Source organism: Pseudomonas weihenstephanensis (assembly GCF_016812185.1).
Classification (GTDB): domain Bacteria; phylum Pseudomonadota; class Gammaproteobacteria; order Pseudomonadales; family Pseudomonadaceae; genus Aquipseudomonas; species Aquipseudomonas weihenstephanensis.
On the sequence record NZ_JAAEBV010000003.1, the window covers coordinates 1 to 115343 of the forward strand.

The window sequence follows — 115343 nt, forward strand, 5'->3', positions numbered from 1 at the left end:
CTCGCCTGGAGTGCGCAGTACAAAGCCTGGGGTGAAATAAAAGAACAGCGTTCGGAATGGGCGCAGCGTGAGGGGCTGACCAACCCGATCAGATTTCAGGGGCAGTACCACGATCACGAAACGGGGCTGCACTACAACCGCTATCGGTACTATGATCCCCGGGTTGGGCGGGTGGGTTGAATCTTTACCAATATGCGCCGAATCCAACGGGATGGATCGATCCTCTTGGCTTGTGGAAGGGGCAGCCAAGAAATACAAACGGGAACTTCGGTAAAGGTGTAAATCCTGAAAAGCTATGCCCTCCCGTGGCTGATCCGACTAAGAAGGTACATGGCAATAGTTTGGACAGTGATGCACCGGCTATTGGGTACACGCTGAGGGATCAGAAAACAAATGAGGTCATGAAGTATGGCGAAACCACAAAAGGAAAAAAACGTTACCCTGAATCGTACATCGACAAAAACAAAGCTGACTTTACCCAGGAAGCAAATGGTACAAAGCGCGAAATGCACGTTTGGCAACACGGGCGGATATTAGAATACAAAGCTAATCATGAAGGGAAGCGCCCCCATTAAATAAAAATGACTATTAGTGGTGAATTATGAAATTCTCTATGTCTGCTGAAAAAGAAGCTGCAATTGGAACTGCCGAACATATTGCGAGAAACAAAATAAAACAAGTCCTTGACAAGGCACTTGAAGGATTACAGCTTGAGTTCGACTTAGAGCGATGGAGCTACATCTCCATCATAATGCCTAAAGAGTTTTCAGCAGATTATCCCGAAGTGGCAAAATTTCATAAAAAAACGAAAGTATTAGAGTTTCGTATCGCTATACCATTCGAGGACTTTTTAAATGCTGACGAGAAAGGCCAAATATCTCTTATATTAGACGCCATTGAAAAAACTATAGACATGATGATCAAGTTCAAAGTGCCGAGTAAGGATAGGGGTGCGTTAAGGAATGTAGTAGTTGAGTCAAGAGCCAGACTGTCATCCTCGATCAACAACTGAAAGTTAGGCATGCAAATAAATTCATAAGGGACCTATATAGCTTAAGAGTATGTACTCTCAATGAAAGACATTATCCGCCTAGGCGACGCCACAACCCATGGTGGTGTCGTGCTTGAAACTTTCCCCCGGACTGACCTCAACGGTAAATCGATTGCCGGTGTTGGTCACAACGTCAGTTGCCCGTTGTGCAAAGGGGTTTTTCCCATTGCCGAGGGCAGCGCGACTTACTCCGTTGACGGCATTGCCGTTGCACTCGACGGACTGAAAACAGCCTGTGGTGCCGCACTGATTGCCAGTGGCCCGAAAGGCGCAGTCAACCGTTGAACCGCTACACCGTTCTTTAAAAACTCAGCCGGTACGGATTGATATTCACTGCTGGCACAACGGCCAACAAAACCAAATGCGCTGGGACTTGTTCGACCGTCTGGTGCGCTTTAAAACTACACACAACGAACGGGCGCGCAAACAGCGCGAACTGGGTTGCGGCTTCACTTCATTCGGCCGGGACGGCGACACACTCGGCGATATCATTGGCATAGCCACCTGACAGCAGAACAGGCAGCGAAGTACCATTGGCAATGTACGGAATATGATGTCGGGTCATCAAATCACGCCTCAATGCTTAAATCCACCGTCTCTAAACCAGCTCATTAGTGCATGGGCATCCAGTGGCTGGGTTATCAAGAACCCCTGAGCCTCCGAGCATCCCCACTCAGTGATGAGGCTCAATATTGCTTCGTTTTCAACACCCTCGGCCACCACTTGGTAGTTCAGTCCTTTGGCCAGCTCGATTAATGTTTTCACCAAACGTCTGTCTTGCGTGCTGTTTTGGAGCGTGGATATAAGCGATTGGTCGAGTTTGACTGTCTGTGCCGGAAGTTGTCGCAGGTAAGCCCAATTGCTGTAGCCCGTACCAAAGTCATCAATGGCAATTTTTACCCCAAGGTTTCTGGCACGTATCAGCTCACGCACAACTGACCCCGGTTTGGATATAAGCATGCTTTCAGTCAATTCAAGTTCTATGGCTTGAGGGTTTAGGCGCTGGTTGTTGATGAGCTGTTGTATTTTGTCGACAAGACGGGAGTCCTTGAAATCACTGACAGTGACGTTCATTGCAATTCGCAGTGCCAAGCCTTGGTCAGCCCACGCACGAGCCTGTTTAACCAGGGCCTCTAACACCCAGAAAGTGATCGACTGCATCAACGCTGTTGTTTCAGCCAGTGGAATAAACTCCGCTGGGCTGACAGCTCCCAGTATCGGGTGATTCCAACGTAGCAGTGCTTCAACGCTTTCACAGGACCAACCCGGCAGTTTCACCTTCGGGTGATACACCAGACTGAACTGGTTATCACTGCACAGCGCTTGCGGGAGTGAACTCAAGAGCATAAAAGCCCGGCGCTGTGCGGCATCAAGTTTAGGCTCGTAGAGGGACCATCCTGAATGTTGGTCTCTGGCAAAATCAGCGGCACTCACGACCTGACGTAACCAGTCCTGGTCTTTCTGAGCCGCATCGACGATGGGGAGAACGCCAACCCCGATTTGCAATGGAACAGGGATGTTCCGGCATTCAACAGGCGCTTTAAAACCCTCAATGATTGTTTGGCACACTGTGTCAATTGACGTCTGCTCTGAAAGAATAAAACCAAAACGCGTGGGACTCACTTTATAGAGCAAGCAACCGGGAGCAAGCAGCGCTTGCAAGCGAGCCTTGATGGCAAGCACCAGGTCGTTGGCGAAATTGTACCCAAGGGCTTTGACGACATCATTGAGAAACTGGGGCGTGATCACGTCCACTGAATAGACGTGGCACGTTTTATCGTTGGAGAGTATTTGCCGAATGTCTTCTTCGAAGCGAAGTCTATTGAATAATCCCGTAGGTTGGTCCACAAAATTGCGCGAACGCACGCCCGAAATCCGCAGCATCGTCAGTTCAGCAAAATCCATGAGCATGCTGGCGGCCCGCTCGCTCATGGGCGGGCGTGGCCGAGTATCAATAATGCAAAGACTGCCCAAGTTGAAACCATCAGAGGTTATCAACGGGGCGCTGGCGTAATAACGAATGTTAGGGCTGCTTACGACGAGATCGTTATCTTTGAAGCGTGGGTCTTGGGTGGCGTCAAGCACCTCGAACAGCCCGTTCTCGGTCAGGGTGTGCGCACAAAATGACTGGTCTCTGGGCGTTTCATGCCGGTCAAGTCCAACATGCGCTTTAAACCATTGGCGATGTTCTTCGACAATCGAGATCAACGCAATGGGGGCATCGAAGTAGGCAGATGTCATCGCGACTATTTTGTCGAATGCTTCATCTTGTGCTTCGTGAGGCGGGCACAGCTGGGCGACGCGCCTGAGTCGTTTAATTTCATAAGAATCGATCCATTCATGCTCATCCATCATTCCCCCTCCCTAGCCAGCAACCCGGACAACGGTAGCAAATTTGCGTGGCGCATCAAGTGAAGTGATTGCTAAATTCGGCACGTTTTTACCTATTATGCAACTGGCATTTACTGAGCTGGATTGCGGCTGTCAGCCAGGTCAAGGTTTTTCGATCTCGCACACGTCTTTTTTCATACACCATGCTAGCTTTGTGCCCGCAGCGCGCGAATGTCAGCTTGATAATCCAGGCTGCGCCGATAGGTTCGATGAACAGGCAGGGCAGAGGGTATTTCTTTGGAATATTACGCGTGGGTATTGGCAAAATTTGTCGCGGGTTTTGTGATCATTGCGACGCATATGTATCTGTCGGGGCGTACGCAACTGTCTCAGATGACCGCTATCGATCTGATCGGCAACTTTATATTGGGCGGTATCATCGGTGGGGTCATCTACAGCGATACGATCCCCTTTCGGCAATATCTGACCGTGCTCTTACTGGGTGTGCTGTTGATTTATTTGCTGAACGCGGCAACGAAACATATTCAGGTGTTGCGCGGGTTCGCCATTGGCAGCCCTATCCCGATCATTAAAGATGGCAAGTTTTTGGTTGAGAATCTGGTTAGCAATAAACACAAGATTGATATCTTGCGGGTGGCTTCTCAGTTACATGCTCAGGGCGGGCTCGCTTTTCAGCAGGTTTATTACGCGCAGATCGAACCGGGCGGTGAACTGACCATCATTTGCGATGAAAAAGACATGCCCTCGGTGGTTGTGATGTACAACGCTGAGGCACGAATCGCGCAGTTGGAGTCGATCGGGCACGATGCCGAGTGGCTGTTTGCAGAACTCAGTGAGTTGGGTGTTGAACGCGACGAAGTGTTTTTGGCAGAGTTCTGGCGTGGGGAATTGTGCGTCACACTCAAAGACGGCAGCGAATTGTGTCGCAATCAACCCGCTTGAATGCTTGCTCATTATCAGTGGCGCCTGGCATGACGTCAGGCACCCCGCAGGCGCGCTTGGCTGTTGTTTAAAACGTTGCTTTTGCTTGCAGGCCCATCACCAGTGCGTTTTGAATCTGTTCGCCAGAGAAAGCACCGGGCTCGATGATGTATTGCAGATCCGGGCGTAATAACAGCCAGGGTGTAGCCTGATAGCCGTAGCTGATTTCCAGCAATTGTTCGCCCGAGTCAAGGTTGGGTACAAACTCACCGTGGGCTATTGCAGCATTTTCCAGAACGTCGCGGCTGCGCGGGTTGGGCACTGCGCGACCATAGCCGATGGCAAAGGTGTCGTGCGGGCGTGCCGCGAATGGCTTGTTCAGCACCATACCCACGCCATACCACTTGGTAAACGGTGATGCAGCACTGCTCGCTGCCGAATACTGCCCAAACACATGCACGCTGCGACCTTTGGAAGTGGTTGAGTTCCACACCGCCTGATCGACCAGCAAGTAGTGTCCACCCCGGCCGGCTACCTCTTTATCACTGCCAATGCGTTTGGCATCGGAGCTGTCGTAGTAATACCCCAGTTTGTATTCGCCAGGCAGGTCGCTTTGTTGTTTGTACACCAACTCAATTGGCACCACAGTGCCAGTGGTGTGCTTGGGGCCCACGTGCCAGGCTCGGCTGGAGTTGCCGTTGCTGGTTGGGTCGACGTTGAAGGCCGCCACTCGCAGTTGCCAAGAGGGCGAGAGGTCGTATTTGATGCGAACGCCCAGATGCGCATTGGGGTAGTTGGTCCAGCCACTGCCGCCTGACATGTTCAGCGGATGGCCGCAAAAACCTGCGTTCATGAAGTTGCACAGGATGCCGCTGTCCAGGCCGCCGATGTCATTGCCCATTGCCATGTAGCCGAGCTTGACGTTCAGGGCCGGGGTAAACAGGCTGCGCTCGTAACTCAGCTCGGTGAGACGGGTGTACAGCCCGCCGTAGTTTTCCTGGATGGGGAGGCGGTTACCCACCAAGTCTTCGGATGCGCTGTTACCTCTTCGGTCATTGAGGGTGAGTTGCACCTTGCCCGCGTTGTCCAGCCCATACAGTTTTGAGAGGTCAAACTGCACGCCCAACTTGATGTTTTGCGAGTAACGGGCCGAGCGGTGCAGTCCGCCGTGCAGGTTATAGGCGGTTTCGCCGGTGTAATCGCCAGTGAACTTGAGCCCGTCATCTTCCAGTTGATGACGCAGGCCGCCCCAATTGCCGCTGAGGGTTTTGCGTGAGAACACATCCGTATCGTTATCAGGCACATCTGCAAACGCAGGTTGAGTCATGGCGCAGGCGAGTCCGACCAGAAGACCTGGTATCAACGGAGCGCGGTGGGGAAGGGAGCAGAATGAGTGCTTCATGTAAAACCTTCTAACACTTAAACAGAACGCGGCGCCCGAAGACGCCGCGTGGAGGAACAAACCGAGGCTTATGGCAATGCGTAGGCCATGACGTAGTCACCACGATCAGGTGACTGTCGGGCACCGCCAGCCGTGATGACGATGTACTGCTTGCCGGTTTTCGGCGAAACATAGGTCATCGGGCCGCCTTGGCTGCCGACGGGCAGGCGTGCTTTCCAGATTTCATCACCGTTGCCGCTGTTGAATGCCCGCAGGTAGAAGTCCTGTGTGCCCGCGATGAAAATCAGCCCGCCCTGAGTCGAGAGGGTGCCGCCCAGCGTGGGTAGACCCACAGGAATCGGCAAGTGCATGCGGATGCCCATCGGCCCCGTGTCTTCAACAGTGCCGACCGGCACTTGCCACGCGATCTTTTGCGTTTTCATGTCAATGGCGGTCAGGGTGCCAAAAGGCGGTGCCTGGCATGGAATGCCCGCGACGGACAAGAAACGGTTTTTATTGACCGCATACGGCGTGCCTTTGAGCGGCACTGCGCCCATGCCGGTGTTAAGCGCTTCACCGCCGCTAGAAGCTTTGGCATCTTTTGCCTGTGGAACCATTTGGCTCCACAAACCCAGACGCATGTCATTGATGAAAATGAAACCGTGAACCGGGTCTGTCGAGATACTGCCCCAGTTCATGCCGCCCAATGAGCCAGGAAAACTCAGCGACACATCGGTGCCCGGCGCTGTGTACAGACCGTCGTAGCGCATTTTTTTGAAGTCGATGCGGCACAGCAATTGGTCAAACGGTGTAGCCCCCCACATGTCTGATTCAGTCAGGTGTTGTGCGCCGATTTGCGGCATACCCACGGACAAAGGCTGGGTAGGGGAGTATGGCTCGTTCGGGATGTCGGCGGCCTTGACCGGGACTTCTTTGACGTCGGTCAATGGCTGGCCGGTCTTGCGATCAAGGACGTAGATCTGGCCCGCTTTGGTGCCGATTACCACAGCAGGTACTGTGCTGCCGTCGGCTTTATCGAAATCAATCAGGCTGGGCTGCATAGGCAGGTCAAAATCCCAGAGGTCGTTATGCACCGTCTGGTAGACCCACTTCTCATCGCCTGTCGTCGCGTCCAGCGCCAGGATCGAAGCACCGTATTTGTGGTTCAGTGCAGTGCGTTCAACCCCATAGATATCAGTAGACGAGCTGCCCATTGGCAGAAACAGCGTGTTCATCTGTGGATCGTAGGACATCGGTGCCCAGCTGTTCGGCGTGCTGCGCACATAGGTGCTGCCCGAAGCGGGTGCCTGCTTGTCATCAGGGTTGCCCGGATCGAACGCCCAGCGCATGTTCCCGCTGATGACGTCAAAGCCGCGAATCACACCACCCGGCATGTCGGTCTGAACGTTGTCAGCGACCCGACCGCCCACTACCACGGTCGTACCGGCCATCAGCGGCGCGGAAGACAATTGGTAATACGAGTCTGGCACGTTGCCCAGACCGGCTTTGAGATCCACCTGACCCTTGTTGCCAAAGCCTTGGCAGAATTCGCCGGTGTCGGCGTCAACAGCAATCAGGCGCGCATCAATGGTGTTGGTCAGTAAGCGACGCTGGCAGTTGGACCCGGCCGGTACGGTGGCAGCCATAATCGGCGAGCTGTTGGCTTGTGTCGGCTGGGCGATCGGTGCGGTGGCATCGAAGTAGGCCATGCCGCGGCAACGTTGCCACACCGCTGATTGAGCGTTGATCTGGTTTTTCCACAATTCTTTACCCGTGTCGGCATCGAGTGCGATCAGGTTGTTGTGAGGCGTGCAGATAAACACTTTGTTGCCCACTTGCAGGGGCGTCAGTTGGTCTTCTGCACCGTTACCGTCGCTGATGGCCACGTCACCGGTGTGATAGGTCCACGCCACTTTAAGTTGATTAACGTTGTCACGGTTGATTTGGTCCAGCGCCGCGAAGCGGCTGCCACCTTCGGTATTACCGTAGTGGCTCCAATCCTTCTGCTCGTGGCCAGGATCGACTGCAGTCAACCCTGGGCCATTGCCGGTCGGGGAAACACTTGGATGCGCGACGAACATATTGCCAGCAGCCACCACCAGCAATACAGCCAGTGCCCCGGCGATTGCATAAGCGCGGTGACCGGGTGTGCGCCCGGCAGCGCGGATTAGCTGCGGATAGATCAGCAACACGACAAGGCCGATGGCACTGAACATGAACAGGCGCGAAAACAGGGGCCAGAAGTGCAAGCCTGCATCAGCCACCGCCCATACCAGGCTAGCCACAAGAAACAGTCCATACAGCCAGGCGCCGACGGGTTTGCGCAAAGCAATCAGGCCGCCGGATACAAACATGGCGGCACCGGCGCAGAGGAAATACCAGGAGCCGCCCAGTGTCACCAATTGGATGCCTCCGGCTGCCAGTGCAATGCCGAGCAAGGCAATAACAATGCCCAATCCAATGGAAATAAATGTGGAAGCGCGCGCGCGCTTTTTTGCAGTCATGCGTGGGGGTCTCGCGTAGGAAGAGTCTTGGATTAGATGATTAGCTTGCTAAGTATAAAGTTGTTACAAATCGGGATGCCAGTAAAAAATACCAGCCTCTTTTGAACCCAGTGTGCGCAAGGACAAGCGGACAAAGAATCAGATGATTCTTAAAGCATCAGCCGATGCGACATTGCCCATGCAGTGACCACTCATTGAACGCCGCGATGCTGTGCTCAACGGCCTGGATGAGGGTGGGGGCGTCTTGCCACAGCGAGTCGTCAACCGATTCAGAAAAAATCTCCAGCACATAATCACCGGCGTAACCGCTCGCTGCCAGTGCGCCCAGCAGGTCTCTAAAGGGGATTTCCCCGTCACCCAGCGCGCGACGATCATGCAATGAACGAGGTCTGCGCCAGTCAGCCAACTGCACAATAAACAGCTTGTGCGCGCTGATGCTCGTAAGCAGTGCTGCATCCTGCCAACTGTTGTACAAGTCCAGGCAAAGGCCGAAGTGCGGGTGGTTGACCGCATTTGCCATCGCGTGTGCCTGACTGAAGGTGAACAGCACCGAGTTACGGTTCATCAACGACGGACCCAGTGCTTCGAGCGCGATACGCATGCCTTGGCGCTCGGCATGCACGGCCAATGTTTGATAATGCTCAACGCAACCGTCCCACACCCGGGCTTCATTGCCGTTGCTGTCAGCACCGGTGTTGGTGATCAGGGGCAGCCCTGGCCAAAAGGAACTGAAGCGCTCCACTGACATCATCAATTGCTCAAGCCGGACCTGGGGGTTGCTCGGCTGGGGCGCCGAGGCAGACGGAAAAATGGTCAATGTACGTGGCTGTATTGAGGTAATGCGTACGCCACTTTCCTTGATCTGCTCCAGCTGTTCGCGCGCGCGTCCTGAATCGTCAGACAGTTTCTTTTCAGCAATTTCCAGCGCGCAACCCAATCTCAGGCAGAGCAGCAAGTCTTGTTCCAGAGTAAGCGGGGACGTAGTGATCTGACTGAGAGCCAAGGGCTGCATGATGACCTCTGTGGTTTGACGCGATTGCCAATTCAGAGCTTGCGCCTGATCTAAAAGTTCAGCATGCAGGCACTTTGATGCCGATGTGTGCTATTGCTTGACCCGCGGCATGGAGCCGTTTCAAGGAGTGAACATGCAGATCAAACACCGCATTGCAGTCTTGGGCTGTGCTTTTTTGTTTGCCGCATTGTCGGGCTGCGCCCACAACCCTCAATTCAAGGGCCAATCGGTCACCGACCCAGTGTTGCGCAAGGATGTGATGAAAAGCGTCAAGTTAATGTTCTCGGCCATGACTCAATGCGGCTCTATTGACACCGTCACTACGACTATTGCCGCCATCAGTCAGCAACCCTCAGGGGCTGTCGACCGGGCCACTGAAACCTGGGACGTCACAGGTTGTGGCACGTCCAAGTCTTATAAAGTCGAGCTGCGTTCAGATGCCAGAGGTGAAACGGACTACTCGGTTTCGCCCCGGCTGTGACGCCTCGCAGGGCCAAAGGCGCTTATTTGACCTGTGGCAAGGGCATTTAAACCGAAGACTGCTTTACTGGACCGCATGACTTTTGAGCTGCCCGTCATCCTGCAAGCGATGACGGACACGACAGACTTCTAATCGGATAAAGGAAAGCCACCATGAAAGCGCTCACTTATCAGGGGCCCGGTCAAAAAGCATGGGCCGACATTCCCAAACCCGTTATCGACAAGCCCACCGACGCCATTGTGCGAATTCTGCACACCACCATTTGCGGCACCGACCTGCACATCCTCAAAGGTGACGTGCCTGCGGTCACGCCGGGCCGGGTACTGGGTCACGAAGGGGTCGGGATAGTAGAAGCCGTGGGGCCAGCCATCCGTAATTTCAAACCCGGCGACCACGTTCTGATTTCCTGTGTAACTTCCTGCGGCAGTTGTCCAAACTGCCGGCGCCAGATGTATTCCCATTGCGCTGACGGCGGCTGGATTCTCGGTCACATGATTGACGGTACGCAGGCCGAATATGTACGCATCCCCCATGCAGATAACAGCTTGTACCCTGTCCCTGAGGGGGCAGATGAGCAAGCGCTGGTGATGCTGAGTGACATCTTGCCGACCGGCTTTGAAATTGGGGTGCTCGCAGGCAAGGTCAAGCCAGGGGACAGCGTGGTGATTGTCGGAGCAGGGCCAGTGGGCATGGCCGCGCTGTTAACCGCGCAGTTTTATTCCCCGGGCCAGTTGATCATGGTCGACGGCGACAGCAATCGGCTCGAGGTGGCCACACGTTTCGGTGCGACCCACGTCATCGACATCAAGACCGAAAACGCGGTTGAACGTATTTTTGAATTGACCGGCGGTGTGGGCGTGGACGTTGCGATCGAGGCCGTTGGTATTCCCGCATCGTTTGATACCTGCCAGTCGGTGATTGCGCCCGGCGGCAATATTGCTAATGTCGGGGTGCATGGTAAAAGTGTGGAACTGCACCTTGAGAAGTTGTGGATTCAAAATATTAATATTTCCACCGGACTGGTCAATACAAATACCACCCCGATGTTGATGAAGACCGTACAGTCCGGGAAAGTCGATGCGGGCAAATTGATTACTCACCGTTTTGCACTGGGCGATATTCTTAAAGCCTATGAAGTGTTTAGTAATGCTGCACAGGAAAAAGCCATGAAAGTGATACTTACGCAGCAGTAAGGGGATCTAAATAATCCCGTACTTGCCTGGGTAAAGGCGGGTTGACCTATGCGCAGGCCGGTGCCAGACAGTGTCAGGCACCGGGTGGCGTTAATGTGGTCGGTCGATTATTAAGTCTGCCGCGACGGCATTGAACATTCAGCCCTTATTGCGACGTAGGATGTTTGGTTTTATGAGTTATTGCGCTTTTCTTTTTGACAGTCGTCGCCTGCGCAACTATGTTTCTTGCGGCGCAAGTTACGTCATTGCCATCTTTGATAATAGGGAAATGTTCAGATGAAAAAGCACATTGTTTTAGTCGGCGCTGCCGGTTTGTTTGCACTCTCGACACTGGCTCAGGCCGCGGATGCCAAGCAGCCTGTTTCTGCATGGACCTGTGAGAGTTTTCTTGCCGTAGATGAGAGTTTTCGACCTACCGCCGTAGGTTTGGGCGAGGCGGTGAACAAGTCTGGCAAGGTTGAAGATGCAGTACTGGATGTGGCGGGTGTAGAAAAAATCACGCCCCTGGTGGTGACGGCCTGCGAGAAAGATAAAAAAGCCAGCTTCGTGCAAAAACTCAAAGAAGAGTGGGCCAAAGTCAAAAAAGACGTTTAACGTTCCACGCCTGCACTTGTTGCGAGTGCAGGCATTTTTGCCCCCTTGCCCGCTGTCGCTCTGGTTGATATTTCGTTGAATTTCTCTGTCTGCTGACGCTCTACATCCTTGCAGCCGTGTTTGGGCCGCTTGCGGCCGTAGTAGACTGCTCGCGTTGTGTCTTTATTTGTCAGGGGAATTTCATGCTAATCAGATCATTGGCCGAACTTGATCGCATTCGGGACGAGTGCAAATCCATGGTCACCCGGCGTTCTGCGGTCTCCGCAGGGGCCGCCGCCGTTCCGATCCCCGGACTGGACATCGGCACGGATGTGGCCTTGCTGGTTGAGATGTTGCCAGCCATTAACAGCAAATTCGGACTGACGCCTCAACAGATCGAGCAGTTGGATACCCGCTCCAAGCGCTTGATCGTGGTCGCTGCCTCGGGCATTGGCAGCGAGATTATTGGCAAGTTCGTCAGCCGTACCCTGGTGATGTCCTTGTTGCGCAAGATGGGGGGCAAGGTCGCGACCAAATCCATTACCCGTTTCATTCCCTTGGTAGGGCAGGCCGTGGCCGCCACCATCAGTTTTGGGGTGATGAAGATGGTCGGCAACGACCACGTCGAAGATTGCTACCAAGTCTGTCGCCAGGCACTGCTCGACGAAGCCAAACAATCGACAGTGATTGAAATTGGCCCCGAAGACTACGCACACGTTGAATCACCAACTCATCCGTAAACCCAGCGAACCACTGATAGCCTCTTGATTGCGACTGTCGATGTTGGTGCTGTAGTCGGTGCTGGCATACACGCTGATGCTGGGGTTGAGGTGAGCGACAATGCCTGCGCCCATGTCCATAGTGCTGGCACTGTGATCGGTTTTAAGCGCTTGTTGCCCATCGAAACGGGTGGCGTCCCGCCCCCCGAAACTGCGCCATACGTTAGCGCGCACGTAAGGTTCTACAGGGACATCGGCCACGGTATAGGCGCCTTTGAGGCGTGCCCCGGCGCGACCTTTCAAATAATCCTGAGTGTCAAAACCAACGCGAGAGATGCCGTCATTGGCCGTGTCCATTGAGACGCGCTGGCCTATGAGTTGCAGTTGAGGCTCAATGTGCCAGTGCGTCGACAGCGCGACCGGATAGCCCGCTTCTGCGGACACGCTGGCGGCATGCCCGTCCAGGTCCAGCTTGACGCCGCGTTCTGACCGGCTGCGACCGTCATAACGCGTGCCCATCGCAACAATATCCAGGTAAGCCGATTGCGGGCCGATCAGGGTCCAGTAAGCGCCCAGGCTATCGCCATCGAGGCGCACATCGCCGGCCTTGTTGTCTTCGAAACCCCCACTAAATCCGCGCACATCGCCGTTCAGACGTGCATGGCTGATGAATAATCCGACGCGCTGCCGATAACCATTGGCGTGTGTAAAACCGTAGATATCGTGGCCCACCTGATAACCATTGATCGAGCCATCGAAGCTGGGTGCCACCGTACCTGACCAGCTTTGACGCACCGAGCTGCCAAAAGCCCGTACCCATCCGCCCGGCAGCGCGCCGGTTTCGGTCAACAAACTCTGTTCACCCTGACGTTCGTGAAAGGTGCCCAGTGTGGTCTGGGCCAGCAGTGCCGCAACCGGAGGCACGACGGCATACAGCGGCACTTCCTGGCGATACAGCACAATGCTTTGCCCTGGGGCGGCGACGGGCAGAGCAGGCGTACCGACCGCCGCTATCGGAGGCGGTTGCACGGGGGTGACAGGCGCGGGTTCTCCCGGTACAGGCGTTACCGCTGGCGGGGTGGCAACCGTTGAGCGCAAGAACCAGCTGTTTTCACTGCCCGCCGTAACGCCACCTTTAAACAAGTAGTACTGGTAGGCGCCTGCCGAGAGTGGTTGGCCGAGGGTGAAGGCCCCCGCGTTACTGGTGGCGCCTTGATTGGCTTCAACCACTTGGATCCCGTTCTGCGTCGTGAGGGCGCCGGTCCCGCCGATGTTGGTCACATTGATGGCGGTCAGGCCACTGATTTGGCCGCTCGATACAACCAACCGGTCCGACGCCGCATCGTCGGCGGCCAAAACACTGTTTAGGTTCAGCCGCGCGCCATCGCCCTGATAATTACCCACGATGGTCAACCGATCAGCTGTCGAAGCGCCGCTGGCGGTGAGGTCAATGAGCCCCGCATTATTCACGCTGACTTTTTGCCCGTTGATTAAAGGCGAAATGACGCCTTGGCCCGCATTGATACGGCTGCCGGCATCAATAGTGAGGACGCCTGTACCGCTCACGCTGTCGCCGAGAACCAGCGTGTCGTTAAGTGTCAGGCGAGTGTCTTTACCCAGGTTGATGTTTTCCCAATTGATATAGCGCGCACCGGTTTCAGGGCGGCTGGTTTCAAAGGTCAACGTGTCGGTGCCTGGCCCGCCATCGACGCGCGGGGTGGATGACACAATGCTTTCAGTCAGGTTGGCCAGTAATGCTCTGTCGTTACCGTCGCCCATCAGCACGGCGCCTTTGATCGTGCCGCCATCGCGCCAGGTGAAGGTGTCATTGCCGAAGCTCATGAGGATTTGGCCGCCCACCGAGCCGCCGCTGATCGTGACGTCATCATCGCCACCGCTGACGCTGATATTGCCGCCGATGCTGCCAGACGAAACGATGATTGTATCTTTGCCAAACCCGGTGACTAGGTTGCCCAGGATTTGGCCTCCAGACATATCGAAAATATTGTTGTCGAGCTTCATGTCGACCCGGCCAATGCTGCCGCCGGTCATTTTCGCTACATCACCGTCTTCAAAGGCACCCACGATGGTGCCGCCGGTCATCAGGAAAGTATCGCGACCATCGCCTTGGGCCAGCGACTGAATTTGCCCGCCGGTCATCACAAAGTCATCAATACCGTCGCCTTGGCTTACTGCCCCGGAGATCAGGCCGCCATGAACGGTGATGCGGTCCGCGCCCGCGCCGAACCTGACAGGCCCGATGATGCTACCTGTGCTGTTGGCCGGCAACGTCAGGCTGTTGTCGCCCTGTAAATCAATCAAAGATGGGGCGCTGCCGCTGTCGCAAATAAAACTGTCGTTGCCCGCGGTAGGCGTGAAGTTGCACGCGGCCTGCGCATTGTGCAAGGCGAGGCTCAGCACAGAGAGCGCAAACAGTTGAGAGGCATGTCGTTTGGTCATGTTGATCATCCTGATCTGATGCCTTGGGCAGAGGACTCTTACGGCTAGCCACTCAGGCAGAGGTTCACATTGGGACTGGTTATAAACATATCGGAATGCCCACGTAAGCTGTCAGAAGTGACAGCTTGTTCATATAGGAAACTAGATGCTTACTGGTGAGCTTAGTTACATCACGTCACATATCGGTGGGTGCGCATTGGCTGTGCACGTTTTAAAACGAACCTGTCGACTCAAACGTAATCCAACTCTCAAGGGCAACTCACTCAAGGAGAGCGTGATGAAGTGCATCAAGTACGGTCTTTTAGTGGTGTGTGCAAATTTCGCCCTGACGGCCCACGCGTTTGCCCCGGTTGAACCCGACACTCAGGTGCTGGCTCAGAACAGCCTGACCACGGGCAGCGCGCCCACCGACAACACCATCAGGCGCATCAACCCCAACAGCCGCCAAGGCACCACATCGAGTGTGCCGCCGGTTCGAGGGCCTTCGACGTTGCCTATACAGCCGACCCCCTCGCTCGAAAATGGCCAGATCCGCAATGGTTACTCACGGCCCACGACACCGCCACCGACACTCAAACCCACCGCGCCGTCGTTGCAACCACGCGATAAACGCTAAATCAAACAAGGAATGACTGATGTTAAGAAAAACCTTGCTGGCAACCCTCTGTGCCACCTCATTGCTGAGCACGATGGTGTTGGCTAACCCGCAGACCTTCGACTCTGAATTGGGCACGGTCAGTGCCGAAACGGTGGTGCAGGGCCTCAATCATCCTTGGGCCTTGGCTTTTTTACCGAATAAGCAAGGCATGCTCATAACAGAGCGTGGGGGCAACCTGCGGGTGGTCAGCCCCGAGGGTAAATTGTCGGCGCCGGTTTCAGGCGTGCCTCAGGTGTGGGGCAAGGGGCAGGGCGGTTTACTGGATGTGGTGTTGTCGCCGAATTTCCAAAAGGATCGGTTGGTGTATGTGTCCTATGCCGAGGGCGGTGGCGAGGACGGCAAAGCGGGCACTGCGGTCGGGCGGGGACGCTTGTCCGATAACCTGACCAAACTCAGTAACTTTGAAGTGATCTTTCGTCAGCAACCCAAACTGTCGACGGGCAACCACTTTGGCTCGCGGTTAGTGTTTGATCGTGATGGCTACTTATTCATTACCTTGGGCGAGAACAACCAACGCCCAACGGCGCAAGACCTCGACAAAATGCAGGGCAAAGTGGTCCGTATCTTTGCTGACGGGCGAGTGCCGGATGACAATCCATTTGTCGGGCAAAAGAATGTGCGGCCCGAAATCTGGTCGTTTGGGCACCGTAACCCGCAGGGCGCCGCCTTGAATCCGTGGACGGGAACGCTGTGGACCCATGAACACGGGCCGCAAGGCGGTGACGAGATCAACCTGATTGAGCGCGGCAAGAACTATGGCTGGCCGCAGGCAACCCACGGCATCGATTATTCCTCAAAACCGATTCCCGAAGCCCAGGGGCAAACGGTCGAGGGAACGGTCATACCGCATCATGTGTGGGAGAAATCGCCAGGCATCAGTGGCATGGCGTTTTATGATGCCGCGCGTTTCAAACCGTGGCAGCACACTCTGTTTATTGGCGCGCTGGCCGATAAAGACGTGATCCGATTACAGCTCGATGGCGACAAAGTAGTGCATGAAGAGCGCCTCTTAGGCGAATTGAAATCACGTATTCGCGATGTGCGCCAAGGGCCGGACGGTTACCTCTATGTACTGACTGATGAAGACAACGGCGCCTTGTATAAAGTCGGGCTGCAGTAGGTATCAAGCGTGTCGATGGACCTGCGCCATAAGGCGCAGGTCGATCACAACGTTACTCAACGACGGCTTGTTTGACTTGCTTGGAGGCGGACCAAATGCGGTAGCGCACTTCAATGTCCTTGGGTACATACACCACGATCGGCAGCTTGCTGTTGTAGCGCAGCATGAAACCATCGCCAACGACCGGGACAAATTCAGCATGGGTTTTGCCTTCAGGGCAAGCCATCATCGTACTGGCAGGGCCGCTGACTTTGTTCAGGCGGTACATCGGATAGCCCCAACCCTTGAGGGTTTTCTCTTCGAGCTTGCCACCCAACCGCTGTTTGTTGCAGTCGACTTGCAGGGTCTTGCCCGCAATGATCTGGACTTTGTAGTCGTCTTCGTTTTTCTGCGTCGGGAGGTGAATGACTTGTCGGCTGAACCCGGCTTCGGCTTTAGGGTAAGGCGCCACGTCTTCCAGTTTGGCGGCGTTGGCAACGCCGCACAGCGTGCTCAACGAAAACAAAAGTGCCGCGCTGATGACCAGTGGTTTCATGTTGTGTCCTCAATTCAAAGCTTAAAATGTGCGCCCATTTGGATCATCGAAACGCAACTAAGTGCCATAGTTGTGCCATGTGGCTGCACGTGTTGCAAATGCATGCTGCTCAAAACACATGAACTAGAGCATTGAATCAATAAAATTGAGCTCAGTTTGGTGCTGAAGGGATAGATCGCTTCTCGCCAGTGTCGAAGTGCCAGTAAACTGCGTTTTTTCCTCCGAATCATTTATTTCCCGAGGTTTTGCATGACACTCAGTCCTCTTGCGGGCAAACCGGCTCCAGCAAACCTGCTGGTCGATATTCCGCGACTGGTGACCGCTTATTACACCGGTCAACCCGATGCAGCGATAGCTACTCAGCGTGTCGCGTTCGGTACGTCCGGGCACCGCGGTAGCTCGTTTGATTTGAGCTTTAATGAGTGGCATGTGTTGGCCATCAGCCAGGCCATTTGCCTTTACCGCCAGTCCAAGGGTATCAACGGCCCGTTGTTTGTCGGGATTGACACACACGCGTTGTCGACCCCTGCCGGGGCCAGCGCCCTGGAAGTGTTTGCCGCCAATGGTGTTGAAACCATGATCGCTGCACATGACGAATACACGCCAACCCCTGCCATTTCCCACGCCATCATTTGCTATAACCGGGGCCGTACAAGCGGGCTGGCTGACGGGGTGGTCATTACGCCTTCGCACAACCCGCCGGAAAGCGGCGGCTTCAAGTACAACCCGCCCAACGGCGGCCCTGCTGATACCGATGTGACCAAGTGGATTGAGGCTAAAGCCAACGAACTGCTGGCGGCTAAATTGTCGGGCGTCAAGCGCATCAGTTACGAACAGGCGCTTAAAGCCAGCACCACACACCGCCACGATTACCTGAACACCTACGTTGCTGACCTGAAAAATGTCATCGACATGGACACGCTGCGCGGTGCGAACTTGCGTTTGGGTGTGGATCCGCTGGGCGGGGCGGGCGTGCGTTACTGGTCGGCTATCGGTGAGCATTACGGCCTGAACCTGGAAGTGGTCAACACCGCAGTCGACCCAACTTTCCGCTTTATGTGTGTGGACTGGGATGGCCGTATCCGTATGGACCCGTCCTCCAGCTACGCCATGCAAGGCTTGATTGGGCTCAAAGATCGTTTCGACGTGGCGTTCGCGTGTGACCCGGACCACGACCGTCATGGCATCGTGACGCCATCGGGCGGGCTGCTGGCGCCCAATAACTACTTGGCGGTGTCAATTGACTACCTGTTCCAGAACCGTGCGCAATGGCGTGCAGACGCAGCCGTCGGTAAAACCGTGGTCAGCAGTGGCTTGATTGACCGCGTCGCCGCGCGCCTGGGGCGCCGCCTGTATGAAGTACCGGTCGGTTTCAAGTGGTTTGCCGACGGTTTGTTTGAAGGTTCGCTGGGCTTCGGTGGGGAAGAAAGCGCCGGGGCCTCGTTTTTGCGTCTCGACGGCACGGTATGGTCGACGGACAAGGACGGTTTGATTCCTTCATTGCTGGCTGCTGAAATGACCGCCCGAACAGGGCGCGACCCTTCACAGCTGTATCAGCAAATGACGCAAGACTTGGGTCAGCCGTATTCCACCCGCGTAGATGCCAAGGCCACACCGCAGCAAAAAGCCTTGCTTGGCAAGTTGTCGCCGCAGCAGGTCAAATCCACCACCTTGGCCGGTGAAGCCATCACGCAAATCCTCAGCCATGCGCCCGGTAACAATCAGGCGATTGGCGGGCTTAAAGTGATGACCGAAAACGGCTGGTTCGCTGCGCGGCCGTCAGGCACCGAAGACATCTACAAAATTTATGCCGAGAGCTTTGTCGGTGATGCGCACCTCAGCCGTTTGGTCGAAGAGGCTCAAGTGCTGGTAGACGCGGCCATCGCGTAAACCGCCCGTGCAAAAAAACCTGACCCCGTTACCGGGGTCAGGTTTTTTTATTTCAGCGTCAAGGGTTTCAGGCCTTGGTGTTGAGTTGCACCACTTGCAGCATTTGCTCGTTGCAGTTTCGTGCGTCTTTGAGCATCGCTTCAAACGGCGCGCTGATAATGTCGTCGTGGCTCAGCCAACTGTGCTTTTGGGTGACGGTGTACAGGTAACGGTACTCACCTTTACTGCGTTTACCGCTCAGTTCGACATCAAACCATGGCGAGTTCACCGTACACGTTTTGATCTCTTTACCCACTTTGGCGCCAGACAGCGTGATGTCATAGGTCAGCTTTTCTGGATCGCCCAGGTACAAGTCGGCCAACTGCCCGTTGCGCCGGTAGTTCATCAAACCGTCCCAACGTTCACCCATGAAGGCTGGTTTGTACACATGTTGCCCTGACAGGTTTTCAAGGGGACGCAGGTTGGTCAGGGTGGCGTTGATCCGGTAGTGGTCAGGCACCACGAAACCAGTTTTTTCACGGGTAATGTTGCAGTCCGTGACTTCTTTGCCAAAGTTGTTGCACAGGTCCAGGTTGGTACCGGACACGCCCGAGGTGGTGTCGAAATAGCTGAGTTGCATCAGCGTCATCTGGCTCATTTCGACAGTTGCCGTGGTGCGTGCCTGCCCCTCGCGATTGAAGTGCTCGAACTTTTTCAAGTTCATGCTCAACGCGGGTTTCTCTTCGGGGATATGGTCTTCGCGCACCTTGCCCTGCGCATCGATAACCAACGCCCAGCGGTCTTGAATGTCGGGCATGCTGCGACCCGGCAAAAACACAGGGTTGGTCGGGTCGAGCCACCAGACCTGGCCGTTGACTTGCGCCCTGACGATGGCATGGTTAGGTGCGTTGGTGCCTGGCAGCATCAGGCTGAGCGTGTTGGTGCCACGGCTGACCCAGGTGGTTTCAGCCTTTACGCCGCTGGCATTGAGCATGGCGGTCAGCAATACAGCGAGGTCCTTGCAGTCGCCGTAGCCACGGTCCTCGATCTCGCTCAGGGTAAAGGGCACATAACCACGGTCAGTGGCACGCCAGTCGCCCATGTAGCGATAGTGATCGTGCAGGTACTGCATCAGCCCAGCCACTTGTTGCTCTGGGGGCAATCCCTTAAGCCCCGAGACCGCTTTGGCAGCACTGGCAGGCAGGCGGGCGGCCAGGATTTCGTTGTAACGCTTGGCGAACTGACCGAAATAGTCTTGCAACTGTGTTGAACTGCCCAGTTCGACCCGGGGTACGTGGCGAATATAAGCGTTGCCTGATTCATTGATGTAATTCACGAAACGCGGCTTTTTTTGCTCAATGACCAACGTTTTGTTATCGGCAGACGGGGTGAAGGTGAAGTCCTCCATCAACTCACTGCGCCACACAATCGGCTTTTCGGCACTGAAGGTGCTTTTGAAACGGTCGGAGCGCACAGCGTTTGGACCGAACATCATGACGTAATGGAAGTTGTCCATCAGCGGCTTGGCGGCAGTATGTTCACGCAGGGTGTAGGTGATCTGAGTGCCGATGCGCAAGTTTGGAAAGGCAATCGAGGTCTGCTTGGAGCGTAAAAAACCCTGATCCGGGTTAGGCGCCATGCGCGTGTCGATTTGCGATTCGGCTAACGCAATGGGCTTGCCGCCGGGCTGGGTCGATTGTGCGTTGATGACCTCCAGTTGGTCGGTTTCCGCAAAACTGAAGTCGATACGCGACAACATCTCTCGACCATTATTGGTGAGGAGGGTGTAGCGATAGGTGGTGGTGCAATCGGTACTGGTGTCTTTATTGAAGTGGCAGGCCTTGTCGATTTCGCTGGCCAGGTCAGCTTCGGACTCTGGTTGAAATGCCGCAAAAGTCGGCAGACAGACAATCCCCAATGTTGCGCAAATCAAAGATTTGCTAAAAGTAAAGCGGTGCATGAGCGCCTCAGGTTATTCCCTTAAAACAGCACCCAGCGACGTTTTTTTGAGGTTGATTTGAAGTAGAAGGGTGCTGCGCGAACGGCGGATGATAATCGATCTCAACAATAATTACTATATTGTCAGACAATTAATATCGCTGAGAGGCCCGGTCTAGAGCCTTCGCTCTAATTTAATGGCTGATTTTGGCGTTGTGTTGGCGTTAAGCCGTCGAGTATTTAATCGCGCGGACCGCACCTGTTGCGGGCATCGCTTGGGTGGACCATTTTGAGACATGAAGCCAGAGGCGCGCCGGGAATGCGCGCTCTGGCTGAGTGGCGGTTAGATATCGAGGCAGATTTTGCCGAAATGCTGGTTGGTTTCCTGATATTTGAATGCTTGCACAATCTCGCTCAGCGGGAAGTGACGATCAATCACAGGGCGCATGCCGTTGGCATTGATGGCACGAATCATGTCTTGTTGCTGGCTACGGCTGCCCACCAATACACCTTGCAGGCGCACTTGTTTGATCAAGGCGGGCACAAAGTTCATTGCGCCGCTGACGCCGCTCAAAATGCCGATGATGGAAATGTGCCCGGCCACCCGGATCGCGATCATCGACTGCTCAAGGGTCGCAGGACCGCCCACTTCAATAATGTGATCCACGCCACGCCCCCCCGTGAGGGCGCGTGCCGTTTCACCCCATTGGGTGTCTTTGCGGTAGTTGATGACGTGGTCGGCACCCAGTGCTTTGAGGCGTTCCAGCTTTTCATCGCTCGAAGAGGTGGCGATCACGGTAGCACCGGCCATTTTGGCGAATTGCAGGGCGAAAATTGAAACACCGCCCGTGCCTTGTACCAGCACAGTGTCACCGGGCTTGAGCGAATCGTCGGCCATCAGTGCACGCCAGGCCGTCAGGCCAGCAGTGGTCAGGGTTGAAGCTTGGGCGTGGCTATAACCTGTTGGCGCGAGGGTGAAGGCGGTGGCTTTGGCAGTCACTTTCTCACGAGCATAGCCGTCAATGCCGTCACCCGGCACGCTGACAAAGCCTTCAACCAGCGGGGTGCCATCAATCCACTCGGGGAAGAACGTGCTGACCACCGCATCGCCCACTTTGAACTCGGTCACGTGCGCACCGACTGCAATCACTTCACCGGCACCGTCGGCCATCGGAATGCGCTTTTCACTCGGCGCCCACATGCCACTGACCACGGCAAAATCGTGGTAGTTGAGCGAGTTGGCGTGCAAGCGCACCGTGATTTCGTCACTTGCAGGCTCGCGCACGTCACTGCTGCCGACAACCACGTTGTCATAGCCGCCACCCGGTTGGACGAAGATGGTTTTAATGCTCATGGGGCTTCCTCATATTTTCTAATTTCGCTAAATAACGAAATGAATGGTTAAAAATTACAACTCGATTTTCAGCCTAGCCGCAAAGTCATTAATCGCCTGCTCGTTGCGTCGGTAGTAGGTCCACTTGCCAATGCGGGTGGTCAGTACAAAACCGGCCCTTTGCAAAATGGCCAGGTGCGCTGAAGCGGTCGACGGCGACAAGCCTGCCTTGTGCTGCAAATGCGTCACGCACACACCGATGGCAGGATCTCCATGATCTTGCGGCGGGAAATTAGTCAGCGGGTCTTTAAGCCACTCCATCATTTGCATGCGAGTGTCATTGCCCAGCGCTTTGAGCTGTTCGAGAATCATGGACGGCGATATTACGCTTTTTAACGAAATGTTCAACCCTCCACGCATTGCGCTGATTGACGCAGAACACGCCAACCCTCAGCGCTTGCGGTGGCTCAAAGGCGGGCTGGGTGTGCTGCGGCAATGGGCCGCATGCTTTGCATTTGCTGTTTCAATCCTGTATTTGTGGCGCCATTGAGCCTTGGCCAAGGCTCGCTTGTCTTATGAACCTGCCCTCAGGAACCATGATGCCTAACCAGTTCCCTTCTGTTCGCCCGCGCCGCCTGCGCCGTTCACAAACCCTTCGTGACATGTTTCAAGAAACCGAATTCAGCCTGAGCGATTTGGTGCTGCCGATCTTTGTCGAAGAAGAAATCGACGATTTTGTGCCCATCACCAGCATGCCGGGCGTGATGCGCATTCCTGAATCGAAACTGGCGGGCGAAATCGAGCGCTACGCCCGCGCAGGCCTCAAGTCGGTGATGTTGTTTGGCGTCTCCCATCATCTGGACGCTACCGGCAGTGATGCCATGCGTGAAGACGGCCTGGTGTCGCGCATGGTGCGTATCAGTAAAGATGCCGCGCCAGACATGGTGGTCATGAGTGACACCTGTTTTTGCGAGTACACCTCCCACGGTCATTGCGGCGTAATGCACGACCACGGCGTGGACAACGATGCAACGCTGATCAATCTGGGCAAACAAGCCGTGGCCGCTGCTGCGGCGGGCGCGGACTTCATCTCGCCCTCGGCGGCGATGGACGGACAGGTGCAGGCGATTCGCAGTGCGCTGGACGGCGCCGGTTTTCTCGACACCTCGATCATGGCGTACTCGACCAAATTCGCCTCGGCCCTCTATGGCCCGTTCCGCGAAGCCGGTGGCAGCGCACTCAAAGGTGACCGCAAGTCTTACCAGATGAACCCGATGAATCGCCGCGAAGCGATTCGCGAGTCGCTGCTGGACGAGCAGGAAGGCGCAGACGTGTTGATGGTCAAGCCCGCCGGCGCCTACCTGGACATCATTCGCGACATCCGCGAAGCCTCGCGCTTGCCTTTGGCGGCCTATCAGGTCAGCGGTGAGTACGCGATGATCAAGTTCGGCGCTCAGGCGGGGGCCATTGATGAAGCCCGTGTGGTGCGTGAAAGCCTGGGTTCGATCAAGCGCGCAGGCGCTGACATGATTCTCACCTACTTTGCTATGGACCTTGCCCTGCAAGGCATCTAAGCCCTCCTGGCGGCGGCGGTGCTCACACCGTTTGCCGCTCATTGCACCTTCCTTGACGTCCATCAATATCGTTTCAGTGCTTTTTGTCATATTACTTGGGGTTGATTTTTCCTCGCGTGCGAGCGGAAGTTGGCTATGGTCATTAGATAAAAAAGCCTGAGCGTATCCTGTCACCGTGAGACAGGAGCGACTCTGTATCCGGCATAGCGCACGGATGTTGAGGAGATTTATGGACGTCGGCAGAAGACAGTTCGTCAAACTTTGTACGGCCGGTGTTGCCACGGCCACGGTAGCATCACTCGGTTTTGCCCCCGGACTTGCCCAGGCAGATCCCTCCCGCCAATACAAATTGCTGCGCGCCAAAGAAACCCGCAACAACTGCACCTATTGTTCGGTGGGTTGCGGGATTTTGATGTACAGCCTGGGCGACGGTGCCAAAAACGCTAAAGCGCGAATTTTTCATATTGAAGGCGACCCGGATCACCCGGTCAGCCGTGGCTCGTTGTGCCCAAAAGGCGCGGGCCTGATTGACTTCATCTACAGCGAGCAGCGGCTCAAATACCCTGAATACCGCGCCCCCGGCTCCAACGAGTGGCAACGCATCAGTTGGGACGAGGCGATCACACGCATCACCCGGTTAATGAAAGATGACCGCGATGCCAACTTCATTGAGAAGAATGCTGACGGCGTGACGGTTAACCGCTGGCTGACCACGGGCATGCTGTGCTCGTCGGCAGCCAGTAATGAAACCGGTTTTCTGGATCAGCGTTTTACCCGTGCTTTGGGCATGCTGGGCATCGACTGCCAGGCACGGCTGTGTCACGCCCCGACGGTATCGGCACTTGCGCCAACGTTGGGCCGGGGCGCCATGACCAACAATTGGGTCGACATCAAGAACGCCAACGTGGTGTTGATCATGGGCGGTAACCCGGCTGAAGCGCACCCGGTAGGTTTCAAGTGGGTGGTCGAAGCCAAGATCCGCAATGGCGCCAAGGTCATCGTCGTCGACCCGCGCTTCAACCGCAGTGCGGCCGTGGCTGACATTTACTCGCCGATTCGCGCCGGTTCCGACATCGCTTTCCTGATGGGCATGATCCATTACCTGATCACCCACGACCGTATCCATCATGAATACGTGCGCGCCTACACCAACGCGCCGCTGATCGTGCGCGACAGCTACACCTTCGAGGAGGGCCTGTTCAGCGGCTTTGACCCTGCCAAGAAGCAATACGAACGCAGCGAATGGATGTACGAACTCGACGCCGACGGTTTTGCCAAACGCGATGAAACCTATAGCCACCCCCGCTGTGTCTGGAACCTGCTCAAACAGCACGTCAGCCGTTACACACCCGAGGTGGTGACCGACATCTGCGGCACGCCAAAAGAAGACTTTCTGGAAATTTGCCGCATCATCGGCGAAACCAGCGCGCCAAATCGCACCACTACGTTCCTGTATGCGCTGGGCTGGACCCATCACTCCAGCGGCGTGCAAATGATTCGCGGCGCCGGGATGATCCAGCTGCTGCTCGGCAACATCGGCATGGCGGGTGGCGGGGTCAACGCTTTGCGCGGGCACTCCAATATTCAGGGCTACACCGACATCGGGCTGCTGTCGCTGCGCTTGCCGGGTTACATGAACTTGCCCAGCGATCAACAAACCAACCTGGCCACTTACCTCAAGCAAACCACGCCCAAGGCGCTGCTACCGGAGCAGGTCAACTACTACCAAAACACGCCGAAATTTTTCACCAGCATGATGAAAACGTTCTGGGGTGATAACGCGACGGCGGCCAACGACTGGGGCTTTGACTGGCTGCCCAAGTGGGACAAAAGCTACGACGTGCTGCGTTATCTGGAAATGATGCATGACGGCGAGGTCAATGGTTACATCGCCCAGGGTTTCAACCCGATAGCGGCCTTTCCGGACAAAAACAAGGCCAGCGCGGCATTGGCCAAACTCAAGTATCTGGTGATCATCGACCCGCTGGTGACCGAAACCTCCAGCTTCTGGAAAAACTACGGCGACCAGAACGACGTTGATACGGCCAGCATTAAGACGGAAGTCTTCCGCTTGCCGTCTTCGTGCTTTGCCGAAGAAAACGGCTCCATCGTCAACTCGGGTCGCTGGCTGCAATGGCACTGGGCTGGTGCGGCGCCGCCGAACGAGGCATGGCACGACGGCAAGATTCTAGGTCACCTGTTCGTCAAGTTGCGCCAAATGTACGAACAGGAAGGCGGTGCCAACCCCGCGCCACTGCTGAACATGGCCTGGAACTACCGCGACCCGCTGGACCCTACCCCTGAAGAGGTGGCGCAAGAGGCCAACGGTTTTGCCCTGGAGGACTTGAAAGACGCGCAAGGCAACATCACGGTGCGCAAAGGCGAATTGCTCAGCGACTTCTCGCAACTGCGTGATGACGGCAGCACCGCCAGTTTTAACTGGATCTTTGCCGGCTCCTGGACCCCGCAGGGCAACCAGATGGCACGCCGCGATAACGCAGACCCGTCAGGCTTGGGCAGTACCCTGGGATGGGCCTGGGCCTGGCCACAAAATCGGCGCATTTTGTACAACCGCGCCTCGGCTGATCTACAAGGCAAGGCGTGGGACCCGCAGCGAGTGGTTATCGAGTGGAACGGCCAGCGCTGGACCGGCATTGATGTGCCCGACTTCCCAGCGACGATGCCGCCAGGCAGCAAGGCCAACCCCTTTATCATGCTGCCCGAAGGCGTCGGGCGCTTGTACGCCATCGATGCGTTGGTCGACGGCCCGTTCCCCGAGCACTACGAACCAACAGAATCGCCTACGGGGCGTAATCCCTTGCACCCGAGCATGGTTTACAACCCGACCGTGCGTATTTTTCCTTACGACCAGGCCCGCCTGGGCACTGCGGCAGAATTCCCTTACGTCGCCACCACCTATTCGATCACTGAGCTGTTTCGTCACTGGACCAAACACTCACGGATCAACGCAGTGTTGCAGCCCGAGCAATTCATCGAGATCGGTGAAAACCTGGCGAAGAAAAAAGGCATCGTCCAGGGCGATTGGGTCAAGGTCAGCACCAAACGCGGCTACATCAAGGCCAAAGCGGTGGTGACCAAACGCATACGTACACTGCAAGTGGGCGGACAAGAGGTCGATACCATCGGCATTCCTTGCCACTGGGGCTATGAAGGTGAAACCCGTAAAGGGTATTTGGCCAACACCCTGACCCCGGCCATCGGCGACGCCAACGCGCAGACGCCTGAGTACAAGGCTTTCCTTGTCAACGTGGAAAAGGCGTAAGGGAGAAAGCTCATGTCCATGCAATCCCAAGACATTATCAAGCGCTCTGCGACCAATAGCCTGACGCCTGCACCTCAAGTGCGTGACAGCGAAGTGCAAGTGGCCAAACTCATCGACGTGACCATTTGCATCGGCTGCAAAGCCTGTCAGGTGGCGTGTGGGGAATGGAACGACCTGCGTGACGAGGTGGGGCATAACGTCGGCGTGTACGACAACCCGGCAGACTTGTCGGCTGAAACCTGGACCCTGATGCGGTTTGACGAGGTTGAGGATGAAAGCGGCAAGCTCGAATGGCTGATCCGCAAGGACGGCTGCATGCACTGCGCCGACCCCGGCTGTCTCAAAGCCTGCCCGGCGCCAGGGGCGATTGTGCAATACGCCAACGGTATCGTCGATTTCCGCTCCGACCACTGCATTGGTTGCGGCTATTGCATTGCCGGCTGCCCCTTTGACGTGCCGCGCATCAGTAAAAAAGACAACAAAGCTTACAAATGCACGCTGTGCATTGATCGGGTGAGCGTGGGGCAAGAGCCTGCGTGCGTTAAAACCTGCCCCACCGGTGCCATCAACTTTGGCAGCAAGGCCGACATGAAGCACCTGGGCAATGAGCGGGTGGCAGAACTCAACACCCGGGGTTTTGCGAATGCGGGGGTATACGACCCGCAAGGAGTCGGCGGCACCCACGTGATGTATGTGTTGCAACACGCTGACAAACCGCAGCTGTACCACAACCTGCCAGCCGATCCGCGTATCAGTCATGTGGTTGAAGGGTGGAAGGGCTGGCTTAAACCGGTAGCGGCTGTGGCGTTTTTTGCGATCCTGGCCGGAACACTGTTCCATTACATCGGGGTTGGTCCACTCACCACCGATGACGCCGACGATGAAGTTGAACGCGAAGAGGGCGCGGCACACCAGGATCAGGAGAAGCACTCATGAAGCATAAAGACATGATCTTGCGCACCCCGTTCGCGGAGCGGATTTGCCATTGGGTGATGGTGATCTGCTTCATGTTGGTGGCGTTAACCGGGTTGTCGTGGTTCTTCCCCTCCATGAGTTGGCTGAGCAACGTGCTGGGAACGCCGCAACTGGCGCGCATTCTGCATCCGTTTTTGGGCGTCGTAGTGTTTTTGGCCTTGATGTTTTTATTTGTGCGCCTGGTCAAATACAACTTGCCTGAACCCGAAGATCGTCTGTGGTTTGCCAACGTTAAAGACGTGCTGATGGGGCGTCACAACAAAGCGTTGCAGGTGGGTAAATACAACGCCGGGCAAAAGCTGTTGTTCTGGGGAATCATGGGGCTGATTAGCCTGCTGCTAATCAGTGGTGTGCTGATCTGGCGCCCGTATTTCGCACCGTTTTTCCCCATTCCCGTGATTCGCGTCGGGGCGTTGATGCACTCGCTGACGGGCATCTGCCTGATCCTGTTGATTATCGGTCACGCTTACATGGGGTTCTGGGTCAAAGGCTCGATTGGCGGCATGGTCACCGGTTACGTATCGCGAAAATGGGCCAAAACCCACCACGACCGCTGGTTCAAACAGATCAATACCAAGAAGGACAATCAATGAGCAGCATTAAGCTCACGCCGATAGAGACACCTACCGGCGGCATTGGCCGGATAACGCCGTTGTTGTTACCCACCCTCAAGCAGCACTACACGCGGCGTGCCGAACGGTTGCAGGCGTTGGCCATCGATCATCCGATGGGCGATTACCTGAACTTCGTGGCCAGTCTGGTAAAGGCTCAGCAGCGGGTGTTGGAACAGCAGCCATTACCGCGCAATCTGGCCGAGCGCGCTGCGGCGCGAATAGGCCAGCCACTGGCGCCACTGGATTACGTGAGCATGCAGCGCGACAGCTACTGGCAACAGGCGTTGGGGGCGTTACTCGATCAATTACCCTTGGCGACAGTGGCCGTCCAAGAGGTGGTTGCAGCATTGCGCGATACGCCACCTGAGCAACTTGAACAGCAGGCCAGCGCTCTGCTCAGCGGCCACCACGGCGAAGTGGGCAGCGCTCGCGCGTTGTTTATCTGGGCGGCACTGTCGTTGTATTGGACGCAACTGGCGGCACAATTGCCCGCCAGTGGCCACGCGGACTATGGCGAGCACCGCCAGTTTTGCCCGGTGTGTAACAGCGAGCCATCCGCCAGTGTGGTGTTGGGTGGCGCACAAAGCGGCCTGCGGTATTTGCATTGCCGTTTATGTGAAAGCCGCTGGCACATGGTACGGGCCAAGTGCAGCAACTGTGAGCAAACGGGGAAACTGGACTATTGGTCACTGGACACCCAGGAGGCGAGTATCAAAGCCGAAAGTTGCCTGGATTGTCACAGCTACCTGAAGGTGTTGTATCTGGACCGGGACACACAGCTGGAAACCTTCGCCGATGATCTGGCGTCACTGATACTCGACGCCAATATCGAAGAACAAGGGTTCGCGCGCAGTGGGCTGAACCCATATTTGTTTCCGGGATAAACCATTCGAACGCATGCCGGTGGAGCGTTTTGGCTGCATCCATCGGTGTGAAGCCCTGAATTTTTTACGCGATCGGCGTTCAATGCTGTACACCGTGATAACTAAATCTTACTTAATAAAAGTTAGGTTTCTGATGAACCAGGCAGCAACTTTATCGAGCGCTTAGTGTCAGAGCAGCCAACGTTATAATGCGCTGGCTGTGAGGGGTCAGGGCGACCTCTGGAACTTATTAGGGCATGACTGCCACACACGCAATACCTGTGACTTACTTTAGAACGCCTTCACTCGTGACTGGGAAGGTGATGTCAGCAGGACGGTCATGCACATAAATAGTTTGGAGATTCGCTATGTCTAACACGCTCTCTCTCGGCCCCGTCTTTACTGCGACACTGCCTGCGGCGCGTAAACCAGGGCTTGATGACACGCCTCAACATCACCCACGTGCATCGGAACAGAGCGCGGGAAGTTTGAATTTCGGCTCGATAAAAGTGGGGCCAAGGAATGGGGTAAAATTCCACGAAGTTTATAATGCTACGGTCATTCTTTCTGGTACTAATCAATTTTCGGGTAAAACTGACAGAGAAATCGCCCAAGCGCTGAGGAACAATTTTGATGCGTTCGAGGACCCCAATAATCCGGGGACTATTTCTCAGAAAATGCTACGCAATATGGCCAATAATCAGTTAACCGGCAACTATGCCGACGATCAAAATATCATGCTGGCGCGTGAAATCCTTAACCGGCCTGACTTGAATAAACTGCTGGATCAAGATAGCGAAACCGGTAAGCAAGACGGCTTGATTCATAGGGAGAATGCGGAAATTGCTGCGAACGGCGGCAATCCACTCTCCGCCAAGTCGGACAAGAAAGTTGCCCAGGAAATGCTTAAGAACTTTGACAAGCTCAAGGATGATTACTGGACGAGTTCAATTAAGATCGACACCCTCAAAGAGATATCTAATCGCACGCTGACCGGTAATGCTGACAAAGACCGACTCACTCACATTGCAAGAGAAGTGCTGAGCCGCCCCGAACTTCTTAAGAAGCTGGACAATATATACAGTAAAGATGGTGACGGCTGGATACGTTGGGAAGCACTTAATTACATGAAGGATTAAGTAATCACCGAGTCGCTTTCTTTACCAGGAAGAATGCCCCGATACTGTCGCGGCATTCTTTTCCATGTGCAGGATGTTGTTATTTAAGCCCAATGGGTCGGGTCATCCACGACGGCCTGGAGCCCCTCTAATGTCTTGGGAATTTCCTGCTTAAGAAATTCGACCCACGTCTTGACCTTGGCATCCAAAAACCTTCGCGAAGGGTAGAGCGCATAGATGCGCTTCTCATGCAGCCGATAGTGGGGCAGCAAACGTACCAGAGCGCCACGCCTGTAAGAGCCAACGGCGACGTAGTCCGGCAGCAGGCAGACCCCCAGCCCTGCTTCCGCCGCCTGCGCCATGGCTTCGGCCACATTGACCTGAAACACGTCCCCGGGACGAACAGACTGTTCACCCTGAGCGTCGTGAAAGGTCCAGCTATCCGTAAATAGCGGGTCAACCAGATGCAAACACCGGTGCTGTTCGAGGTCATTGGGGGTTAGCGGGGTACCGTTTTTTTCAAGGTAGGAGGGGGCGGCACTGATCACGCTAGAGATCGTCCCCAATTGTTGGCCTACCAGCTCCGAGTCGGGCAGGTGAGATGACAGTGTGATGACCACGTCATGGCCTTCCTCCAGCAAGTCGGGCTGACGTTGTGAGAGAGTCAAGTCCACACTGACCTGCGGATACAACTCAGCGTAGCGAGCAACCAAAGGCGCCAACAGTTGAATGCCGATCCCTGTGGTTGATTGCACCCGCAAATGGCCCCGCGGCGTCAAATGCGCACCGCCTGCCTCGGCGTTGGCGTCTTCAACCTCTTTCAAAATCAGACGGCATCGCTCCAGATACCGGGTCCCGACTTCCGTCAATGCCAAGCGCCGTGTGCTGCGTTGCAACAGCCGGGCCTGCAATGAACCTTCAAGCTCTGATAACAGCCGCGAGGTTTGGGCCGTGGAGTAACCCAACGCTTGAGCCGCTGCCGTAAAGCTGCCGGTTTCGACCACGCGCACAAAGACACGCATCGCCTGGAAAATATCCATCCTGATTTTTACCCCACACGTAAGCGTGTTTTTTGTCGGGGGATGATTACACAGACTGATCAAATATGCCGCTTTGACATCATCGCGCCGGGGCTGATCCGTGCGCGCAAGCTCGTGGCAAAACCGGTGGCCATTCTATCGGGGGCGCATCACTCAAATGGCATATGTGAACCGCTGTGTTGAGAAAAAAACCTTAAAACCTGTTCTACGGCGTGAATAATGCCTTAGGGACTTTCTGAAATTTATGTAAGTCAATTGTCAATGAAATGAGAAACAGCCGCTGAAAACCATAATTATGCTAGATATCACTTTGGCATCACTTGCTTTTATTGAGGTATGTGCTTGATTCTTAAGCGTAGGGATCTTTTTCAGGAATGGTCTGTCAGATAGGCATTGAAAACGACCTAACCTAGATCTGCTTAAACAGTCAAGCGGTGAACTTGCCAAGAAGTTCTACTCACAAGGTGCCTTTTTTTGAAAACTATTCAGCATCCGCTAGCAGAAACTTCGCCTGATGAAATCGACCTGTTTGCTTTGATTCAATCGTTATGGCAACAAAAAAAGCTGATTGCAGGCACCACCGCTGCGGTGGGTGCGCTCGCGTTGGGCTATGCGCTGCTGGCGCCGAGTGTGTACCAGGCCAGTACCGTGTTGCGGCCTGCGGCCATTAATGAACTCGATGCCCTGAACCGCTCCGAGGTGTACAAGCTTCCACCGACCGATGCGTTGCTCAAAGTCGGTTCAGCGCTGGACTCTTATGAGACGCGGCTCAACTATTTTGAATCGCATCAGGAACTGTTCAAACCGCTGGAAAAGAAAGGCATCTCGCTGGAGCAGAGTTTCGAAATTTTCAACCGCGATGCGATTAATCTCACCCAACCGGATCCAAAAAAGCCGGACTCGCTAAGCCCCTTCATCAAACTGGAACTGACTTACCCCGACAACGTTGACGGGGTAAAAATCCTTAACGGTTTTGTTGAATACGCGATCAACAATCAACGTGCGCAAATTGGGGCTGACCTTAAAGTCATCATTAATAATCGCCTCAGAGAGCTGGAAGAAAAGATTGATGCGGCGCGCTCAGGTTATAAATCTGACAAAGAGGGCAAGATCGCGACGTTGGTTGAATCAGACACGTTGCAGCGCGCCAAGCTCAATGACGAATTAGAGGCCCTGCGGTTGCAGTTAAAAATCGAGCGGGAATCGCGGATTGCCCAGTTGTCCGAAGCGATCTCGATAGCCCGCTCATTGGGTATCACGCGCCCGACGACACCTTCAGCCATGTCGGATGCAGCCCAAGGTTCGAGTCGAGTCATGCGCACTGAAATCACATCGCAGAACATCCCTCTCTACTTTATGGGGACTCAGGCGCTGGAGGCTGAGCGCACGGCGTTGCTCAAACGCACCTCGGATGATTTCAGCGACAAAGGCATTTCTAATATTGGTAAAAAACTGCACATGCTGGAGGTTAACCGCCAGGTCGAAATGCTCGGCAAGCGTGCCAACGAGGATCTGTTTCTGAAAAACATCGAGCCGTTGCGGGCAGAGGTCGTCCGCCTTGGCAACCTGAACACGGATATGGGCAAGCTGGGACTCGTCAGCATTGATCGCAAGGCCCAAACGCCGATCAGCCCTATCAAACCCAAAAAGGCGCTGATTATCGCATTGGGTCTGGTGTTGGGCTGCTTGCTGGGTATCGCAATTGCGAGCACACGTTACTTGATCAGTCGACGCCGACCATTGCTCTGAAGCGATCAGGCCAGTACGGCCACGGATTTGATTTGCGCCCACATCTGCTGGCCCGTGGTGAGATTCAATTGATCGCGCGAGTAGCGGGTGATACGTGCCAAGAGCGCTGTGCCACAAGCATCGAGGTGGACCAGCACATGGGCCGGATTGTCGGCGGGCGCCTCGCTGATGACCGTCACTTGCAGGCAGTTGAGGATGCTGCTGTGTGCGCCCGGCTCAAGATTCAAGCTGATGTCGCGTGCCTGGACCTTGATTCGCAGGATTTGGCCCACAGGCAAAGAGACATGCGCTACCCGCAACCCTTGGTTGCTATTGGGCAGGCGCAGACTCAGTAATTGATAGTGGGCATCGTATGCGTTGACCACGCCCTCAATGACTACCCCGGCGTCATCGCCTTGTGCCAAAGGTAAGTCGAGCCTGGCGAGGGTGTGCGCAATCGGGCCGCTGGCCAATGCTTTTCCTTCACTTAGCAGCACGATGTGGTCGGCCAGGCGCGCGACTTCATCCTGCGAGTGGCTGACGTACAGCACTGGAATATCCAGTTGCGCATGCAGGCGTTCAAGGTAGGGCAGGATTTCGCGTTTACGTTGGTTATCCAGTGCCGCCAGCGGCTCGTCCATCAGCAGCAACTTGGGGCTGGTCAGCAATGCGCGGGCTATGCCCACGCGCTGGCGCTCACCACCGGACAGATGACTGGGCGAACGGTCGAGCAAATGGGTGATACCTAACAGTTCGGCGGCGTCAGCCAACTCGACGCGACGCTCATTGCGTGCGATACGCCGCAGCCCAAAGGTAAGGTTTGAACGCACCGACAGGTGTGGGAACAGACTGGCTTCCTGAAAGACATACCCCAAAGCACGTTTGTGCACGGGCACAAACAGACTGCGTCGAGTGTCTTGCCACACTTCACCGTTGATCGCTACATAGGCCTGACTGGCACGCTCAAGCCCGGCAATGCAGCGTAAACAGGTGGTTTTGCCCGAACCGGAATGTCCATAAAGCGCAGTGACGCCTTTGCCGGGCAATTGCAAATCCAAGTCCAGGGCAAAGCCGCTGTAACCGAGCTGGAGACGAACGTGGATATCCGACTGCATGTTCATCCCCATGGGCTTTGACTTCTGCGGCTTGAATACAACGCCAGTAGCACCACAAAGGAAAATACCAGCATCGCCCCGGCCAACCAATGTGCTTGAGCATATTCCAGCGCCTCTACGTGATCGTAGATCTGCACGGATACAACGCGGGTTTTCTCTGGAATATTACCCCCGATCATCAAGACCACACCGAATTCGCCCACGGTATGGGCAAAGCCTAGAATCGCGGCAGTCACAAAACCGGGCCGGGCCAGGGGCAATATCACGCTGAAAAAAGTATCCCAGGGGCTCGCGCGCAACGTTGCGGCCACCTCAAGCGGTCGCCGGCCAATGGCTGTGAATGCGTTTTGCAGAGGCTGTACGACAAAAGGCATTGAATAGATCACAGAGCCAATGACCAGTCCGGCAAAGCTGAAGGTCAATGTGCCGAGGCCGATAGACAGCGTGAACTGACCTACAAGGCCATGCGGCCCCATCGCCAGTAACAGGTAGAAGCCGATGACCGTGGGTGGCAATACCAGGGGCAAGGCAACAATCGCACCAATAGGCCCGCGTAATCGCGAGCGGGTATGCGCCAGCCATAACGCGATCGGCGTGCCGATCACCAACAAGATCACCGTGGTTAACGACGCCAGCTTGAAGGTCAGCCAAATAGCGGCGAAGTCAGCAGCCGAGAGCGGCATTTAAAGCTGGTAACCGTAAGCTTTGATGATGGCCGCCACTTTAGGCCCTTTCAGGTAGTCCGCAAGGGCTTTGGCAGCCGGATTGTTCGCGCCTTTTTTAAGGATCACGGCATCTTGTTTGATGGCGTCATGCATCGAGTCTGGAACGATCCAGGCAGAGCCGGCGGTGATTTTGCCATCTTTGTAAATTTGCGACAGGGCGACAAAGCCGAGTTCAGCATTACCGGTAGAAACAAATTGGTAGGCCTGAGTAATGTTTTGCCCTTCGACAATTTTGTCTTTGACCTTGTCTGTCAGCCCCAGTTTGGCCAGTACCTGTGTGGCGGCCAGCCCGTAAGGCGCGGCTTTGGGATTGGCGATAGACAAGTGGGTAAATTTATTCGCGAGTAACGCCTGATCAGTGCCATTGATGTAGCCGTCTTTGGCTGACCACAACGCCAGTGTGCCAATGGCGTAGGTGAAGCGCGAACCAGAGACGATGTCGCCTTCTTCTTCGAGTTTTTGCGGCGTGGTGTCATCAGCAGCCAGAAATACTTCAAAAGGCGCACCATTTTTTATCTGCGTGTAAAACTGCCCGGTCGCGCCGTAGGCTGCGATTAATCGGTGCCCCGTGTCTTTTTCAAAGTCACGGGCGATGGCCTGGATCGGGGCCGTGAAATTGGCGGCTACGGCGACTTGAACTTCATCCGCTTGTGCTGACAATGCACAGAGGCACCCGATCAGTGTGGCGAGGACCGCAGGGGCAAAGCGAAACGCTTGGGCAGTCATGTCAAAACTCCTTTTAATGGCGAAGGCAGCCCAAGGTTTTCAGGGTGTAGTGGGCGATAGGAAGATAATCGGTGTGTATAAAAATATATAGCGATTTGTCAGCCTGCGCTCTGCGCTGAAGGAACCCGTCTGGGTGTGGCGATTCAGCCTGCCTTGCGCAGAGTGATATTGATCCGTTGTTCCCCCAGCAATGAATGGTGCCCCGGCTTTATCGGCAGCACGCCATGAAAGCGCAAGCGATCAACGCCGCCCCATACCACGATGTCGCCATGGAACAGTGAGATGCGTTGCGTGGGATCGTTGCGCTCAAAACCGCCAAACAGGAAGATAGCCGGCAGCCCCAGCGAAATCGAAACAATGGGCGCAGTGTAGGCGCGCTCGTTCTTGTCTTGATGCAAGGACATTTTTGCACCCGGGGCGTAGGTATTGATCAAGCACGCATCGGGCGCAAAGTGATCAAAACCTGCTGCGTGTGCAGCGGCCTCGGCCAACTTCAGGAAAGGATCGGGCATTGCAGGCCAGCGTGCCCCGGTCAAAGGGTCCAGGGCGCTGTACCGATAGCCTGCAAGGTCGGTGGTCCAGCCCAGATCACCGCAATTGCTCAAACGCGCTGACATGATGGAGCCGCCAGGCGTTTGCATCTGTCGAAAAGGGGCCTGCGTCAAAACCTGCTCAAGCGCCGTGAGCAGTGTATCTACCCATGGCAAAGCAAAACCGCGCAATACAAACGCCTGCTCACTGATTTTTTCAATCCGTGCGGGTTGTTGCAGGTCCTGCTCGGCAAACAGGTCAAAAGACATGGCGGGTTAGAGTGCCTTGCTCACTTTGATCTCGGTGATGACTTCATCGCTCTTGTGAATTTTCTCAAGCGCTGCGCGGGCTTCTTCTTCGGAGCCAGTCTGCAGCTGAGCAAACTCAAATCGGCGCTCGCCATCGAGTTTGTACTTAATCACGTACTTAGTGGTTTCCACGGGATGTCCTGTCTAAAAGGGTGCTGATGTCAGGCTTAGCGGAGTTTGGAGCTAGAGCGACGAACAATTTTGATCGAGTGCTTCAAGGTCGGTTTGCGCGTCACGCTCACAGCACGGGTGCTGACGGTATCGATCGTGATGTTCCAGAAACCGGTGCTCGGCGCAGTGATGCGGGCCGGAAATTTATCAAATGCACCGCCATGATAAGAGTGGCGGCCACCGTTTTTAAAGCTGCGAAAATGTGCATCGCTCATCAAGCGGATATTGCACGGGTGTGAGCACTCGATGACGACAATGTCATCTTCATTGAGGTGCTCACGCTGGTGAATAAATTTCATTGAGGCTCCAAAGGGGGCATTTGTTAAAAAAAATAGGACGATAGCATGTGCTTTAGTCCAAGTTGGAGGCGAAAGCAGCTTATTATGCCGCCGCGCAGAAAAGTCTGACGCCTGGCAAGTCGAAATTGCTACTTTTTAAGTATTAATTCCCTATCATCAGGGAGAAATTTTAAAGATCGCTGGTCGTAAGGTCTTTAACGGAGGATTTGTATGAAGTGGGGCGTGTTGGTCGCAGTGCTGGCTTTGGGAGGCTGTGCATCAGTTACAGATATTGAGCAGACAATGCCCACCATGAGCGTGATCTCGGGAAAGAAACCGGACGCTTACGCCCAATGCTTGGTGCAGCAGTTGTCACGCACGCGCAAGGCCCCGCAAATAGAGCCTCACAAGGAAGGTTTGCGGGTAATCGTTCCGCAAAAACTGACCTCGGGGCCTACAGCGGTGATTGATATCGAAGAGCGCTCAGGCGGGAGCAGCATCAAGGTGTATGAAAGCATGTCGAATGTACCCATTCGTCCGGGTGACATCCGCGGTGCCGCAACGCACTGCATTTCGGGCGACTAAGCGTCAAATCTGATTTATATCGTTTGACGACTCAAAAGCCTGGCGTCGCTTTACGTGATGTCAGGCTTTTTTTCGCCTGATGACCAGGGTGCCGCGTCAAAGCAGGTGACGTGGCGGCAGCGTTGGAGGTCAAACGCTCAGTGCTGATGGACTGAAGTCTTCAGTAAACTGCGCGCATTTAGATGTACCGGTGCTGAAGCCCTGAGCTTGGGCGCCAATTTTCAGGAGAACGCGATGAAGCGAGAACACGTCAAGCAGCGACATGCCGAGGGCAGCATTACAGCGACCCATGCCATCCAAAACCCGGCGGCGACGGGGGAGTGGATCGTATTTTTCAAGAAGAGTGCAGGGCGTAGCTTCTTTTTAGTTGACAACAACGACGAAGTTGAGTCGTTCGAGAGTCTGGATGCGCTGGTCGAAACCATTCGCTCGCTCGGGATCAAGTTCGTCGAAGTGCATATCTGACGCCAGGCAGGTGCTAATTATTTGCACATCACCACGACAGTCCGGCTTGTGAAATTACCGACATCGACCCCCAGGGTTTTTTCACTGTCCTGGACAGTTGATGAGCCATCGGTGCCCACAATGGTGTATCCCGTTCCGGCACACGAGGCGTCGGCTTTTTCATAGCATTTGCCCCAAGACATGGCTTCGCCAGAACAGTCTATGCTCAACCCTTGCTTGCCATCCGGCAGGTAGGTATTGGATGCAGTGGCGCAGCCGCCAAGGGCTAGCAGTACAGCTATCAGGGTCTTTTTCATTGAGTGCCAGTTACCGCGAAATAAGGGTCAGATTTTGTTTTTACGTTTGCGTGCAGGCGCATCAGGTTGATCTTGAAGCACAGCAGCCACTTCCATGGCGCTGGTTTCAGAGGCAAAAGGGCCCGCTACCTGCGCCTGGGCTGCGTCCAGTACCCACCATGCGCCCGATGTAACTTCTTTGATCAGGTAACCGTTGACACTTTTGATATCCGACATTGTGAGGCGTGCTCATTGATTTGAAAGTGCACAATAGTACCGTCAAACAGCCGTGGCGTGCTCTGGTGCATACTCAATGGCCGTTACGTCCAAGCAGACCCTGTCGACGCTTCATAGGTTCAAGACAGCGATCCAAAGCATGAAAAATAAGTCACAAAGGAACTAAGTGGCACAAATTTTCTCTATGTTGGCATCAGTATGCTATCGGGGGCATTGTAACGTCGCTGCCGCCTGATTAGACTGCGCCAAATTCGTACGCACAGCCCTTTTAAGGACTCATATGATCAAGAAATGCTTGTTCCCAGCAGCCGGCTATGGCACTCGCTTTTTGCCAGCGACCAAAGCGATGCCTAAAGAAATGCTGCCGGTGGTAAACAAGCCACTGATCCAGTACGGCGTTGAAGAAGCACTGGATGCTGGTTTGAACGAAATTTCCATCGTGACCGGTCGCGGCAAGCGAGCGCTGGAAGACCATTTCGACATCAGCTATGAGCTGGAAAACCAGATCAAGGGCACCGATAAAGAGAAGTATCTGGTCGGTATTCGTCGCCTGCTGAGCGAGTGCTCTTTCTCTTACACCCGCCAAACCGAAATGAAAGGCTTGGGCCACGCCATCCTGACTGGCCGTCCGCTGATTGGTGACGAGCCCTTTGCAGTCGTGCTGGCAGACGATTTGTGCGTCAACCTGGAAGGTGACGGTGTGCTGACCCAGATGGTCAAGCTGTACAACCAGTACCGCTGCACCATCATCGCGATTCAAGAGGTTGACCCTCAAGAGACCAATAAGTACGGCGTGATCGCTGGCGACTTGATCGGTGACGATCTGTACCGCGTGCGCAACATGGTTGAGAAGCCTGCGCCGGAAGATGCACCGTCAAACCTGGCGATCATTGGCCGCTACATTTTGACGCCGGACATCTTCGAGCTGATCAAGCAGACCGAGCCGGGCAAAGGTGGTGAAATTCAAATCACGGATGCCTTGATGAAACAGGCGCAAAACGGTTGCGTAATCGCCTACAAATTCAAAGGCAAGCGTTTCGACTGCGGCGGCGCTGAAGGCTACATTGAAGCGACTAATTTCTGCTTCGAGAACTTCTACAAAACCGGCAAAGCCTACTAAGTAGAGCGAGCCTGCTGACTGCTTCAACAGAAAGCCACCTACGGGTGGCTTTCTCGTTTTTCGTCTTCAACAACGCCCGCGCGCTGTTCAATCGTGCTGGAGCGATTATGCTGATGGACTGCTCAGGAGATAGAAATGTCCTACGAATTTGATTTGTTTGTCATTGGTGCGGGTTCGGGCGGCGTACGCGCTGCGCGCTTTGCGGCCGGTTTTGGTGCAAAAGTAGCGGTGGCTGAAAGCCGTTATCTGGGGGGGACGTGTGTCAACGTCGGCTGCGTGCCGAAGAAACTGCTGGTCTACGGCGCACATTTTGCTGAGGACTTTGAGCAGGCGTCTGGTTTTGGCTGGACCTTGGGCGAATCGAGTTTTGATTGGGCTACCCTGATTGCCAACAAAGACCGTGAAATCAATCGACTCAATGGAATCTATCGCAACCTGCTGGTCAATAGCGGCGTTACGTTGATCGAAGGCCATGCCCGTATTACCGGCCCCAACGAAATTGAGGTCAATGGTCAGCGCCATAGCGCCAAGCACATCTTGATTGCCACCGGCGGCTGGCCGCAGATCCCCGAAATTGCTGGCCGTGAGCACGCAATCAGCTCCAATGAAGCCTTCTTTCTCAAAGAGCTGCCTAAACGTGTACTGGTAGTGGGTGGTGGTTACATCGCTGTTGAGTTCGCCGGGATTTTCCATGGCTTGGGCGCGCAAACATCGCTGCTTTACCGCGGCGACATGTTCCTGCGCGGGTTTGACGGCGCAGTGCGTAAGCATTTGCATGAAGAGCTGACCAAGCGCGGCATGGACATTCAGTTCAATGCCGACATTGCGCGCATCGACAAGCAAGCAGATGGCAGTTTGAAAGCCACGCTCAAGGATGGTCGAGAGTTGGAAGCGGACTGTATTTTCTATGCCACGGGGCGCCGCCCAATGCTCGACAACCTCGGACTGGAAACCACGGGTGTAAAACTCGACAAGCGCGGTTTTGTTGAGGTGGATGACCTGTATCAGACGGCTGAACCTTCGATTCTGGCCATTGGTGATGTGATTGGGCGCGTGCAATTGACGCCCGTTGCATTGGCGGAGGGGATGGCGGTTGCGCGTCGCCTGTTCAAGCCTGAGCAATATCGTGCGGTGGATTACGCGATGATCCCGACAGCGGTGTTCAGCCTGCCCAATATCGGCACCGTCGGTTTGAGCGAAGAGCAAGCAATTGAAGAGGGGCATGCGGTACAGGTCTTCGAGAGCAGTTTCCGCCCAATGAAGCTGACCCTGACCGATTGCCAGGAGCGCACATTCATGAAACTGGTGGTGGATGCCAACACCGACAAGGTGCTGGGCTGCCACATGGTTGGCCCTGAGGCCGGGGAAATTGTGCAAGGACTGGCGATTGCATTGAAGGCAGGCGCAACCAAGCAGCACTTTGATGAAACCATTGGCGTGCATCCTACCGCCGCTGAAGAATTCGTCACCATGCGCACGCCGCTTAAGCGTTAAGCAATCAAACCACCACTGGTGAGGCTGTGTTGTTGCGGCCTCACCGGCAGGTAGGTCTGGCTGGCTTACTCCTCGGGTGTCGCATCCCTCGCACTGCTTTGGGCTTCTTTCTGTGCCTTGAAGCTCTCAAGTGCCGCTTGCGCTTTCATCGCTTGCATTGTCAGCTCCGTTTGAGCCTGCTGCGATTGCGCGTAAGCCTGTCTCAAAACCTCGCTTTCTTGAGTGGCCACGCGCAGGCGCTCCTGAAGCAGTGTGCGCTCACTGTCCAGCAGGCTTAATTGCTTGTTCATCTGCTCATTGAGTTGGCTGGTTTTGTGTTGCTGAGCATTGGCGTGCTGCAACTCCTTGGCCAGGGCGCGACTGTCGCTGTGTACGCGCTCGTTATCACGGTGCAATTGGGTGATTTCGTCCTGGCGTACCAGCGCACTTTGTTGCGCCTGGCGTAACTCCATCTGAACTTGCTGAACTTGACCTTCATGCCGGCGCTGATCTTGCTCGCGTTGCTCCTTGACCGAGTTACGGTAGTGCTCAAGGGCGTCGCGCGCGTGCAGGTGTTTTTCTTCCAGCGAGCTGATTTGTTCGTCGCGATCCTTGAGGCGTAGCTCAAAGTCGCTGCAAGCTTGATTCAGGGCGGCGTTGCGCGTCTGCTCGGTTTGCAGCATAGAGCGCGTTGACGCCAGGCTTGCGGTTTCCTCAGTCAAGGCTTGCGCCTGAATCTCCAGTTGCTGCTGCAAAACACCCAGCGCTTGCTGGGCCTCGGACAGCTGATCTTGCAACTGGTTTTTAAGTTGCTCGTAATGAGCCTGGGCGCGATCTATCGGCTCCTGGGCCTGTACCTGCAAGCGATGGGCGAGGCGGGCGACCAGTTCAGCCAGCTCATCCTCCAGCTCGGCATGCGATACGCCGCGGCGCGTATCGCTCTCGTCCAGCTCCTTTAGATACCGGTGAATGGTGGTTTTTGAGCCGGTATTGCCCATTTCAATACGTACAGCATCGATGCTCGGGTGTTCGCCACGGGCAAGGATTGCTGTGCGCGCAATTTGGACCACTGCTTTGTTAACGCCGCCACGGGCCATGGCTGTCTCCTACGATTATGTACTGTGGTATGTATCATGTAATTACATACTATATTGTTTTATAAATCCTGTCTTTTATTCGTGATCTTAAGGCGGGATATACTGGTATTATCCCGTGCCAGAGCCTTGGATTCGTTTTTAGGGCCTGTTTTCAGTACACCCGCCAAGAGAACTACCCCATGAGCGATCTGGATCGCTACCTAAACGCGGCGACCCGCGACAACACCCGTCGCAGCTATCGTGCTGCAATTGAGCATTTCGAAGTGACCTGGGGTGGCTTTCTGCCGGCTACCAGCGACAGCGTGGCGCGCTACCTGGTCAATTACGCAGGACAACTCTCGCTCAACACCTTGAAACTGCGCCTTTCGGCCATAGCTCAGTGGCACAACAGCCAAGGCTTCGCCGACCCCACAAAGGCGCCAGTGGTGCGCAAGGTTTTCAAGGGCATTCGCGCGCTGCATCCGGCGCAGGAAAAACAAGCGCAACCGTTGCAGCTGCAACACCTGGAAAAAGTGGTCGACTGGCTTGAGGACGAAGCACAGACCGCGCGGGCCAACCAGGATCACCCCGGACTGCTGCGCGCCAGGCGTGACTGCGCACTGATCTTGCTAGGTTTTTGGCGCGGGTTTCGTAGCGATGAACTGTGCCGCTTGCAGATCGAGCACGTACAAGCTGTGCAAGGCGCGGGTATCACGCTGTACGTGCCGCGCAGCAAGGGCGATCGCGATAACCTGGGCAAAACCTTCCAGACGCCAGCGCTGTTACGGTTGTGTCCGGTGCGCGCCTATATCGAATGGCTCAATGTATCGGCCTTGGTGCGTGGCCCCGTGTTCAGAGGGATTGATCGCTGGGGCAACCTGGCGCAGGAGGGCTTGCACGCCAACAGTGTGATTGCGCTATTACGCCAAGCACTTGAGCGCGCAGGTATCCCTGCCGAACAGTACACCAGCCACTCATTGCGCCGTGGTTTTGCGACATGGGCCCATCAAAGTGGCTGGGATTTGAAGTCGCTAATGAATTACGTCGGCTGGAAGGACGTAAAGTCAGCGATGCGCTATGTTGAAGCGACCCCGTTTACCGGGATGAGCGTCACCACTGAAAAAAGTATCGGTCACTGATTGGGATCAAGAGGCGAGGGTGCGCAAAGGGTGATAGTCAGATTCAGGTTTCTTCTATTAATACAGTGACCTGATAGCCAAAACCAATCACCTGCATCAGCTTTCCCAATGAGCCTGATACAAAATGTGTTGTTAGGATTCACCCCATCAACTTTTAAACCCTGACGGAGAGACAACGATGCCTATCATCAACAGCCAAGTAAAACCGTTCAAAGCCACTGCTTACAAAAACGGCAGCTTCGTGGAAGTGTCGGACGCCGACCTGAAAGGCAAATGGTCCGTTGTGTTCTTCTACCCAGCTGACTTCACCTTCGTTTGCCCAACCGAGCTGGAAGACCTGGCTGATAACTACGAAGCGTTCAAAAAGCTCGGCGTAGAAATCTACAGCGTGTCGACTGACACTCACTTCGCTCACGCTGCCTGGCACAACACCTCGCCAGCCATCGGCAAAATCCAGTACACCATGATCGGTGACCCAACACTGGCGATCTCGCGCAACTTCGACGTGCTGATCGAAGAAGCTGGCTTGGCTGACCGCGGTACGTTCGTGATCAACCCGGAAGGTCAGATCAAAATCGTTGAGCTGAACGATGGCGGTGTGGGGCGTGACGCTTCCGAGCTGCTGCGCAAAATCAAAGCGGCTCAGTACGTTGCTGCACACCCGGGCGAAGTATGCCCAGCCAAGTGGAAAGAAGGTGAATCCACCCTCGCTCCATCGTTGGACCTGGTAGGCAAGATCTAAGCCTGTGAGCCAGCCAAGGGCGGTGACCCGCACCTGAGTTGTAAGCTGCATCGCCCTCAAAACGCCCGGGCGACATTCGCTCGGGCGTTTTTTTTACACAGTCTTAACGTTAAAGGAGATCGCCCGTATGTTGGACGCCAATCTAAAAGCTCAGTTGAAGTCATACCTGGAGCGGGTTACCCAGCCAATCGAGATCGTTGCTTCGCTCGACGACGGTGCGAAATCCCGTGAAATGCATGACTTGCTGAAAGAAATCGCCAGCCTTTCCAGCCAGATCACCTTGCTGGACAACGGCACCGATGCGCGCAAGCCTTCGTTCTCGTTGAATCGCCCGGGCGGCGACATCAGCCTGCGTTTTGCAGGCATCCCAATGGGCCACGAATTTACCTCGCTGGTACTGGCTTTGCTGCAAGTCGGCGGCCATCCCTCGAAAGCCAGTGCAGAAGTGATTGAGCAAATCCGTTCGCTTAAAGGCGAGTTCAACTTCGAGACGTATTTTTCGCTCTCGTGCCAGAACTGCCCGGACGTTGTTCAAGCGTTGAACCTGATGGCGGTACTCAATCCGAACATTCGCCACGTTGCGATTGACGGTGCTTTGTTCCAGGACGAAGTGACCGAGCGCCAAGTAATGGCAGTGCCAAGCGTGTACCTGAACGGGGTTAACTTTGGTCAGGGCCGTATGGGTCTCGAAGAAATCCTCGGCAAGCTGGACACCAGCGCGATTGAACGCCAGGCCGAAAAAATCAGCGCCAAAGACGCTTTTGATGTGCTGGTGATTGGCGGCGGCCCGGCCGGTGCGGCGGCTGCAATTTACGCGGCCCGCAAAGGTATTCGTACGGGGGTGGCAGCTGAACGCTTTGGCGGTCAGGTCCTTGACACGATGGCCATCGAAAACTTTATCTCGGTTCAAGAGACTGAAGGACCCAAACTGGCCACGGCACTGGAGGAGCACGTCAAACAATACGACGTGGACATCATGAACCTGCAACGTGCGGATCAGTTGATCCCTGGCAAAGCGGGCGAGTTGCACGAAGTCAAATTCGCCAGCGGTGCCTCGCTCAAGGCCAAGACACTGATTTTAGCGACGGGTGCACGCTGGCGTGAAATGAATGTGCCGGGCGAGCAAGAGTACCGCAGCCGTGGTGTAGCCTACTGCCCACACTGCGACGGCCCACTGTTCAAGGGTAAACGTGTCGCGGTGATTGGTGGGGGTAACTCAGGTGTTGAGGCCGCCATCGATTTGGCCGGTATCGTTGCGCATGTGACGTTGCTTGAGTTTGATACCAAGCTGCGTGCCGATGCGGTGTTGCAGCGCAAGCTCAACAGCCTGCCTAACGTGACCGTGATTACCAACGCCCAAACCACTGAAGTCACGGGTGACGGGCAGAAAGTCAACGGTTTGCGCTACAAAGAGCGCCAGTCTGGCGAGGTGCGTGACATCGCACTGGAAGGCATTTTTGTGCAAATCGGTTTGCTGCCTAACACCGACTGGCTCAAAGGCACGATTGAATTGACGCCTCGCGGCGAGATTGTTGTCGATGCGCGCGGTGAAACTTCAATCCCCGGCATTTTTGCCGCCGGTGACGTTACCACAGTGCCTTACAAGCAAATTGTGATTGCGGTCGGTGAGGGCGCCAAAGCATCCCTGAGCGCATTCGATCACTTGATACGCACTTCAGCTCCCGACTGATTAATTGGCAATAAAAAACCCATGAGCAATCATGGGTTTTTTATTGCCTGCGTTTTACAGCGGGGTGGGCTGAATAATCTCGACCCAATAAGCATCCGGGTCTTTGATGAAGGCCAGCGACTTCATGCGGCCATCGGTCAGGCGCTTTTGGAAATCCACACCCAGCGCTTCGAAGCGCTCACACGCAGCCACGATGTCAGGCACCGAAATGCAGATGTGACCAAAGCCGCGCGGGTCCGTATTGCCGTTGTGGTAAACAACACTATCGTCTGTTTCAGAACCATGGTTGTGAGTGAGTTCGAGAATGCCGGGGATCGACTTCATCCACACGGTGCGAGCCGCGTCATCGGACGGGATTTGCGCTTTGTCGACCAGCGCAAGGAAGTACAAGCTGAATTGAGCGTCAGGGAAGTCGCGCTTTTCGACCAGCGAAAAACCCAACACCCGCGTGTAGAAATCCAGGGACTTCTCGATGTTTTTCACACGCAACATGGTGTGATTGAAAACGAAATTTTGGGTAGCGCTATCTGGAGCGGCAGTCACGCCAGAGATGTTGTTCAGGTCTTGCAGGCTCATGAACCCTCCGAATGTATTGCTTGGGTGATCGGTCGCTGCGGTGAGCGTGATGGGCGAATGATACGGAATGTGACGTCGTGCGCCAAACGGGTTTTAGGAAAACGTGAAATGGCGCATCGGATTCGCAATGGGGATTTAGGTAAATTTCAGGCAAAAAGAAGCCCGCCGAAGCGGGCATGGGGCGCTAGTCCTTTAGCAGCCTCCATCCTGATACGTGCGATGTGAAAAAAATGTGAATAAGGGCATGTCTACGACTATTGGTCGAGTTGCGCAGTCAATAAGCCGCAACTCTTCATTTCAGCGATGCATGAACAAACCGATAAAGCCTTGAGTGCGTGTAAACAACGTCTTCTCTGTGGCGGTGTATTTATCCTGAAAAGGAAAAAAACTCTGCAGGACAGGGCGGGGCAGGGGAAACAAAATGCATCAGGTACGAACCCAGGTCTCTACAGTGGCGGCCCCGTATTGCTCTTTCCAGGCCTTAAGCCCGCGGTGATTGCCGCCTTTGGTTTCAATGAGTTCGCCGGTATGCGGATTTTGATACACCTTGAGCACACGCGCCTTCCGCTGTTTGGGGGCTGATGATGTTTTGGACGTCGTGGGGCCTGGATCAAGAATGGCAATAATATCCCGCACGTTTTTATTGTAAGACTTCATCAACCCCTGGAGCTTCTGCTCGAACTCAATCTCCTTTTTCAAACCGGCATCATTCTTTAAGGCTTCTAACTGCGCCAACTGTTCTTGTAGCGCCTTTTCGGCAGCGCGAAATTCAGCAAGTCTGGACAAAGTCATTACTCCAATCGTAGGTCGGCAGGCTAAACCGATGAGATGAATGATGTATTAGCCACATGGCATGGACACAATAGTTTTACCGTCGTTCAGCCTGAATCTGGACTCGGCGAAACGAGTATTAAGGTGTTCTGTCATCAGTCAAAAAATTGTAGTTGTTAATTTGCAAAGTGCCAATGGCCCTTCACGGTGACAGTGCTGCGCCGCTCTGCAAGTTCTACTCCCCCCTGTTTTTAGTTCATTGTTTGTTGTGGTCGCGCCTGCACCGATTTAATGAATTGCTCCGGTGGCAGCGGGCGTGAAAACAGATAACCCTGAAGAAACTCGACCCCGCGCGAGGTCAAGTAGTCGCGTTGCTCTTCGGTTTCGATGCCTTCAGCCACAACGCCCAGTTCCAGCTTTGCACTCAGCTCAATGATAGTGTCGAGAATGTGTTTGGATAATGCATCGACACCGATCATGGCGACAAAGCTCTGATCAATTTTCAAGTAATCAACGTTGAATTCGCGTAAATACGTGAGGCTTGAATGCCCGGTGCCAAAGTCATCGATCGCGATCATTACGCCGATCGCGTGCAGTTCAGCGAACAATTGGAGCGTCACATCGCTTGGCACGATCAACTCTCGCTCTGTCAGCTCCAGTACGAGTTTGATATGGCCGGGTGCAAACGCTTTTAAAAAGGCTCGGCAGTCATCCACCAATCCCAAGTCCTGACAATGGCGGGCGGTGATATTGAAGCCAATATGAAAGCCCTGCGTCAGATTCGCTGCTTGGGGTGAGAGCAAGGTTGCAGCTTGCTGCATGAGCGATCGTGTCATCGGTACGATTAGGCCGCTATGCTCCGCGAACGGAATGAACAGATCAGGGCGAACCAATCCTTCTCGCGGGTGTTGCCAGCGCATGAGTATTTCGACTCCTGCCCACTCCTGCGTGTCGCTGCGCACAATCGGCTGGAAATAAGGAATGAACTCACCCGCCTCTAGGCCACGCTGTAGTTCATGACTGGGTGATGACGCACGCTTTTGCAGCCAGTGCACTGTCCCCGCTGATATCAGTCCCAGAAAAACCAGTAATCCCATCAATACGGGATATTCCACAACGGCGTACCGGCCAATTTCACCCTCACTAAAACCTGCCACGACGCGGTAGGGGTATTGCGCGGAGGGGTGACTGACTTGCGCCACGGGATATTCAGGCAGGGCGGCGTTGCTAACTAGACCATAGCGGTCTATCCAGGTGTTACCCACTTGAATCAATAAATGTGTTTTAGGGTTGATCAACCCCAGCACATTGACTAAATGAAAGCCATACAGGCTCACCAATACACTCTGGTGCCCGTTCTGCTTGCGCAATACCAGTAAAGGTTCATAAGGTGTAACGGGATTACCGGGCATTAACCACAATGTGCCTGCGGTGTAATCGCCGGGATTTACGTTCTCCTTGAAGCGGCCGAACAAGGAGGTGCAATACAGCTTATTGTCCCAGGCCAAATTAACCGAGCGCACAAAAGGGCGGCGTGTCACTTGATCACGCAACGCCAATTCGACTTGTGCGCATTCTTGCCCAGCCAGCGGTAAAACCACATCGGCGGCCAAGGCTGCATTGTCGAGCATTTGATCGAATTGCCGGGCTGCTTCCTCAGAGGTATGCAGGGCAATCAGTTCCAGCGAGCGGTTGGCCTGCCACGCCAGGATGAACAAGCCAAGTACAACGGGCAGCAAGCCACTGAGTACAATCAACGCGTAACGATCTGTCCACGTGCGGGTCAATTTCAGCGTTAAAGGCATTCAAGTTCCTGAGCGTGCAAATAAAGACGATGTAGAGAGAATAGGCGCAAATCGTGAAAGGCTAGCATCACGAGGCGACTAATTTAAAGGTGGCCGGGACAAACATGATTACGCCATGTAGAATCCGCTTACGCATACAAGAATAATGACTTCTGCAAGCAGAAGCCCCGCCCGTATAGAGATGGGTCGACATGAAGACACTCGGGTTCCAACTGATCTACGGTGATTTCCTTGCGCGCAGTGTACGTGGCATTTCCTGCGCACCGCCCGTCAGCCTCTGCATTCTTAGCAAATAACCCTGCGTTAATTCTAAAAATGACACTGATGAGGCACCAACATGGCTGATCTATACGAAAACCCAATGGGCTTGATGGGCTTTGAATTTATTGAATTCGCGTCGCCGGTCCCCCATACACTCGAACCCATTTTTGAAATCATGGGTTTCACCAAAGTGGCCACCCATCGCTCAAAAGACGTGCATCTGTATCGTCAGGGCGACATCAACCTGATCCTCAACAACGAGCCGCACAGTGTGGCGTCCTACTTCGCGGCTGAACACGGCCCGTCTGTGTGCGGCATGGCGTTTCGTGTACGCAATGCCCAGCAAGCCTATTCCCGTGCATTGGAACTGGGCGCGCAACCGATCGAAATCCCGACGGGTCCGATGGAACTCAACCTGCCAGCGATCAAAGGTATCGGCGGCGCGCCGCTGTACTTGATCGACCGTTACGGTGAAGGCAGTTCGATCTATGACATCGACTTTGTGTTCATCGAAGGTGTGGATCGCCATCCGGTGGGCGCTGGCCTGAAAATCATCGACCATTTGACCCATAACGTGTATCGCGGCCGCATGGCGTACTGGGCTAATTTCTACGAAAAACTGTTCAACTTCCGTGAAATTCGCTACTTCGACATCAAGGGCGAATACACCGGCCTGACCTCCAAAGCCATGACGGCCCCGGACGGCATGATCCGTATCCCCTTGAACGAAGAATCGTCCAAAGGTGCAGGGCAGATCGAAGAGTTTTTGATGCAGTTCAATGGCGAAGGCATTCAGCACGTCGCCTTCCTCAGTGATGACCTGATTAAAACCTGGGATGCACTGAAGAAAATCGGTATGCGTTTCATGACCGCGCCGCCAGAGACCTACTACGAAATGCTCGAAGGCCGCCTGCCTAATCACGGCGAGCCGGTGCATGAGCTGCAATCGCGGGGCATCCTGCTGGACGGTTCATCCGATAAAGGCGATCAACGTTTGCTGTTGCAGATCTTCTCCGAAACCCTGATGGGGCCGGTGTTCTTCGAATTTATCCAGCGCAAGGGCGACGACGGTTTTGGCGAAGGCAACTTCAAGGCGCTGTTCGAGTCCATTGAGCGCGACCAGGTGCGTCGTGGCGTACTGACAGCAGACTGACAACACGTGTAAAAAAAACGCCCATCCGCTGTGTCGGTTGGGCGTTTTTTTATGGGTTTAAAACAAGCCTGCCGCGATATTGATCGAAAACCCGAGGACCGCGGTGTTGAACAAAAAACCCAACAACGAATGAGCAAGGACTGCTTTGCGCATCTCGCGCGTCGCAATGGCGACGTCCGCCGTTTGCACCGCCACGCTGAGCGTGAAAGAAAAATACATAAAATCCCAATAATCAGGGCTCAGTTCGCCCTCCGGGAAGCGCAGCGCCGGTTCAGGCCCCTCGTTGTTATAGAACAAGCGCGCGTAATGCAAACTGAAAATAACCCCGATCATCAGCCACGAGCCGACGATGGTCATGCCGGTAAAGGCGTAATGCATGATCTGATCGGTATCGCTCAGTTTGCTGTTGCCTGACAGCTCAAGCGTGATGGCCGCTAGGCTGGTCACGGCAGCAATACACACCGTGAATAGCACCATGCTGGCATTTTCATCTTCAACCTCGGCTGTGCGCTTCACGTCACGGGCCTTGGAGCGAATAACCAACCACAGCGTCAACGCTAAATACAGCCAGACACCGGCGTTCCATCCCAGCAAAAATTTAGACGTCAGCGTCGCAGCAGGAGCAAAGATACCAACCGCGCCCCCCAACACAGTGGCAGCGGTCAGGCGAGGATGAGTGCGTGCAAGATGCGGCATAAACAATCCCTGTTACTCGGTATTGCTGCACCTTAGCACGCGCGGTGGACGCTTAAAGCGATCGCGATTTGCTTCTGACCAGTTTCATCACCACGACGAAGAAGACGGGCACAAACACCACTGCCAGTGTTGCCACAATCATGCCGCCAATCACCCCCGTACCGATTGCCTGCTGGCTCGCGGAGCTTGCACCGGTGGCAATCGCCAAGGGCACCACACCGAGAATAAACGCCAGCGATGTCATTACAATCGGTCGCAAACGCAAGCGGGCGGCCTGCACGGTGGCGTCCACCAAGTCATGACCTTCGTCATACAGCGTTTTGGCGAACTCAATGATCAAAATCGCGTTCTTGGCTGACAAGCCAATGATCGTAATCAAGCCCACTTTGAAAAACACATCGTTAGGCATTCCTCGCAAGGTCACTGCCAGCACAGCACCCAAAACGCCCAGCGGCACGACCAACAGTACCGCCGTAGGAATCGACCAGCTTTCATATAGCGCCGCCAGGCAAAGGAACACCACCAGCAATGACAGGCCCAGCAGAATCGGCGCCTGTGCGCCCGAGATTTTTTCTTCAAGGGACAGACCGGTCCATTCCATGCCCATGCCTGCTGGTAATTGAGCGACCAGGCGCTGGATCTCTTCCATCGCTTCGCCTGTGCTGTGGCCCGATGCGGCTTCACCCGAAATGCTGATGGCCGGGTAACCGTTATAGCGCGTCAACTGAGAAGCCCCTTGAATCCAGCGCGCTTCGACAAACGCTGAAAGCGGCACCATTTTCCCCAAGTTGTTGCGCACATTGATCTTGAGCAAGTCTTCAACCTGACTGCGCTGATCGCCCTCGGCCTGAACCACCACGCGCTGCATACGGCCCTGGTTCGGGAAGTCATTGACATACGCCGAGCCAACCGCCGTGGACAGCACATTGCCAATGTCAGCAAACGAGATGCCCAACGCGTTGGCACGCTTGCGATCAACCTCCAGTTGTACTTGCGGGCTTTCTGCCAGCGCACTTTCACGCACATTAGCCAGCACCGCGCTTTTCTCGGCCAGCGCCAACAGTTCGGTACGCGCTTGCATCAGTACGTCGTAGCCTGCGCCGCCACGGTCTTGCAGGCGGAATTCGAAGCCGCTGGATGTGCCCAAGCCACTGACTGGCGGTGGCAGGATGGCAAACGCCACGGCGTCTTTTAGCTCGCTGAAGGCGGCATTCGCTCGATCGGCAATGGCCGAGGCAGAGTCCTTGGCGCCGCGCTCTGACCAATCCTTCATCGTTGTGAACGCCAGTGCCGCGTTTTGGCCGTTACCCGAGAAGCTGAACCCCAGAATCATCGTCGTATTGCCCACGCCAGGCTCGCCTGCGTTGTGGGCTTCAATCTGCTCGGCGACTTTTATTGTGCGGCCCTGACTGGCTCCCGGCGGTAACTGGATATCGGTGATGGTGTAGCCCTGGTCTTCCACGGGTAAGAACGAGGAGGGCAGACGGGCAAAGCACAGCACCAAGATCACGAGCAGCGCCCCGTAGAGCAACAAGTAGCGGCCACTGCGCTTGATGACGTGCACCACCCAGTGCTCGTAACCTTGGGACATACGCTCGAAGCGTGTATTGAACCAGCCAAAAAACCCGCCTTTGGCATGGTGTTCACCCTTGGCGATTGGCTTGAGCAGCGTTGCGCACAACGCCGGGGTCAAGGACAGCGCAAGGAAGGCCGAGAACAAAATGGAGGTGGCCATCGACAGCGAGAATTGCTGATAAATCACCCCCACCGAACCCGGCATAAACGCCATAGGAATAAACACGGCGACCAGCACCAGCGTTATACCGATGATGGCGCCGCTGATCTGGGTCATGGCTTTGCGCGTGGCCTCACGGGGCGACAGCCCTTCTGTGACCATGATCCGCTCAACGTTTTCCACCACCACAATGGCATCGTCCACCAGAATCCCGATGGCCAGCACCATGCCAAACATGGTCAGCACGTTGATCGAAAACCCCAGGACCAGCATGGTGGCAAACGTGCCCATGAGGGCGACAGGCACCACCAGTGTCGGAATCAACGTGTAGCGCACGTTCTGCAAAAACAGGAACATCACGGCAAACACCAGCACCATGGCTTCGACCAGGGTGTACATCACTTTGGTAATCGAAACCTTCACAAACGGCGAAGTGTCGTAGGGAATGCTGTATTCGACCCCGGACGGGAAGTAACGGCTCAACTCGTCCATTTTGGCGCGAATCAATGTCGCCGTACTCAGGGCGTTAGCTTCGGGCGCCAATTGAACGCTGAACGCGGTGGCCGTTTTGCCATTCAGGCGAGTGCCGTACTGGTATTCCTGACTGCCGATTTCTACGCGCGCCACATCCCGCACGCGCACTGTCGAGCCGTCGGGGTTGGCGCGCAGCACTATGTCGCCAAACTCTTCAGGCGTCGACAACTGACCCTTGACCAGCACCGTCGCGGTGATTTCCTGGGTGGGGCGCCCTGGTAAGTCACCAATGCTGCCCGCTGAAACTTGAGCGTTCTGATTGGCAATCGCCTGATTGACATCGGCAGGCGTAAGGTTAAAGCCAATCAGCTTTTGTGGATCGATCCAGACACGCATGGCGCGTTCTGCGCCATAAAGCTGGGCCTTGCCCACGCCCTCGATGCGCTTGATTTCGTTCATCACGTTGCGCGCAAGGTAATCGCTGAGCGCGACCTCATCCAGCGGGCTGTCATTGGCGGTCAAGGTCACCAGCATCAAAAAGCCGGAGGACACTTTCTCGACCTGCAAACCCTGCTGCATCACCGCTTGCGGCAGACGAGACTCCACGGCTTTGAGCCGGTTTTGCACATCCACCTGCGCCATTTCGGGGTCAATCCCCGGCTTGAACGTGGCGGTAATGGTTGCGCTGCCCAAACTGCTTTGGGATTCGAAGTACATCAGGCCGTCGGTGCCGTTGAGCTCTTGCTCAATCAGGCTGACCACGCTTTCGTCCAGGGTTTGGGCCGAGGCGCCGGGGTAGACGGCGTAGATTTCGACTTTAGGCGGCGCCACGTTGGGGTATTTGGCCACCGGCAGTTGCGGGATGGCCAATGCGCCGGCCAACACAATGAACAACGCGACGACCCAGGCAAAGATAGGCCGATCGATAAAGAACTGCGGCATGCTCACTGATCCGTGGAGTGTACGAGAGGGAGTGCGGGGTCATCGATCTGTACCTGCTCGCCGGGGCGCGCGTGTTGCAGACCTTCAATGACAATGCGGTCACCGGCCTTGAGGCCGCTGTTAACAATCCAGCGATCATTTTGTGCATTGCCCAGTTGCACGGGGTGTTGCTTGACGCGGTTGTCCGCCTCAATCAGCAACACCTGCGCCACGCCAGCACTGTCTCGCAAAATGGCGCGCTGCGGCACGCTGATGCCTTGCTTGTTCATCGCCTGCTCCAGGCGCACGCGCACAAAGCTGCCAGGCAACAAGTCGTAATCGGGGTTGGGAAATTCGCTGCGCAGAACCACCTGGCCAGTGCTGGGATCGACGTTGATATCGGTGAACAGCAATTTACCGGGCAAGGGGTAGAGGCTGCCGTTGTCGCGGACTAGCGTGGCGCGAGCTTGATGGGCCCCCACTTGTTGCAGCTCACCAGCGCGAAATGATTCACGCAAGTTGTCCAGATCGCGCGTGGACTGAGTCAGGTCGACGTGCACAGGGTCGAGTTGCTGAATGCGGGCTAGCGGGGTGACTTCTCCCTGACCGACCAACGCGCCTTCCGTGACCAATGCCCGACCGATGCGCCCGGAAATAGGGGCTGTTACGGTGGCATAGCCTAAATTCAGGCGGGCGCGCTGCACAGCAGCCTTGTTTGCGGCGACATCGGCTTGCGCCTGTTGCGATTGGGCACGGGCGTTATCGTATTCCTGACGGCTGATGGCACTGCTTTCAATCAGTGCGCTGTAGCGTTCATCTTGCTGCCTGGCTTGCAGGGCCAGCGCTTGGGATTTACGCAGAGCGGCTTGCGCGCTGTCCAGGTCTGCCTTGAACGGCGCAGGGTCAATTAAGAACAACACCTCACCGCGTTTGACCTCACTGCCTTCCTCATACACGCGCTTAAGGATGACCCCCGCGACGCGGGCGCTGACCTGCGCCACGCGTGGTGCAACGATCCGCCCACTCAACTCGTTATTGATCGACAGGGGAGCGGTTGTAATGACTTCGGTGCGTACCTTGACCAAGGGCGCTTTCTGTTCAGCGTCGGGGCTTTTGCCGCAACCGCCGAGGGCCAGTGCCAGCGCTGAAAGGCATAGCGGGGCAAAGAGCTTTTTCAATGAGCGTGCCTTCTTATAAATGCAGGATGGTTCTGTAAGTGCTTGCGAATGCTAAGCGCAGCACGCAAGAGGCGTTGTGAATCTGTGTAGGAGGTGTGTGAAAAAGTGTGAAGGTTATGCTCCTATCCATGTGAGGTTGTATATCCTTTGGGTTTCCCCAAGTTGTAAGCATTTATTATGCCCACTATTTTGCTGGTCGAAGACGACGCTGCGCTCTCGGAGCTGATTGCCAGCTACCTGGAGCGTAATGGCTATGAAGTCAGCGTGATTGCTCGTGGCGATCAGGTACGTGATCGAGCCAAAAGTAACCCGCCAGACCTGGTTATTCTTGACTTGATGTTGCCGGGCCTTGATGGCTTGCAAGTGTGCCGTTTGTTGCGCAACGACTCGGCCAGTCTGCCGATCCTGATGTTGACGGCCCGCGACGATAGTCATGATCAGGTGCTAGGGCTAGAGATGGGTGCCGACGATTATGTGACAAAACCTTGCGAGCCGCGTGTGCTACTGGCGCGAGTACGCACTTTATTGCGCCGCAGCAGCCTGATTGAGCCACAAATGGCCAATGACCGAATCCTGATTGGCAACCTGTGCATCGACCTTTCTGAGCGCACCGTATGCTGGCGAGGCCAGGACATCGAGTTGTCCAGCGGGGAGTACAACTTGCTCGTGGTGCTGGCAAGGCATGCCGGAGAAGTGCTCAGCCGCGATCAGATTCTTCAGCGTTTACGCGGTATTGAATTCAATGGCACAGACCGCTCCGTTGATGTGGCCATCTCCAAATTGAGGCGCAAGTTCGACGATTGCGCGGGCGAAGCCCGCAAAATCAAAACAGTGTGGGGCAAAGGGTATTTGTTCAGCCGTTCCGAGTGGGAATGCTGAGCGATGTTCAAGGTTCTGCTACGGCTTTATCTGGTCACGATGGTGACCTTCGGCGCAGCCATTTATCTGGTGCCGGAGCTGATCGTGACGGTGTTTCACGAGCGTTTCATGCATTACAACGTCGACATGTCCCGTGGCATGCAAACCCTTCTGGTCAAACAGTTCCACCCGTTACCCGCTGAACAGTGGCCAACACTGGCCCGCGAGCTGGACACGAAATTCTCCCCGTTGCGGGTCAATTTACTGTCGATCAACGACCCTAAATTCAACGCCCGGGAGCGCCATCAACTGGAGCAAGGCCAAGGTGTGCTGCGCATCGGCGAGTGGGGCTGGCGCACATTAGTGGTTTCCCCCCTGAACCGACAACAAGCGATTGAGCTGGTGATGCCCCCCGACCCGTTCGACATGAACGTGTTGTACTGGAGCATCAACGTTTTGATCGGCGCAGCCTTGCTCGCCTGTCTGTTGCTGTGGTTGCGTCCGCACTGGCGTGACCTTGAGCGGCTCAAGCGCACGGCCGCACAGATTGGCCAGGGCCACTTGAGCGCGCGCACCCACATCTCGCCACGTTCCAATGTTCATGCGCTGGCCAGCGCTTTTGACACCATGGCGCAAGACATCGAAAGCCTGCTCAACCAGCAGCGCGACCTGCTCAATGCGGTGTCTCACGAACTGAGAACGCCCCTGACCCGGCTCGATTTCGGCCTGGCGCTGGTGCTGTGCGATGACCTGCCGCCTGCCAGCCGCGACCGCCTGCTGGTGCTGGTTGGCCACATACGCGAGCTGGATGAGCTGGTGCTGGAGCTGCTGTCCTTCAGTCGCCTGAAAAACCCGACGTTGGTGCCGGAACGTGTCGATGTGTCGCTGGACGAGTTCATTGACAGCATTCTTGGCAGTTTCGATGAAGCGCTCGAAACCCCGGACATTGTGCTGGACGTGTTGATGCAAGGGACTCAGGCCCGATTTGCCCTTGATCCCCGGCTGACAGCGCGCGCGCTGCAAAATCTGCTGCGCAATGCCATGCGCTATTGCGATCACCGCATTCAAGTAGGGGTCAATGTCACACCCCAAGGCTGTGAGTTATGGGTGGACGACGACGGTATTGGCATTGCCGAGGTGGATCGCGAGCGGGTTTTTGAACCGTTCTACCGCCTGGATCGCAGCCGGGACCGCGCAACGGGGGGCTTTGGACTTGGATTGGCCATCAGTCGACGCGCCCTGGAAGCCCAGGGCGGTACGTTAAAGCTTGAGCAATCCCCCCTGGGTGGGGCGCGCTTTAGACTGTGGCTGCCTGCCTGACTTAGAGAGAGCGGCGCTGGCGGCTCACATGCTTGAGGCCTTCGAGCACCAGCACCCCGACGGCCAGCCAGATCGGTCCGTAGGTCAGCCATTGCCCTTCTTCCAGGCTGTCGCCCAGCAACAGGGCGACGGCCACCAGTAACACCGGTTCGACGTAACTGAGCAGGCCGAACAGGCTAAACGGCAGCAAGCGGCTGGCCAAGATGTAAGCAAAACCTGCGGCGGCACTGATAATACCCATCAGCGGAACGAGCGCGAACAACAGCGGGCGCTGCGCATCGAGATCAACATGCTCGCCGGCAAGTACAAACCATAGCGCAACCGGCACCATCAACAGCATGTCCAGCCACAACCCGCCCAAGTTGTCGATGCCGATTTTCTTGCGCAGCACGAAATACATCGGGTAGCCGATGGCGACCACCAGCGTGGTCCATGAAAAACCACCGGTACGGTACAACTCGTTGGCAACCCCGACCACGGCCAGGGCGGTGGCGATTTTTTGCAGGCGCGAGAGGCGTTCGCCATACACGATGCGTCCAGTGAGAATCATGGTCAGTGGTAGCAAGAAATAACCCAGCGACACATCCAGCCCGTGGCCATTCAAAGGCCCCCACATAAACATCCACAGCTGTAGGCCCACCAGAAAGCTGGTGACGGCGACGCAAGGGATCAGAGCCGGTTGGGCGCGCAAGCGCTGAAATATGAGCGGCACCCATTTCCAGTCGCCGCTGAGGCAGATAAACAGTGTCATGAAGGGCAGCGAAATCAGGATGCGCCAGCCGAAGATTTCTTGACCGTTGAGCGGCCAGAGCACAGACGTGAAGTAGTACAGGACGCCGAACAGGCACGACGCCAAAATCGATAAAACAATACCTTTAGACACAACAACCTCAATGGATCTACAGCGTTACTCGTGTGAGTGGGCACGTAGCTTGAGGCTGTGGAACATCATTGGCAAATCTCTTTTAAACCAATAAGTTGGCTTTTAAACCTAGCCAAACAGGTAATGCGTGTAACTTCCAAGCAAATACTGGGCCAAAGACGTTTTAAACGAGCGTTCGTGTTTTCAAAAAAAAAGACTAACGGTCATGCTCAGGCCCAGTACGCACCTTCCTAGACTGATTTTCTCTGACGCACCAAATGCTTGAACCCTTCAAAAATCAGCACCAGCACCGCCAGCCATATCGGCAGATACGTTAGCCACTGACCCGAATTGATGCTCTCACCCAGCAGCAAGGCGACACAGACCAACAGCACCGGTTCGACGTAACTGAGCAACCCGAACAGGCTGAATGCCAGCATGCGGCTGGCCATGATGTAGCTGATCAAGGCCAGTGCGCTGATCACCCCCAGCAGCGGGATAAGCGTATACAGCGCAGAGCGCTGACTGGCGACATCAAAGCCATGCTCACCCCCCTGCACGAACAAGAACGCCACAGGCATCAACAACAGCATGTCCAACCAGAGGCCGCCGAGGTTATCGGTGCCTATACGTTTGCGCAGCACGAAGTAGAGCGGGTATCCAATCGCAACCAATAGCGTGGTCCACGAGAAACCGCCCACACGATAGACCTCGTTGGCCACGCCCAGGGTAGCCAGTGCGGCAGCGATCTTTTGCAAACGCGACAAGCGTTCGCCATACACCAAACGGCCGGTGAGGATCATGGTCAGCGGTAACAGGAAGTAGCCCAGCGACACGTCGAGGCTGTGGCCATTTAATGGTGCCCACAGGAACAGCCACAATTGCACACCCACCAACGCACTGGAGGCTATCAGGCCGCCCCAGAGCATGGGTTGTTGGCGCAGACGGGAAACTATCGCCGGAACCAGCCGCCAGTCCCCGGAGAAAAACATGAATACGCTCATGCAGGGCAAGGTAAGGAGCATCCGCCAACCGAAAATTTCAGCACCACTCAAGGGATAGAGCAGGGATGTGAAGTAATACATGACACCGAACAGGCTCGATGCCAGAACCGATAGAACAATACCTTTGGACACAACAGCCTCGTTACACGCGCATTTTGATTGTTAGAGGCGCGTAGCTTGAGGCCCTGAAGCCCTTAGGGCAAATGCATAAAAAAATGGTCCGGGGTGGCATAGCCGTTGCCGAAGGCGACCTGCGATGGCGAAGCGTTCGTAAACCCGATAACCGGGGTGTCAGTCAGACACCGCATCGGATGGGCTTTGACGGCTACGCCGCCGGCCGTAGCCTTGCATTACTCGTCAACGGCTAGCGTTTTTAAGTGCGTATGGCCCAGTCAATTACGCGTTGTTCATCCCCCGCGTCATGCGCAGCGCCAACACACTGCCGCCCACAATCACGGCGGCCAGCAAATAGAGCGCGACGTCGGTCGAACCCGTGGTGTCTTTCACAAACCCCACCAGGTACGGGCTCAAGAACCCGGCCATTTGCCCCATCGAGTTGATCAGGGCCAAGCCCCCGGCCGCTGCACCGGCACTGAGCATGGCGGTCGGCACCGGCCAAAACATCGGCAGGCCGGTGAGGGCGCCCATTGTGGCAATGGTCAGCCCCAAAATGGCGATTGCCGGTTGGGTGGCAAAGTTGACGGCGATGATCAGCCCCAGTGCGCCCATCAACATCGGCACCACCAAGTGCCAGCGGCGTTCTTTGCGCAAGTCGGCCGAACGCCCCACCAGCAGCATGAACACTGCGGCGAGCAGGTAGGGGATGGCACTCAACCACCCAATCACCAACGTGTCGCTGAACCCCAAATTTTTGATGATCGAGGGCAGCCAAAAGTTAATCGCGTACACGCCGCTCTGAATGCAGAAGTAGATCAGGCCAAACGCCCAGATCGCGGGGTTCTTGAACACCGCGAGCAGTGAGTCGCTGGTGGTAGGCGGTTTGTTCGCGGCGTCCAGCCGATGATCGGCTTGGAGCACTTCGCGCTCATGAGGCGTGAGCCATTTGGCGTTGGCGAAACTGTCATTGAGCAGAAAGATCGCCAAGCCACCGAGGATTACAGTTGGAATACCTTGCAACAGGAACATCCACTGCCAGCCGGCAAGCCCACCCTGGCCCGCCGCGAAGTGGCTGAGGATCCAGCCCGAGAAAGGCCCGCCCACCAGGCCCGACACCGGGATGGCCGACATGAACAGTGCCATGATCCGGCCACGACGGAATGTCGGGAACCATTGCGACAGATACAGCACCACACCGGGGAAGAAACCGGCTTCAGCTGCACCTGTAAACAGGCGCAGGGTGTAGAACTGGGTTGGCGTGGTGACAAACATCAGGCAGGTGGACAGCAGCCCCCAACTGACCATCATCACGGCGATCCAGCGTCGCGGGCCAAACTTGGTCAACGCCAGATTACTGGGCACACCGCACAGCACGTAGCCGATGAAAAAGATCCCGGCACCCAGGCCGTACACGGTTTCGCTGAATTTCAGCGCGTCGAGCATCTGTAATTTGGCAAAGCCAACGTTTACCCGGTCGAGGTAATTGAACAGATAGCAGATGAAAATGAAGGGGATCAAACGCAGGGTGATGCGCTTGTAGATGGCGTTTTTATCGTCATCGCCGGTCAGCGAAGCGGGGGCGCTCTGTGACATCTCTTGTCTCTCTTTATTATGTTTTTTTGCGATCCGAGGTTAACGTTGGTCGCTGCTTGAGTCTCGGTCACCCTTACGTTGCTGTCTTTGTGCTATTGCACAGCATTTTTGCGCTCAGGCTGTGCCTAAGAACAAATGTTTCCAAGGATTGTCACCCTATGTTTGAACTGGATCATGATTTGGCGCAGGACATCGTGGATCGCGCGATGGCCATCTTGCCGTACAACGTTAACGTGATGGACAGCCAGGGGCTGATCCTGGGCAGTGGCGAGCCGGAGCGTATCAACACCCGACATGAAGGGGCGCAGTTAGTGTTGGCCAACGGACGGGTGGTGGAGATCGATGCGCACACCGCCAAGTGCCTCAAGGGTGTGCAGCCGGGCATTAACCTGCCCTTGCTGCTCGATCAACGCCTGATCGGTGTGCTCGGCCTGACCGGTGAACCCGAACTATTGCGCACCTACGCCGAGCTGGTGCGCATGACTGCCGAGATGCTGGTGGGCCAGCGTCATCAGCAGGCCGAGCAGCAATGGCGACGCCAGCGTTGCGACGATTTGGTGGCCTTGTTGCTGAGTGAAGGCGGCGATTCTCCGCGCTTGATCGATGAAGCTCAGCAGTTAGGTCTCAAACCCCAACTGTCGCGTATTCCGTATCTGTTTGAGTTGGGCAAAGGTCTCACCGGCGAAGCCCTCGGCGCGTGGTTGCAGTCACGTTACCCGGACAGCTGGTGCGTGTGCCCGGCCAACGCATCGCTACTGTGGTGCCGGCCGGCCACCACCACGCTGGATGATGTGCGGCTGTTGGAGCGTCTCGACACCCAGGGCTGGAACGTGCTGCGCATTGCCGCTGGAGGCCAGGCCGATGCGCTCAAAGGGCTGCGTCGTTGCTACCGTCGGGTCGGGGATTTGCTGGCCTATGGGCGCGATGTATTACCTGACACACGGCTGCTGAGTCTGGATCGCTATCGATTGCCCGTCATGCTGTGGCGCCATCGCAATGACGATGCGCTGGAAGAGTTGCTCAATCCGTTGCACAAGGTGGTGGCCAAAGACAGTAACGGCCAATTGATTGCTACCTTGCGCAGTTGGTGTGTGCACGACGGTCAAAGTCAGGCCTGTGCCGATGCGCTGGGTATTCATCGCAACAGCCTGCGCTATCGCATGGAGCGCATTGCCGAGTTGAGCGGAGTCGATCCGCTGAGCCTGAACGGCATGTTGGCGCTGTATCTGGGGGTGCAACTGCTGCCCTATGCCCGAGCTTCAGCGATTTGAAAGCAAAAAAAAGCCCCGCGACCGAATGAACGCGGGGCTAAACGGTTGGATGCGACCAACCAAAGGAGCCGTTAAATCAGTTGAAACTTAGCGCGCACTGGCCAGGGTTTCGACCTGCCAGCCGCCACCCAGGGCTTTGTAGATCGCCACAACGCCGCGATACAACTCAACCTCGGCTTGCGCTTGGCTGTCTTCGGCCGCCAGTCGTTCGCGCTGGGCATCGAGCAGCACCAAAAAGTCCACGGTGCCTTCACGGTAACGAATGGCTGCCAAATCCGCCGCGGTGCGACTGGACTCGCTTTGTCGAATCAGCGACACCAAGCGTTGCTGACGTTTGCCGTAGTCAGTGAACGCGTTTTGCGACTCTTCCAGCGCCAACAACACTTGCTGCTCATAGCTGGCCAAGGCGCCATCGGCTTGTGCATCCGCACCGCGCAAGCGGGCGCGCACACTGCCCAAATCAAATGCAGGCCAAGTGATACGCGGGCCTAAGGCCCAGGCATTGGCAGCAGCCGAACCGATTTGCGATCCACGTCCGGCGGCAAAGCCGAGGAACCCGCTGAGGCTGACCCGCGGAAACAGATCCGCCTTGGCTACGCCGATACGGGCGGTGGCGGCGGCCAACTTACGTTCAGCGCTCATGATGTCCGGACGACGTTGCAGCAGATCGCCGGGGTTGCCAATGTTCAACGCTTTAGCAATGGCAGGCAGTTTGGCCGGGCTCAGATCCACACTCAGTTGCTCTGGCCGTTGGCCCAGCAACGTGGCGATGCGGTTGCGTTCACGCGCCTGTTCGGCCTGCAATTGCGGCACGCTGGCTTCAACGGCGGCCAGACGTGCATCCGCGCGCATCACGTCCAGCTCATCACCCACCCCAGCATCGCGCAGGCTTTCGGTGATGGCTTTGGATTCCTGCTGGTTTTTCAGGTTGTCCAAGGCAATGCGTTCACGCAATTGAGCGCCGCGCAGTTCGCCATAGGCATCGACCAACTCAGCAATCATCGTCACTTGCAACTGATACAAATCCGCTGCCGCTGCTTGCTCGTCAGCGTCGCTGGCTTCCAATTGACGCTGGATACGCCCGAACAGATCGATTTCCCACGCCATGTCCAGGCCCAGGTCGTAGCGCTCACTGTTGACGCGCTTCTCGGTCTGCCCTGGAATTTGCCCCTTGCCCAGGTCACTGCTGGCACGGCTGGTGATGGTCGGCATCGCATCGTTGCTGACGTCATCACGAATGGCCCGTGCTGCACGCAAGCGGGCAAACGCCACGCGCAGTTCACGGTTGCCGGCCAACGACTGAGACACCAATGCATTCAAGGTTGGATCGTCGAACTGCTGCCACCAGATCCCTTCAAAATGCGCACGGTCAAAGCCTTTAAGGGTCTCGGCGCTGATCTGCGCCGGCACAGTCTTCGGCGTTTGGTAATCCGGGCCTACGGCACAGGCGCTCAACGCCAGTACCAACAGGCTTGGAAGGAAGGCTTTCACGCTCATTGCTGCGGCTCCAACTTCAAGTGCTTGGCGGCTTTGCGCGCTTCACTGCGCTCCACATAGCGGCGAATCAAGACATAGAACACTGGCGTCAGCAGCAGGCCGAAGAAGGTCACACCGAGCATGCCGGAGAACACCGCAACACCCATTGCGTGACGCATTTCAGCACCCGCACCGCTAGAGAGCACCAGAGGCACCACACCCATGATGAACGCGAACGAGGTCATCAGGATCGGCCGCAGACGCAGGCGGCAGGCTTCGAGCACCGCCGCCAGCGGGTCGAGGCCTTCTTCCTGTTTGTCCTTGGCGAACTCGACGATCAAAATCGCGTTCTTGCACGCCAACCCCACCAGTACGATCAAGCCGATCTGAGTGAAGATGTTGTTGTCACCGCCCGAAATAATCACCCCGGTAATCGCCGACAGCAGCGTCATCGGCACAATCAGGATGACCGCCAGTGGCAGGCTCCAGCTCTCGTATTGCGCAGCCAGCACCAGGAACGCCAGCAGCACGCAGAGCGGGAACACAAACAGTGCGGTATTACCCGACAGGATTTGCTGATACGTCAGTTCAGTCCACTCATAGGTCATGCCGTTAGGCAGTTCTTCTTTGAGCAGTTTCTCCATGGCCGCTTCTGCTTGCCCGGAGCTGTAGCCCGGTGCCGCGCCGCCATTGATTTCGGCAGTGACGAAGCCGTTGTAGTGCATCACGCGGTCGGGGCCTGCGGTGTCGCTGACCTTGATGAAGGTTGCCAGCGGGATCATTTCGCCTTTGTTGTTGCGCACTTTCAGTTGGCCAATCTGCTCAGGCTCCAGGCGGAACTGCTGCTCAGCTTGAACGTTGACCTGATAAGTGCGCCCGAAGCGGTTGAAATCGTTGGCATACAGCGAACCCAGATAGATCTGCAATGTGTCAAAGATGTCGTTGATGGCCACGCCGTGGGTCTTGGCTTTTTCCCGATCAATCGCAGCATCAACTTGTGGCACGTTGACTTGGTAGCTGGTGAACAACCCGGCCAGCTCTGGCACGTTATGGCTCTTGGCAATCACGTTCTGTACTTCTTTGTACAGTTCGTCATAACCCAGATTGCCGCGGTCTTCGATTTGCAGGCGGAACCCGCCAATAGTGCCCAGACCTTGTACCGGAGGTGGCGGGAAAATCGCGATGTAAGCGTCCTGAATGTCCGCGAACTGGGCGTTCAAGGAGGCTGCAATGGCGGCAGCCGACTGGCTTGGGTCCTTGCGCTCATCAAACGGCTTGAGCGGGGTGAACACGATGCCGCTGTTCGGGCTGTTGGTAAAACCGTTAATCGACAGACCAGGGAAGGCCACCGAGTTGGCAACCCCCGGTTGTTTAAGCGCAATTTCGGACATGCGCTTGATAACGGCTTCAGTACGATCCAGGCTCGCGGCGTCTGGCAATTGGGCGAAGGCCACCAGGTATTGCTTGTCTTGCGGTGGTACGAAGCCGGTTGGCGTATGGGCAAAACCGGCCCACGTCAGCACCATCAAGCCTGCGTACAGCAACATGGCGATACCGCTGCCACGAATCACACGGCGCACAGTGCCGACATAACCGTTACTGGCCTTGACGAAGAAACGGTTGAACGGGCCGAACAGCCAGCCACCGAACAGACGATCCAGCACACGGGTAAAACGGTCTTTCGGCGCGTGATGGCCTTTCAGCAATACCGCTGCCAGTGCAGGGGACAACGTCAGCGAGTTGAAGGCCGAGATGACCGTGGAAATAGCAATGGTCAGGGCGAACTGCTTATAAAACTGCCCGGTCAGACCCGAGATAAAGGCGGCCGGAATAAACACCGCACACAGCACCAATGCCGTGGCAATGATCGGGCCGGTCACTTCACGCATCGCCCGCTTGGTGGCATCTACGGGGTTGAGTCCCAGCGCGATATTTCGCTCGACGTTCTCCACCACCACAATCGCATCGTCGACCACGATCCCGATGGCCAGTACCAGACCGAACAGCGACAGTGCGTTGAGCGAGAAGCCGAACATGTGCATCACGGCAAACGTACCGATCAACGACACTGGCACGGCCACTAGCGGAATGATCGAGGCGCGCCAGGTTTGCAAAAACAGGATAACGACCAGTACCACCAGAATCAGGGCTTCAAACAGGGTATGCACCACGGCTTCGATCGAACCACGAACGAAAACGGTCGGGTCATACACGATGTCGAAGTCCATCCCTTGCGGGAAGTTCTGCTTGAGTTCGGTCATTTTTGCGCGAACGTCATCGGAAATCTGGATCGCATTGGAACCAGGGCGCTGGAAGATCGGTATCGCCACTGCCGGTTGGTTATTCAGCAACGAACGCAAGGCGTACTGACTGGAGCCCAGCTCAACCCGTGCAATGTCCTTCAAACGCGTGATCTGCCCATCGTCACCCGAACGGATGATGATGTTCTCAAACTCTTCTTCAGTGACCAAACGGCCCTGGGTGTTGACCGACAGCTGGAAGCTGGTGGCATTCGGCGCTGGCGGGGTGCCCAGGGCACCGGCAGCAACCTGACGGTTTTGCTCACGAATGGCCGTGACCACATCGGTAGCGGTCAGGTTGCGTGAAGCGGTTTTGTTCGGATCAAGCCAGACCCGCAATGAGTAGTCGCCCATGCCGAACATCTGCACATCGCCGATCCCGTTCAACCGTGCCAACTCATCCTTGATGTTGAGGATGGCGTAGTTAGACAGGTACAGCATGTCGTAACGCTGGTCCGGAGAGGTCAAGTGCACAACCATCGTCAGGTCGGGCGAGGCCTTGTCCACGGTAATGCCGATGCGCGTGACTTCCTCAGGCAGCTTGGGCTGCGTGCGCGTCACACGGTTTTGCACTTGCACCTGAGCGTTGTCCAGGTCAGTGCCCAGCGCAAAGGTGATGGTCAGGGTGATCTTACCGTCAGCGGTGGACTGTGAAGACATGTACAACATGTTTTCAACGCCGGTTATCGCTTGTTCCAGCGGCGCGGCAACGGTATCGCCAATCACTTTCGGGTTGGCGCCGGGGAAGTTGGCACGCACCACCACGGTCGGCGGTACGACTTCCGGGTATTCGCTGATCGGCAATTGGAACAGCGAAATGCCACCCGCAATCAAGATCAACAATGAAAGTACGGCCGCGAAAATGGGCCGCTGAATGAAGAACTGGGAAAAATTCATCGGAGTTATCGTCCCTTAACCACGAGGAGTCGCGACACTGGCCAGTTTCGAAGCGCCAGTGGCGGGCTTGATTGGCGGCAGGTTGCTGGCTTCCAGGGCTTGTCGTTGTTGTGCCAGTGCGGCGAGGGTCTGTTCGTTGGCCATCGGGATGACTTCAGGTGTCACCGGCGAGCCGGGGCGTACTTTCTGCAAGCCCTTGACGATGATCGTGTCGTCTTTGTTCAAACCGTTACGAACAATGCGCAGACCCTCGATTTTTGGGCCCAGATCCACCGCGCGGTAGGTCGACTTATTGTCAGCATCCATCACCAGCACGAACTTTTTGCCCAAATCGGTGCCCACCGCTTCGTCATTGATCAAGACGGCAGAGTAGGTACCGCTGCCCACCAGTTTCAGCCGTGCATACAGCCCCGGCGTGAAGCTGCCATCAGCGTTATCGAACACCGCGCGGCCGCGAATGGTGCCGGTTTTCGGATTGACCTGGTTGTCGACGAAGTTCATTTGCCCCAGGTGTGGATGACCGCCTTCGTTCGACAGCCCCAAGTACACCGGCGTGGTCTGGCCGCGCTGGCCTTGACGGGCCAGTTGCGTGTACTTGAGGAAGACGCGCTCGTCGGCATCGAAATAGGCGTAGACCTTGTCAGTGGACACCACGCTGGTCAGTGGCGAGACGTCGGCCGTCACGATGTTACCGGCAGTGATTTCAGCACGGCTGACGCGGCCGCTGATCGGGGAAGTCACACGGGTAAAGCTCAAGTTGAGCTTGGCCAGGTCCAGCTCCGCCTGAATCGCGGCAACCCCGGCACGGGCTTGCTCAGAAGCCGTAGTGCGCGACTCGGCCAACTCGGCCGAAATGGCATTGCTTTCACGCAAGCGCTCACCGCGCTGTGCTTCGTTCTGACTGCGGGTGGCATTGGCGCGCGCCTGCTGCACTTGAGCTTCAAGACGACGCACTTGGGCCTGGAACGGGCGCGGATCAATCTGGAACAACAGGTCGCCTTTCTTCACCAAAGCACCTTCGGTGAAAGCAACCTGATCAATCTGCCCGGACACGCGCGGGCGAATCTCGACGGTTTCGGGGGCCTCAAGGCGCCCGGTGAACTCATCCCATTCATTGACCGGCTGTTCAAGTACTTTGGCCACACTGACTTTTGCAGCAGGCGCTGGAGCAGTCGCTTGTGGAGTTTTGCCGCATGCGCTCATCACCACGATGGCCAAGGCCGCGAGCGGGAAGCGCAAATGTTTAAGTGACTGTTCCATGAGAGGGGAGTCCGCCAATCTATTGAGATGGGGCGGATAATGCTGGCGCGCATGCTGGCGCACGAATCGAACCCAGCGAAGGTCACTATCATCCAGAATGATATAAACCCTGAGCAAGCCCTCTAGCCTGCGCTTTTTGTTAGGGGGCTATCAATTAATCTTTATCGTTTGCTGCGAACAATCAGAACTTGCGCAGAAATATTCAGAAAGGCCCTACAGCATCCCAGAACCTCTTGTCATTAGGGTTTCCCACTCACCGACATAGAGTGGACGTTATGGCTAATCACGGTGACATGACCCTCACGGGCAAAACGTCAGGATTAATATCCGCGGCGTATCTCGCCCCCCGTTCGCACACGCTATTCCTGCTCCGTTTAGCTGTCTGTCCTGCGAGTGCTTACCTGTCAAAAGTGCCCACCATTTTCGTTCGACATGACAAACCAACCGGATAGCCCAAAACATCTGAATACGGGAGCGTAACCAACGTGCCCCCGGATCGTTGTCTTGAGCTCCGCGCCACGCCATATGCACTTCAAACGCCGGGTAGCGGGGATCTTACGCGCACGCACCGCCTAAGGCGGTCAGCGCATCAGCGGTGCAGTCCGGCACAGTGGCGAGATTGTCGGGGCCCGCCAGCAATGTACTCAAACCATTAAATTAGCCATGCAGGCGGCGAAGATGATCCCGTGGACCAAATTGATTGAATTCACCGGTATGGGCCACGCGCCGTAAATGGAAGACCCAACAGGATGCATCGCCCCCCTGATCAAGCACTTGAGCCTGAAACCGGGGCTATTTATTAAGTCCTCATTGCCCGCGCAGCAGACCGGCTAGTGGCCATGCTCTTTGCCGCGAACCTTGATTTAGACGCTTTTAATGCGTTATAGCTAAAAAGGAGACCTATTTGGACACAGGAAATAACATACCTTATGGACGGAAGCACACGTATCCATCGCCAATCCGGCTCACGATCCGCACCCCTGATTGCGAATTGTGGGCCTCACATCAAGCACTGCGCATTCGCAGCTACAGGGTACATTTCCCGACTCCTGATCTTCATGGCCTTACCTTATCTTCGTCCCTGTTTCTCTGGGAACTGCGCCGACTGGCGCCATTGCTACGTCCCCCCGCCTGACACCCACTGAACACTGCTGCCTCTCGGCACTTCATCTGACCCTCATTGCCTGATCTGAACCCGGCGGACGGCTAAATTCCGTGTCCGGCGTGCAGAGACGATCCTCTTTCCACGCGCCTGCCAAACATTTCCACTGGCGCGAGCAGTACAAGGAGTTACACCCCCAATGATCTATTTCCAGGGCAAACGCATCCTTAGCGCCATCTTCGATATGGACGGCACGATGTTTGACACCGAGCGTTTACGCTTCAAGACCTTGAAGCAAGCGGCGATGGAGATTTTCGGCAGCCCGCTGAGTGATGAAACCCTGATCGGCTCACTGGGTTTAAGTGCCAAACGCGCTGAAGCGCTGGCCAAAGCCAATCACGGCGAAGACTTTCCCTACGCCCAAGTCAGGCAACGGGCAGACGAGCTTGAGCTGGCGCATGTGCGCAATCAAGGCGTGCCCATCAAAGACGGCTTGCTCGACGTGCTCGAGCGTCTGCGCCGCTGTGGCCTGACCATGGCCGTGGCCACCTCCAGCCGACGCGCGATTGCCGAGGAATATTTGATCAACGCCAACGTGCTCAAGTACTTCGACATCACGGTGTGTGGTGATGAAGTGGAGCAAGGCAAGCCGCATCCCGAAATCTTCCTCAACGCGGCCAGCGCGCTGAACTGCCTGCCCGAACACTGCCTGATGCTTGAAGACTCTGAAAACGGGTTGCTGTCAGCGATCCGCGCGAACGGGCAACCCATTCTGATCGAAGACATCAAGCCCCCGGCGCCAGAAGTCAAAGCGGGTGCGTTGCAGGCCTATACCAGCATGAGCGAATTTTTGGCGGACTTGAGCGACTGCATGCCTCACTTGGGTGTGCCTGAATTGACCGAGCCGTTTCCACAGGCCCTCAACCAGTTCAGCGTCGGCATCCACGGTTTCGGGGCGATGGGTGGTGGTTACCTGGCGCAAATTTTCTCGCACTGGGATGGTTACACCCGACCTTGCGAAATCATTGCTGCGACCCGCTCGCCGATGCTGCGCGAAACCATCCAGGCGTTCGGTCGCTACAGCGTGCGCTACGGCGCCACCTCGTTTGATCAAACCATCGAAAACATGAACATGATCGACATGGATGACGAGCAAGCCGTCATTCGCATGTACGACGTGGCCGAAATCGTTGGCCTGAGCCTTCCCGAGTCTGCGATCCGCAAGCAAGCGGGCGTGATTGCCCAAGGCTTGATTCGTCGTTTCGAACGCAGAAGCCGGGTACTCACCCTATTGATTGTTTTGAACAAGGTCGGCGGCGCTGCATTCGTGCGCGAGCAAGTTGAAGCGCATTTACGCCGCCTGGCCTCGCCGCAACTGTGTCAGCGCATCCTCGACAATACGTATTTTGCAGAAACCGTGGTCAGTCGCATCGTGTCCAAACTGTCCACCGACGCGTTGCTGCGACAGTTACGGATCAAGTCGAAAATGTTCGAAAACACCTTGAGTGAAGAGAGCCGCACACCGACCACGACCTCGAAAAAACGAGCGCCTGACTATGAGCAACTGATCAGCCGCTTCCGGCCATATGCCCAATCCAGTCAGGCGCTTAGCCAGTTGCATCTGATCCTGTTCAATAGCGAACCGGACATGCCGCTGTACGCCGAACGCTGCGGCCATTTGCTTGAGCGTCTGCGCCAGGTCAAGACAGTTGCAGACATTACCCAGACCCAAGTGATCAAAAATTTGCTGTGGAATGGCCCGCATGCCGTGATCGCCTGGTACGCCAGCCTGCTGGGGCATACCTGGCTGGGGCAGGGGATGGGCGATACACGGGTCAGCGCGCTGGCCCATCGACTAATCCGCGAAGAGGTCGGTCCGGCATTAATCGCGCAAAACCCGGAAGCGGCTGATGCTGTCGAAGATTTCTCGCAGGTTTTCCTCAAGCGCTGTGCCACCTCCTTCAAAGATCCCTGTGCCCGCGTAGCACGAGACCCACTGCGCAAGTTGCAACGTCACGAACGCATCTTTCGCAGCATTGATCTGGCCCGCAAACACGGGATACCCACTCCATCCCTTGAGTTTGGGGCGGCTTTAGCCGTTCATTACGCCCTGCGCAACCCCAATGAGAAGGATCAGGAGTGCCTGTTGATACGTAAGATCTATCGTGAAAAGGGGGAGCTTTTGTCTGTTCTGAGCTATGTGGGCGACTACAATGGGCGTCCTTATTCAGGGCTGGATCCGGTCACCGACAAGGATTTGCTTGAGTCGATTTCCCGCCGGTTCATTGAACTCAAAACGCCCGATTAAAGCCCCGAAAATCGAAAGGGTGATCCTGTAAAAGGGCTCTCTTTCGTATCAGCGATACTGACGTCAGGTGTGAGATATAACGAGGTGGTTGCGAAAAGTAGCATATAGCCATGATGCGCAAGAAGTTGCGCACTCGAATGTGGATAACCCTGTGCATACATCACCACAGCGCTCATAAGACGTGAGCTGTAGAGGAGTGCGCAAGAAGTTGCGCAGCACTGCGCAACTTCTTGCGCACTTTGTCGATGTTTCTTACGTGGAAATCATCGTTCCGATTGACTTAAACCTGTTATCTCATTGATTAGCATGGTTTTTATTAGCTTTGGCATGAACCTTGACTGTCTCTATCGGCACTTGAACGGCATTTGGGCCTTTCAAGTCCTTTTTTTCAGCAAGGAGAGCATCCATGGCGACGCCAGCGTATATGTCCATCACGGGCACCAAACAGGGTCTGATCACTGCCGGTGCGTTTACCGCGGACTCAGTGGGCAATACCTATCAGGAAGGTCATGAAGACCAGGTCATGGTTCAGGGCTTCAGCCACGAAGTGATCATTCCTCGTGACCCGCAATCCGGCCAACCGACCGGCCAACGCGTTCACAAACCGGTAAAAATCACCAAGGTGTTCGACAAGTCCTCGCCGCTGCTGCTGGCTGCGCTGACCTCTGGCGAGCGCCTGACCGAGATCGAAATCCAGTGGTTCCGCACCTCGGCTGCCGGTACCCAAGAGCATTACTTCACCACCAAACTTGAAGACGCGATCATCGTCGACATCAAGGACTACATGCACAACTGCCAGGACCCGTCGAATTCGCACTTCACGCACCTGGAAGACGTGGAATTCACCTACCGCAAAATCACCTGGACCCACGAAGTGTGCGGCACGTCCGGTTCGGATGACTGGCGTACTCCGGTCGCGGGCTAAGGCTGCGCGAGCGCGTTAAAGCCCCGGACAGTCAACTGTCCGGGGCTGCTCACCTTCCAGCGTTTTTTACCCGTCGCAAATGCCCACTCTTTTGACTAAGGAACAGTTAAATGCGTCAAAGGGATTTGAAGTTCACCTTCAGCGTACTGACCAGTCGGGCGCAATTCGAGGTAGTAGAGTTCACGTTGGAGGAGGCTATCAGCGAGCCTTTTCGCCTGACTCTGCAACTGGCCAGTGATAACCCCGCCATAGAGTTTGCCCAGATACTGGATCAGCCCGCGTTGCTCACACTGTGGGCTGGCTCCACGGCGGTACGCTACGTTCACGGCCTGGTTTCAAGCTTCACCCAAGGCAAAACCGGCTTTCGCCGCACGCGCTACAGCTTGGTGGTTGAGCCACAGCTTGCGCGGTTGGGTTTGAATAGCGACTGGCGCATCTATCAGCAAAAAAATGTTCCCGAGATCATTAAATCGGTGCTGAGTGAACACGGCATTCTTGAATATGAAACACGCATCAATACTGAGCATTTACCGCGTGAATATTGCGTTCAGGCGGGTGACACCGACCTCTACTTCTTTGATCGCCTTTCGTCCGAAGAGGGGCTGTTCTACTTTTTCAAACACAACGACAGCGCCCACACCCTGATTCAAGGCGACAAATTGTATGTGCAGGAGCGCATTGCGGGCGGGCCGGTGCTTTACACCTCGCAACCGGCGGCTGATGCCACCCAACCTGTGTTGTACGCTTTCAGCTACACCGAAAACGTGCGCACGGTTGAGCACACCGAGCGCGACTACACGTTTAAACGTCCTGCATTCGACTTGCAACAGCATGCGGTAGGCGAAGACATGCAGCGTCAATCCTTGCCCTATGAACGCTACGAATACCCGGGCCGTTACAAAGCCAGCACCGCCGGTAAACCGTTCACCCAGGACCGCCTGCGCGGTTACCGTCGCGATGTTCAAGTGGCCGTGGTGCAAGGCGATGATCCACGCTTGATTCCGGGGTTTTCATTTCAGCTACGCGGCCATCCACGCGAGGATTTCAACCAGTGGTGGCGCTCAGTGCGCATTACCCACCGTGGGATACAACACGCCAGTCAGGAAGAAGAATCCGCAGATGCTGACATGGGCGTAAGTTATGACTTCACTGCCCAGATCATTCCGGAGTCAGTGGAATGGCGATCATCACCATTGCCCAGACCGCGAGTTGAGGGCCCGCAAATAGCCAGCGTGGTGGGACCTGACGGTGAAGAGATCTACACCGATGAATATGGCCGGGTAAAGGTTCAATTCCCGTGGGACCGTGAAGGCAAAGACAATGACTTCAGCTCCTGCTGGATTCGCGTAGCGCAGAACTGGGCCGGGGCAGAGTGGGGCCATATGGCGATCCCGCGAATTGGCCAGGAAGTCATCGTTGATTACCTGGATGGCGATTGCGATCAGCCGATCATCACCGGTCGCACTTACCGCGCGACAAACATGCCGCCGTACCCGCTACCGAACCTCAAAACCCTCAGTACCATCAAAAGTAAAGAATACAAAGGTGGGCGGGCCAATGAGCTTCGCATTGACGACACCACTAAAGAGATCAGTGCAGCGTTGATGAGCGACCATGGCAGCACCGCTTTGCACTTGGGCTACTTGACCCATCCACGGCCCGAGGGGGGCGCCCCTCGGGGTGAAGGTTTTGAACTGCGCACGGATGAGAAAGGTGCGCTACGGGCGGCCAGGGGTTTGCTGCTCAGTACGGAGGCGCAACTGGAGGCTGGTGGTGGCCATCTTGACCGTGGCACCGTGGTGCAAGTACTCGAAGCGGCACTGCAACTGGCCAAGGGCTTGGGAGACTATGCCGTCGATAACCAAGGTATCGACCATGACACCGATCCGCAAAAAACACTCAGTGAAGCAGTGCGCGATTTGGGCCATGGCGCCAACAACGAACCGGACAAGCCCAATGGCGGCAACCCCGCAATAGCGCTGAGTGGTCAAGCCGGTGTTGCAGTCACATCACCTGGCAGCATTACCGTGGCTGCGGGCGAGCACATCGATAGCGTGGCCATGGAAAATCAGCAGCTCACTTCAGGACAAAAGTTTGTGGTTAACGCAGGCACCGATGTGGGGTTATTTGCGCAAAGTGGTGTGATGCGCCACATCACCCATCAGGGCCTGCTACTGTTGCAGGCGCAAAAAAACAATATTCGGCTGGAGGCGGACCAAAGTGTGGAAGTCACCGCGAGCAACCAGCATGTACTGGTATCGGCTAAAGAGCACATCACCCTCATGTGCGGAGGTGCATACATCACCCTCAAAGGCGGCAATATCGAATTGGGCATGCCGGGTAATTTCACGGTAAAGGCAGCCAAACACAGTCATATCGGTGGCACTAGCCTGGAAGCCGAGTTGCCAGCGTTCAAAGTAGGGGACACCCAGCGGCGCTTCATGCTCAAACAAATTGATGGCGCCACCGCGATGGCCAACGTGCCCTACAAAATCACATTGGGCAATGGCGAGATTATTGAAGGCATCACTGATGCGACAGGCGCCACGGATCTGTTGCAAAAAGATGCGATGAACATTGCCAACGTACGCATGATGCAACCCAAGGCAGAGTCATGAGTCTTATTGACACAACGGACGTGGTTAATCACCAGCAAGGAGCACACCCATGGGCGAAGCCGCTCACATGAGGACTATCGTTTCAGCCAAAGCCATCACCTTGCCCGGCGGCGGTGATGTGCATTTGATTGCACCGCCGCCCAAGCCCTGCGTGACGATCCTCGTGCATGGGGTTAACGACCTGGCGGGGTGTTATGCACATATCGAGAACGGTCTGTGTGCCGGTTTGAACGAACGCCTCGATATGCCGCAAACATTACCGGGTGGAGCGAACAACCCTGGATTTTTAACTGCTGCCGCTTATAGCTTGCCTCTCGAAGATGATGGCAAAGCGTCTGACCCTGACGCGGTGTACTACCGACGCAAATTCAGTGCATCAAACGATGGAAGCGCGACACGCAGTGTAGTAGTGCCTTTTTATTGGGGGTTTCGCGAAGAAGAGGCAAGCATTAAAAAACACGAACCGCATGGTGAGTGGCTGGATCGCAACAACAACAGGCTGGATAAAACCGGTACGAAAGAGGGTGGGCAATTCGCAAATGCCACTACCAATCTGCCCGACATGTGGGGTAAAGGTTTCAACGGTATGCTATTTGGTTTTATTCCCATCGATAAAATCGGCGGTTCAACGACGCACCCTCTATTTTCTGCACCTGGTCGTCGTTACATGATATTGGCCGCCATGCGTTTGGCGATGCTGATCAAGATCATTCGACAGCGTTATCCCAATGACACTATTAACATCGTGGGTCATAGCCAGGGCACATTACTTACATTATTGGCGCATGCATTTTTAAAAGACGAAGGCGTGAAGGCCGCTGACGGAGTGGTCATGCTCAATTCGCCTTATAGTTTGTTTGAGCCGTTTACTGAGTCCTTTCAGACCCGTCAGCAACAAACGACCGCTGCGCGCATTGCTACGTTAAAAGGCATTCTTGATTTCATCGCTACCTCGCCTAATCCCTCGCCAGCTCTATCGAGTGTTGCATTAAAAAACTGCTCGGGATATGGAGCTATTGGCGGGCCGGGCTGGACCGGGGGAGCAGGAAGTGAGACCAATATTAGAGGCAAAAAAGTAGTTTTCAATGAGCGAGATAATCGGGGTTGTACTTTTTTGTATTTCACCCCTCAGGATCAGACTGTCGGCTTGGGCAATGTGCAAGGTATGGGTTGGCGAGGGATTGGGGACAGTGTCAACAAACAGCCAGCGCGTACGATTTTGACGCCACGTTTTCACCAGAGGGTATTTACTTTACGTAAACGTGACGGGCAGAAAGAAGACATCGGCTTACATACCCCACCTTATATTTACCCACTGATACTGCCGGGCGAAAAGACATGGGAAGACACTGGGCTCGGGCTTAAAAGCAGAATCCTGGAAAAGGCCAGCTTTGATAAAGGGGAGCGAGTGGTATTAACCGCTGCTCAATTACCCGTGCCGGCAAAGGCTGTTTTCTCAAACGAAGGCAGCATAATGAGTCCAGGAGAAGACTCACCCAGCGGGGTTTATCAGGTAAAAGATAAACTTGATCCAATCGATGCAGCAATCGCGGTGAGTAATAAGGGGTGGAACTCCACTGACACACGTTATGCCCGGCATGAACACCTCGATGAAGCAACAGCATTTAAATATGGGCGTGATGTAAAAAGTGTAGAAAGGTCGCGCAATGAAGATAAAGAAACAGCTCAACAGGCCCATGTGTTCACTGTACGGCCCATCACGAGTGGTGAGGTATTGATTACCCGTGGAGAAACACCCTACGAAGCCCGTTTGCGGTATCAAAGTGAAGCATATCAGGAGGCTTTATCTTTTCACTCATCAATCCCCAACAACGCTGAGCACAGCAGGGAAGTCTTGGCGTACGACATTGCTATCGGGGCGGGCGAAAGCGTTGATGACATGCCCTTTTATGAATACTTGTGCCGTGTCGCGGATTGGCGGATTGATTGGAAAAATACGCGAGGGAAAATTTTTAGCAGTGGAGATGCTGAAACTGATCAGCCAGACGAAGAACTTCAGGACCTTTATCGGGTTGAAAATGAGCTAAACCGTGGTCTGATTAACGATACCATCTTGTACCGCATAACTGGAGTTCTCACGACGAGGGTTGATAACAACATTCCATCAGCTATTGCCCTCCAATCCTTGGATGAGCGTAAAGCGGGGCTTCCCATCAGGTTTGGAGGTCATTATTGATGCGATTACTCACCACAAGTTTGATTATCTATTTCATCTTATGGGCAGTGCACTCTACTCAGGCGGTTGCATCTGACTCGGTAAAAACGACGAAGTGCTTTCTAAGTCCTGAAACATCAGTAAAGCCCTATATATCTGCTAAGAAGATACCCATTATGCCCACAGATACTCGCTATCGCGCCCCTTTGAGATCTCAGAAGTTAGATACTTTAGATGTGCTCAGCCTTGGACTCAGTGTCGACGTTTTCCGCCAAGGGAAAACGTGGGAAGAATTAGAGGCGCAAAGCAAAAACCAGCATGAATCTTTGCACACCGGAAGTATTCTACCGATGGACCCTATGCAATACCCAACAACTGCCGATGACAAAGACATGGCCTCTGCAAAGCGCGAGGCTGACGCACTGGAACTGGGCTTGCGCAACTTCTTAGAGAAATGGCCCATTCCGACGATTACTATTGTGCGTGGTTGGAATCCAACCACACCGAACCTGCGGTTTACACCCGGGGAAACACAAGAGAGTTTGAATGTAATGGTAAATGATATGCGAATTCCGGCGGGTCTACATTGGCATCGAATACGGAATATGCAAAATGGCATTATTTGTAATGACACACCAGAAGGTGCCGTGGAATATGTTTTCCAGTTATTTGAACAACACCCTGATTTACCAGCTTTATTAATTTATGTAAATGAAGGCATTAGCATGGCTGGGGCATTATCGACCAAAGATATTTCGTTGCGTTCTTTAGGCGCGACATCCGGCCCACGGCAAACAGACAAATTAACAGACGCCATGGTTGCCCTGGTCGTAGGCCGCCCTGAGCGTGTCGAGTGGCTGCGTTACTACGCGCAATACGCCAAGGTCAACGATAACAAGATCGATCCCGAGTTCCGTGGCTGGGGCTGGCGTAAACCACCGGTTGAGTTCCAACCCTCCGAATTCATCCCGCAACCCTGGACTCAGCGCGCTTTTGAGCAATGGGATGCCATGCAGGTTCTGGCCAAAATTCATCGCCCTGTGACGGTCTCACTCAAGCGACCCGATAACGGCGAGCGCCTGAAGCGCGAAGCACTCTCAGCGCAATTGGCTGCCGGATGGAATAAAGCCACAGACGCACTCGTCCCCAAACCTGCGCGGCTGTTTTATGACGGTGGATTGAACAGCAGACCCATTGCCGAGCTGTCCCCGGCATTGCACGCCGCCCACAGTTCTCTGGACCTGCTCGATTCGCGCGAAAGCTACGACCTGACCCAGCGCCTGGGCGACACCGGTTCTGCGTCACCGTTTGTGGGCATCGCCCTGGCCACAATGGCCAGTTACCTGAATGCGGACACCAGCGTGGTCATGCCCATGCGCCGTCAGGATCAAGCGACGATTATTCCGATTACCTCCGCCACACCGGGCAAAAAACCTGTCGGCAACCCGTTTGGTATCAACCTCATGCCACAGACGGCCAGCAGTGATGAGACGACTGAGATAAAACCCGAACCTGTGCGACAAGTACCAGCCATCCGCCCGTTAGCAGACGAGGACTACACCCTCGAAGAGTTTTTGGCCGAGCAGAACAAGAACCGAAACTGGATGGATGAGTTGTAGAAACCTGGCGGGCTCAGATTTTCCCGCACAACACGGACGTGGTTAATCACCAGCAAGGAGTACACCCATGGGCGAAGCCGCTCAGATGAGGATTATCGTTTCTGCCAAAGCCATCACCTTGCCCGGCGGCGGCGATGTGCATTTGATTGCACCGCCGCCCAAGCCCTGCGTGACCATCCTCGTGCATGGGGTTAACGACCTGGCGGGGTGTTATGCGCGCATCGAAAGCGGGTTATGCCAAGGGCTGAATGAACGCTTGGACATGCCAGAAACGTTACCGGGCGGGATAAATAATCCCGGCTATATGAGATCGGCGGGCTACAGTTTGCCTTCGGACGACTCCGGCAAAGCTACGAACCCGGATGCGATGTATTACCGGCGAAAATTTAACGCAGCTGACGATGCCAAACCGACGCGTAGTGTAGTGATTCCGTTTTATTGGGGTTTTCGCGAAGAAGAAGCCCACATCAATAAAACCGCCCCGCACGGGGAGTGGATGGACCGCAACAATAACCGCCTGGACAAGGCCGGAACCAAGGAGGGCGGGCAGTTTGCCAACGCCACTACTAACTTGCCGGACATGTGGGGCAAGGGTTTCAACGGCAAGCTGTTTGGTTTCATTTCTCTGGATAAACTTGGCGGCGATATGACCCACCCGCTGCACTCGGCCGCAGGGCGGCGTTACATGGTGCTAGCGGCGATGCGTCTGGCCATGGTGATCAAAATTATCCGTAAACGTTACCCGAACGACACCATCAACGTTGTGGGGCATAGCCAAGGCACGCTCCTGACCCTGCTGGCTCACGCCTACCTCAAAGATGACGGTGTGCGAGCAGCCGACTGCGTCGTGATGTTGAACTCACCGTATAGTTTGTTTGAACCGTTCACCGAAAAATTCCAAAACACGAAGGGCAGTCAGCAAACTTCGCAAGCCCGGATTGCCACACTCAACGGTATTTTGCAGTTCATTGCTCAAGCACCTAATTCATACCCGGCGCTATCAAATGTCGCCCTGAAAAACTGCCCGGGCTACGGTGCCATTGGTGGTTCAGGCTGGACCGGCGGTGCGGGGAGTCAAGCCAGTATCAAAGGGGTAAAAATCCCTTTCAATGAGCGGGATAACCGAGGCAGTACCTACCTCTATTTCACGCCTCAGGACCAGACTGTGGGTTTGGCTAACGTGAAGGGCATAGGCTGGCAAGGGATAGCAGACGAGGTATATGGCCAGCCCGTCCGCTCACTGCTACCCCTACGTTTTCACCAACGGGTGTTCACTCTGCGCAAGCGTGCAGGTGAGCCAGAACTGGTGGGTAAACATACGCCGCCTTACGTCTATCCCCTAAGACTAAAAGGAGAAGGAACATGGGACGACACCGGGCTGCCATTCAAACAAAAACTGTCATTAGTCCGTGCCGAACTTGAAGTGGGCGGGAAAGTGCTGCTTACCGCGCCGTTATTGCCTGTTGCGGCAGTAGCGGATTTCAAAGCAGATGGTGTGGTAACTGCGCCAGGCGGTGATTCGCCAAGTGGTATTTACCAATCGACGGACTCGCTGGACCCTATAGATGCAGCTATTGCCGTTAGCAACAAGGGCTGGATGCCGCAAGACACCCGACATGCCAGGCACGCACTCATGAGTGAAGCCGATGCCTTCAAGCAGGGGCGTGACAACGCAAGTATTGAAGCGGTCCTTAATGAAGGTAAAGAAAAGGCACACATGACTCACGTGTTTAGCGCTCGCGCCAAGGGTGACGGTCAAGTGCTAGTGACACGCTCTGAGACGCCTTATGAAGCAAGATTGCGTTTACAAAAGGAACACAACGAACCGTTGTCGTTTCACTCCGCGATTCCCAACAACCCGGAGCATAGCCGGCAAGTATTAGCGTATGACGTAGCGATTGGGGCAGGGGAGAGCGTGGATGATGTGCCGTTTTATGCGTATCTATGCCGCGTGGCTGATTGGCGGCAGGATTGGAAGGCAAAAGATAAAGGAGGGCGAAGTCAAGCTGATGCCGAGATTGAGATGCCAGATGAAAATGCATTGGTTTTTTACAGAATAGAAAATGACCAAAATCGATTTTTGATTGACTCTACGGTTGCATATCGCATGACCGGCGATTTCCCCACGACGGTGGGTAGCCATATTCCTTCTTTGGTTGTTTCTCAGACATCTGCCAGTCGCGAAGCATCAAAATCTTCTACTGTCGGGAGGAGCGTTTAGTGCAGCGAATATTGACTTATGGATTGGTCTCGGCCCTTTCACTTGCAAGCACTCAAAGCTATGCAAATGAAACGGCGCTTAGAATTAAGCACTGTTTCTCTACTTCAGACACCGCTGTGACTGTTCAAACTTTAGATAAAAAGGCCTTTAGCATGCCTATTGATTCCGCCTACAGAGCGCCAACAACATCCTCTCAACTCCAAACTTTAGATGTTCTTAGTATTGGAATGAGTATGGATGTCTTCAGGCAAGAACAATCTTGGACAGCATTGCAAGCTCAAAACACGACACACCCCGAGGCTTTACATGTTGGCAGCATCCTGCCGATGGATCCGAAAAAATACCCGATAACTGCTGATGATAAAGATGTGGCGTGGGAGAAACGCAAGGCTGATGCACTCGAGATGGGATTGAAAGACTTTTTAGAAAAGTGGCCGATCCCTACCATTACTGTCGTGGGTGATTGGAATCCTGAAACACCCAATTTACGTTTAACTTCCCATGAAATAAACGACATGTTAACGAGCATGGTGAACAGCTACCGAGTCGAAGCAGGTTTACATTGGCACCGGATCCGAAATTTAAAAAACGGCACTGTTTGTCATTCAACTCCCGAAGGGCTGGTGGAAGGTGTATTCCAACTATTTGAGAGTAATCCTGACCTCCCCGCGGTGCTTATCTACAGTGTTGAAGGCTTTAATATGGCCCTGGCCCTGACAACTAAAGATAATAGGCCAATCGGTGTTGGGACAGGCCCTAGACAGCCCGGCGAACTCACTGACGCCATGGTTGCCCTGATTGTAGGCCGCCCTGAGCGGGTCGAGTGGCTGCGTTACTACGCGCAATACGCCAAGGTCAACGATAACAAGATCGATCCAGAATTCCGCGGCTGGGGCTGGCGTAAACCACCGGTTGAGTTCCAACCCTCCGAATTCATCCCGCAACCCTGGACTCAGCGCGCTTTTGAGCAATGGGATGCCATGCAGGTTCTGGCCAAAATTCATCGCCCTGTGACGGTCTCACTCAAGCGACCCGATAACGGCGAGCGCCTGAAGCGCGAAGCACTCTCAGCGCAATTGGCTGCCGGATGGAATAAAGCCACAGACGCACTCGTCCCCAAACCTGCGCGGCTATTTTATGACGGCGGATTGAACAGCAGCCCCATTGCCGAGCTGTCCCCGGCATTGCACGCCGCCCACAGTTCTCTGGACCTGCTCGATTCACGCGAAAGCTACGACTTGACGCAGCGCCTGGGCGACACCGGTTCTGCGTCACCGTTTGTGGGCATCGCCCTGGCCACAATGGCCAGTTACCTGAATGCGGACACCAGCGTGGTCATGCCCATGCGCCGTCAGGATCAAGCGACGATTATTCCGATTACCTCCGCCACACCGGGCAAAAAACCTGTCGGCAACCCGTTTGGTATCAACCTCATGCCACAGACAGCCAGCAGCGATGAGACGCCTGAGATAAAACCCGAACCTGTGCGACAAGTGCCAGCCATCCGCCCGCTAGCAGACGAGGACTACACCCTCGAAGAGTTTTTAGCCGAGCAGAACAAGAGCCGAAACTGGATGGATGAGTTGTAAAACTGCGCGAGGCCATGGCTTAAAAGCAGTGGCCTCGCAGGGCCATGCCTGCGTTTTTGACTGAAGTATCAGGCTGCCCCTATGAACGTCTTCCGTTAGCCGAGCCCGCTCGACGTCAACGAACAGTCAATACCAAGGTACTTGACCCATGAACGTGTAAGGTTTGCGTTCGAGATTACAAACTATCCGGATCCCCAAAAAACATTTGAATACGGGAGCGTAGCCAACGTTCCCCTGGATCGTTGTCTTGAGCACCGCGCCAGGCCATATGCAGTTCAAACGCCGGGGTGTCGAGCGGGGGATCTTCCGCGCGCACACCGCCCGCGGCGGTCAGGGCCTCAGCGGTGTAGTCCGGCACGGTGGCGAGAATGTCGGTGCCCGCCAGCAATGTACTCAAACCATTGAACTGGGGAACCGCCAGTACCACATGCCGCTTGCGGCCGAGCTTCTCCAGTTCGGTGTCGATAAACCCGCTCAAATCGCCAGCGAATGAAACCAGCGCATGCGGGCGGGCACAAAAATCATCCAGCGACAGTGCGCCAGGGACCGTGTCGGCCCGCAACAATTTGGGTTTGCTGCGGCGCAACACTTTGCGCTTCGCATTGGCGGGCAGGTCGCTGGTGTAACTGACACCCACCGATATCTCGCCCGACGCCAATAGGGGTGGCATCAGGATGTAGTTCACCCGTCGCACCACCAGAACGATACCCGGTGCTTCGGCACGCAAGCGTTTGAGCAGCATGGGTAGCAGCGCAAACTCCACGTCGTCCGACAAGCCAATGCGAAAGACCGACGTGCTGGTGGCCGGGTCAAACTCCGAGGCACGGCTGACAGCCGTGGAAATTGAGTCCAGTGCCGGTGACAGCAGGGCGAAAATCTCAATCGCCCGTGCTGTTGGCTCCATGCTGCGGCCGGTGCGCACAAACAATGGGTCATCAAACAGACCGCGCAGGCGCGACAACGCTGCACTGATCGCCGGTTGCCCCAGAAACAATTTCTCTGCGGCACGGGTCACACTGCGTTCATGCATCAAGGTTTCAAAGACGATCAGCAGGTTCAGATCGACGCGACGCAAGTCGTTACGGTTCATCTAGCAGGCTTCACAGGCGGGTCTACAGACAATGAGGTAACGGATCTTACGGTGATAGATGTCGAATCGTCACTGCCTAGATTGGCTTTCTTATTGCCTGATCCGATTTTCTTGCTACTCAAAACGCCTTCGAGCGTGGGTTCATCCGCTTGAATCTGTCTGCGGATCAATGTCAGGCATGTCGACTATTAATGCTGTCTGGTAGTCTTGCGCCCAAAGCCCCGATAAAGTCCTGGGGTATTAGCGATTTATTTGGCGAGGTTTGCAATGTCGCGCACGATCCGTTTTCACAAATTTGGCTCGGCCGAGGTGCTCAAGTGCGAAGAGCACGAGGTCGCTGCGCCTGCGTCTGATGAAGTGCAGGTGCGCGTCCAAGCCATAGGCATCAGTTGGTATGACGTGCTCTGGCGTCAGAACCTGGCGCCGTCGCAAGCCCGCTTGCCCGCAGGTCTTGGCCATGAAATGGCAGGCGTTGTCACGGCCGTGGGCGAAGACGTGACCGATTTGCAGGTCGGTGACAAGGTGGCCAGCTTTCCCGGCCAGAGTGCCAATGAGTACCCCACGTACGGCGAGCAGATTGTCATGCCGCGCTCAGCACTCACGCGCTACCCGGATGTCTTGACGCCGGTCGAAGCCAGTGTGCATTACACGCCGTTACTGATCGCCTACTTCGCGTATGTCGAGCTGGCGCGGGTCAAACCGGGGCAAACGGTATTGATCACTGACGCCAGCCATTGCTCTGGCCCCTCGTTCGTGCAAGTGGGCAAAGCACTGGGGGTCAAGGTGATCGCGGCGACCAAATCGGCTGAGGAGCGTGACTATCTGTTGGGCCTGGGCGCCGACAAGGTGATCGTGACCGAAGAGCAGGACCTGCTGATGCAGATCAACAAGCTCACGGACAACCGGGGCGTGGACGTGGTATTTGACGGCCTGGGCGGCCCGCAAATGTCGGTATTGGGCGATGTGTTGGCACCGCGTGGCAGCTTGATCCTCTACGGTTTGCAAGGCGGCAACCAAACGCCGTTTCCGGCCTGTGCCGCGTTCCAGAAAAACATTCAATTCTACGTACACTGCATCGGCAACTTTACCGGCAAACCTGAACTGGGTATTGCGCAGGACGTCGAGGCCATGCAGCGCGCACTGCGCGATATCAATCAATTGACGGCAGATAAAATCTTGCGGCCGTTGGTGGTTCGGGTTTTCCCCTTTGAAGAGTTTGTTGAGGCCCACCGCTACATGGACGACTGCCCATGCCGCGGGCGCGTAGCCTTGGCGCTTGAAGCTTGAAGCTTGAAGCTTGAAGCTTGAAGCTAATATTCCTTCGGTTTAAAAAACGCTGCTGAGCACTTTGTTCAGCGGCGTTTTTTCTGAGCCACACTTCAACTGCTTATACAACACTGACCATGTTTGTTTAAGGTGCCAATAGCCTGCGTTTAATGAAGCTGGCGCACACCGTCAATATTCCATCGTTTTAACCCGACGCCTCCCGTCACGCGAGAAAAGTTAAATGCTCGACTTGGCTTTTCATCGCAACATAAATACTGATAGTTTGTGAGTGAGCACTCATTCAATTATGAATCTCGAAATGAATATCTTATTGAGTGCTTATTTGTAGGATTATTCTTATGTACATACAATGCGCACCTTTAGTCTTTTGGCGGAATCAGAACATTTGAAGCGCCACTGACGAGGCCATTGAATAATAATTCGATATGACGGAGGCTTAACCAATGAGCACTTTCCATGAACAAGCGATGAGCTTTGTTTATCAACAAGTCTTGCATCGACTGCTGGGTCTTTTTAATCGTCACGAGCGCGTTGCACTGCAACTGTTGATCCAGCGCTTATTGGTCGCGGCAGGCGGTATCGAACGTATTGGGCACTTTCGCGTGATGGTGGTGCATGAAGGCGGCAAGGAAAGCGCTTATACCTTGGCGTTTTTAAGGGCTGCACAGCTAAGCATCTCTGCGCGTGCGCCCGAGACGTTCATCCTGCGCCTGGTCGTGCTGCGTCAGGCGCGACTCACACCCTCGGTCATGGCCCGTTTTCAAAGCCAGTGCAACGAGTTATTTCTGTATGACGACGGTCGCGTTGAGTTGTTGCAAGTTGACGAAAGCGGAGCACAAATCCTTAACCGGCACACGCTGTTCAATGAGCGTCCCCCTGAGCTGAACCGGGTGCAAGTGCTGATGTCCGGGCATTTGAGCCAGGGCGAGGCGCGCGTAACGTTCTTGTATGCCGATCTGTTATCACGCGCCAAATTATTTCGAACGGCCTGCTCGTGGGGCAGCCCCGTAAGCGCGTTGATTGACAGACGCCCCCCGCAACATCTTGGCGAGTACGCACAATGGATGCTGCGCGTGGCCGAGCATTTGGGCTATGTAAGGCCAACCGGTTACGGCGATGCAATCGCTGAGGCGGTCCATGTGTGCACCACACTGGATGACGACTTCAAACACTTGCTGTGCCAACAACCTCCCGCGGGCGAGACAGATCAGTCAATGGCCAGGAGCGGCATGGCCATCATCAATGTATTTGACTGTTTGTCACATGAGACAGAAGTGCTGAGCTCGCCCGCACTGCTCTTTACCGAGGGGCCCTGGCCTGCTCAGACGTTTAATATTGAAGAGCCGCAAGTGGCGGTTATATTGGTGGCCGCCCACGTACAGGGGTTGCGCTGTCAGTACCAGGTCGACAATGACTATTGCAGCGGCGTGAGCCATTACCTACAGAGCGCCAGCGCACAGAACGCATTCAATGAACGGTATAAAGGGCAACTGACAAAAATTATTGGAACGACTTTTAATACCCCTAAACGAATTCAGAAGTTACGCCGACAGATGGAACAGTACCTTAATGACATTCACGGTCTGACAAACGAGCAACTTAACTGCCTGATTGAATCGCCTTTTGTTGAACAAGGGGCAGGGCTGGAAGCGTTTTTGCAACGTCATTACCCCGACAAGTTGCAGTGGGCCAGCGACCTCCACTATGCCTTGGGCGCACATGACCAGGCTTGCGCGCGTCACTCGGCATGGCTGCAAAGCATCAGTGGTTTACCCTTGAGCTCACTGCAAGTGCTCTACACAATGCCCAAGGTTGATTGTGTCGCGGGGCAATCGCTGATCGACCTCATGTGCACGCACGACCCGCACAAGGGCGTGCCTTGAACCACTGATCCAATAGGAGTTGCCAGGGCACCGGGCAAACTGCTATCTGTACGCCCATCCAGTACTTAACGCCAGTGGTCCGCTCTGCCTGTGATCTCCAATCCCTTAGAAGATACGTTTTACTACCTGAAGAATTTCCAGCATGTGCTCGCCTGGATCAAATCGCGGTATGACGATGTACTGAGCCTTGATGAGCAGGTTTTCATCGAGCATTTCCTCCTGCTGCCCAGCGGCTCACAGGCGCTGTGGGTCCGACTGGTGATGCGTAAAGGCCAGCATTTTCGGGCGAGCAAACTCTGTTATCCGGAAATCGGTGATATCGCACGGGCCGCGGCCCCCTTGCTCGAACTGGGCTGGATTGACGATCACGCGGCACTGAGCATCGCAGAGGTGTTCGATGTGCTGCAAAAAGCGGAAATACAGCACGCTTTCAGCGTTCATATCACGCACCCCAACGCTAAAAAAACCGATTTGCTGGCCGCATTGAGTCAGGCGTTGACCCACATTCAAAGCCTTTCGATGTGGTGCCCATCCCTCCAGGACACCTTGTACACGTTGACTAACCGCCCGTTGAGCGATCGCCTGCGCTTGATGTTTTTCGGCAATCTGAGCCAGGACTGGTCTGATTTGGTGCTGGCTGATCTGGGGCTCTTTACCTACGAAACGGTTGCGTTCAGCCCCGACTCGCGGGCATTGCGTTGCAGAGCGGACATTGAAGGGTATTTGCACCTGCATGCGTGTCGCGAGCAGCTCGAAGCCCCCGGTGACTTGGAACAGGTATTTGCGCAATTGCTGGAGTACCAGGCCCAAAGCCGCTGGTTGCAACGTCGCCGTTCACGCCTGCTGTTCCAACTGGGTCAACACCATGAACGGGCTTGCGACTACGCACGCGCATTGCAGATTTATCCCCACAGCCAACACCCACAAGCCCGAGGCCGTACGGTGCGTGTACTCGAGCAACTGGGTGAACATCAACAAGCCCTGGCCCTGGCACAGACCTGCGAACAAGCGCCTTGCTCCGATGCCGAGCTTCAGCAGTTGCAGCGCATGATTCCACGCCTGCGGCGCAAGTTGGGCATGAGCGCAAGGGTGCGCGCCAAATCTGCTGTTCCAGAGCGCCTTGACCTGCGTTTGGGGCGCGAAGATCCAGGTTCTGTTGAGTCCAAAGTGGCTGCACACTTGCATACCCTCGATGCGCCGGTGCATTACGTGGAAAACACATTAATCAACAGCCTGTTCGGTTTGCTGTGCTGGCCCGCTATTTTTGCGCCGTTGCCCGGTGCGTTTTTTCACCCGTACCAAAGTGGTCCCGCCGATTTGCTCGAAGAGGATTTCCACGAACGGCGTTGCGCGTTATTTGAAGCGGCGTTTGCCCAACTGCAAGACGGGCGCTATCAACACACCATTCGCGACACCTACGCGCGCAAATTTGGCGTGCAATCGCCGTTCGTGGCTTGGGGCAGCCTCAGCGAGGCCCTGCTCGAAGAGGCCCTGAGCTGCTTGCCACCTGAGCATTTGCAACTGTGGTTTCGCCGTTTACTGCTGGATATAAAGGCCAATCGGGCGGGCATGCCTGACCTGATTCAGTTTTGGCCCAGACAAAAGACCTACCGCATGATTGAGGTCAAAGGGCCGGGCGATCGCCTGCAAGACAACCAACTGCGTTGGTTGGCCTTTTGCGAGCAGCATCAAATGCCGGTGACGGTATGCTACGTGCAATGGCAAGAAGGTGATGCGTGACTTACCGCATCGCCGTGCGGGCCTTGTGTGAGTTCACTGCCAAGTGTGGGGATCTGGATTTACGCTTTACTCCTTCGCCCAGTGCACAACAAGGCATTGCAGGGCATCGCACCGTGGCTGCGCGACGCAGCGCAGATTATCAAGCCGAACTCAGCCTCGAAGGTCAGTACAACAACTTGAACGTACGGGGCAGGGCAGACGGTTATGACCCGGCCGGCAATGTTCTGGAAGAGGTCAAGACCTATCGCGGTGACTTCAACGCCATCCCTGCCAACCATCGACACCTGCACTGGGCACAAGCACGGGTTTATGGCTGGCTTGTGTGCCAACACCTGGAACTGCCCGAGGTCAACCTGGCGCTGGTGTATTTCGACATCGTCAGCGAGCAGGAAACCCGCCTTCAAGAAACCTGGAGCGCTGCGCGACTGCAACAATTCTTTAACCTGCAATGCCAGTTATTCCTCGCCTGGGCCGAGCAGGAAGTCGCCCACCGAGCCGCCCGTGATGACGCCGCCCGCGCACTGAAGTTTCCCCATACACAGTTTCGTACCGGGCAGCGAGCGTTGGCTGAAGCCGTCTATAAAAGCGCCAGTACGAGCCGCTGCCTGATGGCGCAGGCCCCCACCGGGATTGGAAAAACCCTGGGCACGCTGTTCCCGTTGCTCAAAGCCATGCCCGCCCAGGCACTGGACAAACTGCTGTTTCTGACGGCCAAAACCCCGGGGCGTCAGTTGGCACTCGATGCTGCGCGGGTACTGTATCCAACAGGTTCGGCCCAAACGTTGCGGGTACTGGAGCTGGTGGCGCGGGACAAGGCGTGTGAGTACCCACAAAACGCCTGCAATGGCGATGCCTGCCCTTTGGCCAAGGGGTTTTATGATCGGTTGCCAGCCGCACGGCAGGCCGCGGTGCAGCAGGGGTGTCTGGATCAGGCCACCCTGCGGGATGTGGCTTTGGCGCATCAGGTGTGCCCGTATTACCTGAGCCAGGAAATGGCCCGCTGGGCAGATGTTGTCATTGCCGATTACAACTATTACTTCGACTTCAGCGCGCTGTTGTACGGCCTGGCGCAAGCCAACCAATGGCGCGTTGCAACCCTGATCGATGAAGCCCACAACCTGGTCGACCGTGCTCGGCAGATGTACAGCGCCCATCTGGACCAACAGCGCCTCAACGCTGTCAGGCACAATGCCCCCGCAGCACTCGATAAATCCTTCAAACGCCTGAACCGCGAATGGAATGCACTGCACAAAGAGCAAGTGGCGCCTTATCAGGCGCATTCACAACTGCCTGCCAAATGGTTGAACGCGTTGTCGGCCTGTATCAGTGCTATCGGTGATTACCTCAATGATCACCCACAAGGCATGACGGGCGAGTTGCAAGCGTTCTACTTTGAAGCCTTGCAGTTCAATCGAGTGGCGGAGCTGTTTGATCCGCACTTCATTTACGACGTCAGCCTGCGCGAGGTCGGCAAGCGGCGCACCTCGCAACTCAACCTGCGCAATGTCGTGCCCGCCGCCTTTATTGGCCCGCGTCTGGCCAGTGCACACAGCAACGTACTGTTTTCTGCCACCCTCAGCCCGCGCCAGTACTACGCGCAACTGCTGGGTCTGGCTGGCGACACGGTGTGGGTCGACGTCGAATCGCCCTTTGAGGCCCGGCAACTGTCCGTTAAGGTCATCAGCCAGATCTCTACGCGTTTTGCGCATCGCCAAGCCTCCGTAGCGCCGATTGTTGAGCTGTTTGCAACCCAGTTCCAACAGCAACACGGCAATTACCTGGCGTTTTTCAGCAGCTTTGATTACCTGCAACGCGTGGCGGGGCAACTGGCCGCCAGCCATCCGCAGATCCCGCAATGGCAGCAGTCAAGGCGCATGGATGAGGCGGCGCGCCAAGGGTTCCTCGATCAGTTCACTGACACGAGTCGAGGCATCGGGTTTGCCGTGTTGGGCGGTGCATTCGGCGAAGGCATTGACTTGCCCGGAGCGCGGCTGATTGGCGCTTTTGTCGCCACCTTGGGGCTGGCGCAATTCAACCCGGTCAATGAGCAGATCAAGCAGCGCATGGCCGGGCTGTTTGGCGCAGGTTATGACTACACCTACTTGTATCCTGGGCTGCAAAAAGTCGTACAAGCTGCCGGTCGAGTCATCCGCACCCAAAGTGACCAAGGCTCATTGTTCCTGATTGATGATCGCTTTGCCGAGCCAAAGGTGCAGCAGCTACTGCCCAAGTGGTGGCATGTGCAATGAACTTTCCACTGATCGGAAACCCCCGAAAACAGTCTCATGGGCAATGTCATCGTAATATCACCGACTGATAGACTGCGCGCCGCTGAAAACCTGCCGCGTACCGCAGGTTGGCCCCCTCGCAGTTGAGTACCTCGTTTGAAGCGTGCGTTTTTGCTTTATATAGCCTGCATGGCGATTGCCATGGCCGGTTTTTCCTGGATTTTCTTTACCCTATATTCGTAGTGCGCAGCACTCGCCGCGAAAACGGGGTTTGGGGAGCAACGGAACAGAAAGTGCACTTAAGCTCTGGCAGTACAGTTTCGTGATCTGCCGATAGATCTGCCTGATCAGTTTTTTTATGGATCGTTCATCAAACTGAATGCTACTCGACTGCACGCTTGGGTCTGGCTTCACTTACTCCCTGGCCGCTAGATTTGTTGTCTGAAATCAGGATGAGAATGAAATGGCTGAAGGGAACTGCGCAGGACACCACTGCAAGGTGTGTTACGAGCAAGCGATGAAGGAAAAGGCGCGTCTAGAAGCGTTATTGCGCGCAAAACGGAACCGGCAATTGGTCGAGCCACCACCACGCCCAGAGCCTCCCCCTCCAGCAAAAAAAGCTCCCTCGCCCTTACTCAAGGGCTGCGTCTTCGCCAAGTCGTGTGCGTTGCCCGATGGAATTATCAACTACAGCAACCCGAACGGATTTGTACCGGTCGAGTCGCTCAGCCAGTATGGCGCGTATTCGGTGCTGGGCATGGGGACGGCGGTTTCTACGGCCGGGACGGCGCTGGAGTGGATTGGCGGTTCTGGCAGCGCCATCGAGCTGGCCAAGCGTTTGGGGGGCAGCTTGTCGACGCTGGCCCCGCCGAATGTGAAAATAATCATTGGCATGGTGCTGCCAAACACGACCTCACGCGACAGCGCGTTCTACACGTCCGAGCAATACGCACAGCTCAGCGAAGGCAATACGCGGGTGCGAGTGAACATTAAACACCTCCCGGATGGCTCCGTGAGCGTATACGGATTCTATACCGGGCCAAAACGGGAATGGCAGCGCGTGCCAGTGATCGCGGCGCAGGCGCGTGGCGAGCAACTTGTTGCGGATATGGGAGATGGCATCGAGGTCATCTGGACTCCCGCCGCCGATCCCAACGCTGTATTGGGTATTCCGGCGCTGGAAGGTGCCTCGCTGCAACCCGCTGCGTGGGTGTATCCACCGACCGAGCAGGCCGATCGTATCCTGATCAATCCGGTGCACCCGCCCGATTACCAGGACGCGATTATCTGGTTCCCAAACACCGGAATTCAGCCGATTTACATCTCGCTGAGCGTGTCAGGATCTGGCTATCATCCAAAACCTGACTCCTTGCCAGCGTTTCCGGACGCAAAATGGGCCAAATCAAAAACGTCAGTTCAAGGTGGAGGAGGCTTACGTCCGCGCTGGAAGAGCAGAGACGGCACAATCTATGAATGGGATTTCCAGCATGGTGCAGTTGAGAAATACAATAATCGAGGCAAGCACCTCGGCGAGTTCGATCACAAAACTGGCACTCAAAACAAAGCAGCAGACCCGACAAGGAAAGTAGAACCATGAAGCATGTGATTATGGGAGTCCCTGAAGGTGAGGAGTTCGCGTCTTTTGAAAAGGAAATCCCAGTTTCTGTCGCAGATCTTAATCTGATAATGGGCTGGGAAAAAGACGATGATTACGTATACGATTACCGGCTTACTTCGGAGCAAATTAGCGCTATAGAGCAGCTTTGTTCGTTGGAACTACCCAGAGATCTGGAGCTGTTTCTAACGTGCAACGCCTGATACGTGGTGGTCGCAAACCGTACCAACGCTCACCACAGACGCCCTTAAGAGAATCACGCGTCATCGTCGGGATTACGCAGTGGCCGCAACTCCCCACGGCGACCTCTTCCGGTACCGCGAAGGAATAGCGGAGCATGTTGATATGCTCGAAGATCAGCGGCGACAGCCGAGCCAGATCCTCGTCCAGCACCGGGTAGCCGTGCTGCTTTAGCCGTTCCACGGCTGCCGACATGTAGAGGGTGTTCCACAGCACGATAATGTTCACCACCAGACCCAGGGCACCGAGTTGATCTTCTTGGCCTTCGCGGTAGCGCAGGCGAAGCTCGCCACGTTTGCCATGGAACACGGCACGAGCCAGGCTGTGCCGGCCTTCGCCGCGATTCAACTGGGTCAGAGTAGCCCGGCGTTTGGACTCATCATCGATGTAGGTCAACGTGTGCAGGGTTTTCTCGATCCGCCCGAACTCGGCCAGTGCCTGGGCCAGGCGGGTCGGACGATCACCTGTCTGTAGAGTGCGCATGATACCGGTCGCCGGTACTCGACCGAGTTTGAGTGAGCCAGCCAGGCGCAGCAGGTCATCCCAGTGTTTGGCGATAAGGTCGAGCTTGACCGACTGCCGAGCCAGTCCGTTGAGTTTGCCGTAATCCGCATCAGGGTGTGTGCGCCAAAAGCGGGTACCACCGACATCGGCCAGACGCGGGCAGAAGTGATAACCGAGCAGGCGGAACAACCCGAATACCACATCGCTGTAGGCGCCGGTATCGGTCATGATCTGTGATGGCTGCAATTCGGTCTGTTGTTCCAGCACAACCGCTAGCAATACTAAGCTGTCACGCAAGGTGCCGGGCACCGTGATGGCATTCAGGCCGGAGAACTGATCGGAAATCGGGTTGTACCAGGTGCCCCCCCGGCCGGTACCGAAATATTTCGGGTTGGGGCCAGCATGCACCGTGCGTACCGGTACGACGAAACGCATGCCATCGGCGGAGGCCACTTCGCCGCCCCAGATCTGAGCCAGTTCCAGTTGGCTTTGTGCAGCCACCAGAATGGTATTGGCTGCTGACAGGGTGTCGTTGCGTAGATAGTTCTGGCTAACCCAGGACAGTCGATCACGGCGTAGCGCTTGGTTGTCGTTGCGGATTAATGGTTCCAGGCCGGTGTTACAGGCTCCCCCCAGGAGTACAGCACACAGACTGGTCACCAGGTTATCGGCCCGCGCATTGCGTTCGGACACATGGGTGAAGGCCTCAGCGAAGCCGGTAAGAGCAGCGATTTCCAATAGAATTTCCGGCAGATCGACACGCGGCATCAAGTCGGCCACTGCCGCACGCAGTTGCAGTAACGAGTTCGGTTCCTCCAGCTTGTCCAGCGCTCCGAGGGACAGCTCAGTTTTGTCATCAGCGCTCTCGCTCAGTTGGATAGCAGGGTTTTCGGGCAAGCGGGCGGCGACTGCCTGCCACGTTGCATCCAGCTCGACAGACAAGGCGTCCAAGGTGGTTTTGGCATCGATAGTCAGGCCCAGCGAGCGGCAGATGATCGGTCGTGCCGTCAGCCATTCAGCACCATCGAGCAGGCCGATACGCGGGTCAGCATAGCGCCAACTGGGTGAAACAAAGACATCGCGGCGGCGTAAGGCCGTGCCCAGCGCATCAAGCGTACAGAAGACATAGGCGCCCATGTCGAGGGAGCCGTCTTCGCGAGTGATGTGCTGCTGCCAAGCCTTGGCCACGATCTTGCCCAAGTAACGGACGCTGGCCAGTTGCGTGGCGTAGCCGATAGGAGGATCGACATAGCGACCAAAGCCGTCGCGTTGCTCCTGAGTCAGCAAACCAACCGGCATCGATCACAGTACCTCGGCCCAGAATATGGCGGGGGTGACTATCCGCGTGCGTTCGATGTGCCCGCGTTGCAAGAGACCTGCACGGCGATCACCGGTGACCAAGTAGTCCGCATTGCCCGCCAAAGCCATGGCCAGCAGAAAAGAGTCATCCGGATCATCGGCTTCAATCTCGATAGTCAAGCGTTCCAGCACCATCGCCCGTTGCAGGTTATTGATCATGGCCCCCACTTCGTTGCGTTTGGCGGTGGAGAACAACAGCAAGTTCGTGCGCGGTCGAAAGAGGGCCAAGGAGAACATTGAGCGCTATTGCCTAGAGCCATTCGGCGTGAAGCGCCTGGAGTCGGGAAACTATGAGCTGACAGTTCCCTATCAGAGCGACGAGGAATTGGATAAGGAGGTGCATGACTTGCTCGGCGAGATCAGCCAGGAGGCCGAGATGCGCAACTGCTTTATCGAGGCGGATGCCTGGGAGGAAGGTACTGAACGACGCTGGTAGGGCTTAAGTGCACTTTCTGTTCCGTTGCTCCCCAAACCCCAAAACCTGTTCACGGAGGTGTGTCTGACGTATTCAGCTTGAATGGTTTATGACGGCTACGCAGTCTGCGGACGCTGCCAGGCAATAGCAGCGGCGCAAATACGCGGTCAATCGCGGAAGAAAACTTGCACCAAGTGGTAACCGAACTTGCTTTTCACGGGGCCGTGGATCACCCGCAGCGGCTTTTTGAAAATGATCTGGTCGATAATCCCCACCATTTGCCCCGGCCTTACTTCCCCCAAATCGCCCCCACGCTTGCCCGAAGGGCAGGTGGAGAATTTTTTGGCCAGTACATCGAAGGCTTCACCCTTGGCAATGCGTTGCTTGAGAGACTCGGCTTCTTCAGCCGTTTTCACCAGTATGTGGCGGGCTTGCGCTTTCATGGGGCGGTTACCTTGCATCTGTAGGGCGTATTTCGAGGGCGCGGATTATGCCTGATTTTTCGTCGGGATCATTCCTCGAATCATGGTCGCCAGTTGTTCGACCGAGAAAGGTTTGCCAATCATGTCCATACCCTGTTCAAGAAACCCCTGACGTTCAGCCGCCGTTTCGGCATAGCCCGTCATAAACAGCACATTGAGCCCCGGTCGGTGTTGGCGGGCAATTTCGGCCAATTGCCGACCATTCATCCCCGGCAGCCCGACATCCGTCACCAACAAGTCAATGCGCAGCGATGACTCCAGCAGCGCCAACGCGGTTTTCGCATCGGGGGCTTGATGGGCGGTGTATCCCAGCTCATCCAGCACATTGAGAACCAGCATGCGCACGGCCGCGTCATCCTCCACCAAGAGCACGCATTCACCTTCGATGGCGCACGGTGCATCGACGCTGCTGGACGCAGGCCGGGGTTGGATCTGCGGGCTGTAATGACGGGGTAAAAACAGGCGGACACAGGTGCCATTGCCACTTTCGCTGTCCAGGGTGACATGCCCGCCGGACTGCTGGGCAAAGCCGTAGATCATCGACAGTCCCAGCCCCGTGCCTTGACCGATGGGCTTGGTCGTAAAAAAGGGATCAAAGGCTTTAGCCAGTACCTGCGGCGTCATCCCCGCGCCGTTGTCACTGACCTCAAACATCACGTAATCACCGGCTTTAACCGGTTCGAGCGTGCTGATATCGCTGCCATCCAAATAGCTGTTGAGGGTTCTGACCGTCAATTGCCCGCCTTGGGGCATTGCATCCCGGGCATTGATGATCAAGTTGAGCAGGGCACTTTCGAGCTGGCTGGCATCCGTGTTGACGGCCCACATATTAGCGCCCAGCACCACGCTCAGGTCGATATGCGCCCCTTTGGTACGCCTGAACAGCTCCTCCAGCGAACTCACCAAGTGATTAGGGTCCAAGGGTTGGCGGTCCAGTGACTGACGCCTGGAAAACGCCAGCAAGCGATGAGTCAGCGCGGCCGCACGCTGCGCAGATGAGACTGCCGCGTCGGTGAAACGCCCGATTTCAGCGCTGCGTCCTGCGGCGATGTAGCGCTTCATCAAGTCCAGGCTGCCAATAATGCCGGTCAGCATGTTGTTGAAGTCATGGGCAATACCGCCGGTCAACTGGCCCACGGCCTCCATCTTTTGCGCATGCCGTAACGCGTCTTCGGCACGCTCGCGCTCAACCATTTCCTGTTGCAATTGCAGGTTGGCTTCGGCCAGCGCCTGGGTGCGCTCGGCCACGCGCTCTTCAAGGGTTTCATTGAGGTTAAGCAGGGCCTGCTCAGTTTTTTTGCGCTCGGTGATGTCCAGCGCAGCCCCCATGAACCGGCGCGTTCGGTGAGGCTCAGCACTGAAACAACGGCCGCGGGCAAAAATCCAGCGCACGTGGCCGTCCATACCCAGCAGGCGGTACTCCTCTGCGTATTCGCTGTTGTGGGTGATGCAGGTTTTGATCGAACGGGTCAGCAACCCACGGTCTTCAGGGTGCACGCCTTGTAAATACGCGGTAATCGGCAACTGCCCGGACAGTTGCGGCTCAATGCCATGCATCTGTGCAAACCGACTGTCGGTGACGAACAGGTCTTCGTCGATGTTCCAGTCCCAGGTGCCCACACCATTGGTGGCGGTCAGGGCCAGTCGCAAGCGTTCCTCGGTGTCATGCTGCGCTTTGCGGCTGGCTTGCGAACGCTGGCGCAGCTTGATGGCTGTGCGCCGGCGGCGGGATGTTTTGACGGCCATCATCAAAATACCGGCCACCTCGCCTGACTCATCGCACACCGGGCTGAACGTCAGGTCGAGCCACATCTCGCTGGTGTGCTGGCGATCCGGAATCAGAAAGTACTGGTCGATGTAGGTACGGCTCTCACCGGCCAACACAGCCTGGATGATGGGCTGGGTAAAGTCGCGGTATTCAGGCCAGCTTTGATGAACCGACTGGCCGAACGAGGTGGGGTGCTTATCACCGGCCAACACCGCAAAACTGTCGTTGTAGACCTGGGTGAGCTGCTTGCCCCACAGCAGCAGCATGGGCATGGGTGAATTCATCACCAGTTGTACGCAAGTGCGCAGGCTCTGCGGCCAGTCAGCCACCTCTCCCAGAGGGGTCAGCGTCCAGTTCAGACGCTGGGACAAGGGGGTGAGCTGACTGAGGGTAAATACGGCACTCATGAAAAATCCTGAGGGGTCAATCGTTGGTGTGTCTATTTAAGGCCGGATGTGGGCGAAACGCTATTAACTAAATACCGGCCGCTTAAATCTTGGCAAAGTGCCACTACGTGCGACTAAGGTCCAATGAGGCTCAGGCTTAGCCTTTCGTATAATTGCGCTCCCCTTTGTATTGAACGGCTTCGCCCCGGTTTATGACCGCAGGCGCGGGTTCAATTGTTTTCGTTTTGCGAATGATTCGCTGCTGGAGCTTGTACATGGTTGTCCCTTTTTCGTTGTTGGCGCAGTGCCGGGTTGCACGCCTGAGCGCTCTGGCAGTGTGTGCCGGTGTTGCCGTACAGACGCAGGCTGGCGGTTTTATTGAAGACAGCAGCGCCAAGCTGGAAGCCCGAACGGTGTACTTCAACCGCGACTTTCGAGATGGCAGCGTCTCAAACCCGCAAGGGGCTTCCAAGCGTGACGAAACAGCGCAAGGTTTTATCCTGAATGTGCAATCGGGCTACACCGAAGGCACGGTTGGTTTTGGTCTGGACGCGCTGGGCATGCTGGGTTTGAAGCTCGATTCAAGCCCGGCAGACAGCAACAGCGGCTTGTTGCCTTCGACCGGCAGTGACCCGCGTCGTTCCAAGGATCAGTACGCAAAAATCGGTGTGACCGCAAAAATGCGTGTGGCCGACACCGTGCTCAAATACGGCGCCTTGCTGCCCGACCTGCCATTGCTCAAGTACAACGATGGCCGCTTGCTACCCAACATGTTCAATGGCGCGATGCTGGTGTCCAAGGATGTGAAAGACCTGACGATCATGGCTTCGCGCCTTAACCGTTACACCGCCCGTGACTCCACTGACGCCCAGGACCTGCGCCTGAACTGCAAGAACAAACGATACGGCTGCAACATCACCGCCGATCACTTCAACATGTACGGCCTGGACTACAAGGTGAACGAGCGCCTCTCCGCGCAGTATCACTACGCCGAACTCGAAGACATCTATCGCCAGCAATTCGTCGGCTTATTGGCCAATCAGCCCGTGGGGCAGGGCGTGCTGTCGGCCGATGTGCGGTTGCTCAAAAGTGACGATGCCGGTTCGGCCAAAGCCTCGAACATCGATAACCGGGCGATGGGCGCCATGCTCGGTTACGCCTTGAGCGGGCATAAAGTCAGCGCCGGTTGGCAGCGCATGACCGGCGACACCTCGATGCCGTACCTGGATGGCAGCAACCCGTACTTGGTCAACTACCTGCAAGTCAACGATTTTGCCAACGCCCAGGAACGCTCCTGGCAACTGCGCTACGACTATGACTTCAAGGCCATGGGCCTCAATGGCTGGTCATTCATGACCCGCTACGTGAATGGCGACAACATCAAAGTGCTCGGCCGTGCGCAAGAAGGCAAAGAGTGGGAGCGCGACACCGAGGTCAAGTACATCGTGCAAAGCGGCACCTTCAAAGACTTGAGCCTGCGCTTTCGTAACGCCACCTACCGCACCAACTACTCAAAATTCGCCCGCGACGTGGACGAAACCCGCCTGATCGTCAGCTACAACCTCAACATCTGGTAAGCCTGGCGTGCGCGAATCAGACCTGAGCCAGGTCTGATTCGCGGTGCTTTCACCTGCGCAGCGCTCTATAGTCAGCGGCACGACTATTGCGGAGCCTTGTGTGCATGAAAACCCTCCTGCTGATTGGCATGGGCGCGGGCGATCCCGAGCACATCACTGTGCAAGCGATTAACGCGCTCAACCGTGCCGACGTCTTCTTTGTTCTGGACAAAGGTCAGACGACTCACGACCTGGTGCGCTTGCGGCTTGAGATTTGCCAGCGTTACATCCGTGAGCCGTCGTACCGCGTGGTGCAGGTCGGCGACCCGAAACGCGACAGTTCAACGCCGTCCTATACCGCTGGCGTTGAGCATTGGCACGCGCAACGTGCCGACGTCTTCACCCGCCTGATCGAAGACCAGCTGGCAGAAGGCGAGTGCGGGGCTTTTCTGTTATGGGGCGAGCCGGGGCTGTATGACAGCACCTTGCGCATACTCGATCGGGTCCGCGCACAAGGCTGTGACGGTTTTGACTATGAAGTGATCCCCGGTATCAGCAGCGTTCAGGCACTCGCCGCGCGCCATCGCATCCCCCTGAATGACATCGGCCAACCAATCCGCATCACCACCGGGCGTCAGCTCAGCGCGAACGATCTGGACAACGTGGTGGTCATGCTCGACGCCCACTGTTCATTCGACGCGTTTATTGAGCACGACGTGGACATCTACTGGGGCGCTTACATCGGCACGCAGGATGAAATTCTGATCGCCGGAAAGTTGTCCCAGGTGTGTGCCCAAATCAAACAGGCGAGGGCGCAAGCTCGTCAGCGCAAGGGCTGGGTGATGGACACCTATTTGTTGCGCCGCCGCACCTGAGCACGCTCAAGCGGGAACAAGGCGATTTTTGGCCTCGATCCATTGCGACATGTACTGCGTACTTTTGTGCTGATGATGACGCAGCATGGCGCCGGTAAAGTTGTTGCGCCGATGCGCGTCAAGTTGCGCCCGGCAGGCTTCGATACGCTGCACCAAGGCCGGGCCATGGACGCTGTGCAGGTAGCGCTGAGCCAACAACGCCCGTCCGTTCAACTGGGCCTGATGCCAGGCCGACGGGTTGCGATACAGCTCAACGGCGGCTGCCGCAATGGCGCTGGCGCTTTGCGCAATGGCTCCGGCCCAGGGCATCTCACCGTGCATACCCTCGGCGCCCACCGGCGTGGTGACGTTGGGTGTGCCGCACAGCATGGCATCGGCAATTTTGCCTTTGATACCCGCACCAAACCGCAGTGGGGCCAGGCATACCCGTGCGTTGCTCATCACCGCCAACGCATCCTCTGCCCAATTGAGCACATGAAAACCCTGTGCCGGGTTGTGCAGGGCGGTGGCTTTGGGCGGGGTGTAAGCACCGTAGATGTGCAGTTGTGCCATCGGTAGCTGCTGGCGAATCAGCGGCCAGATGCTGGTTTTCATCCATAACACCGCGTCCCAGTTCGGCGCATGGCGAAAGTTGCCAATGCTCAAAAAGTGCTGGCGCTGCTCATACGGCACATACGTTGCGGGTACGGCGTCCACCATCAGCGGGCACGCATGCAGCACGTTTGCGGGAACGTGGAACTGCTCGACCAGCAGGTCGATCTCGTACTCGGAAATCATCAGGCTCAAGTCGCTGCGGTAAATCGCGGCGATTTCACGCTGGGCCAGGTCGGTCGCGGCCATCTGCTCGAATGTCTCGCGCGGCGCCGGGGCAAACAGGTCGCTGAAGTCGTCCAAATCGGGGTTGTGTTTGAGGCGCGCCTTGAGCTGCTGCTGACGTGCGTCACGCAAGCTCTGCAAGTCTGAGGTTTCCAGCACTCGAAGGGCGTCAGGGCAATGCTTTTCGACCCGCCAGCCGAACTGCTCTTGCATCATGAAACGGTCAAATAACACGATGTGCGGCGCCAGCTGGCTGATAAAGGCATCAAAACTGCTGTTGTTCAGTTCAATGCTGACCTCATCAATGCCCAATGCAGCGAGGTCTGCCTTGTGTTCGCCAATGCCAGCCGGGCTGCTGAAGGTGATGTGCCAGCCTTGCTGCAAAAAACTCTCGATGATTTGCATCATGTGCCCGCCCGCCGCGGATGAGCGCGGTTCTGGCCATACGTAACCGATGATCAGAACGCGGGTGGGGGCAGTCGACGGCATGGGGCAGGTCCTTGAAACGCTGAGGCTGAAAAAAGGCGGCAATTAGAACACAACAGGGTGGGAGCGAGTCCGCTTTGACGATGATTGCAGTCGATTGCCCAAGCCTTCATCTGCGGCCTCGGCCCGTTTATGGACGCAGCGGTCAGTGCCTTGGGCTGGCACCGGCCAACTCGCCGACCGTTGAGCCCAGCACAGACGCCAAAATTCAGTCCTACACCGCGTGGCAGGCCGGGTCGCAGTTCTTCATGGACCTGAACTCGGGGCAATACGCGGGTTACGGCATGACCAACGAGTCGAAAAAAGGCCCGATTTTGAATGAAGAGAAGGTCACCATCGACCAATACACCGCTGACGCGGCCAGGGCGATGGGGCGTTAGGCCGCGCGTAGCCGTTGACGCGTAACGCGAGGCGACGTCCATTCAACCCGGTGTTTCAGACACACCGCACTCACCGGGTTTACAAGCGCTTCGCGCCCGATCGCAGCCTCGTACCTCGACAGCGACTACAGGCGCGTAGTCGTTGACGAGTCATGCGAGGCTGCGTCCGGCGGTGAAACCGTCGTGAAGCCATTCAACCCGGTGTTTCAGACACACCGCACTCACCGGGTTTACGAGCGCTTCGCACCCGATCGCAGCCTCGTACCTCGACAGCGACTACAGGCGGTAGTCGTTGACGAGTAATGCGAGGCTACGTCCGGCGGTGAAACCGTCGTGAAGCCATTCAACCCGGTGCACCGGATTCGTGCCTCGACAGCGGCTACACGTGTGGCGTTGGCCATTACCGGAAGTCGGCGTACGGTATCAGCGGTTCTACCGGCAACGGTAAATTGCCTTGCCAGGTGTCAAACGTATACCGCAGGTACATCAACGCACGGCTGGGTGCGTAGTCATCGCTGTGTTGGTAGAGCACGCCACCGCCCAACACCAGATTGTCGGTCAACCTGCGCTCAACCAGGCCCTGCAGGCGGTAACCAAAGCCGCTGCTGCTGCCACCATCGGTTTCACCCCCCATGGCGACACCGTTAAAACCCAGATCAATCACAGCGTCCGACATTTTCGAATTCAAACCATTCAACGGGTACAAATCGCTTGAGCTGCTGTGCGCATGGGACCAGCTGAGCGAGCTTTCCAGCGACACCGACCAGTTAGCCGTCCTGAAGGCATAGTTCAACGGCACGCCAATCGAGTAGTACTCCTGCGGGCTGTAATAACCGCCCTGGCCCAAGGTGTATTCGCTCAGGTCCTTGTCGTAACCCCAATACATCAGGGTCAGGCCGGTGCGCATGCGTTCATCCGCGCGCTCCATCAAACGGTAGTAGTAACCGCCCATTGCGGTGGTTTTGTGGTTGTTCTCGACGTTTTTACCGCGCAACCAGTGTTGACCCAGGCTGGCCCATACGCCATCCACGCCACCTTCGTCGTGATTCAGCCCCAGTGTGAGGCCATTGGAGGTCACACCGCCCCACGTGATCCCGGTGGTGCGGTCCTTGGCGCCCGCATAAGACAGGATCGAGTTACTCAATGGGCGACGCGACCCGGTCAGGGTCCAGCCCAGCGAACCGATTTTGTCACTGTAGGCCACACCCCCCAGCCAGTTGGGCACATCAAAGGTGTCTGGGGTGCGGCCGATGTCGATGTCCCATGTGTCATTTTTCCAGCCGGTGGCCATCGTGGTGCCACGCGCCGATTGCGAGTGGTTGTCGCACCCCGGATACAGCAGACGGTTTGAGTCTTTTTGCCGTACCCCGACGCCACAGGTGCCGTATTGCTCGCGCACCCGGCCGTCGGCGTCGGTGTCGAATTTACCGGCGTCCATGTCCAGCTGTTCTGCACGCACCCAGCCTGTGCCATCGGCAATAGGCAGGTCCAACTGCAAAATGGTGGTCGTGGTGTCGGTGTCCGAAGTGCCTTTGGAGGCATCGTCCGAACGCCAGCCGTAATCGGTGTACAGGTGCACCGTCGGGTTTTGCCGTTGATAGAGGCTGTCCACATCACTGCGCAAGCTGCTGGCCAACCACTCGTCATGGTCTTTGGCGCGGCTGGCCAAGGTCATGGCGCGGTTATCCCGCGGATCGGCTTGTGCAGGGGTCATCAACCCGGCACCGGCCATGCCCTTGGCGTAATAGTCCAGTGCCTGTCGTGGCTGTTTGGCCGCGATCAACCGCGCTGCATCGCGGTACACCACCGGATCAGCCTGCGGGGTTTTGAGCAGTTCGGCGAACAACGCACTGGCTTTGTCCGGTTCACCGACCTCAGACCAGGCATTGGCCAGACGACGTTGCTGCGATGCGCTCAATACAGCTCTCGCTGACGGCTTGAACTGCGCTAACTGTTGACGCGCTGGCGCCAATTGCTGGCTGGCAATCAGGTTCTCAATCTGGCCCAGATGCGCTTGGGTATTGTCCGGCTGTTTTTGCAACACCTGACTATAGAGGCGCTGCGCTTGATCGTAGTCACCCCGTTCCTGCGCCCAACCCGCGACCGTCATCAGGTCATCGCTGTTGGGCGCTTGCATTAGCAACGCGATGGCTTGTGGCTCCTGACCCGCCTTACGCAAACTTTGCGCACGCGCCACCAGCACATTACGTTGCAGGCGCGTGCCCAACTCGCGCATGGCCTCACTCCATTGCGGGCGCGGCAGTTGCTCCAGCGCGCTTAACGCGCTGGCGTCGCGCTCGGTGCCCGACAGGTACAGCGCGTAGGCATACAACGCTTCAGGGTTGTGCCCCTGGCGGCGCATCAGTTGCTTGAAACTGTCATCGGCGGCGCCCGGCTGGTTGATTTCACGCTGCGCGTTGGCCAGGCGATAGGTCAACCACGGCTCGTCCGGGGTCAGGTTGCGGATTTTGCTGAGTAGCGCGACCACCTGCGGCCAGTCCTTGCGGGCGGTCGCGGTATCGGCCTGCTGGTTGAGTTCATCCCGCTCAAAACCCTGACGCAGGCTGGCGAATTCTTTCTGGCTGGCGGCGGGCAAGCTGTTAAGAAAGGCTTTGGCTTTTTCTGGCGATTGCGCGCTGTACAAACGCACCAGCGCGCGTACTGCGCTGGCATTACCCGGTTCCAGTTTGCGGGCTTGCAGCAACAAGGCTTCGGCTTGAATGTCGTTGAGTTCGCCGCGAGCGACACCGGCCAGGCCAATCAAGGCATCGGCATCGCCGGGTTTGGCTTTGCGCGCTTGTTCGAAGGCCCTGCGCGCCGTGGCGTAGTCTTTACGATCCAGTGCCTTGTCGCCCTGACTGAGCAGCATCAAGTAATGACTGGCGTCCATCAGGTCTTGCCACTGGCTGATGAACGAGGTGTCTTGCTCTTTGTTGCGCGCTTTGATGAATGTGGCGTTGGCGTCTTCATAACGACTTTGACGCAGCAGCGCCAAACCCAGTGCGCCGTAAAGGCTTGGATCGTCGGGGTAGCGTTTGATCGCACGGCGCAGCAGACCTTCAGCCACCACCGGGGTGCGTTGCTGCTCGATCATTTGCTTGCCCTGCGCACCCGCCAGCCAGGCGGGGTCCGCCAGCAGGCGCTGTTGGGTTTGCAGGGTTTTGTTGGCCTCAAGCACTGTCGGGGAGGCGGGGTAGCGTTTGATAAACGCCTGCCATGCCTGCACGGTTTTGCGGTCGACGGGCAAGGTGTGGAGGTATTCGTACTCTCGGTCTGCCGCCGCATTGCTCGCCTGCGGATCGGTGGCCAACTGTTCCAGTACAGCCAGCGCCTCAGGCGCACGCTTTTCTCTGAACAGCAAATCAACCAGGGTTTGTCGCAAACCGGCGTTGCCGGGGTACTGGCTGTCGAGGGTGCGCAGTTGTTCAATCACCCTGGGCCGTTGGCCGGTAATGTTGCTGCGAATACGCAGGTACTCCAGCGCCGTGGCAAAGTCGGGCGGGGCGTCGCCAAACAGCTGTTCAAAAATGGCTGTCGACTCTTCAGGGCGCCCCGCAGCCGCGAACAGTCGCGCCTGTTGCAGGGCTTTTTGACTCTGCGGGTCTTGCAGCTTCATCAGGCTTTGTGCCTGACGTAACGCGCCAGAATCGGGGGCTACTTGCTGCAAATGGGCGAGGCGCTCGCGGGCCAAATCCGTTTTTTTTTCCAGCAGCGCCTGACGAATAGACGCCACCAGCGCTTGGGGATTGTTGGGGGCGATCAGTTCCAGTCGCGCCAAAGAATCGCGCACCAGGTCTTCGCGGTACATGGCCTCACCGACCCGCACTTGCTCCAGCAACCATTGCTGTTGTTCTTGCACCGTGGCGGGCTGAGCGAGGGCCGTGGTCGACAATCCCGTGAGCAAAAACGCCCATGTTTTTAGTTTTTGCATGTGTCAATCCAGGCCGGTAGCAGCTGTCCATCCTTGTCAAAGCGATAGCGTTGTTGATCAAAGCCCTGGCCAAACAACACCAATGACTGGTTGTAGTAGGCGTCGGCGGCGGGCGGGTCTTGCTGCAAACGCAACGTTTGCACCGCGTAGGCAGGCGAGTCGCTGCCCGCCAACAGCGGCAACAGTGCCGCCGAGAAACCGGCCGGGCCTTTGCCGGTGTATTGACCGCTCAGTGCATCGACACTTTCCGGGGGGTAGCCCAAGGTTTGGGTGAGGCTGACCATCGGCGCAAAATGCTGTTGCAGGGTTTTGCGCTGGGGAGCGTCCTGGGCCAGCATGCCGACCCACAGGTACACGCGGATTGCATCGTAGTCGCCCGCGCTGCCGTCCTTGCTGTCAGGCGCCCAACCGCTACCGGCTTTCCACAGCAGCCAGTCCGGGGCAAAACCCTTGGGCGAGCCTTCGATCAGCACACGCTGCTGATTGGCCGCCAACTCGCTCCAGACCGGCGACAGTTGGCTGAACCGCGCCAGTAACTGCGGCGGCAAGTAGCTGGGGTTGAGCCGCCAGCCCTCTGGATTGTCAAAACCCAAGTCGCCGGGCAACAACATCAACCCCAGCTTGGGCAGTTTGCGCAGGCTTTGTGCGGCGCTGCGCCACAGCATGTTTTGCCCCATTGCGCTGTACTCGGGCACCTGCCACAGGCGCCCGGCTTCCAGCAGGCTATAGGCAATCCACAGGTCGGCATCGGTGGCGTTGTTGCTGTCGAGCACTTGCCATTTGCCCGCCTTGGAGCGTCCCCACAACCAGGCCGGTAAGTGCGCTTCAAGGCTGCCATCGGCCAGGTTGTTACGGGTCCACTTCAAGATCTTCGCGAAGCTGGGCTGATCGTTGGCCAGCAAGGCGAAAAACAAGCCGTAGCTCTGGCCCTCCGACGTGGTGATCAACTGCTCGGAAGAGCGGTCGATGATGCGCCCGTCACTGCTCAGCATGGCTTTTTTGTAGCGGTCCCAGGCGGGCCAGTCACAGCTGGCCGCGCTCGCCAGAGCAGGCAAACCGAGGGTCAAGGTCAGGGCGAGCGCGGCAAAGGGCTTCATGGTTTAGTCATCCTTCAAACGACGATTGGCCGCCCAGCTCAGGGCACGCCACAGCAAGAAGGCGCTGAGCAAGACACTGATCACGGCAATCACCGCCAGCAGTACCGGGTGCTCGGACAGCTGATACCAGAGCAGCAGCCACCACGGCAGGTTGCCAACAAAGTAGTTATCGCCTACCAGTTGGCTGTACACACCGCTGCTGCGGATCAATGCAACAGAACCTGCTACGGCATTGAGCTTGCCGGTGTCGGCCAGGGTTTCACGCAACAAGGCGTAATCGGCATCGTCATTGCCTAACAGCGCCACGATGCTGCGCTGGTTATGGTGCGGCGACTGCATGCCCATGATCGCGGCAATCGGTGCTTGTGCGCTGACTTCGACCCGGGTGGCTGGCTGGCTGCGCTCATCCACTGAAGGGCCGCGGCGTGCGCTTTGCTCAATACCCGCGTTGCTGTAAGGCTGAACCAACATGTCGCGCTGGCGTTGCAACAACAGGCTCAAGTCCGGGTTGTCACGCATATCCTCAGGCATTTGCCCCAACAGCAGCACATCTGCGTCTTGTTTAACGGCGCTGTTCACATCATTGCTCAGGCGCAGGCCAAAGGCCGGGTAACCGGTGCGGGCGCTAATGCCTGCCACCGCTTCGAGCAGGGTGCTGACTTGCATCGGCGTTGAGCTGCCCGGTACTACCACGATCGATTCGGACATGTCGGCCATGCGGCTGAACGGGAAACCACTGCGAGCGAACGCTTTAAGGTCCGGCATGCTGATGTAGTGGTGATAGCCCGACAGGTCGATGGTGGAGTCTTCATCGATGATCGCCTGGGTGTTGGCCGGCAGAATGGTCTGGCAACGGTCACGCTGTGCACTGCCCACGGTGCTGGCGAAGTTGAAGTCGAAGCGCAGGCGGTTACGGTCACCGATTTTCAGCGACGGGACGATCAGCTTGTCGTTGGCGTTGGCCGAGTCGTTGGACAGCACCGCCAGGCGCAGCTCTTCGAGGTTGCTGGTGTTTTTGCGCTGCAACGCCAGGCTGGTGATGAACTGATCATTGAGGCTGATGTTCAAGCGCGAATCATCATTGGCCGACGGCGCCGTATAACGGTACTGAGTGCGCAGCGGAATACCCTGGTTGCGCCACACAAACAGGTCGGGTGGCAGGTTGACGTCCAGGGTGATGGGGCGCGGTTGCAGGCCACTGACTTGCAACTGCTGCGGGTAGGTAATCAGTTCGGCAAAACGCACAGGCCGGTCGGTGCGCATCCATGCGGGCGCGTCATAGGGTTTACGCGGTTGCAGCGCCTCGACTTTGTCGATGGTGGCCTTCTGACCACGCAGCAAGTTGCCGCCCAGGGCCAGCGCTTTGGCGGCGGTGGCGAGGTCATCTTCGTTGCGGCCCATGACCAGCAGGATCTTGCTGTATGGCGCATCGGGGTGATCGATCAGTTGCACCACCGGGGCGGTGACCGCCGGGAATTTTTCCAGATCGTTCATGAACGCCGGACGGTGATCGTTGGTGGCGAATACGATTGAGGGCTGTGTGGCTTCCTTGCTTTGCACGCTGGGCAAGGTGTCAAACAGCACCGGGAAGTCAGCGCCACGCCAGTTGGACTGGCTGCCAAAATAGGACGCCAGTATCGCGGCGGCTTGTTGTTCGCCCAAGGTCGGGTTGGCAGCAAACACGAACGGCAGTTTCAGTTTTTCGGTGTTGCGCGGGTCAAAAAACGGCAGCGGGAAAAACGCGAGGTCGTTTTTCAGGCTCAGGGCCTGCTCTTGCAAGGTGATGCTGCTGGCACGGCTGATGTTGACCCACAGCGTGTTATTGGCCGGGTCTTCGCAGATGTCGGTGTAATGGCCAATAAACTCAAGGCGCACGCGGTTGAAGTCTGCAATCAGGCGCGGGTCCAGTGCCATTTGCTGGGTGGTCTTGCGCCCCAACTGGTCTTTCTCGATAGGTAAGACGCCCATCAACACATCGTTGAGGTACACCCGCAGGTGGGAAACGGTCGGGATCAGCGAGGGGGAGGCGGTGTATTCCAGTTGCAAGCGCGCATCGCTGGCAATCCGGTCGCGGCGCACGCTGAATTCCACCTGCTCGGCACTGTTGATACCTAGCAACAACGTGTCTGTCGCGCGGCCCAACTGCTCAAAGGTGCGTGTGACTGTCCAGCTCGGCAACGGCTGCTGGGTGTCCTCCAGCGCAGGCTTGGGCAATGGCGCCGGTGAGCTGCCCGGCAACGGTAATGGCGCCGCCATCAACTGTGAGGCGAAGGTCATCAGCGCAAGGCTGGCAAAGAAAGCTTTTTTAGAAAAACGACTCATGATTCGCTCACTGGCCGGGAGGTAATAGGGGCAGAGACGGGCATGCGCGGCAAAAAGCTGCCCAGCCACTGAAGAATTCGCATGAACGGGCGGGCGATGCGCCGCACCCAGGCAGGCAGGTATTCATAAAGGCGGTAATAGCCTTTGACGCCCAGGGCGAGAATTTCGCTGAGGCTCTGGATCGGCTTGTCGGCTTCAAACTCGCTGTTGTGGTCGAGCCAGGCATCGGCGCGGCCGAAGGTGCACTGCACGAACTCGATTTTTTGCGCAGGCGTCAGCTTGGCGAAGTTCAACCCCATGAACAGCTCGTTGGAGCGGGTCAGGTAGCCGGGGAATACAAATTCGCGAGTACCCCGTTGCAGAATCAACGACACCGGGGTGCCCACCGGCAGTTGCAATGCCTGACCCAGTTGCAGGCCCACACCACCGTCGGAGTAGTCCACCAGTTCGCACGGGTAGCTGTGGCCGTCGAGCAGTTTGATGGCGCCCGGCAAGCGCGTTTGCACACGGTGGGTTTGACGCACTTGACGCACTTCAGCGGCCACGGCCACCGCCGCACCTATGATCAACAGGTTGTAAACCACCCACAACACACTGACCAGGATGGTGATGATTTCATCCTTAGGCCCGGTGAACAGGCGCCACACGGCAAAGCCCAGGCCCAGCAGGTTGAGCAGTGACAGCACCAGATACGGGCGCGCGGTCTGCCAGTCAAACTGGTTTTCTTCCATCATCCCGCCCTTGGCGGTGACGTTGAACGTGCCCCGCGAGGGGCTGAACAGGGCCACAGTGGTGGGGCGGGCGATGTACCACGCCAATACGGTTTCATACACCTCGCCCCAGAACGTCTGGCGATACGCACCCTGCATTCGGGAGTTGGTCAGGCTGGCGTGGATCATGTGCGGCAACACGTAGAGCAGGATCATCACTGCCGGGGCATAGATGATGTAGGCGTGCAGCAACAGGAACGCCAGCGGCGCGGTGAGGAAGATCAAGCGCGGCAAGCCCACCAGAAAGTGCAGCATGGCGTTGGCATAGCAAATGCGCTGGAAGAAGCTCAAGCCTTTGCCCAGCAGGGGGTTGTCGGTGCGAAAGATCTGCACCATGCCCCTGGCCCAGCGAATGCGCTGACCGATGTGTGCCGACAGGCTTTCGGTGGCCAGACCTGCCGCTTGCGGGATGCGCAAGTACGCCGAGTTCCAGCCTTTGCGGTGCAGGCGCAACGCGGTGTGGGCGTCTTCGGTCACGGTCTCGACGGCAAAGCCGCCAATGTCGTCAATTGCAGTGCGGCGCAAGATGGCGCAAGAACCGCAGAAGAACGCGGCGTTCCACATGTCGTTGCCGTCTTGCACCAGCCCGTAGAACAACTCGCCTTCATTGGGGCGATTGCGGAAGGTGCCCAGGTTGCGCTCAAACGGGTCCGGGGACAGGAAATGGTGCGGGGTTTGTACCAGCGCCAGTTTCGGGTCCCGCAAGAACCAGCCCACGGTCAATTGCAGGAAGGAGCGGGCGGGCATGTGGTCGCAGTCAAAAATCGCCACCAGTTCGCCGTCGATTTGCGTCAGCGCATGGTTGAGGTTACCGGCCTTGGCGTGGCGGTTGTTGGTGCGCGCGATGTAGTGGATGCCCACCTCTTGGGCGAATGCCTTAAAGCTTGGGCGATTGCCATCATCGAGCAAGTGGATGCGCAATTTGTCTTTGGGCCAGTCAATGCCCAAGGCGGCATACACCGTGCCCCGGGTCACCGACAACTCCTCGTTGTAGGTGGGGATCAACAGGTCAACCACCGGCCATTGCCCGGTATCGGCCGGCAATTGTGCCGGTTTGCGGTTCAGCGGCCAGGACGTCTGGATGTACCCCAAGATCAGAATCAGCCAGGAGTACGTTTCGGCGGCCAGCAGGATCAAGCCGCAGGTCAAGTCCAGCCAGTCGTTCCAGTTTAGGGTGGAGGTGTAGCGCCACCACAGGTAACGGCACGAGACAATGATCGACAGCGAAATCAGCAGCAGCGTCGGAAACCGCCCTGGCATGCGCCGCACCAGCATGGCAATGGCCCACAACAGCACCACGAATACCAACTGCGCGAGATAGCCGAATGGCTCGGTGACGCAAATCAGGATCAGCACCAGCGCAACCACACCGATGGCGATGTACAGCACCTTGCGGGTTTTCCAGCGAATCGCGTTCCACCAGCGCGAGCCTTTGTGCACCTGCGGGCTGAGGGTCGACGGCAAGCGTTCAAATGCATTGGACAGCGCATTCCACGGCCGTTGCAGCACCATCAGCCACGAATACAGACGAGCACGAAACTGGCGACGGGCACGCTGGCGGCGCAGGTGGTTTTCGTCAACGGGGCGCACGATGAGCAACCACAGGGTTTGAATGGCGTAACGCAACGGGTCGCCAAGGGTCGGGCGCTTGGTGGCCAAATGCGGATACCAGCGCCGGTGCTGTTCACGCAGGGCCTGCCAATTAGGCGACTCCAGACGCAAAAAGACCCAGCCCAGCGCCTGGATCAGCGCCAGGATGAACGCGGTAAAACGCGTGCAGTTTTGATCGCGACGCAAGCGTGTATAGGGGAACCAGTCGGCGATCATGCCTGCCTCCGGCCACGCAGCAGGCACCAACTGGCCAGGCTGATGATGTCTTGGGCAATCAGACTGCCGGGCGCGTAGCGGCCCACCGGTTCGCGACTGGCCAAGGCTTCGCCCATTGCTTCGTCGGCGTGCAGGTTAATCGGCACCACCGAAGCGGCGTAACGATGGTGCCAAATCAGGGCCAGATCGCGCTGCAATTGGCTGCCCGCGTCATACCGGTTAACCACAAACACGGTGCCTTGCCGCGCGTGGGTCTGTAACAGCACATGGCAGGCGGCATCGGCGTTGAGCACAGTGAAGGAAAAAGCACACTGCGCATTACCCGCATGCCCCGGCAAGCGCTGCGGCAGGTCGAACAGCACCCAGTCAAACGCCTGATCAAGTGAGGCCTGGCGCTTGCTCCACAACTGCGGGCTGTCCAGCAACAAGGCCTCAAGCCGGGTGTGTTCTGCGCCCTCAAGTTGGCCGTATGGCAGCACGCAAAGGCCGGGGGTCACCGTCCAGGCCTGTTGCTGCCAGGGTTGTTGGTCCAATGTGGCGCGCGCCCAGCCATCCCGCGGCGCCAGATCCAGGTTGAAGTGCAGGCCCAGGGTGTTTTCCGGGCACATGTCCACCACCAACACGCGCTGACCCAGCGTGTGCAATGCATACGCCAGTGCGGCGAGGGTTGAGCTGGTGCCCACGCCACCGCGAATACCCCGCAGGCTGATGGCGATCATCGGGTCGTCTCCGGGTGCGCTTGCAGCGCCAGCGCCGGGCTCTTCGCAGGCAGAACCAGGCGCTGCGCTTCAAGATGAGCCAGCAAGGGCCAACGCTCCAGCGCCTGCATCAGTTCCATTTGCGCGGACACGTCGACATAACCCAGCGTGGGCAGGTCCATCATCGATTTGAGGCGCGCGATGTCGTCCGCCCGCTCAGTGCGCGAGAGGATGTAGGCGCTTATTTGAAACGCTGTGGGTAGGGCAGCCATCCGCCGTTCTCCTTGATTCGCACATAGGGCTTGCCGTTGTAATCCAGCACCACCGTTCCCGAGTTTTCAGACACTTTGGCCGTTTGCGGCAGGTTGCTCAGTAACTGCGACCAGTCCAGGTTTTGCCCGTTGCTCAAGGCCGGATCGGCGTACAGGCGAGCAATGATTTCAGCAATGGCCAAATAGCTGCTGGGTTGAGTGACATGCACAGGGGCCGTGTGTGGGTTTTGGCCCATGTTGATCAACTTGATGCCGACCGGAACGTGGGTGATGGCATCGCTGGGGATCTCACGCATCCCGGAGATTTGCATGCGGTCACCGTGCAGCGCCGCACCATGCTCAGGCACGATGGCCACGACCACCCGGCGTCCGCTCTTTTGCAGCTCTTTAAGGAACGCGTTCAGGTCATCCAGCAGCACCTGCGCGCGGCTGCTGTAGTCAGCGCGTTGGGTGCCACCGTCCGCCGTGACTTGACGATTGCCGTCATGCAGGGTGGTGGTGTTATAGAACAGCGCCATATTGGGTTGGTCTTCAGCCAAACGGTGCTGCCACCACTTGCTCAACACATCACGGTCGCGCCAGATCGGCGAGCCGTCGAAGCTGACATACGCCCGTGGCACGCCCGGTGCAGTGCCCAAAGCGGGCGGCGGCAGTTGACCCTGCTCACGCACTTCTTGCAGGAAGCCGTCGAACTCGCCGGTGTGGTTGAGCATCAGTTCGTCCGCAAACCCGAGCTTGCGCAGGTCATCAAATAACAGGCATTGGTCGGCGGGTGTTTTGTACAGCTGCGCGCGGGAGGTTTGGCCACAGCTGGCGCGCAACAGGCGAATCGCCGCCGGGCCGCTGTAGGCAGTGGCCGAGTTGAAATTGTCGAAAATCACGTCCATCTGGCTGAACAGCGCGTTGTCACGCAAGCCCACTTCGTCTAGGTCATCCCAGGCCATCGAGCAGATGTTAATCACCAGCAAATCAAACGGCGGCGGCTTGACGGCCGGCTCCTTGAACTCGACTTTGCGCTGAGCTTCGCTTTTATAGAACGTGTCGAGATACGCATTGAGCGTTGTGTCATCCGGCTCACCGGTACTGGCGACAGGGGCGACGGCGCCGGGTTGCACGTTCGCCACCGACGGCTGGGCGACCTGCACGATCATGTGTTGCAGATTGCCCATGCCCAGCCAGCACAAACCCAGCAGGGTGAAGGTGGTCAGGCGCAACCACTGATTGAGAAATGCGTAGCCGATGATCAACACCAGCAGCATGGCGCACACTTGCCAGTCGATAAAGCGGCCCAGCAGTTCGACGATGTAAACCACCGAGAAGTCGAGCACGCCGGGCTGGGCGAGCAGACGGCTAAAAGGCGGGAACCAGGTGTCCTGATACAGCAACGCCACGGCCACCGGGATCGCAATCACGCTGCGCACACGACGCAGCAGCGGGTGGGCGAGGGGGATCAGCAACACCAGTGCGAAGACCAGGTTGGGCAGCACTTGAAAATTCAAGTACCCGGTCCAGGCCAGCAGGAACTTGGCGAGGAAATACAGGTTCCAGCCGCCCAGGCCTTTCCACTTTCCGGCGATCCTGGCGGTGGGGGAAGACGACTTAAACAAACTCATCAGGCGTACTCGAAGACGAACTGGCAGAAGCGCGACGACGTACGCCGCGAGATTTCATGTAGCGGGGGCGCAAGTACTGCTCCAGGGAGACTTTCAAGCGCAGGCGAATGCGCCGTGACAGCAAGGTCAGCACCACCGTCACGGCACTGGTCAGGACAATCACATCGAGCAATTCAAGGAACGTCATGGCGCAGGCTCACTGAGAGGCAACGTGATTCTTTGCGCGATTAACGGTGGGTGATTGAGCGGTGTAAGGGGGGCCGTCACGCTGTGTTCAATCGGGATATACAGCCCCAGGTCAGTCACCGGCGCCTGCATGAAGGCGTCTTCAGGCAGGTCAGCCATGCCGTTCAGCACCTGGCGATGGTTGAACAGGTCTCGCCACGGCAGGCGGCAGATATTACCCAAAGCAGGGTCCAGGCCATCGGCACGGCAAGCGAACAAAAACAGGTACAGCTCGCCATTGAGCAGGCATGCGATGTCACCAAAACGGCGCAAACACATTTGATTGAGGAACAACTGCGGTTCAAGACCCGGCACCGGCTGGAACTTGAGCAGTTGATGGGTCACTTCCCCCGAGCTGTCTGCGACGATTTGCTCCACGGTGTCATAAAACACGCGCGGGCTGACCAGACCGCGAATTTGCGGTGGCCGCTGGCGCTCCAG

Annotated in this window: 88 protein-coding genes and 5 pseudogenes (1 of these 93 running past the window's edge); 46 read left to right on the forward strand and 47 right to left on the reverse strand. The window is 56.2% G+C overall.

The annotated features are described in order from the left end of the window. From GYN01_RS10710 to GYN01_RS10720, 3 genes and pseudogenes are all read left to right on the forward strand, one after another. Window positions 1-233 (forward strand): annotated as a pseudogene (locus GYN01_RS10710) (RHS repeat-associated core domain-containing protein); the annotation flags it as partial. 380 nt (window positions 234-613) lie between these two features. Continuing rightward, window positions 614-1012, forward strand: coding sequence for an Imm44 family immunity protein (locus tag GYN01_RS10715; protein WP_203307027.1), 399 nt, complete (start codon window positions 614-616; stop codon window positions 1010-1012). Between the two features lie 60 nt (window positions 1013-1072). After that, complete coding sequence (locus tag GYN01_RS10720; protein WP_203307028.1) at window positions 1073-1336, forward strand: PAAR domain-containing protein; 264 nt, start codon at window positions 1073-1075, stop codon at window positions 1334-1336. Between the two features lie 291 nt (window positions 1337-1627). Here the strand turns inward: GYN01_RS10720 and GYN01_RS10725 are convergent, their stop codons facing one another. After that, the gene (locus tag GYN01_RS10725; protein ID WP_203307029.1) at window positions 1628-3403 is read right to left on the reverse strand and encodes a sensor domain-containing phosphodiesterase; all 1776 of its coding nucleotides are present in this window, start codon (window positions 3401-3403) and stop codon (window positions 1628-1630) included. Between the two features lie 276 nt (window positions 3404-3679). On the opposite strand from GYN01_RS10725, the gene GYN01_RS10730 reads away from it, so the two are divergent. Further along, complete coding sequence (locus GYN01_RS10730) at window positions 3680-4345, forward strand: DUF421 domain-containing protein (RefSeq protein WP_048364773.1); 666 nt, start codon at window positions 3680-3682, stop codon at window positions 4343-4345. 67 nt (window positions 4346-4412) lie between these two features. Here the strand turns inward: GYN01_RS10730 and GYN01_RS10735 are convergent, their stop codons facing one another. The 3 genes from GYN01_RS10735 to GYN01_RS10745 form a co-directional block, all read right to left on the reverse strand. Beyond that, window positions 4413-5651, reverse strand: a complete 1239-nt coding sequence (locus GYN01_RS10735; RefSeq protein ID WP_087148779.1) for a carbohydrate porin — start codon at window positions 5649-5651, stop codon at window positions 4413-4415. A 143-nt stretch (window positions 5652-5794) separates the two neighbouring features. Beyond that, window positions 5795-8209 carry a glucose/quinate/shikimate family membrane-bound PQQ-dependent dehydrogenase gene (locus GYN01_RS10740; protein WP_048402317.1) on the reverse strand — a complete coding sequence of 805 codons (2415 nt, stop codon included), beginning with the start codon at window positions 8207-8209 and terminating at the stop codon, window positions 5795-5797. 157 nt (window positions 8210-8366) lie between these two features. Beyond that, window positions 8367-9221, reverse strand: coding sequence for a sugar phosphate isomerase/epimerase family protein (locus tag GYN01_RS10745; RefSeq protein ID WP_203307030.1), 855 nt, complete (start codon window positions 9219-9221; stop codon window positions 8367-8369). 133 nt (window positions 9222-9354) lie between these two features. On the opposite strand from GYN01_RS10745, the gene GYN01_RS10750 reads away from it, so the two are divergent. From GYN01_RS10750 to GYN01_RS10765, 4 genes are all read left to right on the forward strand, one after another. Continuing rightward, window positions 9355-9702: a hypothetical protein gene (locus tag GYN01_RS10750; protein ID WP_048364777.1), complete on the forward strand. Its 348-nt coding sequence runs from the start codon at window positions 9355-9357 to the stop codon at window positions 9700-9702. A gap of 152 nt (window positions 9703-9854) precedes the next feature. After that, entirely contained in the window at window positions 9855-10895 is a 1041-nt protein-coding gene (locus GYN01_RS10755; RefSeq protein ID WP_048402319.1) for a zinc-dependent alcohol dehydrogenase family protein, read from the forward strand. Window positions 10896-11171: 276 nt separating this feature from the next. Beyond that, window positions 11172-11489, forward strand: coding sequence for an acid-activated periplasmic chaperone HdeA (gene hdeA, locus GYN01_RS10760; protein WP_048364779.1), 318 nt, complete (start codon window positions 11172-11174; stop codon window positions 11487-11489). A 182-nt stretch (window positions 11490-11671) separates the two neighbouring features. Beyond that, window positions 11672-12208 (forward strand): hypothetical protein, encoded by a 537-nt coding sequence (locus tag GYN01_RS10765; RefSeq protein WP_203307031.1) that lies wholly within the window; start codon window positions 11672-11674, stop codon window positions 12206-12208. Here GYN01_RS10765 and GYN01_RS10770 read toward each other — a convergent pair. Further along, a complete protein-coding gene (locus GYN01_RS10770) occupies window positions 12191-14647 on the reverse strand; it encodes an autotransporter family protein (RefSeq protein WP_203307032.1) in 2457 nt (818 codons plus the stop codon). The genes GYN01_RS10765 and GYN01_RS10770 overlap by 18 nt on opposite strands. A 277-nt stretch (window positions 14648-14924) precedes the next feature. Between GYN01_RS10770 and GYN01_RS10775 the strand changes: the two genes are divergently transcribed. After that, the gene (locus GYN01_RS10775; RefSeq protein ID WP_048364781.1) at window positions 14925-15263 is read left to right on the forward strand and encodes a hypothetical protein; all 339 of its coding nucleotides are present in this window, start codon (window positions 14925-14927) and stop codon (window positions 15261-15263) included. A gap of 19 nt (window positions 15264-15282) precedes the next feature. Next, window positions 15283-16425 (forward strand): PQQ-dependent sugar dehydrogenase, encoded by a 1143-nt coding sequence (locus tag GYN01_RS10780; protein WP_203307033.1) that lies wholly within the window; start codon window positions 15283-15285, stop codon window positions 16423-16425. A gap of 52 nt (window positions 16426-16477) precedes the next feature. Here GYN01_RS10780 and eco read toward each other — a convergent pair whose 3' ends face one another. Next, window positions 16478-16960 carry a serine protease inhibitor ecotin gene (gene eco / locus GYN01_RS10785; RefSeq protein ID WP_048364783.1) on the reverse strand — a complete coding sequence of 161 codons (483 nt, stop codon included), beginning with the start codon at window positions 16958-16960 and terminating at the stop codon, window positions 16478-16480. 249 nt (window positions 16961-17209) lie between these two features. Between eco and pgm the strand changes: the two genes are divergently transcribed. Continuing rightward, entirely contained in the window at window positions 17210-18850 is a 1641-nt protein-coding gene (gene pgm / locus GYN01_RS10790) for a phosphoglucomutase (alpha-D-glucose-1,6-bisphosphate-dependent) (RefSeq protein ID WP_048402322.1), read from the forward strand. 67 nt (window positions 18851-18917) lie between these two features. On the opposite strand, the gene GYN01_RS10795 is transcribed toward pgm, so the two are convergent. The 3 genes from GYN01_RS10795 to GYN01_RS10805 all read right to left on the reverse strand — a co-directional run bounded on the left by GYN01_RS10795 (window position 18918) and on the right by GYN01_RS10805 (window position 22472). Further along, window positions 18918-20789 (reverse strand): DUF3857 domain-containing transglutaminase family protein, encoded by a 1872-nt coding sequence (locus GYN01_RS10795; protein WP_048402323.1) that lies wholly within the window; start codon window positions 20787-20789, stop codon window positions 18918-18920. 321 nt (window positions 20790-21110) lie between these two features. After that, a complete protein-coding gene (locus GYN01_RS10800; RefSeq protein ID WP_203307034.1) occupies window positions 21111-22121 on the reverse strand; it encodes a zinc-dependent alcohol dehydrogenase family protein in 1011 nt (336 codons plus the stop codon). A gap of 54 nt (window positions 22122-22175) precedes the next feature. Beyond that, window positions 22176-22472, reverse strand: a complete 297-nt coding sequence (locus GYN01_RS10805) for an ArsR/SmtB family transcription factor (RefSeq protein ID WP_048364787.1) — start codon at window positions 22470-22472, stop codon at window positions 22176-22178. A 227-nt stretch (window positions 22473-22699) separates the two neighbouring features. Here GYN01_RS10805 and hemB point away from each other — a divergent pair, with 227 nt between their 5' ends. From hemB to GYN01_RS10835, 6 genes are all read left to right on the forward strand, one after another. Further along, window positions 22700-23674: a porphobilinogen synthase gene (gene hemB / locus GYN01_RS10810; RefSeq protein ID WP_048364789.1), complete on the forward strand. Its 975-nt coding sequence runs from the start codon at window positions 22700-22702 to the stop codon at window positions 23672-23674. 229 nt (window positions 23675-23903) lie between these two features. After that, window positions 23904-26957 (forward strand): formate dehydrogenase-N subunit alpha, encoded by a 3054-nt coding sequence (gene fdnG / locus GYN01_RS10815; protein ID WP_082149429.1) that lies wholly within the window; start codon window positions 23904-23906, stop codon window positions 26955-26957. 18 nt (window positions 26958-26975) lie between these two features. Next, window positions 26976-27893 (forward strand): formate dehydrogenase subunit beta, encoded by a 918-nt coding sequence (gene fdxH, locus GYN01_RS10820; RefSeq protein ID WP_275296438.1) that lies wholly within the window; start codon window positions 26976-26978, stop codon window positions 27891-27893. Next, window positions 27890-28525 (forward strand): formate dehydrogenase subunit gamma, encoded by a 636-nt coding sequence (locus tag GYN01_RS10825; protein ID WP_048364791.1) that lies wholly within the window; start codon window positions 27890-27892, stop codon window positions 28523-28525. Before fdxH ends, GYN01_RS10825 begins: the two co-directional genes overlap by 4 nt. Further along, window positions 28522-29430, forward strand: coding sequence for a formate dehydrogenase accessory protein FdhE (gene fdhE / locus GYN01_RS10830; RefSeq protein WP_203307036.1), 909 nt, complete (start codon window positions 28522-28524; stop codon window positions 29428-29430). The genes GYN01_RS10825 and fdhE overlap by 4 nt, the downstream gene beginning before the upstream one ends. Window positions 29431-29777: 347 nt before the next feature. Next, window positions 29778-30548 carry a hypothetical protein gene (locus GYN01_RS10835; RefSeq protein WP_203307037.1) on the forward strand — a complete coding sequence of 257 codons (771 nt, stop codon included), beginning with the start codon at window positions 29778-29780 and terminating at the stop codon, window positions 30546-30548. Between the two features lie 83 nt (window positions 30549-30631). Here GYN01_RS10835 and GYN01_RS10840 read toward each other — a convergent pair whose 3' ends face one another. Next, window positions 30632-31567, reverse strand: coding sequence for a LysR family transcriptional regulator (locus tag GYN01_RS10840; protein WP_048364793.1), 936 nt, complete (start codon window positions 31565-31567; stop codon window positions 30632-30634). Between the two features lie 474 nt (window positions 31568-32041). Here GYN01_RS10840 and GYN01_RS10845 point away from each other — a divergent pair, with 474 nt between their 5' ends. Then, window positions 32042-33316 (forward strand): Wzz/FepE/Etk N-terminal domain-containing protein, encoded by a 1275-nt coding sequence (locus tag GYN01_RS10845; RefSeq protein ID WP_238936226.1) that lies wholly within the window; start codon window positions 32042-32044, stop codon window positions 33314-33316. A 5-nt stretch (window positions 33317-33321) separates the two neighbouring features. Here GYN01_RS10845 and modC read toward each other — a convergent pair whose 3' ends face one another. The 6 genes from modC to GYN01_RS10875 form a co-directional block, all read right to left on the reverse strand. Next, window positions 33322-34410 carry a molybdenum ABC transporter ATP-binding protein gene (gene modC / locus GYN01_RS10850; protein WP_203307038.1) on the reverse strand — a complete coding sequence of 363 codons (1089 nt, stop codon included), beginning with the start codon at window positions 34408-34410 and terminating at the stop codon, window positions 33322-33324. Window positions 34411-34412: 2 nt separating this feature from the next. Next, window positions 34413-35093 carry a molybdate ABC transporter permease subunit gene (gene modB / locus GYN01_RS10855; protein ID WP_203307039.1) on the reverse strand — a complete coding sequence of 227 codons (681 nt, stop codon included), beginning with the start codon at window positions 35091-35093 and terminating at the stop codon, window positions 34413-34415. Beyond that, on the reverse strand, window positions 35094-35861 hold the full coding sequence (gene modA, locus GYN01_RS10860; protein ID WP_203307040.1) for a molybdate ABC transporter substrate-binding protein: 768 nt from the start codon (window positions 35859-35861) through the stop codon (window positions 35094-35096). 143 nt (window positions 35862-36004) lie between these two features. Continuing rightward, the gene (gene alkB / locus GYN01_RS10865; protein WP_048364798.1) at window positions 36005-36661 is read right to left on the reverse strand and encodes a DNA oxidative demethylase AlkB; all 657 of its coding nucleotides are present in this window, start codon (window positions 36659-36661) and stop codon (window positions 36005-36007) included. A gap of 6 nt (window positions 36662-36667) precedes the next feature. Then, window positions 36668-36832 (reverse strand): hypothetical protein, encoded by a 165-nt coding sequence (locus tag GYN01_RS10870; protein WP_088500064.1) that lies wholly within the window; start codon window positions 36830-36832, stop codon window positions 36668-36670. 35 nt (window positions 36833-36867) lie between these two features. Next, complete coding sequence (locus GYN01_RS10875) at window positions 36868-37170, reverse strand: DUF1883 domain-containing protein (RefSeq protein WP_048364799.1); 303 nt, start codon at window positions 37168-37170, stop codon at window positions 36868-36870. A gap of 210 nt (window positions 37171-37380) precedes the next feature. On the opposite strand from GYN01_RS10875, the gene GYN01_RS10880 reads away from it, so the two are divergent. Next, on the forward strand, window positions 37381-37734 hold the full coding sequence (locus GYN01_RS10880; RefSeq protein ID WP_048364800.1) for a hypothetical protein: 354 nt from the start codon (window positions 37381-37383) through the stop codon (window positions 37732-37734). A gap of 234 nt (window positions 37735-37968) precedes the next feature. After that, window positions 37969-38199, forward strand: coding sequence for a hypothetical protein (locus GYN01_RS10885; protein ID WP_048364801.1), 231 nt, complete (start codon window positions 37969-37971; stop codon window positions 38197-38199). Window positions 38200-38216: 17 nt separating this feature from the next. Here the strand turns inward: GYN01_RS10885 and GYN01_RS10890 are convergent, their stop codons facing one another. Both GYN01_RS10890 and GYN01_RS10895 read right to left on the reverse strand, forming a co-directional pair. Then, window positions 38217-38495, reverse strand: a complete 279-nt coding sequence (locus GYN01_RS10890; RefSeq protein ID WP_048364802.1) for a hypothetical protein — start codon at window positions 38493-38495, stop codon at window positions 38217-38219. 27 nt (window positions 38496-38522) lie between these two features. Next, window positions 38523-38711, reverse strand: coding sequence for a hypothetical protein (locus GYN01_RS10895; protein ID WP_203307041.1), 189 nt, complete (start codon window positions 38709-38711; stop codon window positions 38523-38525). 280 nt (window positions 38712-38991) lie between these two features. Between GYN01_RS10895 and galU the strand changes: the two genes are divergently transcribed. Both galU and gorA read left to right on the forward strand, forming a co-directional pair. Further along, window positions 38992-39831: a UTP--glucose-1-phosphate uridylyltransferase GalU gene (gene galU, locus GYN01_RS10900; protein ID WP_003445709.1), complete on the forward strand. Its 840-nt coding sequence runs from the start codon at window positions 38992-38994 to the stop codon at window positions 39829-39831. A 135-nt stretch (window positions 39832-39966) separates the two neighbouring features. After that, window positions 39967-41325: a glutathione-disulfide reductase gene (gene gorA, locus GYN01_RS10905; RefSeq protein WP_048402330.1), complete on the forward strand. Its 1359-nt coding sequence runs from the start codon at window positions 39967-39969 to the stop codon at window positions 41323-41325. A gap of 65 nt (window positions 41326-41390) precedes the next feature. Here gorA and GYN01_RS10910 read toward each other — a convergent pair whose 3' ends face one another. Next, the gene (locus tag GYN01_RS10910) at window positions 41391-42401 is read right to left on the reverse strand and encodes a DNA-binding protein (RefSeq protein ID WP_048402331.1); all 1011 of its coding nucleotides are present in this window, start codon (window positions 42399-42401) and stop codon (window positions 41391-41393) included. A gap of 179 nt (window positions 42402-42580) precedes the next feature. On the opposite strand from GYN01_RS10910, the gene GYN01_RS10915 reads away from it, so the two are divergent. The 3 genes from GYN01_RS10915 (at window position 42581) to ahpF (ending at window position 45951) form a co-directional block, all read left to right on the forward strand. Beyond that, a complete protein-coding gene (locus tag GYN01_RS10915; protein WP_048402332.1) occupies window positions 42581-43519 on the forward strand; it encodes a site-specific integrase in 939 nt (312 codons plus the stop codon). Between the two features lie 178 nt (window positions 43520-43697). Continuing rightward, a complete protein-coding gene (gene ahpC / locus GYN01_RS10920; protein WP_048364807.1) occupies window positions 43698-44261 on the forward strand; it encodes an alkyl hydroperoxide reductase subunit C in 564 nt (187 codons plus the stop codon). A 127-nt stretch (window positions 44262-44388) separates the two neighbouring features. Further along, the gene (ahpF, locus tag GYN01_RS10925) at window positions 44389-45951 is read left to right on the forward strand and encodes an alkyl hydroperoxide reductase subunit F (RefSeq protein ID WP_048364808.1); all 1563 of its coding nucleotides are present in this window, start codon (window positions 44389-44391) and stop codon (window positions 45949-45951) included. A 54-nt stretch (window positions 45952-46005) separates the two neighbouring features. Here ahpF and gloA read toward each other — a convergent pair whose 3' ends face one another. From gloA to GYN01_RS10940, 3 genes are all read right to left on the reverse strand, one after another. Further along, window positions 46006-46527, reverse strand: coding sequence for a lactoylglutathione lyase (gene gloA, locus GYN01_RS10930; protein WP_048364809.1), 522 nt, complete (start codon window positions 46525-46527; stop codon window positions 46006-46008). Window positions 46528-46953: 426 nt separating this feature from the next. Beyond that, window positions 46954-47313 (reverse strand): histone-like nucleoid-structuring protein, MvaT/MvaU family, encoded by a 360-nt coding sequence (locus tag GYN01_RS10935; RefSeq protein ID WP_048365095.1) that lies wholly within the window; start codon window positions 47311-47313, stop codon window positions 46954-46956. Window positions 47314-47549: 236 nt separating this feature from the next. Beyond that, entirely contained in the window at window positions 47550-49103 is a 1554-nt protein-coding gene (locus GYN01_RS10940; RefSeq protein WP_203307042.1) for an EAL domain-containing protein, read from the reverse strand. A gap of 337 nt (window positions 49104-49440) precedes the next feature. On the opposite strand from GYN01_RS10940, the gene hppD reads away from it, so the two are divergent. After that, window positions 49441-50517: a 4-hydroxyphenylpyruvate dioxygenase gene (gene hppD / locus GYN01_RS10945; RefSeq protein WP_048402334.1), complete on the forward strand. Its 1077-nt coding sequence runs from the start codon at window positions 49441-49443 to the stop codon at window positions 50515-50517. Between the two features lie 57 nt (window positions 50518-50574). On the opposite strand, the gene GYN01_RS10950 is transcribed toward hppD, so the two are convergent. From GYN01_RS10950 to GYN01_RS10960, 3 genes are read right to left on the reverse strand one after another with little or no spacing between them, the layout of a single operon-like run. Beyond that, window positions 50575-51213 carry a DUF1345 domain-containing protein gene (locus tag GYN01_RS10950; RefSeq protein ID WP_203307043.1) on the reverse strand — a complete coding sequence of 213 codons (639 nt, stop codon included), beginning with the start codon at window positions 51211-51213 and terminating at the stop codon, window positions 50575-50577. 52 nt (window positions 51214-51265) lie between these two features. Beyond that, the gene (locus tag GYN01_RS10955) at window positions 51266-54364 is read right to left on the reverse strand and encodes an efflux RND transporter permease subunit (protein WP_048364813.1); all 3099 of its coding nucleotides are present in this window, start codon (window positions 54362-54364) and stop codon (window positions 51266-51268) included. A 2-nt stretch (window positions 54365-54366) separates the two neighbouring features. Next, window positions 54367-55521 carry an efflux RND transporter periplasmic adaptor subunit gene (locus GYN01_RS10960; RefSeq protein WP_048364814.1) on the reverse strand — a complete coding sequence of 385 codons (1155 nt, stop codon included), beginning with the start codon at window positions 55519-55521 and terminating at the stop codon, window positions 54367-54369. Window positions 55522-55698: 177 nt separating this feature from the next. Between GYN01_RS10960 and GYN01_RS10965 the strand changes: the two genes are divergently transcribed. Both GYN01_RS10965 and GYN01_RS10970 read left to right on the forward strand, forming a co-directional pair. Next, a complete protein-coding gene (locus GYN01_RS10965; RefSeq protein WP_048402336.1) occupies window positions 55699-56400 on the forward strand; it encodes a response regulator in 702 nt (233 codons plus the stop codon). Window positions 56401-56403: 3 nt separating this feature from the next. Further along, entirely contained in the window at window positions 56404-57699 is a 1296-nt protein-coding gene (locus GYN01_RS10970; protein ID WP_048364816.1) for an ATP-binding protein, read from the forward strand. 1 nt (window position 57700) lies between these two features. Here the strand turns inward: GYN01_RS10970 and rarD (GYN01_RS10975) are convergent, their stop codons facing one another. The 3 genes from rarD (GYN01_RS10975) to GYN01_RS10985 all read right to left on the reverse strand — a co-directional run bounded on the left by rarD (GYN01_RS10975) (window position 57701) and on the right by GYN01_RS10985 (window position 61275). Beyond that, window positions 57701-58582: an EamA family transporter RarD gene (rarD, locus tag GYN01_RS10975; RefSeq protein WP_048364817.1), complete on the reverse strand. Its 882-nt coding sequence runs from the start codon at window positions 58580-58582 to the stop codon at window positions 57701-57703. 230 nt (window positions 58583-58812) lie between these two features. Further along, window positions 58813-59697, reverse strand: a complete 885-nt coding sequence (gene rarD / locus GYN01_RS10980) for an EamA family transporter RarD (protein ID WP_048402338.1) — start codon at window positions 59695-59697, stop codon at window positions 58813-58815. Window positions 59698-59961: 264 nt separating this feature from the next. Continuing rightward, window positions 59962-61275 (reverse strand): MFS transporter, encoded by a 1314-nt coding sequence (locus GYN01_RS10985; protein WP_203307044.1) that lies wholly within the window; start codon window positions 61273-61275, stop codon window positions 59962-59964. A gap of 158 nt (window positions 61276-61433) precedes the next feature. Here GYN01_RS10985 and GYN01_RS10990 point away from each other — a divergent pair, with 158 nt between their 5' ends. Continuing rightward, window positions 61434-62546, forward strand: coding sequence for a sugar diacid recognition domain-containing protein (locus GYN01_RS10990; RefSeq protein ID WP_203307045.1), 1113 nt, complete (start codon window positions 61434-61436; stop codon window positions 62544-62546). Between the two features lie 87 nt (window positions 62547-62633). Here the strand turns inward: GYN01_RS10990 and GYN01_RS10995 are convergent, their stop codons facing one another. The 4 genes and pseudogenes from GYN01_RS10995 to GYN01_RS11010 all read right to left on the reverse strand — a co-directional run. After that, on the reverse strand, window positions 62634-64043 hold the full coding sequence (locus tag GYN01_RS10995) for an efflux transporter outer membrane subunit (protein WP_203307046.1): 1410 nt from the start codon (window positions 64041-64043) through the stop codon (window positions 62634-62636). Then, window positions 64040-67219 (reverse strand): efflux RND transporter permease subunit, encoded by a 3180-nt coding sequence (locus GYN01_RS11000; protein WP_203307047.1) that lies wholly within the window; start codon window positions 67217-67219, stop codon window positions 64040-64042. The genes GYN01_RS10995 and GYN01_RS11000 overlap by 4 nt, the downstream gene beginning before the upstream one ends. Window positions 67220-67234: 15 nt before the next feature. Beyond that, on the reverse strand, window positions 67235-68479 hold the full coding sequence (gene mexE / locus GYN01_RS11005) for a multidrug efflux RND transporter periplasmic adaptor subunit MexE (RefSeq protein ID WP_048402343.1): 1245 nt from the start codon (window positions 68477-68479) through the stop codon (window positions 67235-67237). A gap of 453 nt (window positions 68480-68932) precedes the next feature. After that, window positions 68933-69136, reverse strand: a pseudogene (locus GYN01_RS11010) (LysR family transcriptional regulator); the annotation flags it as partial. Window positions 69137-69780: 644 nt separating this feature from the next. Between GYN01_RS11010 and mtlD the strand changes: the two are divergent. The 7 genes from mtlD to GYN01_RS11045 all read left to right on the forward strand — a co-directional run bounded on the left by mtlD (window position 69781) and on the right by GYN01_RS11045 (window position 83037). After that, entirely contained in the window at window positions 69781-71889 is a 2109-nt protein-coding gene (mtlD, locus tag GYN01_RS11015; protein WP_203307048.1) for a bifunctional mannitol-1-phosphate dehydrogenase/phosphatase, read from the forward strand. Window positions 71890-72295: 406 nt separating this feature from the next. Next, window positions 72296-72814, forward strand: a complete 519-nt coding sequence (locus GYN01_RS11020; RefSeq protein ID WP_203307049.1) for an Hcp family type VI secretion system effector — start codon at window positions 72296-72298, stop codon at window positions 72812-72814. Between the two features lie 110 nt (window positions 72815-72924). Beyond that, entirely contained in the window at window positions 72925-75432 is a 2508-nt protein-coding gene (locus GYN01_RS11025; protein ID WP_203307050.1) for a type VI secretion system Vgr family protein, read from the forward strand. A 49-nt stretch (window positions 75433-75481) separates the two neighbouring features. Next, entirely contained in the window at window positions 75482-77629 is a 2148-nt protein-coding gene (locus tag GYN01_RS11030; RefSeq protein ID WP_203307051.1) for a T6SS effector phospholipase Tle3 domain-containing protein, read from the forward strand. After that, entirely contained in the window at window positions 77629-79227 is a 1599-nt protein-coding gene (locus tag GYN01_RS11035; RefSeq protein WP_420850414.1) for a type VI lipase adapter Tla3 domain-containing protein, read from the forward strand. Before GYN01_RS11030 ends, GYN01_RS11035 begins: the two co-directional genes overlap by 1 nt. A gap of 67 nt (window positions 79228-79294) precedes the next feature. Next, on the forward strand, window positions 79295-81448 hold the full coding sequence (locus GYN01_RS11040; RefSeq protein ID WP_203307052.1) for a T6SS effector phospholipase Tle3 domain-containing protein: 2154 nt from the start codon (window positions 79295-79297) through the stop codon (window positions 81446-81448). Beyond that, window positions 81448-83037, forward strand: coding sequence for a type VI lipase adapter Tla3 domain-containing protein (locus GYN01_RS11045; RefSeq protein ID WP_338053157.1), 1590 nt, complete (start codon window positions 81448-81450; stop codon window positions 83035-83037). The genes GYN01_RS11040 and GYN01_RS11045 overlap by 1 nt, the downstream gene beginning before the upstream one ends. A 175-nt stretch (window positions 83038-83212) precedes the next feature. On the opposite strand, the gene GYN01_RS11050 is transcribed toward GYN01_RS11045, so the two are convergent. Beyond that, window positions 83213-84127, reverse strand: coding sequence for a LysR family transcriptional regulator (locus tag GYN01_RS11050; protein WP_048364829.1), 915 nt, complete (start codon window positions 84125-84127; stop codon window positions 83213-83215). Window positions 84128-84394: 267 nt separating this feature from the next. Between GYN01_RS11050 and GYN01_RS11055 the strand changes: the two genes are divergently transcribed. The 6 genes from GYN01_RS11055 (at window position 84395) to GYN01_RS22670 (ending at window position 93083) form a co-directional block, all read left to right on the forward strand. Then, complete coding sequence (locus tag GYN01_RS11055) at window positions 84395-85414, forward strand: zinc-dependent alcohol dehydrogenase family protein (RefSeq protein ID WP_048364830.1); 1020 nt, start codon at window positions 84395-84397, stop codon at window positions 85412-85414. A gap of 443 nt (window positions 85415-85857) precedes the next feature. Continuing rightward, a complete protein-coding gene (locus GYN01_RS11060) occupies window positions 85858-87297 on the forward strand; it encodes a hypothetical protein (RefSeq protein ID WP_203307053.1) in 1440 nt (479 codons plus the stop codon). A 90-nt stretch (window positions 87298-87387) separates the two neighbouring features. Then, on the forward strand, window positions 87388-89037 hold the full coding sequence (locus GYN01_RS11065; RefSeq protein WP_203307054.1) for a VRR-NUC domain-containing protein: 1650 nt from the start codon (window positions 87388-87390) through the stop codon (window positions 89035-89037). Then, entirely contained in the window at window positions 89034-91286 is a 2253-nt protein-coding gene (locus GYN01_RS11070; RefSeq protein WP_203307055.1) for a helicase C-terminal domain-containing protein, read from the forward strand. Before GYN01_RS11065 ends, GYN01_RS11070 begins: the two co-directional genes overlap by 4 nt. Window positions 91287-91728: 442 nt before the next feature. Further along, entirely contained in the window at window positions 91729-92862 is a 1134-nt protein-coding gene (locus GYN01_RS11075; RefSeq protein WP_238936227.1) for a colicin E3/pyocin S6 family cytotoxin, read from the forward strand. Window positions 92863-92951: 89 nt separating this feature from the next. Then, complete coding sequence (locus tag GYN01_RS22670; protein ID WP_420850429.1) at window positions 92952-93083, forward strand: hypothetical protein; 132 nt, start codon at window positions 92952-92954, stop codon at window positions 93081-93083. Between the two features lie 53 nt (window positions 93084-93136). Here GYN01_RS22670 and GYN01_RS11085 read toward each other — a convergent pair. Together GYN01_RS11085 and GYN01_RS11090 are read right to left on the reverse strand one after the other, a co-directional pair. Beyond that, window positions 93137-94815, reverse strand: a pseudogene (locus tag GYN01_RS11085) (Tn3 family transposase); the annotation flags it as partial. Between the two features lie 111 nt (window positions 94816-94926). Further along, window positions 94927-95154, reverse strand: a pseudogene (locus tag GYN01_RS11090) (PIN domain-containing protein); the annotation flags it as partial. Here GYN01_RS11090 and GYN01_RS11095 point away from each other — a divergent pair. Then, window positions 95141-95419 carry a hypothetical protein gene (locus GYN01_RS11095; RefSeq protein WP_048402354.1) on the forward strand — a complete coding sequence of 93 codons (279 nt, stop codon included), beginning with the start codon at window positions 95141-95143 and terminating at the stop codon, window positions 95417-95419. The pseudogene GYN01_RS11090 and the gene GYN01_RS11095 sit on opposite strands and share 14 nt — an antisense overlap. Before the next feature lie 146 nt (window positions 95420-95565). Here GYN01_RS11095 and GYN01_RS11100 read toward each other — a convergent pair whose 3' ends face one another. Together GYN01_RS11100 and GYN01_RS11105 are read right to left on the reverse strand one after the other, a co-directional pair. Further along, a complete protein-coding gene (locus GYN01_RS11100) occupies window positions 95566-95841 on the reverse strand; it encodes a peptidylprolyl isomerase (RefSeq protein ID WP_048364834.1) in 276 nt (91 codons plus the stop codon). Window positions 95842-95886: 45 nt separating this feature from the next. Beyond that, a complete protein-coding gene (locus GYN01_RS11105) occupies window positions 95887-98055 on the reverse strand; it encodes a PAS domain-containing hybrid sensor histidine kinase/response regulator (protein ID WP_048402355.1) in 2169 nt (722 codons plus the stop codon). A gap of 254 nt (window positions 98056-98309) precedes the next feature. Here GYN01_RS11105 and GYN01_RS11110 point away from each other — a divergent pair, with 254 nt between their 5' ends. Both GYN01_RS11110 and cobF read left to right on the forward strand, forming a co-directional pair. Continuing rightward, complete coding sequence (locus GYN01_RS11110; RefSeq protein WP_203307056.1) at window positions 98310-99611, forward strand: OprD family porin; 1302 nt, start codon at window positions 98310-98312, stop codon at window positions 99609-99611. A gap of 104 nt (window positions 99612-99715) precedes the next feature. Next, window positions 99716-100465, forward strand: a complete 750-nt coding sequence (cobF, locus tag GYN01_RS11115; protein ID WP_203307057.1) for a precorrin-6A synthase (deacetylating) — start codon at window positions 99716-99718, stop codon at window positions 100463-100465. A gap of 6 nt (window positions 100466-100471) precedes the next feature. Here the strand turns inward: cobF and GYN01_RS11120 are convergent, their stop codons facing one another. After that, window positions 100472-101770: a glycosyltransferase gene (locus GYN01_RS11120; protein ID WP_203307058.1), complete on the reverse strand. Its 1299-nt coding sequence runs from the start codon at window positions 101768-101770 to the stop codon at window positions 100472-100474. A gap of 215 nt (window positions 101771-101985) precedes the next feature. Between GYN01_RS11120 and GYN01_RS11125 the strand changes: the two are divergent. Further along, window positions 101986-102147 (forward strand): annotated as a pseudogene (locus tag GYN01_RS11125) (DUF1329 domain-containing protein); the annotation flags it as partial. Between the two features lie 400 nt (window positions 102148-102547). Here GYN01_RS11125 and bcsC read toward each other — a convergent pair. The 9 genes in view from bcsC to bcsE are tightly spaced (at most 3 nt apart) and all read right to left on the reverse strand, a layout consistent with a single transcriptional unit that may run on beyond the window. Next, entirely contained in the window at window positions 102548-106078 is a 3531-nt protein-coding gene (gene bcsC, locus GYN01_RS11130; protein ID WP_203307059.1) for a cellulose synthase complex outer membrane protein BcsC, read from the reverse strand. Beyond that, a complete protein-coding gene (bcsZ, locus tag GYN01_RS11135) occupies window positions 106066-107175 on the reverse strand; it encodes a cellulose synthase complex periplasmic endoglucanase BcsZ (RefSeq protein ID WP_048402360.1) in 1110 nt (369 codons plus the stop codon). Before bcsZ ends, bcsC begins: the two co-directional genes overlap by 13 nt. A gap of 3 nt (window positions 107176-107178) precedes the next feature. Further along, the gene (gene bcsB / locus GYN01_RS11140; RefSeq protein WP_048364842.1) at window positions 107179-109497 is read right to left on the reverse strand and encodes a cellulose biosynthesis cyclic di-GMP-binding regulatory protein BcsB; all 2319 of its coding nucleotides are present in this window, start codon (window positions 109495-109497) and stop codon (window positions 107179-107181) included. Continuing rightward, a complete protein-coding gene (gene bcsA, locus GYN01_RS11145) occupies window positions 109494-112094 on the reverse strand; it encodes a UDP-forming cellulose synthase catalytic subunit (RefSeq protein ID WP_203307060.1) in 2601 nt (866 codons plus the stop codon). The genes bcsB and bcsA overlap by 4 nt, the downstream gene beginning before the upstream one ends. After that, the gene (bcsQ, locus tag GYN01_RS11150) at window positions 112091-112813 is read right to left on the reverse strand and encodes a cellulose biosynthesis protein BcsQ (RefSeq protein ID WP_048402362.1); all 723 of its coding nucleotides are present in this window, start codon (window positions 112811-112813) and stop codon (window positions 112091-112093) included. Before bcsQ ends, bcsA begins: the two co-directional genes overlap by 4 nt. Then, on the reverse strand, window positions 112810-113064 hold the full coding sequence (bcsR, locus tag GYN01_RS11155) for a cellulose biosynthesis protein BcsR (RefSeq protein WP_203307061.1): 255 nt from the start codon (window positions 113062-113064) through the stop codon (window positions 112810-112812). The genes bcsQ and bcsR overlap by 4 nt, the downstream gene beginning before the upstream one ends. Next, complete coding sequence (gene bcsG, locus GYN01_RS11160) at window positions 113034-114677, reverse strand: cellulose biosynthesis protein BcsG (protein WP_203307062.1); 1644 nt, start codon at window positions 114675-114677, stop codon at window positions 113034-113036. The genes bcsR and bcsG overlap by 31 nt, the downstream gene beginning before the upstream one ends. Next, window positions 114664-114864 (reverse strand): cellulose biosynthesis protein BcsF, encoded by a 201-nt coding sequence (gene bcsF / locus GYN01_RS11165; RefSeq protein WP_203307063.1) that lies wholly within the window; start codon window positions 114862-114864, stop codon window positions 114664-114666. Before bcsF ends, bcsG begins: the two co-directional genes overlap by 14 nt. Then, window positions 114861-115343, reverse strand: partial view of a cellulose biosynthesis protein BcsE gene (bcsE, locus tag GYN01_RS11170; RefSeq protein WP_048402365.1) — the final stretch only. It continues 1062 nt past the right edge of the window; 483 of the gene's 1545 nt are visible here — the last part of the coding sequence; its start codon lies beyond the right edge, outside the window — the gene reads right to left on this strand; its stop codon occupies window positions 114861-114863. The genes bcsF and bcsE overlap by 4 nt, the downstream gene beginning before the upstream one ends.

Coding starts and splice junctions, on each gene's coding strand:
- GYN01_RS10715 (WP_203307027.1), top strand. CDS start 614: ATGTCTGCTGAAAAAGAAGCTGCAATTGGAACTGCCGAACATATTGCG.
- GYN01_RS10720 (WP_203307028.1), top strand. CDS start 1,073: ATGAAAGACATTATCCGCCTAGGCGACGCCACAACCCATGGTGGTGTC.
- GYN01_RS10725 (WP_203307029.1), bottom strand. CDS start 3,403: ATGGATGAGCATGAATGGATCGATTCTTATGAAATTAAACGACTCAGG.
- GYN01_RS10735 (WP_087148779.1), bottom strand. CDS start 5,651: ATGACTCAACCTGCGTTTGCAGATGTGCCTGATAACGATACGGATGTG.
- GYN01_RS10740 (WP_048402317.1), bottom strand. CDS start 8,209: ATGACTGCAAAAAAGCGCGCGCGCGCTTCCACATTTATTTCCATTGGA.
- GYN01_RS10745 (WP_203307030.1), bottom strand. CDS start 9,221: ATGCAGCCCTTGGCTCTCAGTCAGATCACTACGTCCCCGCTTACTCTG.
- GYN01_RS10750 (WP_048364777.1), top strand. CDS start 9,355: ATGCAGATCAAACACCGCATTGCAGTCTTGGGCTGTGCTTTTTTGTTT.
- GYN01_RS10755 (WP_048402319.1), top strand. CDS start 9,855: ATGAAAGCGCTCACTTATCAGGGGCCCGGTCAAAAAGCATGGGCCGAC.
- hdeA (WP_048364779.1), top strand. CDS start 11,172: ATGAAAAAGCACATTGTTTTAGTCGGCGCTGCCGGTTTGTTTGCACTC.
- GYN01_RS10765 (WP_203307031.1), top strand. CDS start 11,672: ATGCTAATCAGATCATTGGCCGAACTTGATCGCATTCGGGACGAGTGC.
- GYN01_RS10770 (WP_203307032.1), bottom strand. CDS start 14,647: ATGACCAAACGACATGCCTCTCAACTGTTTGCGCTCTCTGTGCTGAGC.
- GYN01_RS10775 (WP_048364781.1), top strand. CDS start 14,925: ATGAAGTGCATCAAGTACGGTCTTTTAGTGGTGTGTGCAAATTTCGCC.
- GYN01_RS10780 (WP_203307033.1), top strand. CDS start 15,283: ATGTTAAGAAAAACCTTGCTGGCAACCCTCTGTGCCACCTCATTGCTG.
- eco (WP_048364783.1), bottom strand. CDS start 16,960: ATGAAACCACTGGTCATCAGCGCGGCACTTTTGTTTTCGTTGAGCACG.
- pgm (WP_048402322.1), top strand. CDS start 17,210: ATGACACTCAGTCCTCTTGCGGGCAAACCGGCTCCAGCAAACCTGCTG.
- GYN01_RS10795 (WP_048402323.1), bottom strand. CDS start 20,789: ATGCACCGCTTTACTTTTAGCAAATCTTTGATTTGCGCAACATTGGGG.
- GYN01_RS10800 (WP_203307034.1), bottom strand. CDS start 22,121: ATGAGCATTAAAACCATCTTCGTCCAACCGGGTGGCGGCTATGACAAC.
- GYN01_RS10805 (WP_048364787.1), bottom strand. CDS start 22,472: ATGATTCTCGAACAGCTCAAAGCGCTGGGCAATGACACTCGCATGCAA.
- hemB (WP_048364789.1), top strand. CDS start 22,700: ATGCCTAACCAGTTCCCTTCTGTTCGCCCGCGCCGCCTGCGCCGTTCA.
- fdnG (WP_082149429.1), top strand. CDS start 23,904: ATGGACGTCGGCAGAAGACAGTTCGTCAAACTTTGTACGGCCGGTGTT.
- fdxH (WP_275296438.1), top strand. CDS start 26,976: ATGCAATCCCAAGACATTATCAAGCGCTCTGCGACCAATAGCCTGACG.
- GYN01_RS10825 (WP_048364791.1), top strand. CDS start 27,890: ATGAAGCATAAAGACATGATCTTGCGCACCCCGTTCGCGGAGCGGATT.
- fdhE (WP_203307036.1), top strand. CDS start 28,522: ATGAGCAGCATTAAGCTCACGCCGATAGAGACACCTACCGGCGGCATT.
- GYN01_RS10835 (WP_203307037.1), top strand. CDS start 29,778: ATGTCTAACACGCTCTCTCTCGGCCCCGTCTTTACTGCGACACTGCCT.
- GYN01_RS10840 (WP_048364793.1), bottom strand. CDS start 31,567: ATGGATATTTTCCAGGCGATGCGTGTCTTTGTGCGCGTGGTCGAAACC.
- modC (WP_203307038.1), bottom strand. CDS start 34,410: ATGCAGTCGGATATCCACGTTCGTCTCCAGCTCGGTTACAGCGGCTTT.
- modB (WP_203307039.1), bottom strand. CDS start 35,093: ATGCCGCTCTCGGCTGCTGACTTCGCCGCTATTTGGCTGACCTTCAAG.
- modA (WP_203307040.1), bottom strand. CDS start 35,861: ATGACTGCCCAAGCGTTTCGCTTTGCCCCTGCGGTCCTCGCCACACTG.
- alkB (WP_048364798.1), bottom strand. CDS start 36,661: ATGTCTTTTGACCTGTTTGCCGAGCAGGACCTGCAACAACCCGCACGG.
- GYN01_RS10875 (WP_048364799.1), bottom strand. CDS start 37,170: ATGAAATTTATTCACCAGCGTGAGCACCTCAATGAAGATGACATTGTC.
- GYN01_RS10880 (WP_048364800.1), top strand. CDS start 37,381: ATGAAGTGGGGCGTGTTGGTCGCAGTGCTGGCTTTGGGAGGCTGTGCA.
- GYN01_RS10885 (WP_048364801.1), top strand. CDS start 37,969: ATGAAGCGAGAACACGTCAAGCAGCGACATGCCGAGGGCAGCATTACA.
- GYN01_RS10890 (WP_048364802.1), bottom strand. CDS start 38,495: ATGAAAAAGACCCTGATAGCTGTACTGCTAGCCCTTGGCGGCTGCGCC.
- GYN01_RS10895 (WP_203307041.1), bottom strand. CDS start 38,711: ATGTCGGATATCAAAAGTGTCAACGGTTACCTGATCAAAGAAGTTACA.
- galU (WP_003445709.1), top strand. CDS start 38,992: ATGATCAAGAAATGCTTGTTCCCAGCAGCCGGCTATGGCACTCGCTTT.
- gorA (WP_048402330.1), top strand. CDS start 39,967: ATGTCCTACGAATTTGATTTGTTTGTCATTGGTGCGGGTTCGGGCGGC.
- GYN01_RS10910 (WP_048402331.1), bottom strand. CDS start 42,401: ATGGCCCGTGGCGGCGTTAACAAAGCAGTGGTCCAAATTGCGCGCACA.
- GYN01_RS10915 (WP_048402332.1), top strand. CDS start 42,581: ATGAGCGATCTGGATCGCTACCTAAACGCGGCGACCCGCGACAACACC.
- ahpC (WP_048364807.1), top strand. CDS start 43,698: ATGCCTATCATCAACAGCCAAGTAAAACCGTTCAAAGCCACTGCTTAC.
- ahpF (WP_048364808.1), top strand. CDS start 44,389: ATGTTGGACGCCAATCTAAAAGCTCAGTTGAAGTCATACCTGGAGCGG.
- gloA (WP_048364809.1), bottom strand. CDS start 46,527: ATGAGCCTGCAAGACCTGAACAACATCTCTGGCGTGACTGCCGCTCCA.
- GYN01_RS10940 (WP_203307042.1), bottom strand. CDS start 49,103: ATGCCTTTAACGCTGAAATTGACCCGCACGTGGACAGATCGTTACGCG.
- hppD (WP_048402334.1), top strand. CDS start 49,441: ATGGCTGATCTATACGAAAACCCAATGGGCTTGATGGGCTTTGAATTT.
- GYN01_RS10950 (WP_203307043.1), bottom strand. CDS start 51,213: ATGCCGCATCTTGCACGCACTCATCCTCGCCTGACCGCTGCCACTGTG.
- GYN01_RS10955 (WP_048364813.1), bottom strand. CDS start 54,364: ATGCCGCAGTTCTTTATCGATCGGCCTATCTTTGCCTGGGTCGTCGCG.
- GYN01_RS10965 (WP_048402336.1), top strand. CDS start 55,699: ATGCCCACTATTTTGCTGGTCGAAGACGACGCTGCGCTCTCGGAGCTG.
- GYN01_RS10970 (WP_048364816.1), top strand. CDS start 56,404: ATGTTCAAGGTTCTGCTACGGCTTTATCTGGTCACGATGGTGACCTTC.
- GYN01_RS10985 (WP_203307044.1), bottom strand. CDS start 61,275: ATGTCACAGAGCGCCCCCGCTTCGCTGACCGGCGATGACGATAAAAAC.
- GYN01_RS10990 (WP_203307045.1), top strand. CDS start 61,434: ATGTTTGAACTGGATCATGATTTGGCGCAGGACATCGTGGATCGCGCG.
- GYN01_RS10995 (WP_203307046.1), bottom strand. CDS start 64,043: ATGAGCGTGAAAGCCTTCCTTCCAAGCCTGTTGGTACTGGCGTTGAGC.
- GYN01_RS11000 (WP_203307047.1), bottom strand. CDS start 67,219: ATGAATTTTTCCCAGTTCTTCATTCAGCGGCCCATTTTCGCGGCCGTA.
- mexE (WP_048402343.1), bottom strand. CDS start 68,479: ATGGAACAGTCACTTAAACATTTGCGCTTCCCGCTCGCGGCCTTGGCC.
- mtlD (WP_203307048.1), top strand. CDS start 69,781: ATGATCTATTTCCAGGGCAAACGCATCCTTAGCGCCATCTTCGATATG.
- GYN01_RS11020 (WP_203307049.1), top strand. CDS start 72,296: ATGGCGACGCCAGCGTATATGTCCATCACGGGCACCAAACAGGGTCTG.
- GYN01_RS11025 (WP_203307050.1), top strand. CDS start 72,925: ATGCGTCAAAGGGATTTGAAGTTCACCTTCAGCGTACTGACCAGTCGG.
- GYN01_RS11030 (WP_203307051.1), top strand. CDS start 75,482: ATGGGCGAAGCCGCTCACATGAGGACTATCGTTTCAGCCAAAGCCATC.
- GYN01_RS11035 (WP_420850414.1), top strand. CDS start 77,629: ATGCGATTACTCACCACAAGTTTGATTATCTATTTCATCTTATGGGCA.
- GYN01_RS11040 (WP_203307052.1), top strand. CDS start 79,295: ATGGGCGAAGCCGCTCAGATGAGGATTATCGTTTCTGCCAAAGCCATC.
- GYN01_RS11050 (WP_048364829.1), bottom strand. CDS start 84,127: ATGAACCGTAACGACTTGCGTCGCGTCGATCTGAACCTGCTGATCGTC.
- GYN01_RS11055 (WP_048364830.1), top strand. CDS start 84,395: ATGTCGCGCACGATCCGTTTTCACAAATTTGGCTCGGCCGAGGTGCTC.
- GYN01_RS11060 (WP_203307053.1), top strand. CDS start 85,858: ATGAGCACTTTCCATGAACAAGCGATGAGCTTTGTTTATCAACAAGTC.
- GYN01_RS11075 (WP_238936227.1), top strand. CDS start 91,729: ATGGCTGAAGGGAACTGCGCAGGACACCACTGCAAGGTGTGTTACGAG.
- GYN01_RS22670 (WP_420850429.1), top strand. CDS start 92,952: ATGGGCTGGGAAAAAGACGATGATTACGTATACGATTACCGGCTTACT.
- GYN01_RS11095 (WP_048402354.1), top strand. CDS start 95,141: ATGGCCCCCACTTCGTTGCGTTTGGCGGTGGAGAACAACAGCAAGTTC.
- GYN01_RS11100 (WP_048364834.1), bottom strand. CDS start 95,841: ATGAAAGCGCAAGCCCGCCACATACTGGTGAAAACGGCTGAAGAAGCC.
- GYN01_RS11105 (WP_048402355.1), bottom strand. CDS start 98,055: ATGAGTGCCGTATTTACCCTCAGTCAGCTCACCCCCTTGTCCCAGCGT.
- GYN01_RS11110 (WP_203307056.1), top strand. CDS start 98,310: ATGGTTGTCCCTTTTTCGTTGTTGGCGCAGTGCCGGGTTGCACGCCTG.
- cobF (WP_203307057.1), top strand. CDS start 99,716: ATGAAAACCCTCCTGCTGATTGGCATGGGCGCGGGCGATCCCGAGCAC.
- GYN01_RS11120 (WP_203307058.1), bottom strand. CDS start 101,770: ATGCCGTCGACTGCCCCCACCCGCGTTCTGATCATCGGTTACGTATGG.
- bcsC (WP_203307059.1), bottom strand. CDS start 106,078: ATGCAAAAACTAAAAACATGGGCGTTTTTGCTCACGGGATTGTCGACC.
- bcsZ (WP_048402360.1), bottom strand. CDS start 107,175: ATGAAGCCCTTTGCCGCGCTCGCCCTGACCTTGACCCTCGGTTTGCCT.
- bcsB (WP_048364842.1), bottom strand. CDS start 109,497: ATGAGTCGTTTTTCTAAAAAAGCTTTCTTTGCCAGCCTTGCGCTGATG.
- bcsA (WP_203307060.1), bottom strand. CDS start 112,094: ATGATCGCCGACTGGTTCCCCTATACACGCTTGCGTCGCGATCAAAAC.
- bcsQ (WP_048402362.1), bottom strand. CDS start 112,813: ATGATCGCCATCAGCCTGCGGGGTATTCGCGGTGGCGTGGGCACCAGC.
- bcsR (WP_203307061.1), bottom strand. CDS start 113,064: ATGGCTGCCCTACCCACAGCGTTTCAAATAAGCGCCTACATCCTCTCG.
- bcsG (WP_203307062.1), bottom strand. CDS start 114,677: ATGAGTTTGTTTAAGTCGTCTTCCCCCACCGCCAGGATCGCCGGAAAG.
- bcsF (WP_203307063.1), bottom strand. CDS start 114,864: ATGACGTTCCTTGAATTGCTCGATGTGATTGTCCTGACCAGTGCCGTG.